Raw genomic sequence first — 110,976 nt, forward strand, 5'->3', positions numbered from 1 at the left:
CCGCCCGAAGCTTCGCTGGGCACGCGTCCGGCGATCAGCGTTACGGCCTCGCGCAGTTCGGCCACACTCATGTTGTCGAGCAGCAGGTGGCTGGCACCAGCTGCCAGTGCGGGTTCGATCTGTTCGATCCGGTCAACCTCGCAGATCACATCCATGACTCCGGCGGCGCGCGCGCGGCGCACGGCTTCACCGACCCCGCCCGCCACCAGCACGTGGTTGTCCTTGATCATCGCCGCGTCCCACAGCCCCATCCGGTGGTTCTTCGCCCCGCCCATCCGCGTGGCGTACTTTTCCAGGTGGCGCAGGCCGGGAATGGTCTTTCGGGTATCAAGCAGGGTGGCGTGCCCCTGCATCGCATCGACATAGGTCCGGGTCATGGTGGCGACCCCCGACAGGTGCTGCACGGTGTTGAGCGCCGAGCGTTCGGCGGTCAGCATCGCGCGGGCATTGCCGTTGAGGCGCATCAGGTCGGTCCCGGCCGGTACTGTCGTGCCTTCCTCAACCAGCACCGCGATCTCCATCCCGGGATCGAGCGCGCGGAAGAAGGCTGCAGCGATCGGCAGGCCGGCCACCACGATCGCGTCGCGGGTATCCATCACCCCGGCAAAGCGCGCCTCGGCGGGAATCACGCCCTCGCTGGTCACATCATGCCCGCCGCCGGGCAGGCCAAGGCCCAGGTCCTCATCCAACGTGGCGCGGACGAATTGGGCGAGATCAAAGCCGGGGAGAGTGAAGGTCATGGGAGACATTTCGCCAGAATTACGGCCTTGCGCAAGAGCGGGTTCACACGAAGACACGAAGACACAACGATGTTGCTTTGGGCCGCAGGCCCGTTCTGTCCTCGCTGCAACACGCAGAACGCGGCACTTGGATTGGAAGGCGGCTTTGCCGCGCGCGTGACCTCTTTGCGTCTTCGTGTCTTCGTGTGAACCAGGAAATCAGTGCACGAAGCGCGCCACCACATCGCGGTAAGAGCGCGAGACTTTCACGTCGGCGCCGCTTTCCAGCACCAGGAAGCATTCGCCATTGGTGTGCGGTTTGACCTGGCGGACCTGGTTGAGATTGACGATCCAGCTGCGGTGGACGCGCTGGAACACCCGCGGATCGAGCCGGCGTTCCAGATCCTTCATCGTTTCGCGCAGGATCAGGCTGTTGTCAGCGGTGTAGATGCACATGTAGTCACCCGCCGCCTCGATCCGTTCGATCGAATCGACATCGACCCGGAAGATCTGCCCGCGATCCTTGATGTTGATCAGCTTTTCATAGCGGCCGCCCATGTCCGGCTCGTCGGGAATCGCCTCGATCGCGTCAGGCGCCACTTCGGCCAGTACGGTCTTGAGCTTTTCGGCCTCGCCCGCAGCCTGCTTTTCGGCGAGGCGGGTGCGCACCCGTTCCATGGTATCGGCCAGCCGGTCCTCATCGACCGGCTTCATCAGGTAATTGACCGCATTGGCCTCGAACGCGCGGACCGCATGTTCCTGATAGGCGGTGACGAAGACGATCAGCGGCGGTTCGATGTCCATCACGCCCTTGACCACCGAAAAGCCGTCAAACCCCGGCATCTGGATGTCGAGGAAGACCAGGTCGGGCTTTTCGGTCTTGATCTTGCGGATCGCCTCGCGCCCGTTCGAGCAGGTGTCGATCACTTCGACATCGGGGAACTTTTCCAGGCGCAGCATCAGCCCCTGGATCGCAAGCTTTTCATCGTCGACGAGGATCGTGCGGATGGTCATGACAGTTGTCCCGTTCAGCCGGCCAGGACCGGGGCTTTGGTGGCCTCGATCGCGGGGGGCGGGGTTTCGCGGCGTTCGAAGGGAATTTCGATCAGCACGGTAAAGCCGCCTTCGGGCGGTTCCATCGTTTCGAACCGGTGCGCCTCGCCATAGGCCTGGGCCAGCCGGTCACGGATGTTGGCCAGGCCGACGCCCGTGGATACCTGTTCGCCGCCGTCGAAAGTCACGCCCGAGAGCCTGTTGGAGGCGGACGAAGATTGCAATCCCGGTCCGGTATCGGAGACGGTGATGCGAAGGTTCTGACCGACGAGTTGCGCCGCGATGGTGATTTCGGCCCCGGCCTCTTGCGGGCTGACTGCATATTTGATCGCGTTTTCGACCAGTGGCTGCAGCAGCAGGCTGGGCAGCAGTGCCTTTTCGGTGGCGGGATCGATCTGGAACGCGGTGCGCAGCCGCTCTTCGAACCGCATCCGCTCGATCTCGAGGTAGAGCTTGAGCGTCTCGACCTCCTGCGCGACGGTGACCCGGCCAGCCGGCTCGTTGACCAGGGTATAGCGCAGGAAACTGGACAGCCGGCTGAGCATGGCATTGGCCGGCTCGGTCTGCTTGAGCAGCACCAGGGTGGAGATCGAATTGAGCGTGTTGAAGAGGAAATGCGGGTTGAGCTGGTAGCGCAGCATCGCCAGCTGGGCGCTGGTCGCCTGGTTTTCCAGCTGGATCAGCTGGTCGTTCTGCTCTTCGATCTGGATGAAGAAGTTGATCATGTAATAGAGCGCCGACCAGGCCAGCAGCAGCGTCGCGTCGAGGTAGAACAGGCCGATGATCCGGCCAATGTCGAACGAGCGATCGTTGTTGTAGAGCCCGCTGACCCAGGCATCGATGAAGGCATAGGCCCCCACCGCCAGCCCCAGCGCCAGCGTGGTCACCCCCCAGGTCACCAGCGGGCGGCGATTGATCACCGCGCGGTAGATTACCGACAGGATCAGCGTCAGCGAAAGCCCGGTGATGGTCGAGATCAGGATCGTGACCAGGAACGACAGTTCCTTGGCATTCGCCAGGCCCGACATGGTGCGCAGCAGCAGTGCCCCGCCCCAGCCAGCCATCTGCAGCCGCCAGAACGCCTGGTTCTTGTTCGCGAAGAATGGGATCGGGCGAAAGGGCAGCAGGACAGCCATAGAAGGCTACCTTAGCAGAAATTGGCGCCGTGCCACCAACGCTTTACGATCCACGGGCCTTGGCCAGCGCCTTGGCCAGCGCGTCGCGGCCCACGGCGCCGACGATCAGTTCGTCGCCCACCACCCAGGCCGGGGTGCCATCGACCCCCAGCTTGCGGGCCATGCCGACATTGGCCTCTATTTCGGCAGTCACGCGCGGGTCTGCCGCAAATTTGCGGGCCCGTTCCAGATCGAGCCCGGCTGCGCGCGCGGCGCCCTCGATGCTGGCCATGTCGGTGCGCCCGGCCGCGAACATCGCCTTGTGGAATGCCGGATACTTTCCCTGCTCGGCCGCTGCCAGACCCCAGCGCGCGGCATCGGGGCTGGTCGGGGCAATAATCGGCAGTTCGCGGATCACCACCTTGAGATCAGGATTGGCCGCCACCAGCGCTTCGACATCGGCGGCGCTGCCCCGGCAATAGGTGCAGGCAAAGTCGGTGAATTCGACCAGCGTTACGGTACCATTGGGATTACCCAGAACCGCGCCCGGAAAGGGCTGGGCGACCTTGTCGCCCAGTTCCGCCAGCTGCTTTTCGCCGCCCTGGTTCTTGAGCTTGTCAGCCGCCTCGACCAGCACTTCGGGGTGTTCGACAATATAGGCGTGGACCCGGCTGCCGAATTCGGCATCGTCGATCGCGCCGCCACCGCGCCGGCTTTCCAGCGTCCAGCCGACCGCCCCGCCAACCAGCAGCAGCGCGATGCCGGCCAGCGCCAGCAGGAAGTTCGAACGGGATGCAGGATTGGCCATAGGGCCTTGTCGCTACCTGCGTTTCTTCATCTGTTCAATCGCCGCACGCGATTGCATGGCGATATCCTGCGCGCGCAGCCAGTCGGCCGAACCCTTGGGCAGGCCGGCCTCGGCAGCTTGCGCGCTTTGCAGCGCCTGGAAGTAGTTCAGTTGCAGCACCTGCTGTTCGGCCGCAGCCAGCCGCGCCCGCGGCATGTCACCCTGCTGGCCATAGATCACCCCCAGCTCGTACCAGGCAAACGGGTTCTCACGGTCGCGCGCAACCGCTGCCTTCAGCACGCGCTGGGCTTCAGGCAGGTTGGCGGCGTCTTCGGTTGCAACCAGCGCGTGGCCGAACAGCGTGGCGATCAGCGGGTGATGCCCGGTCAGCTCGGTCGCGCGGCGCAGCGGCGCGAGCGCCTCCCTGGGCCGCCCGGATTCGAGCAGGACCTGGCCTTTCAGTTCAAGGAAGAACGGGTCGTCGGGTTCCAGCGCCAGCAGGGCATCAATTTCACTCAGCGCGCGATCGAGGTAGGCTTCCTTGTGCCAGGCATAGGCCCGGGCATAGTGCGCGGGGATCGAGGTGTCGCTGGGCGGATAGGCGCGCAGCGTGCGCTCCGGCTCCTCGGTATAGCCCAGCAGCTTGGCCTTGACCCGCTTGAACCGCGCTTCAAGTGCAGGGCTGGGCGGTTTGGTCCAGGCCGGATCGACCTGGTAGGTCTCCTGCAGGGTGGCGATCCGGTCGCCGGTCATCGGGTGCGTCGAATAGAACTCGCTGTCCAAGTTGCGGGTGAAGCCGTGCCGCATTTCCAGGTTTTGCAGCTTCTTGAAGAAGGCAATCGATCCCCGGCCGGAAATCCCGGCCTTGGACAGGAACTGCGCTCCGGCGGCGTCGGCGGCTGATTCCTGCGTGCGGTTGAACGCAAGATACTTGCCCAGTGCGGCCTGCTGCCCGGCCATCAACACGCCCATCGCCGCGTCGCCCGATCCGGCTGCAGCAGCTAGTCCGCCCAGCAACAGCGAGAGGATGGTGATCCCGGTTGCGGCCTTGCCGCCGCCGTCGCTGATTACGTGGCCCCCGGTGATATGGCCCAGTTCGTGGGCAATCACGCCCTGCACCTCTTCGGCGCTGTCGGCGGCCTGGATCAGCCCGGCATGGAGGAACACGATCTGGCCGCCCGCAACGAAGGCATTGATCGAATTGTCACCGACCAGCACCACCTCGACATTGCGCGGATCAAGCCCGGCGGCGCTGATCAGCGGCGTGGCCATGTCGCGGAACAGCAGTTCGGTCTCGGCATCGCGCAGCACCGATTGGGCCAGGGCCGGCTGGGCGCTGAGTGTGAAGATCAGCAGCGCGGCAAGGCAGCGCGAAAGCAGGCTCCGGAACGTGCGCATCGTGGACAGACCTATCATGGTGCCGGCTGAACCGTGGCTGAAGGGCGGCACTGCGCGGCCAGGAACTTGAGCACCGGATCGAGCACCCGCCGGTCGCGGCTGAACGGGGCCGCCAGTTTCATCACCGTGCCCGAATGATCCACGCCTTCCAGCACGATCGGTCGGGTCGGCGCTCCCGCTGCGCTCAGCGCGCGCGCCAGGGCATCGGAATTGATGGGCTTGACGGTCGTGTCGGCATCGCCGGTGATCAGCAGCATATGCGGGGCATCGCCGCGCACGAAATGGATCGGCTGGGTCAGGGCCGGATCGGGCACATGGCCAAAGGCATTGCGCGCCGAATCCGAAGTAAAGGGATGAAAATCATAGGGTCCCGACAGTCCGATCACGCCCTTGATGAAGCCGTCCGGCACTCCGACCCGGCCCAGCCATTGCCGCTCCAGCGCCAGCATGACCGCGTTGTAGGCCCCGGCCGAATGCCCCATCACCACCACGCGCGCAGGATCGCCCCCGTACCGCGCGATCGTGTCATGGGTCCAGGCCAGCGCCAGCGCGCTGTCTTCCAGCATCGCGGGATAGCGACCGTCCGGACCCAGCCGGTACCCGACCAGCACCACCACATAACCTTCGCGGGCCAGGGTGCGCCCGACGAAGCGATAGTCCCCGGGCGTGCCCGAATGCCAGCCGCCGCCGTGGATAAAGACCACCACCGGACGTGGCCGCTCAGCCGGGGTATCGGGGACCAGCACTTCGATCTTCTGTTCAGCAAGCGGACCATAGCGGCCATCGGCCAGCGTCAGGGCATAGCCGGAATTGCCGCCGAACTGGCGATCACCCCAGTCGAGCAGCGCCACGGCGTTGTTTGCCAGTGCCCAGCGCCAGACCCCGAAGCCAGCCAGGGCCAAGACCGCCAGGCCAATCAGAACCCAACCCATCCTGCCAATCCGCCTCTTTACCGCCACGCCAGCCATCCGGCCTGATTAGCGCAAAAACAAAAGGGCGCCATGCCTTTCGGCAGGCGCCCCAGGTGGGAGAGGACTGTGAATCTAGACCAGTTTGCGTGCCGCGCGTTCAAGCAGCGGGACATCGTCGGCCACTTCGCCCAGCAGCACGACTTCGCCAGTGGGAAGTCGCCGGGCGACCAGCAGCGTGAATTCGCTGCCTTCGGCGGCCACCGCATCAAGCGGCTGGTAATCGAGCTTGCGCAGCTTGCGGGCCAGCGCCTCGCGCGGGGTATCGCGCAGTTCGGCGGGCTTGCCGCTTTCAACTTTCTTGAGCCGGCGTTCTTCGGCCACGACACCTTTGAGGCCGCCAGGCGCCGCACGAAGGTAATCCGCCAGCTTGCCGCGCGCCAGGCCCATGCGCTTGGCATGGCCCAGGGCAGAGGCATATTCGGTCAGACGGGTCTTGTCGTATTCAGCGCCGAACACCAGCTTGACCACCGGGGTCATCGGCGCGCGATCCTGCACGGTCAGGCCCGAATCGACGACCAGTTCGGAAAATTCCTCGGGCGAGTCTTCGGCGGCCAGGGCAAAGTCATAGGCACGGCCGATCGCGGCATAAAGCGCGTGGCGGGTGCGATCCTCGCTGCCGCGCGCAGCTTCGGCCAGTTCGCGGGCCGAGGCCAGCCAGTCAGCCAGTTCCATGTCGGCATCGGCCGGAACCGCCAAGGCCAGATCATATTCGTCACCGGCGTCGCCCAGTTCGTCGGCGCTGCCCAGCTCAAGCACTTCGTCAAGGTCGAACACGCCATCGTCCGGCGCTGCATCGCTGCCGAAAGCGGGCTCAGGCATGACATCGTCCGCCTCCAGCACTTCCTGCAGTGTGGAAAGGTCCAGCACGCCAGCAAAATTGTCAGCCTCTGCTTCAAACCCAGGTTCGGCCTCGGCTTCGATTTCGTCATCCAGCTCGTACGGGTCTTCCAGCTCAAGCACATCGCCCGGGCCATCGGCCCAGTCGGTCATCGGCAGATCAGCGTGCGGTGCGGCAGGACTGTTGAGGTCAAGCGCCTGGTCGATTTCGTGCAGCAGATTGTCGGTGGTCTGCTGGTCGGCCAGTTCCTTCCAGTTGATCACGCCATAGATGAAGTCGATCGTATCGTCGTCGCTCGAGAACGGCAGCAGGATCCCGCGATAGAGGATGGTGCACTCGCGCTGGTTGACGAATTCGGCCTCGAACCCGATCGGCGCCTGGTTGGCCAGGATCTGCATGTAATGGTCGGTGATTCGCGACAGCAACGAGCGCGCGGGAACATCGGCCAGGGTCTGGATTATGGCTTCGGTGCCGCATTCCTCGGCCAGCATGTCACCCAGGTACTGGATCGTCGGATTTTCGATCCCGCCGGTGAAATCAAGCAGCACGCTGAACGGCCCGAAATCGGGCAGGGCTGCCGGATCGAGATCTTCGATCGAGGGGAAATTGCGATTGTCGAGCAGGCTGGCCCAATGGTTGTAGGCACGCACCTGCATGCGCCGCTCGTCCTGCCCGACCGGGCTGGGCGGCGGCTCGGGTGCGCGCTCTTCTTCGCCAAATCCGACTTCGGGCCAGTCGTCGCCATGATTGGCGTCGTCGGTAAATTGGCCGCGATAAGTATCCATGTGGTTTCCCCGGTGTCCCTTACCGGGCACTTCTGGCGCAACATGGTAAATTAACCGTTAAGTTGCGCCGGACTTTGCGCGACTATCCGCCCCAGCCATCGATCCGCGGGTCGATCAGCCCCAGCTGCCGGCGCAGTGCGGCGCGGGCCAGGCGCTCGGTCTCAACCTTGCGGCGCGCGGCGGCCAGGGGAACGGTGGCGGCGGGGCGCAAAATCTCGGCATCATAGCCATCGGCCACGATCAGTCCGCACCGTTCGGGCCGGAATGCCGGGTCAGCCATGCAGGCGCGATCGAGATGCGGCGCCAGGCCCCAATAGAACCGGTCACAATAGTCAAGGTAATCGGGCCATTTGGCATCGCCCAACAGATCGGCCCGGGCCACCTTGATCTCTACGATCACCAGCTGGCCTTTGGCATCGATCCCCATCAGGTCGGCGCGCCTGCCATTGCGCAGCGGCATTTCCGCCAGGCACCAGATATCGTTGCGGGCAAACAGCCGGCAGATCCCGCGCGCCACCGCCTGGGCGGCCTTGAGGTCATCGGAATCGGGCGGGGAGTGGGGTTCGGGCATGGCCAAACCCTAGAACATAATGGCAACTTTGCAAGCGGGCGTCGCGCCCGGCGTTACATGAAGCGGCGCGGGGCCGGGCTGCCGGGCGGCGGGACCAGTGCCAGCAATGCCGAGCGTGCAGCATGAAATTCCTGCCACAGCGCCAGGGCGGGAACCGCCGGGTTGGCGCCGCGGGCATTGACCGCCATCAGCGCGGCCAGTCCCGGTTCCATGATCGCGCTCAGATCGTCGATCCCGCGTTCGGCGGCATCACGGCGCCAGCCGCCGACATCGCGCATCACCGCCGGGAAATTGCGCACTTCCGGGCGCATCGCCTCGGCCGCCATCCCGGCCAGCATGCCGACGACACTGACCGCGTCGTGCAGCGCCGACCATTTCATGCTCATGGCCGAAGCCGAAGCCTGGCCGAACTCGGGGCGACCCGAAGTGGGAAGGACGCCGGTGCCAGGCTGGGAAAAGGAAGTGTGCGCGTTCATGGACCGGTCCATAGCCCGGTTTCGCTTGCCAAATTGCTAACTCGAAGCGCCGCTTTCAAAAGTCTCTGGCGCAAAGCGCAACACGCTGCTAACCGCCGCTGCCACGCACCCGTAGCTCAGCTGGATAGAGCGTTGCCCTCCGAAGGCAGAGGCCACAGGTTCGAATCCTGTCGGGTGCGCCATTTTCTCTCAATAAATTCATGTATTTATTGAGGGGCATGGCCCAAAAAATCGGAAAATTCGCCGATTTTTGCTATTCACAAATCATTGACAAAATCGGTTGGCGACGAATCGCATCGACATTATTGGTTATGTCGATGGAGGTGCCGTGGTGACGACCGAATCCGAAGGCTACATCGACCTCGGCAGAGAAGGCCGGGTCGTTCTTTACAAGCGGCAGCACCTCAAGAATCCTAAGTGGCAAGCCCGGATCAGCGTTCCTAACGCAACCGGCTACAAGGTCATTTCCACCAAGCTTTCCGATTTTGAAGAGGCCAAACGCTTTGCCCTGAACCTCTACGATGACCTCTACATGCAGGTAAAAGCAGGGGGACCGCTCAACACGAAGAGCTTCAAGCAGGTCTATGAAGAGTGGAAGGCCTACGTCAAAGTTCATGGCCGCACCCGCCGGGACGGAACGTGGGACACCACTATCGAGCGGATCGACAGCTAACAGCAATGGTGCAGACGGCGGTTGGCACATGGGCAAGAAGCACGAGGGGCTAACGAGTGACTCTCTGTTCTATTGCTTCGTCGACTTTGCCATAGGTCGGGACTGCCATTCATTCACGTATGTTGTCCCAGCCAAAGTCGTGGCTAAGGCGCTTTCTGATTGTCATCAGGCTTGGCTGTCTCAACCAGGTAAGAGGGGGCAGCAGCGGAAGGACAATGATTTGCGCCGTTTTTTGCCCGATTATAGCCATCTCGAGATGGGCAAGTATGAAGCTGGGTGGCTTGAGCCATACCGGGAGGCTTGGCATCTATTGCAGTCAGTTGCATTGGGCAGCTGAATCATGCAGTTCCGCATCTTGACCGCAGCCGTCGTGTTCTTGGGGTCATACCTGCCCTTGAGTTTGATCTTTCTTGCGCAGAGTCTCGAATATGACAAGTTGGATGGGGCCTTCTGCTGGAACTTGAGTGCTGCCATTTGTGATCTTCCGATCAGATCGCCTATTTTTTCTGTTGCAATGGTTGTGGCCACGCTTTCGTGCTTCATGATCACAATCTTGGCTTTGCACCTCATTAGACCCAACCAAACCGTGGATGTCTTGTCTGTAAAATACATCCCGTCCGATCTTATGAACTACACTCTACCTTACATTGTTTCGTTCATGAGCATTGACTACCAAGATATTGGAAAGTTTGTAGGATTTAGCGTTTTTCTAATTTGGATGTTTTGGATAAGCTATCGATCCGGGCAGATCATCATGAATCCGGTCTTGATTGCGCTCGGCTGGAGATTGTACGAAATCGAATTCAAGTTTGCAGGTGGCGAAGCAAAGCATGTTGGACGTGGCCTATCACGAGGCCATTTGCAGATCGGGAATGCGCGCCAAGCGACGCTTCAGGACATCCAGATTTTCAAACCATGAGGGCTTAGATGCCGCTACCAGAAAACTTTGCGAACTTCGATGTGGCCGGAGCCGAGACCGCAGTGTGGGTCTTTCGAAAGTCGGGTGGTCATCGCGGTGCCGCGCCGACTTTCACAGGGCATTGGATCGCTATCGATGCAGCACTTGAAGCCGCTGTTAAGGAAGCAATTTCGACCCAACGCGCACGCATTGAAGAAGTGAGCCCATATGGGCTTCTGGCGCAAAACCATGAGGCGAGCGCCCTTTCCATTGCGGCGGATGAGACCCACGTTCATTTGGTGGCTGCTGCAACTGCGGAACCACTACCGCAGCGGCGTGCAACAAAGTTAGCTCACCTGCAGAACACATCGTTCTATGTGATCAAACTTTCAGTAGGTGGTGAGACACTTCTTGCGTTTCGGAAGACGGATTCATCTTGGCATACCAAGCGGAGACGGGCTTCCATTGACGCACTTTTCGGTTCCATATGCGCAATCGCTAGTCGCTGCCACGCCAGATCATCTCTTAGTCGAAGGCAGGAAGGACAAGCCAAAGTCACTCACCGCTGACCAAATTGCGCTGATGCAACGCGAGTCAGAGAGCCTTGATCGGGAAGTGCGGGCCATCGAGCGAACCTATGGGGAAGACCATCTGGATTTGGTCTTGGCGCTGGGATACGTCTCTAACCTGTTGGGCAATGTTCGCGTGGTCAGGTTCCTTGCGCAGCGTCACGCAACGATTTTGGCTGAATTTCAGCGCGTCGTGGAGTTTCATCAAGCGGCATGAGGATAGAAATTCCGACGAATTTTGTGAGCGCCACCAACCGTTGAAAATTCAGATTAATTCGTACCTCGATTATTGACAAAACATCGACAAAAATTCGTGAGCCTAATAAATATATGATATATAATGCGAATTTATGCATATCTTTCCCCTCCGAAGGCAAAGGCCACAGGTTCGAATCCTGTCGGGTGCGCCAAAAGGGGCGGTCTTCGCAAGAAGGCCGCCCCTTTTGGCATATCAGGACGGTTCGGACCCTTCGGAGTCGGAGCGAAGCGACGACGGCCGAGCGCAGCGAGGCCAATCCTGTCGGGTGCGCCAGTCTTCCTAATCCCAGCCGCGGTCCAGGAAGCGCACGGCGCAGCCGGCCAGCAACGCCGCGCCCTTGGGCAGCGCGCTTTCATCGACCATCATGCGCGGCGAATGGATTGCGGGGCACTTGTGCCAATCAACCCCTTCGTGGGCCACGCCCAGGAAAAACATCGCCCCGGGCACTTTTTCGAGCACGTAGGAGAAATCCTCGGCCCCCATGATCGGCTGATCGAGTCGGCGGAAGGCCGTCTCGCCGAACAGGTCCTGCGCGACCGTCTCGCCCAGCGCGACTGCGCGGGCATCGCAATTGGTGACCGGGAAGCCCGGGGTGATCGTTACCCGCGCTGCGGCGCCGTGGGCCTGGGCGATGCCCGTCGCAAGCTGGGTCAGCAGGCCGTGGAGCTTGTCGCGGTGGCGCGGTGAAAGCGTGCGCAGGGTGCCAACCAGCGTCGCGAAATCGGCGATCACGTTGTGGGTCGTCCCGGCATGGATCTGGGCGACGGTGGCGATCACCGGATCGTGCGCGTCAAACTGGCGCGCGACCATCGCCTGGATCGCGGTGACCACTTCGCAGGCGATCGGCACCGGGTCCAGTCCCTGGTGCGGCATGGCGCCATGCGCGCCGCGCCCCTCGATCACGATCTCGAACTGGTCGGCCGATGCCAGCAGCGCTCCGGTCCGTCCGACCACCAGTCCGTGCTTCGAATTGGGCATGACGTGCAGTGCGAAGGCAGCCTCGGGCAGCGGGTCCAACAGCCCGTCCTCCAGCATGAACTTCGCGCCGTGGAAGCCTTCCTCGCCCGGCTGGAACATGAAGCGCACTTCGCCCTTCAGCTCGTTCTGCCGCGCGCACAGCAGCCGCACTGCGCCGGCCAGCATTGCGGTATGCGCGTCGTGGCCGCAGGCGTGCATTGTGCCGGGAATGGTCGAGGCGAATTCGAGGCCGGTCTCCTCGGGCATCGGCAGCGCGTCCATATCGCCGCGCAGCAGCACCGTGCGGCCGGGCCCCGCGCCGCCCTTGAGCGTGGCAACCAGCCCGGTGGACGAAGGCCCTTCGCGCCATTCCAGCGGCAGGTTGGACAGCGCTGCGCGCACCTTGTCGCGGGTCATCGGCGTTTCAAGCCCCAGTTCTGGTTCGGCATGGATCGCGCGGCGCAGCGCCACGATCTCGCCTTCGATCCCGCGGGCCTGTTCAAGCAGATCGTGATGCAGCATCGCTAGACTCCGATTGCGGCGGCGATCCGCCGGGCCGCAGCATTGTGCATCCTGACCGAGAGGACAAGCAGCAGGTTGAGCACCACCACCTGGTACATCAGGAAATAGAGCGGCGTGCCGGCAAACATCGACAGGCCCAGGATCACCGCGCGCGGATTGGGGCCAAGTATCTTGGTCATCAGCAGCAGCGGTGGCGCTTCGGCGCGCACTGCACTGGCGATTGCCGCCAATCGGGCCGGATCATCCTTGCTCGCGGCAACGGCCTTGTCGATCTCGAGCGCATGCGGTGTCATGCCGCTGGCCAGGCCGATATAGGTCGAGACCAGCGCCGCGGCCCAACTGCGCGAGGTCGCCGAATCGGCGGCACCATGCGACATCCTGAGCCAGGGGGTGCCATAGACCCAGTATTGATACTGGCGTTTCTGCACTTCGGCGTGGTTTGCCTGGATCGCATGGCTGAGTGCCGCGACCAGCATCAGGATAACCGCGTGCCAGCCCGAAAAGTAACCGCCCGAATGCCACAGCAGCCAGCCCAGCAGCGTGTAGAGCACGATGTGAGAGAGATAGTCGCACAGCCCGTCGACCATTTCGCCGATCGGGCTTGTTCGTCCGGTCAGCCGGGCCAGGTCACCGTCGGCACCGTCGACCACGTGCCAGCCCATGTGCAGGGCCATGCCCAGCGCAGCTGACAGCGGCCAGGCCAGTCCGACATAGGCAAAGCCGGCTGCAACCACCATGAAACCGCCAAAGACCGAGACCATGTTGGGGGTGATCGGGGTATGCGCCAGCCTCCGCGCCAGCTGCCAGGCAAGCGGATGGTAGAGATAGTGGTTGAGTGAGTCCTGCAACTCGCGCGGACGCTGCGGGCGCTTGGGCTCCGATTTCACGCGTCCCGCCGAATTCGCCGCCCCGTCTTGCCCCTGCGTCACCGTCTTCGACCCTTGCTCTCAACCATTGCGTTGCCTCCTTTTTGCAGGCTCACCGCGCACTCACAAGGCTTGAGCCTTGGTCATCCCACGCGGATTTGCGTCGGAGCGGATTGGTGCTATGCTTGTAGGCCTGCATTGCGCAGGCACATTGCCGACGTGCAGCGAAGGTCTTCCAAGGATTTTCGCCAGAGTCGGCACCGGACGCCGTTGGGGCGCGGGCCATCAGGTTGTCGCGCATTTCGGCATTCGGCTTGACCTGCGCCAGGTTTCTTGCTCTTGGCGCGCGATTCTTATTGCAGCGACCTTCAATGGAGGGCGCGCTTCGACGCTCGAAAGGGAACGACAGACAATGAAGCCTATCAAGGTCGCCATGATTGGCGTCGGCAACTGCGCCAGCTCGCTGGTCCAGGGGGTCGCTTACTACCGGCAGAACAATTCGTCGCAGGGCCTGATTCACGACAAGATCGGTGGCTATGGCGCCGGCGACGTCGATTTCGTGCTCGGCGTCGATGTCGATGCCCGCAAGGTCGGCAAGGACATCGCCGAAGCGATCTTCGCCGCGCCCAACAACACCAAGGTGTTCAAGTCCGACGTGCCGGCAACCGGCGCCAAGGTCATCATGGGCAAGGTCTCTGACGGCGTTGCCGCGCACATGACCACGGTGGGCGAAAAGGGCTTCATCGTTGCCAATGAACCCGAGGCGGACAAGGCCCGTATCGTCGATGCGATCAAGGCTTCTGGCGCCGAAGTGCTGATCAACTTCCTGCCGGTCGGCTCGCAGGAAGCCACTGAATTCTACATGGATTGTGCGCTCGAAGCGGGCGTTGCGGTGGTCAACTGCATGCCGGTGTTCATCGCCAGTCGCCCCGAATGGGAAGCCAAGTTCCGTGAAAAGAACATTCCGATCGTGGGTGATGACATCAAGGCCCAGGTCGGCGCCACGATCGTCCACCGCGTGCTGTCCAGCCTGTTCGCCGCCCGCGGCGTCACGGTTGAGCGGACCTACCAGCTGAACACCGGCGGCAACACCGACTTCATGAACATGCTCGATCGTCAGCGGCTCGGTTCGAAGAAGGAATCGAAGACCGAAGCCGTCCAGGCCATGCTGGCCCAGCGCCTTGAAGACGAAAACATCCACGTCGGCCCGTCGGACTATGTTCCCTGGCAGAAGGACAACAAGCTGTGCTTCCTGCGCCTTGAAGGCCTGCAGTGGGGCAACGTGCCGATGGAACTGGAACTGCGTCTCTCGGTCGAAGACAGCCCGAACTCGGCGGCTTGCGTCATGGACGCGATTCGCTGCGCCAAGGTTGCGCTCGATCGCGGCGAAGGCGGTGCGCTGATCGGCCCGTCGGCCTATTTCTGCAAGCACCCGCCGCAGCAGTTCAACGACGATCTGGCGGCTCAGATGGTTGATGAATACATTGCCGAACCGGCGATGGCGGCCGAATAAGCCCAGCAGATTGCGAATTCGAAACGGCGTCGGGTAACCGGCGCCGTTTCCGTTTGAGGACCTGATTATCAGGTACGCTGATCGCATCCGCGATCAGCTGGCAACACCGGCCCGCTCCCCCGGACCGGCCACCCGTTGATGGTACCCTATGGGCGGCCGGTCCGGGGGAGCGGGCCGGTGTTGCCCTTCGCGGGAGCGAAGATAAGGAGAATCTATGGACGCCCTGATCATTGCCGCCGGTTTTGGCAGCCGCCTGCGCGACATTTCGGATTCGAAGCCGATGACCTCGATCGCGGGGGTGCCGCTGCTGGAACTGGGCGTGCGCCAGGCCCGGGCGGCTGGGGCAGAGCGCGTTGTGGTGGTCACCGGTCACGAGGCCGAGCGGCTCGAAGCCGCGCTGCCTGCACTGGCGGAGCGCGCCGGGATCCCGGTCTTGGCCCGGCGTGTGGCGGACTGGGCCAAGCCCAATGGCTGGTCGGTGCTGGCCGGAGCCGAGGCGATCGCCGGCGATTACCTGCTGATGATGTCCGACCATATCTTTTCCGCCCCGATCCTTGCCGGTCTTGCGCAGCAAGGCGGGTCCGATCGCGGGGTGACCCTGGCGGTCGATCAGTACTGCGACAACCCGCTGGTCGATCCCGACGATGCGACCTGGGTCGAGCGCGACGAGCGCCAGTTCATTCGCGCGATCGGCAAGACAATTCCCAGCTATGACGCGGTCGATTGCGGGGCTTTCCTGTGCACCCCCGAACTGGCCGAGGCGATCCGGGAAGCGATCGCGGCGGGGCAGGCCGGCAGCCTGTCCGAAGGGATGCAGCGGCTGGCCGATCGCGGCCGCGCCGCAACCTGGGAGATCGGCGGGGCCTGGTGGCTCGATGTCGACGATCCGCGTGCGCATGCCCTGGCAGAGCAGCAGGCACCCTACGAGCTGGCCGAAATCTACGCCGCCGCGCTCAGCTGACCAGCCGGCCGCCTTCAAGGCGCCAGGTCCGCTCGGCCAGCTCGGTCAAGGTGCCGCGATGGGCGATGATCAGCACGGTTACCTTGCCCTTCAATCCCGCGATTGCCGCAGCGACCTGGGCCTCATTTTCGGCATCGAGCGCGCTGGTCGCTTCGTCGAGGATCAGCAGTGCGGGATCGCGCAACAGGGCCCGCGCCAGCATCAGTCGCTGGCGTTCGCCGCCCGATAACGGTCGCCCGCCGTCTCCGATCCGAGTGTCCAGCCCTTGCGGCCAGTCGAGCACAAAGCCGCATGCGGCGGCGCCCAGCGCGGCTGCAAGGCGCTTTGCATCAGCCTCGGGCGCGGCCCACAGCAGGTTGGCGCGCACAGTATCAGCCAGCAGCGCCGGGTCCTGCTGGACATAGGCCACCCGGGCCCGCCAGGCGCGGCGTTGCACCGGGTCGAGCGCGATCCCGTCAACAAGCAGGGCACCGTGATCGGGGCTGATCAGGCCGCCCAGGATATCCGCCAGGGTGCTCTTCCCGGAACCCGACGGGCCGGTTACGGCAACAATCGCCCCGGCCGGGATTTCGATACTCACCCTGTCCAGTGCCGGCCGGCCAGCCCCGGCGAACTGCACGCTGACATCCTGCAAGGAGATTGAACGGTGCAATTCGGGCGGCGGGGCTGTCGGCAACTCAGGCTCGCGCGAGGCTTCGGCCCGGTCGATCAGGGCGAACACTTCGCCAATCGCGGGCCGGGCGTGGCTGAAGTTCTGCCAGCATTCCTGCAGCACGCCGATCAGCGGCATGGTCCGTGCAAACAGCGCGACAATCGGCAGGATTGTGCCAGCGCCAAGGTTCCAGCGCCCGACCGCCAGCCAGACCAGCAGGGCCAGCACCGCCGCGCCCCCGGTCTGGAGCGCCAGCTGCCCCAGCCCCAGGTCGCGCTGGAAGTCCAGCCGGGCATTGCTCAGCTCGGCGAATCCGGCAAAAGCATCGCGTTCGGCCCGGGCTTCCCCGCCCAGGCTCTTGACTGTGCGCAGCGCAGCCAGGCTGTCGCTGAGGCTGCCATAGGTCACCCGGTAGGCGGTGCCTAGCCGGTCGCCCAGTTGGCCGGCCCGGCGCCGCATCCCGCCATAGGCCAGCAGCACCAGAAGGCCACCAAGCAGTCCCCCCAGGGTTACCGCAGGGGCAATCACCAGTCCGGCCAGGCCCAGACCACCCAGCGTGATCAGCGCCGCCAGCCCGGTGGTGGCCTGGTTGATCCCGCTTGCGGCGCGATCGATGTTGGCAATCAGCATGCCGATGCTGTCGGACCGGCGCATGGTGGCCAGGGTGCGCCAGTCTGCACCCAGCAAAGCCCGCCAGGCGCGATGGCGCAGGTCGTCGGTGACCGCCAGTTCCAGCCTGATCGAAGAGCGGTTGCGTGCGAGGTTGATCACGCTGCGCAGCGCCACGATCGCCACGAACAGCGCCAGCATCGGCGCCAGCGCCAGCGGCACGCCGATGGCCTGCAAGGCCTTGCCCAGCACGCCGCTCGCGCCGCTTTCGATCGCCGCCAGCATTGGCACCAGCAGCATAACGCCGATGCTTTCGGTCAGCGCAGACGCGATCATCAGCAGGACCAGCCGCAGGGCCAGTCCGCGCTGGGCCGGACCGATCAGGCGAAGGAGCAGGCTGGGCATGGCAGGCTTGCTACCAGTTTCGGGCGATAAGGAAACCCGCCGCGCCGCCTGTCGCGGATCGGGCGGTCATTGCGGATTGCGCCCGGTCTCGAAATCGAGAAACCGCCCGATATAGAGCACGGCGGGCAAGTGGAAGCGCAGCCGGTCGGCCAGGACCGGGTTCGCCGGGGTTGTGGCGGGCCAGTCATCCAGCGCCGCGCGCAGGGCGCCAATGTCGATCACCTCGGCCAGCTGCGGGTGATCGGCCAGCCGCTCGGCCTCGCGCCGCAATTCGCCCAGACGCGGGGTCAGCCGCGCGTGCCAGTCGGCATTGTGCTCGCCGTAAAGCCGATTGCGGCGCTGGGCTTCGGGCATCCGGCCCTGCGCCATCCGCCGCGCCAGCCAGCGACTTTCCCCGTCACGCACCAGCTGGTCGGTTGGTACGGACAGGCAGAATTCGATCAGCGGGCGATAGGCGGTCACATCGCGCAGCCGGATCCCGAAGACCTGCTCGTAGCCGTGGATCACTTCGCCCCCCAGGCTCATCGCGTGGTAATTTTCGGCGATATAGGCAGCGCGGCTTTCGTCGCGATCGACCGTCATGATGTTGCGCTGGATCGCGGCTTCGCGCCGCAGCTCGCCCAGCCGGGAATCTGCGCGCAGGAAGGGGTTGGCATAGCGATCGGCCAGCTGATCGCCCCGGTGAACCGCCGCGCGGATCGCGGCGCGCAGGCGCGCAGGCAGCTGCGGCATCAGCCCCTGCGCGGCGATGCGCCGCCACATCGGGCGCGGATCGGCCGGGACAGCGCCCAGCAGCTGCCACAGCTGCGACCAGCGCAGGCTGCGGAAGAATTCGGCCGCCGCCCAGGGCGCGCCGTTGCTGAAGGTCAGGTTGCCGCATTCAGCAGTCAGCAGCCAATCGCACTGCGCCCGCGCGGCGGCATCGTAGATCCCATGGAACAGGCTGCCCAGGACCCGGGCGGGATAGCCGGCATCGCAGGCCGCAAAAACCTGTGCGGCGCGATCGTCGAAAGCGATCCCGCGGTTGTCAACGAACTGCGGATCGAGCCCGGGGTGCATCCGCGCGAACTGTTCCACCAGCGGGCGATCGTCGCCGAACTTGTGGGCCGGCACCGCCCCGTCCCATTCGGCGAGCGGGTGGAACGTAAAGCTTTTCAATCGCTTGCCTGGCGCAAGTTGGGCTAGCGCTTCGGCGCAGACCATCGACGAATCGAGCCCGCCTGACAGTGTCATCGCCGGATTTTGCGCCGCGCCAAGCGCGTGGCCAACCGCATCGCGCAGCAGCGCGTTCGCCGCCTCGACATAGTCGGCATCGCGGCGCAGCCGCACCGGGCCGAGCGCTTGCGGATCGTACCACCGGTCGATCTCGGCCCGCCCGGGCGAAAGCGTCACCACCGCGCCGTGCGGCACCTGCCAGATGCCCTCGAACAGGCCTGCGCGATCATCGGGCAGGCGCATCGATACCAGCGCGTCGATCTCTCCGGGGCGCAACCGCTTTTCCAGCCCGGCGGCAAACAGCGGCCGCGCGATCGAGCAGACCAGCAGCGCGGCGCCATCGTCATGGTAGAGCAGCGACTTGCCGCCCCACGGACTGCGCGCCAGGCGCACCCGGCCATCGGGCAGGCAGGTGACTGCGCAATAGCTACCGATGATCCGGGCGTCGGCCCTTGCGCCCCAACGCTCGACCGCTTCGGCGTAAAGCGTCGCGGCATCAACACTCGCGCCTGCGAGGCCCAGTTCGGCGGCCAGTTCGGCCTGGTTATCGATCCAGCCGCTCAGCAGCGCTGGCCAGCCAGAGCGCGAGCGCGCAACGCGCCAGCCGCGCTGCGCGCGGACCCGCGGAGCGGGCAGATGGGCGAACAGATCGCCTACGCTGGATTCGCTGGAAGGCACACCGCCGGCAAACAACCCCAGCGATGCAAGCGCGCGGGAGCGATCAGCCCAAGAAGGGCCGTTCCAGTCCCGCGCGAAAAGTATCATTCAGGCAGGCGGCAGCCGCTTACGACTTGTTGGTGCAGGGAGATGGGCCGCACTGGTTGGGGCCGGTGTTCGCAGCAGCAACATCCTGGATCGTTCCCAGCTTGATAAGTTCAGGCTTGGTCCAGACCTTTTCGACCTTGGCTTTCGTCATCGGACAGATCCACTTCTCGTGATTGCTGGCCGCGAAGGGCGACCTTTGATGCCGCTTTTGAACCAATTTGCGGTGCGATGCAAGCACCGCGCGGCCCGGAAGCCGCGTTGTAGCTCAATTTTCAAGGACTTCGTCACGGCCTGCGGGGCCAATCCGGAACAGCACCAGCCAGGGACCGGGCAGCTCGCCCAGCACGATCTCTTCGCCCACGGCCAGCCAAGCATGCAGCCGGTCGGGATCAAGGCCCTGGTCTGCCGTTCGCACCGCGATAACCAGGCTGTGATCGATCCCGCGCCAACGCAGCATCCAGCCCAGCGCCATCGCCTGCGGCAAGCATTTCGTGGCAAAGGGCAGGCGGCCCGCAGCGCGCGCGACATGGGCGGCCAGCTGGCGCGCGGCAGCCGGATCGTGCCGCGCGGGTCGGCGGGTGGAGGGTCCCAGATGAGTACGCAGCCGGCGAAACGGCACAACCTTCAGGCCAAGCCGGGCCAGCCCGAGCCAGCCCATGGCCTCAACTGTGCGGCGGCGCAGAGCCCATCGGCTAGGCCCGGGCAAGCAACCCGGCCCCGGCCAGATCGGCAAGGAAGGCATCGCAATCGCCGGCGATTTCTGCCGCGTCGCAGCCATATTGCCCGGCCAGATCGGCGATCAGCGCGTCGCGGTCGCGCGTCCCGTCGATCAGGTCCCAGATCGCCCGTGCCGTGCCGGTCAGCGAAAAGAATGTGCCATTGGCCAGGTTCATCACGACCACCTCTCCGTCGATCGCGGTCTCGCTGAAGCGATCGCTGGCCTTGGCAAGCAGCTGGCTCAAGCCCTGTCTCCGTTGCTGAAGTTGCGGATCGATCCTTCGGCGAGATCGAGTGATTTTGCAAATGCTTCAGCCCGGACCGGCCGCTTGAACACCGCCATGGCGAGCTGCCGGGCCAGCCGGGACCGCAGTGCGAACAGGTGTTCCCGGGTCGGGCGCCAGACGTCGAGGAAGAACTGCTGGGTGTAATGATCGTCGTCGAGCCGGAGCAGTCGCTGGGCCCCGGCCAGCCGCTCAAGCTGGCAGACCGGTGCGGCCTCAAGGAAGGTCAGGCAGGCCAGAGGCAACGGATCGGCCACCGTGCCGGCCGGCGGGCAGGCATAGCTTTTGCCGGTGTCGGACCCGACCGGCGCCAAAGCCCTGGCCCCGGTCAGTGCCAGCGCCGGATCGGCCAGCTTGAGCTGCTTGTGCCCGGGCAGCGCGATGATCAGGTCCGGATCGGACAGGTCAAGCAGCATGGTATCGTCGCAGAACAGTGGCAGCCCGCGCTGGCCCAGTCCGGCGACCAGCGTCGATTTTCCCGCGCCGCTGGGGCCGGTGAAGGCAAAGACCTGGCCCTCATAGGCGACTGCCGAGGCATGGAACGGGTAGAGCCCGTTGAGGCAGGCAATGGCGGCATAGACGCTGCCGTTGAGCCACAGCTGTTCCTCATCGGGATCGGCCCGTTCGGGGCGCGCGATCGTCACGCCTTCGCCGGGGATATAGTGATAGGCATTGCCGCTGTCGCAGCGCAGCAGGAACTGGCCCTTGGCGAACAGCCGGTGGCCGGGTGCCACTTCGATCCCGTCCAGCGCCGTCGGCACGGCACCATGGCGCCAGCGGGTTTCGCGCGCCAGCAGCGCCATTGTTTCCTGCGGAGATCGCCCGGCCGACATGGTTGCGCGCTGTGCCAAGGGGGCGGAGCAAGGTCAATCGCGACCAGCCGAGTCAGGCGTGGGACAATCTGCGAGATTCTGCGAGATGCAGTGTGGAAAACAGCCGGTCCGCGCCTTGTTACCCCCAGATGTGGTGGTTACGGCGGACCAAACGGGAGCCAGCGCAACCTCATGGCTATACCACTGATTTCGCCCTCGATCCTTTCGGCCGACTTCGCGCGGCTGGGCGATGAAGTGCGCGCGATCGACGCGGCCGGGGCGGACTGGATTCATGTCGATGTGATGGACGGGCATTTCGTGCCCAACATCACGATCGGGCCGATGGTGGTTAAGGCGCTGCGCGGGCACACGCAAAAGCCGTTCGATGTACACCTGATGATCACGCCGGTCGATCCCTACCTCCAGGCCTTTGCCGAGGCCGGGGCCGATATCATCACCTTCCACCCCGAAGCCGGGCCGCATGCGCACCGTACCGTCCAGGCGATCAAGGCGCTGGGCAAGAAGGCCGGGGTCTCGCTCAACCCGGCCACTCCGGCCAAGATGCTCGACTATCTTTATGAAGAGGTCGATCTGGTGCTGGTGATGAGCGTCAATCCGGGCTTTGGTGGGCAGAGCTTCATTTCCAGCCAGCTGCGCAAGATCGAGGCGATCCGCAAGTCGATCGACAAGACCGGACGCGAAATCCATCTTGAGGTCGATGGCGGGGTCGATCCGGTCACGGCGCGGCAATGCGTCGATGCCGGGGCCGATGTGCTGGTTGCGGGATCGGCCACCTTCAAGGGCGGGCCCGATTGCTACGCTGCCAATATCGCTGCTCTCAAGGGGGCGGGATGAGCCATGTCGGATGCCGCGCTCACCTCTCGTCCGGCCCATTCCGACGCGGTGGATACGCCGGCCATGCCGCTGGGTGCCAGCGATGAGGGCGGGCTGGTGAGCGAGGCGGCACCCAGCGAACCGCTGCCGGGCGGCGAAGTGGTTGAACCGGGCCGCGCGCTGGCGCTGGCCGATTTCGCCCCGCCCGCGATCAATGCCGGTGAACGGCTGATGCGCCTGGCCTATCGGCTGGGAATTCCGGGTTCGACCCTGGCTGCACCGTTCCGCAAGGCGGCCAAGCCGCGCCTGCTGGCAACGGTCGCCAATCCGCTGCCGGGCAGCAAGGTGGCCGGCACCGCGCTGCGCGCCGGGCATTTCCTGGTCCACGGGGTCAAGTCGCCGATCGCCCAGATCGACTTTGCCGGCGCGGCGCGGATGGCCCCGCCGCTGGAACGGGTGGTCCATTCGTTCTCGTGGCTGGCCGATCTGGAAGCCTGCGCCCCGCGCGAAGCGGTGGCCCCGGTGGCCGAACGTGTCATGGCGGCCTGGCTGGGCGCCAATGCCAAGGCACCGTCGCGTCCCGGCAAGGGGCCAGCCTGGAGCGTGGCCAATGCCGGCACGCGTGAACTGAACTGGCTGGTCCATGCCCCGCTGATCCTCTCGGGCCAGGACCGGGTGCTGCGTGCCCGAATCCTGACCGCGCTCAGCGACACCGCGCGCTGGCTCGACAAGAATGTCGGCCGCGCCGAAGACCTTTTGGCCGAAGTGGCGGGCTGGTGCGGGATCGTTGCCGCCGGGCTGCTGCTGCCCGATGGCAAGCCGCGCCGCCTGTTTGGCGAGGCCGGGCTGATCCGCGCGCTGGGCGAACTGGTTGGCGATGATGGCGGCGTGCTGTCGCGCAGTCCGCTGGGCCAGATCGAGGTGATCGCGCTGCTGGTGCGGCTGCGCGCCTGTTACCAGGCGGTGCGGCGTGATCCGCCCCAGGCGCTTGAGGCGATCATGGCGCTGCTGGTGCCGCCGCTGCTGGCGCTGACCCACGGCGATGGCTCGCTGGGTTCGTGGCAGGGTGCCTGGGCGCTCGACGCGCAGGACCTGGCCATGCTGGTCGAGGCCAGCGGGGTGCGAACCCGGCCGCTGCGCGATGTCCGCCAGTGGGGTTATCAGCGGGTGGTCGCGCAGAAGGGGATCCTGCAGTTCGATGCCGCCCCGCCGCCGCTGGCGAAGCATGCCCGCACCGGCTGCGCATCGACGCTGGCCTTCGAATTCAGCCATGCCGGGCAGCGGTTGGTGGTCAATTGCGGCGGCGCGGCCTGCGCCGGCGGGCTGATCCCGGTGCGGCTGGAGCAGGGCCTGCGCGCCACTGCCGCGCATTCGACGCTGGTGCTTGATGATGCCAACTCGACCGCGGTGGTGCTGGGCGGCAAGATCGGCTCGGGCGTGTCCGAGGTCGATCTCGACCGGCGCACCCTGATTGGCGAGAAGAACGCCGGGGCGACCCGGCTTGAAGCCAGCCACAACGGCTATGTCACCCGCTTCGGGCTGACCCATCGGCGGATCCTGATCCTGCGCGACGACGGCACCGAACTGCGCGGCGAAGACCTGCTGGTCCCGGCCGGGCGCAAGGGCAAGAACGGCAAGGTCGGCTTCGCGATCCGCTTCCACCTCGGCCCCGGGGTCGAAGTGGGCTTGAGCGAGGATGGCCAGGGTGCAGGGCTGGCCCTGCCCGACGGGTCGTACTGGCAATTCAGGGTCGGCGGCGAAGGCCAGCTGACTATCGAGGAATCGATCTGGGCCGATGGGCAGGGCCGCCCGCAGCCGATCCAGCAACTGGTGATCCAGGGGCTGGTGTCGCGCGGCGGGGGCAACTTTGCCTGGCTGCTCAAGAAAATGGGATAGATTGCACATGAACGATGTCACGATCCGCCGGGCGCTGCTTTCGGTGTCCGACAAGAGCGGGCTGGTCGAGCTTGGTCAGGCGCTGGCGGCGCGCGGGGTCGAACTGGTCTCGACCGGCGGCACCGCCAAGGCGCTGCGCGATGCCGGCCTTGCGGTGAAGGATATTTCCGAGCTGACCGGCTTTCCCGAAATGATGGACGGGCGGGTCAAGACTTTGCACCCCAAGGTCCACGGCGGGCTGCTGGCGGTGCGTGACAATCCCGAACATGCCGCAGCGATGGCCGAACATGAAATCGGCGCGATCGACCTGGTGGTGGTCAACCTCTATCCCTTCGCGCAGACCGTGGCGAAGGGCGCAGACCGCGACGAGATCATTGAGAACATCGACATCGGCGGGCCTTCGATGGTGCGCTCGGCGGCGAAGAACCATGCCTTCGTGACGATCCTGACCGACCCGGCCGACTATGCCGCCTTCCTGGGCGAGCTGGAGGCCCATGGCGGCGCGACCTCGTATGATTTCCGCCGGCTGATGGCCGCGCGCGCCTATGCGGCGACCGCCGCCTATGACGCGATGATCAGCCAGTGGTTCGCCTTTGCCGATCAGCAGCAGGTCTTCCCCGAAATGCTGGCGATCAACGGCAAGCGGGTGGAAGAGCTGCGCTATGGCGAGAACCCGCACCAGCGCGCCGCGCTCTATGTGCCGGTCGGCCCGCACGGGCGCGGCATCGCCCAGGCGCAGCAGCTCCAGGGCAAGGAGCTGAGTTACAACAATTACAATGATGCCGATGCCGCGCTTGAGCTGGTCAGCGAATTCCGCGGCCAGGATCCGGCGGTGGTGATCGTCAAGCACGCCAACCCCTGCGGCGTGGCCCAGGGCACAAGCCTGCTCGAAGCCTGGACCGGCGCCTTGCAGTGCGATGACGTTTCGGCCTTCGGCGGGATCGTCGCGGTCAATGTGCCGCTCGACGGGCCGACCGCCGAGGCGATCTGCGAGATCTTTACCGAAGTGGTGGTTGCCCCCGATGCCGACGAAGCGGCGTGTGCGGTCTTCGCCAAGAAGAAGAACCTGCGCCTGCTGCTGACCGGGGACCTCCCCGATCCGCGCCGCGGCGGGATCCTGGTCAAGCCGATCACCGGCGGGCTTCTGGCCCAGAGCCGCGACAATGGCGCGATCACCGCCGCCGATCTCAAGGTGGTGACCAAACGCCAGCCGAGCGAGCAGGAACTGAAGGACTGCCTGTTCGCCTGGACCGTGGCGCGCCACGTCAAGTCGAACGCGATCGTCTATGCCCGGGACGGGGTTACTGCCGGGATCGGCGCGGGTCAGATGAACCGGCGCGACAGCAGCCGGATCGCGGCGATGAAGGCAGCCGAGGCAGCGGAAAAGTTCGGCTGGTCGCAAAGCCGCGCGGTGGGCAGCGCGGTTGCCAGCGATGCCTTCTTCCCCTTCGCCGATGGCCTGCTGGCCGCGGCCGAAGCCGGGGCCACCGCGGTGATCCAGCCGGGCGGCTCGATTCGCGATGACGATGTGATCGCTGCGGCTGATGAAGCCGGCCTGGCGATGGTCTTCACCGGAATGCGCCACTTCCGGCACTGATCCCCTTCGGCTCACCGCAAGGCGCCTTCGTTTCATCGCTATGAAGCGGAGATGAAGCGGGCGTTCACTGGACGGTAACGGCGACTTTTGCAGGAGGGCCGTCAACCATATTCCTCAAGACAAGCGATTCACCGATGGCCCTGTTCCGTTCCGACCTGACCCGCTCTTTCGCCATCGGTTTTGCGCTGGGCACCGCCGCGCTGTTTGCGGTACTGGGTTCGCCCTTCAAGACCAGCCTGTCGGAACAGATGATCCCCGCCGCCACCGCCGCCACCCCGGCGCCCGAACTGCCCGACCAGACGCTGGCCGCCCCTGCGCAGGACGCAGCGCGCTAATATTTGCGGGAGCGGCCCGGAGCGCCTATATCGCGCGCATGGCTGCCCACAATCATCATCATCACCACGAACCGACCGGCCAGTCGCTGGTCGAAGCCGCATCGCAAGCGCTGGTCGATGCCGGCGAACAATGGACCGGCATGCGCGCCGAAGTGTTCGATGCGCTGGCCGCGCAGGAACGCCCGGCCTCGGCCTATGACATTGCCGAATATGTCTCGAATGCGCGGGGCAAGCGGGTTGCGGCCAATTCGGTTTACCGGATCCTTGACCTGTTCGTGGCCAACAACCTCGCTCGCCGGGTCGAAAGCGCCAACGCCTATGTCGCCAACCCGCATCCGGGCTGCCGGCATGACTGCATCTTCCTGATCTGCGACGTCTGCGGCCGTGCGGTCCATATCGACGATGACAAGCTGACCGGCGCCCTGGTTCAGGCCGCGAAGGACGCGGGCTTTGCCGATATCCGCCCGGTGGTCGAACTGCGCGGGGTTTGCGCGGATTGTAATTGATGGGTGCGGACAGGCATCCGCCTGTCCTGGCAACACCAGCCCACTCCCCCGGCCCGGCCACCCCAAGGGTACCATGTCACGGGTGGTCGGGCCGGGGGGAGTGGGCTGGTGTTGCAAGTTGATCGCGGAAGCGATCAGCGCACCTAACCGAACTGCGTCAGGCTCAGCAAATTCCCGTCGGGATCCGGAAACCACGCCACCTTGGCCCCGCCATCGGGCGACGACCAGACCGCGTCGGCATCCTGGCCGAACCCGTCATAGACCTGGAACTGTACCCCCTTGGCCGCAAGATCGCGCACCACCGCGCGAATATCGGCAACGTGCCAGCCGATCACGGTATGCCCGCTGCCCTTGTGCCCGGGCACGGTGGTCAGCCGCAACGGTGTGCGGTTGCCCAGGTCGAAAGTAACCGCGTGGTCGTCTTCGCCCAGCATTTTCAGCCCCAGGATCCCGGCATAGAACGGCTTTGACCGGCTGCGATCGGCGGTCAGCACAAAGGTGACCGGCGGGGCATTGGCGGGCAGCGACATCACATGATCTCCCTCAATTCTCATCCACTTGTGCACGATAGTCTCAATCGACACCATAGGGGCAAGCGTGTAAGGCGCTCCCTCATGAGTGCCACCCCAGCGACTCCGCTGCTCGATACGGTCAACTACCCCGCCGACCTGCGCGCGCTTGCGCCTGACCAGCTGCGCCAGCTGGCCGATGAATTGCGTGCCGAAATGATCAGTGCAGTCGGTCAGACCGGCGGCCACCTGGGCTCTGGCCTGGGCGTGGTCGAGCTGACCGTGGCGCTGCACTATGTCTTCAACACCCCTGAAGACCGGCTGGTCTGGGACGTTGGCCACCAGGCCTATCCGCACAAGATCCTGACCGGTCGCCGCGACCGGATCCGCACCCTGCGCCAGGGCGGCGGCCTCTCTGGCTTCACCAAGCGCAGCGAGAGTGAGTACGATCCGTTCGGCACCGCGCACAGTTCCACCTCGATCTCGGCCGCGCTGGGCTTTGCCGTGGCCAACCAGCTGGCTGACACGCCGGGCAAGGGCATCGCGGTGATCGGCGATGGCGCGATGAGCGCAGGGATGGCCTATGAGGCAATGAACAATGCCAAGCAGGCGGGCAACCGGCTGGTGGTGGTGCTGAACGACAACGATATGTCGATTGCGCCGCCGGTTGGCGGGCTGTCGGCCTATCTCGCCCGGCTGGTTTCCTCGCGCCCGTTCCTGTCCTTGCGCGAGCTTGCCAAGCGGCTGTCACGCAAATTGCCCGAACCGCTGCACCGCGCCGCCAAGAAGACCGATGAATTCGCCCGCGGCATGGCGATGGGCGGAACCCTGTTCGAGGAACTGGGCTTCTACTATGTCGGCCCGATCGACGGGCACAATATCGACCAGCTGGTTCCGATCCTGGAAAACGTCCGCGATGCTGCCGAAGGGCCGTGCCTGGTCCATGTCGTGACGCAGAAGGGCAAGGGCTATGCCCCGGCCGAAGCGGCGGCAGACAAGTATCACGGCGTGCAGAAGTTCGATGTGGTGACCGGCCAGCAGGTCAAGGCCCCGGCCACGGCCCCGGCCTATCAGAACGTGTTCGGCGAAACGCTGGCCAAGCTGGCCGACAGCGATCCCACGATCTGCGCGATCACCGCGGCCATGCCCAGCGGCACCGGGGTGGACAAGTTCGCCCAGGCGCACCCCACACGCAGCTTCGATGTCGGGATCGCCGAACAGCATGCGGTAACCTTTGCCGCCGGGCTTGCCGCGCAGGGGATGCGCCCGTTCTGCGCGATCTATTCAACCTTCCTGCAGCGCGCGTTCGACCAGGTGGTCCACGATGTCGCGATCCAGAACCTGCCGGTCCGCTTCGCGATCGACCGGGCCGGGCTGGTCGGCGCCGATGGCGCGACCCATGCCGGTTCGTTCGACATCACCTATCTGGCCACCCTGCCCAACCTGGTGGTGATGGCCGCCGCCGACGAGGCCGAGCTGGTCCACATGACCTATACCGCCGCGCTGCATGACAGCGGCCCGATCGCCTTCCGTTATCCGCGCGGCAACGGTACCGGCGTGGCCCTGCCTGAGGTTCCCCAGCAGCTTGAAATCGGCAAGGGCCGGATCGTTCGCCATGGCAGCAAGGTCGCCTTGCTTTCGCTCGGCACGCGGCTGGCCGAAGCGCTCAAGGCGGCAGATCAGCTTGAGGCCAGGGGGCTATCGACCACGGTTGCCGACCTGCGCTTTGCCAAGCCGCTCGATCACGATCTGATCCGCCAGCTGATCGCCAATCACGAAGTGGTGGTGACGGTGGAGGAAGGCAGCATCGGCGGGCTGGGTGCCCATGTGCTGACCATGGCCAGCGACGAAGGGCTGACCGACGCGGGGCTGAAGATCCGCACCCTGCGCCTGCCTGATACCTTCCAGGATCACGACAACCCCGATCGGCAATACGACGAGGCCGGGCTCAACGCCCCGCAGATCGTCGACTGCGTGCTAAAGGCCCTGCGCCACAACAGCGCGGGTATCGAAGAGGCGCGGGCTTGAGCCTGCGCTGGCCGCAGCGCGTGCGGCGACTGGCGATCGGGATCGGTGCGGGCGCGTTGTTCGCCTATGCGGTGGTGCTGGGCGGACTCTATGTCGCGCAGGACAGTCTGCTTTATCCCGCACCGCAGCAGACGGCGCCGGTGCCTGAAGGCTATCGCCAGATCCAGTTTTCCACCGCCGATGGCCTGCGCCTGTCCGCGCTGTTCCGCCCGCCAGCTTCAGACCGCCGCACGGTGGTGTTCTTTCACGGCAATGGCGATAGCTGGCAGGGCGGGGCCATGGCCAACCGCCTGATCGCGGCGGCCGGACACGGAGTGCTGCTGGTTGAATATCCCGGCTATGGCGGCAACCCGGGCCAGCCGGGTGAGCAGGCCTTCTATGCTGCCGGGCGCGCGGCGCTGGGCTGGCTCAAGGCGCAGGGGATCGGCGCGCAGCAGGTGGTGCTGGTCGGCAATTCGATCGGGTCGGGCACCGCAACCCAGCTGGCGCGCGAACTGCGCCCGGCGGGCCTCGCGATAGTATCGGGTTTCACCAGTCTGCCCGATGTGGTGGCCGAAAAGATCTGGTGGGCACCCGCCCGGCTGATCGTGCGTGATCGCTATGACAATCGCGCCAAATTGCCCGCGATCGCCGTTCCGGTCCTGGTCCTGCACGGTACTGCCGATACCATGACCGGGCCGGACCATGCGCGCGCGCTGGCCGGGGCCACGCCCCGCGCGCGGCTGGTGCTGGTGCCGGGCTTCGGCCACGAACTGGCCTATCGCGATGAAGCCCAACGGGTCCTGCTGGACTGGATTGCCGGGCTTTAGGCCCCCTCGCGCAATCGCGAATTGACCCAGGCGTTGCGGGCGCGATTGACCGGCTTGTCGAAGTAGCGCCAGGTCAACCATGACACTATCGGCACCACCGCGAACGAGATTGCCGCAACTTGCAGTCGCTGGGTGAAGGGACCGCTCACCTGATAGAACCACAGTACGGCGATCGCGTGGACCAGATAGATCGCATAGGAGAGATCGGCCATCATCCGGTCGGTCGGATCCGATGCGCGCGTTACGGTATGGATTGCGAACGGCACGGTCAGCACGGTCAGCAGCGCGCACAGGTGCTCGTTATAGACAAACAGCGGCCCACGATGCGCGCCGCCCAGCACCAGGTCGCGCCAGGGTGACAGGATCAGGGCCAGGACCAGCCCGCCGGTGGTCAGCGCTGAAACCCAGGCGATCCGCGCTGACGGACGCCAGGCGAACCGCGCGGCGGCCACTCCGATCACGAAAAAGGCCAGGTAGTTGCCCAGGCTGAGCGGCAGTCCGACCAGCGCCCACAGCAACGATCCGGCCAGGGTCAGCACCACGAACGGCCTGAACCATCTGCTGGCCGCGATCGCGGCGATCAGCGGAGCGACCAGATAGAACTGCATTTCGATATCAAGCGACCAGGCCGGGCCGACCAGTCCGACCGGCAATTGCGCATAGCCCAGCAGCACCAGGCTCGACACGGCAAGATGGCGCGGATCGGATTGGACCAGATCGCCCGGTAGCTGGCCCAGCACGGCCCGGGCGACCAGCATCAGCAGCGATACCAGCAGCAGCAACGGAATCAGTCGCCAGAACCGGCTGACGATATAGGTCCAATAGGGGCTGCGGGTGTGACGATACTTGTTCACCCACATCGTCTGGACCCAGTACCCAGACAGGACAAAGAACGTCATCACCGCATAGCTGCCCAGCGCCAGGCGGCTGAAATGGTGCACGAAGACCAGCATGGCCAGGAACAGCCGGAAGGCCCCCGGATCGATCGGGCGCACCAGCCTTCCGGCCAGATTGAGCGCACCGTGCAGCAGCCCCCCGATCGCAGTCATGCGCGCCTACTTGCCCAGCGGCAGGAGGCTTTTGGCTCTCCCCCAGATGTGGCGGGGCAGCTTGGCGGCCAGCTTGCCCAGCGAAACCTGATCGTGTTCGGCAAAGGCATTGTACTTTTCGGGATGGACGAGATCGCGCACGATCCCGTCGGCGCTCCAGTTGACGAACCGGCCAAGCTCGTCGTGCAGCTTCTCGGTACTGTCCTGACGGACGTAGAGCACGGTGTTCTGCCGGTACCAGTAATGCAGCCGATCATCGCCCCAGGCAAACGGCCGCACGATGTCGAACGGGACGAAGCCCTTCAGCATGAACTTTTCGGCCCACCAGCTCGGCCATTGCTCGTTGATATGGCCATAGCCGCCCTGGTGCGGGATCGCAGCCGCGAACAGCACCAGATCGGATGCCCCGGTCAGCGCGCTGACCAGCGTCATGGCATGTTTCTGATCAACGTGTTCGGCCACTTCCAGGCACACCGCGAGATCGAACGTCCCTTCGACCGAAAACTGCTCGTCGATGCGCCGGGTCTCATAGCATTCGCGCGGAATCAGCAGTTCTTCGGGTTTGTTCCATGGGCCATCGACAGCGTGGACCCGGCTGCAGCCCAGTTTCATCGCCGCGCTCGACCAATGGGCATTGCCGCAGCCGACTTCGAGGAAGGAGTCGAACGCGCGCAGTTGCCGCAGGCGGGCCAGGATGACCTCCGCCGATCTGAAGGTCATTTCACCGTATTTGGAGTGCCAGCTCACTGGATAGGCAGTCATTTTGCGTTCCCGATATCAAGCAGATTGGAATCGATCCAATCCAGCAGTTCCGTCTGATTTGATTTGATCTTGCGGGTGAAGAACTTGCCGCTGTCGGCCAGCTCTGCCCGGGTTTTGGCATTGTCCTGGATCCAGCGCCCGTCATCGGCGGCGACATGGTGCAAGGGCGCGTCAAGGACGGTACGGTATCCCAGGTCTGCGTCTGGCCCGATGATTGCGCCGCGGTCCAGCACCGTTCCCAGAACGGTCTGGATATAGGTCTCGTCGGGCGCAAAGGTTGAGCGAAAGGGCCGCTTCAGGCGCTGCGCGGTTTCGCCTTCGAGCAGTTCCCTTGCAGCGTCGCAGGTTATCGCCCACCATTGACTGCCATAGCAGGGCACGCTGGGGTCGATCTCGCGGGCGAAATCGCGATGCCGCCAGCCGGACAGCTTGTTGATCGCCCTGACCGCCAGATCATCCAGCCTGGCCGGGTAGAGCGCGCTGCGATACAGCGCTGCGGGCGCCAGCGGGCGATTGCGCCAATGCCGTGCAATCCGGCCATACAGGAACGAATTCGCGCGGATTTCAACCAGCTGGAGGAAGTTTCCCCGGGGGTGTGCCGCCAGCATCGCGGCAAGTTCGCTGACCGGCCTGATCGGATAGCAATGCCCCGAAATCAGCACCAGATGATCGTATTGGCCGGCCTTCAGCGCGGCTTCGATCAGCCGCAAGGTTGCTTCAACCAGGCTGAAGTCGGCCCAGTAGGTGGCAATCGGATCGGCTACCAGATTGACCCGATCAAGCCCGGCAAGATCGCCGGGGGTGATCGCCGAGCGGCGATCAAGGTGCAGGAACAGGTCATTGGGGGCCAGTCGATCCGCCAGCCGGTTGAGCAGGGCCGGATCGTCATGAGCCAGCACCAGGAATGCAGTTCGATGGGGACGGGCATCCGCCGCAGCCGATCTCATTTCGGGCGGGCGCCGTGATCGATCGTACCCAGCATGGCCCGGCGCCGTGCGACCGCCGGGGGCAGGCCAGGCGCTGTCGGAGCCGCCAGGGCACGCCCGGCCAGCCGTTGTGGGCTGGCTTTCCGCTTCGGATTACGGCGGGCATAGAGGAAATACCAAAGCAGGACCGGCGCAGCGAAGAAGATGCCCTGGCGGAATACCGTGACCGGAGATCCATCGCGGTAGGCGACGATCAGGGTCGCCAGGAATATCATGTACCCCGCGACATGGATCGGGCGCTGCGGCCCAAGCGCAAATCGTCGGTAGATCAGGCCCAGGACATAGCCCCACGCCGCGCAGGTGATCACCACGCCGAGCCAGCCCAGCGCATACCAGCCATTCCCCGGCAATGAACGTGTTGCCCCGACCGGATAGCCATAGTCGAACAGCGAGAAGCGTTCGAACGGGGCACCAAAGGGCTTGCCCGGCCACAACACGCGCGGCACCGGTTCGGTAAACACCTGCAGGATATCGTTGAAATAGCCATAGGTTTGGCTGCGCTGCGGCACGACGTAGACGATATATTCGAAGAATTCGAGATTGGCGAAATCCATCCCCTCCATGAACTTCAGCCGGTCGGAGCCCTGTTTGCGATAGTCGGACTCTTCGCCAAAAAAGACCCGGATTGCCTGCCCGCGGTCGTCACCGACCGTGGCAAACAAGAGTGCGGCGCCGGCGAATAGCGCGCTGACCTGGAGTGAGGGGAAGCGGCGACGCTGCTGGAAGAGATAAAGCAGCGCGGTTGCGAAAAGCGCCGAAATGAACGGGCCGCGTCCGCCGGTCCCGGCCCGCGCTGCTACGAAGATGGCCAGCGGAGCCAGTGCGATCAGGCGAAAGCGGAACAGCCAGGCCGACAGTGCGGTCAAGGGTACCAGCATCATCTGTGCTTCGGTGAAGTATCCGCTGCTGCGGGTGTTGTAGATCACCCCCGTGGCCTTGTCGCGCCCCATCCCCGACAGGGTGTTGAAATCGGCTGCGGCCGAATAGTGCGTGGCCAGCGACCAGATCGCGAGCGGACCGCAAATGGCCAGAACCAAGGGAAAGACTCGCGCCATCCGGTTGCGCTCGTCATCTAGCGCGGGTTCCTTGCGGAACCGCATTTCAACTGCGCCTTGCCGAAAGCAGAAGAACGCGAATGCCAGCAGGCCCAAATTGGTAGCGATGATGACCGTAATCTTGTCGGACAGCGAAGGCGTGAACCGAAAGGCGCGGTAGATCTCACTGTAATCCAGCCAGTATGACAGGAAGGGCCTGACCACGAAGACCAGTCCGTGGAACAGCAGGTAGATCGTAAAGGGATGAAATACGCTGAAATAGCGGCTGTTGACGAAGGCGAAGGTGATCGCGCCGAACAGCAGGGCCGAAGCAAACAGCACCACCAAATACACGGCTAACCCTCCGAACCCAGCAAACGCAGTTCGCAAGCGCTTTGGCAGGTGCGCGGAAACATGGCAAGCTGGAGCAAATTCTCGTCGGCCAGCTTGTGCTGGACCCGGGCTTTACCTATAGCCCTGAAAACACAAGAAGGCCTCGCAGCGGCCTGGTCCGTCGGCACCGCGTGCTTGTCGCCACTGCAGGGTTTGGAATTGGCTGGAAGGAAAGTTCCGGAAGGCCGTGGTCGCAAGCAATCGGATCAATGGAAAAAATCAGCACCAGTCAAGGTTCGACGTCGTACTGGGACGGCTATTATCGCCAGGGCCAGGTTCCTGAACTGCCTTCGCAGTTTGCACTGTTCGTGGCCAACGAGCTGGCCACAGGCGTGCTGCCGCCGGTGGCCGGCGTCATCGACCTGGGTTGCGGTAATGGCCGCGATGGGCTGTTCCTTGCCCGGCAGGGCTACCGGCTGGGCGGACTGGATCGTTCGGCCGATGCGATCGAGGTTTGCCGTGAACGCCTGGCCGGCAGTGACCCGCAAAGCCAGGCCCGTGCGCGGTTTGAACAGGGTGCGGCCGATGGCGATGGACTGGCCATGCTGGCTGACTGGCTCGCAGGACCGGTGCTGATCTATTCGCGTTTCTTCTTCCACGCAGTCGATGATGAAACCGAAGTTCGGATCCTTGAACGGATCGGCAAGGTGCTCGGGCAGACCGGCGGGGTGCTGGCGGTGGAGTTCCGAACCACGCAGGATGCCGCCGGAGCCAAGGAAACCGGTGCGCATTATCGCCGCTATGTCGATCCGGCAGCCTTTGTCGCGCGGCTTGCCGAAAACGGATTGAAGACCAGCTGGCAGGCCGAAGGGCGCGGAATGGCCAAGTATCGTAACGACGATGCCCATGTCGCCCGGATCGTCGCCCAACCGTGGTAGCTTATCTTGATGGCCAGCCCAGTGAGAAGCTGCGGCGCTTGCAACAAGTGCAGCAGGATCTGGCCGTTCAACTGACTGACTATTGCCGCAAGCGGGACCTGCAGCCCTTCCTGGTCGCGGGTTCTGCCTTGGGTGCCTGGCGTGATGGCGGGATCATCGCCTGGGACGATGATATCGACATCGGCTTGCTGCGCGAAGACTATGACACGCTGATCGAAGCACTGGCCAACGATCCAATCCCCGGAGTCACGCTGCAAAGCTGGCGAACCACCCCCGGATACCCGTTTGCTTTCGCCAAGCTTCGCCTGGATGGAACCCGGGTGGATGAATCGACCGCATTGGGCCCGCAATTCCACCAGGGCATCTTCATCGACATTTTCCCGTTCGATGCGCTGCCGCGCAATCCGCTCTGGCGCAAGGTTCAGTACGGAATCTTGCTGGCCTGTAACCTGTTCATGCTGTCATTCAGCCGCGAGGCGGCCATGAACGCAACGTCGCCGCTGTTCCGTCGCTTGCGTTTGGCCGCACTGGCGATCCGGCCGCTGGTGCCGATGCGGGCGCTGGCCGCGATGTCCGGCTGGGCTTACCGCCTGCCGCCCGCAGCCAAGTCTGACACCTGTGTATCATTCAACATGTACGGGATCCGCTTTGCCTGGAAGACCCGGATTGCTCGGGCCGCGCTGGTGCCGCCGCAACTGGTGCCGTTTGGATCGACGCAGCTGCCGGTTCCGGCAGACTGCCACGCCTATCTGACCGGTATCTTTGGAGACTACGCTAAGCGCCCGCCGAGCAATTCCCAGCGGCCAGGCCATATCCGGGATGTCGATTTCGGCGACAGGGCAGACCGATAGACTGGCCGCGGTGTTCAGTTTGCGCTGAGCAGGCTGCGGAAATAGTCGATTGTTTTCACCAGACCTTCGCGCAGCGGCACGGATACATCCCAGCCCAGGGTATCGCGCGCACGGGTAATGTCGGGCTGGCGCTGGCGCGGATCGTCCTGCGGCAGCGGGCGGAACACTACTTGTGACTCGCTGCCGGTCAGCTCGATCACCGCTTCGGCCAGTTCGAGCATGGTGAATTCGCCAGGATTGCCAAGATTGATCGGACCGGTGACCGTGTCGGGCGTCGCCATCAGCGCCATCAGTCCGCGCACCAGATCGTCGACATAGCAGAACGAACGGGTCTGCTTGCCATCGCCATAGATCGTGATGTCTTCGCCGCGCAGCGCCTGGACGATGAAATTCGAAACCACACGTCCGTCGTTGGGGTGCATGTGCGGGCCATAGGTGTTGAAGATCCGCGCCACCTTGATCGCGACATTGCTCTGGCGGTGATAGTCGAAGAACAGCGTCTCGGCACAGCGCTTGCCTTCGTCATAGCAGCTGCGCGGCCCGATCGGGTTGACATTGCCCCAATAGTCCTCGGTCTGCGGATGGACTGCCGGGTCGCCATAGACCTCGCTGGTCGAAGCCTGGAGGATCGGCACCTTGAGGCGCTTGGCCAGGCCCAGCATATTGACCGCGCCAACCACGCTGGTCTTGGTCGTCTGTACCGGGTCGAACTGGTAATGCACCGGCGATGCCGGGCAGGCGAGGTTGTAAACCTCGTCCACTTCGACGAACAGCGGGATCGTCACATCGTGACGCAGCAGCTCGAATTCGGGGTGGCCCATCAGCGCTGCCACGTTGCCGCGGGTGCCGGTGAAGAAATTGTCCACGCACAGCACCTGGTCGCCATTTTCCAGCAGCCGCGCGCACAGGTGCGAGCCGATGAAACCAGCGCCGCCGGTTACCAGGACCCGCTTCTTGGTCGAATAGCGCATGGGCCGGGCGGGTGTGGTCATGGTCTGGGTACGCCGTTCACTGGAGGTTGGATCAGGCCCGATCCATGCCTAGCGCTGGTCCGGCGGGCAAGCCAGAAATTGCCGTGTCGCATGGACTTTTTGGGCTATTTCGTCGCTGCCAGGGAAGATCAGCAGTTCGACCGCATCGGCAAGGCGCCCGGTATCGCCCAGCCAGGCGCGCTGATGCGAAGCTTCGACCATCCGCGTCCAAAGCACCTCGTCTTCGGCCAGCGCGTGCATGGCCTGAGCCAGCCCTTCGGGTGAGCTGTTTTCAATCACGAAACCGTTGACCATATTGCGAACGAGCAGATCGCCTGAACCTACTGCGGATGAGATGATGGCGGGCAGGCCAAAAGCCAGCGCCTCGTTGACCACCAGTCCCCATTGCTCTTCGCGGCTGGGCAAGACCAGTGCCAGGCCCCCGCCCAGCTGGCCAGCGACTTCTTCCGCCGCCAGAAACCCCGGAAAGTCGATCAGCGCCAATACGCCAAGCGCCACAGCGGTGGTGCGGATTGCCGGCTCTTCCACCCCCGAACCGATCAAGACCAGTCGCCGGGCCTTGCCGCCAGCCGCCTTGGCATAGATCGCGAAGCCTTCAACCAGTTCGACCAGGTTCTTTTTGTCGACGAAGCGCCCGACAAAGATGAAATTGCGTTGGCTGAAATGCGGGCCGCCGGGTGCCAGCTCGCCACCCTTTGCCCGCACGCGCTCCAGCCCGACCGTGTCGTATCCCGGAAGAACGGGACGCTTGCGAAAGCCCAGAAAGCGGAAATAGGCGATGTGGCGGTGCGCCCCGACAATCGCGGCGGCATAGGGGGCCAGCACCAGTGCCTTAATCAGCTCCTTGAAGATCCAGCGCGGTTTGTCGTCGAACTTGGATTCGCTGAGCAGGATGACCCTGACGCCCAGCAGATTGAGCAGCCAGGACAGAATGATGATATCGGGTTCGTTGTAACCGATCCCGATCAGCACTTCATCGCAGCGCCAGAGCGTTCTGAACTGGCGCCACAGCCGCCGCAGCCAGAACACGTCGTCATAGGACGAACCCGGGAAAAGGGTGATCTTGCGGGCGCCGGCAACCTCGCCCGAGGCTTCCCAGGCATAGGTTGCAGAGCGCGTTGCGACCTCGACCGCCAAGACTTCGGCCCGGCCATCAAGGCGTCGCGCCACGGCCTGGCAACGATCGATGTGATAGGCCGAGAACTGCGCGAAAAGCAACGCAACCCGCCTTGTCCTGGTCGTCGCCATAGTCCTGAAGAATGCTCCCCGATCCGCGCCGCAGCGCGTTGGCGGCATAGCGGCATGCGAGCGCGGCGGGAAGGCGGATTATTTGCCGGCCACTTCGTGATGGAAGGCAATACCCAGTTCGGTCGCCGATCGATCGATCGTGGTCCCAGTCGGATTGGCGATGACCAGCCTGGCGCCGCCGGCCTGCGGTTCCGCGCTGCGAAGCTCCAATCCGGCGAACCCTCCCAGAAAGCGAACAGAATCGATGAAATCGCTGGCCAGCATGTCCGGGATCGGCAAGATCACGCTGATAGTCGCGCCGGCCGCAATGGCAGGCAGGTCATAGGCTGGGAAGACCGCTTCAAGCGGATCCTGCTCAACCCCGGCGCTGCGGACCGCGTCCTCGCTCAGCGTCACGTCCAGCTCGGACTGCTCGGCGAACCAGCATTCCAGCTCGACAAACTCGTTTGCGGCGTTGAGCCCGGCATTGGCGGCCGTGGCGCAGAGTACCTGAAACGGCTGGTTGCGAAACAGCCACTGTGCGCCGCCAACATCGCCGGCATAGGTACGGATGGTGATGTCCTTGCCGGGCTGCAGGGCATCGGCATAGTTTGCGCCGTTTGCGTCCTTGCGGCCCAGATAAAAGGCGTGCAGCTGGCTGCCCGTGCCAACCGTTACGCCAGGCGTGACATAGCCGCGTGCCCGGGCCAGCAAGCCGGCAGGTCCGTAAACATAGCGATACTCCCCGTCGCGCAGCACGAAGCGTTTGCGCCAGTGACGCAACCGTTCGAAATTGTAGACCTCGCGCACGCCGCCAATCGTGAGATCAAGCAATCCGGTGATGGCCTTCAGTGGTATGCTGTAGGGTGCAGTCGGATGGATCAGTCGCAGGGTGCCACTGAACTGGGCGAAGCCATCATAGTGGGCCAATCCATTGCTGACTTCCATCAGGCGATAGCCGCCGAACCCGGTAATGGTCAGATCATGCAAGGTGAGGCTGGCACGGCCCTGCGCGTTGATCACCACCACGCCAACCCCCAGCGATTGCCCCTGACTGTCGGTCATGGTGTTTTCGAACATGCCGCCGATTACGGTAACGTGAGCCCCGGCTTCAGCCTTTATCAGGCCCAGCGTGGCGCGGGCGCGGGGGCGGAGCAAGACCGTGTTGCGGGTTTCGGCAAACGAGAAGGCGGCGCCGAAGCTGGGCTGGGTCGTCAGACATCCATCCTGCCAGCAGTCCTCAATCGTCAGTCCGTCGCAATACTGCGCAACAATGGTGCCGGCACCGATATTGCGGCCACCAACATTCTCAATTCTTACGCGTTCGGCGCAATAAAGCGAGACGCCGTCTTCGGCCGGACCCTCGATCACCAGGTTGCGCAGCGCCCAGTCGCGCAACACAGGCAGTTTGCGCAGGCGCTTGCAGGTGCCGGACACGCTGGCCAGCGTCAGGCCCTCCGGAATGGGCCGGTCTAGTCCGATCTGATCGCCAGTCACCGATACGACCGTCGCAAACGACCAGTTGAGCGTTTCGGGCAGGTCATAGGGAAGCTCGCCCAGCTGCCACAGCACAGTATCGCCCGGGGCAAGCTGGGTCCCAAGACCACTTGCCAGTGTAACGCTGCGCGAACCGGCCGTAACATCCTGACCCAACGGCAAGTCTATGATCGGGCCAAGATTCTCCGGGTGATAGACAATCCCGCGTCCACCGTTTTGTCGCGTGAAGCTGGCACCGCTGTGGTCTTGAACGAGCGCATTGGCTGCGACCATCTGGATAGGCGGGGTCCCTTGCGCAATGGCTTCGCTGGGGGGGATGTATTCAACCCGGTAATGTGCCGATTCAAATCGCGCTCCGCGCGCTCCGCGCGCACCGATCGCCGCAGCATAGGCCAGCGTTGCTCGGATCGCGGGGCCGTCGTCGACCATGCCGTTGCCTTTGGCACCTCCGACTTCGACCGGGATCCGCCCTCCTTCAGGCAGCGCGCGCCAATATCGGCCATTGCTTGAACGCGCGACAAAGCGCGGGTGCGCGGCCATCAGCGAGGCGGTAGCCAGGCTGTCCGAGACATAGCGGCTGGGCGCGATGCCCAGCGTGTCCCGGCCGCTAGTCTGGATAATGTCTGTACCGCTGCGAATGTTCTGCAGCGCAATGTCTGTAAACAGGAAATCGGCCATATCGGGGTTTGCTCCAGATCTGCAAAAGGGGATCAGGCGAATTCGGTCAGGATCAGCCGGCGAAGCTGCTGGGTCATCCACAGCGCGTCGAGGTTGTGCCCGGCCTGATTCGGGTGGGTCGGATCGCCACCGCCGATGGTGTAGTTGTAGGCCTGATCGGTCGTGACCGTGCTGGTCCCCGACCGCAGAATCGGGCCTGGACCAAAGCGATCGACGAACCACACATTCGCGTTTGCCGCGCCGACACAGGCCTCCTGGCCAGCATCCCGGATCCGGTAGAGTTCAAGCGGAATGGCAGTTGAGCCGGCATAGGTTGGGCCAAAAACCACCAGCGGCTTGCCCGGACGCTGCGCGGCCCAGTGGTCGATCAGAGTCCACATGCCCTTGTTGACCGCTTCCTGCAGCGATGCCGCACCACCCCACATTGCCGAAGATACGTTGTCGTTGATCGACATCATCACCACGCCCATGCTCACATTGGGGTTGGCCGAGGTGATCTGGTCGGTCCAGCCATTGAGGGCGAGGTCGGCCAGGCGGTTGGCATCCTGCCAGTTTACCCGTCCCCCGGTCCCGGGGTTGAGTATGCCGGTGCCGCCAACCGAAGCGTTGGCCGGGTTCATGCCCAGGGCGCGCAAGGTCGCAACGCCCTGACCATCCCAATGCGTAGCGCCGGTTCCTTCGGGAAAGCTGTCACCTACCAGGGTCACAAGCGGGTAGTTGCGATTGGAGGCGGTGACCTCGCCGGTCGAGGCGACGTTGAGGCCCTTGTGTCCGGCTCCGCAAACCTCAACCCGAACCCGCCGCGAAGCAGAGACCGGGAATGCCACTTTGATCTGGCGCCAAGCACCATCGGTGGTGATGCTGGCGGTCCCCGCGATCCGATCGTTGACCAGGACTCTGAAATTGGTGCCGGCCTGCAGCGTGTGACAGGCCATCGTCACTTCGAACTGGCTGCCGGTGTGCAGGAATTCGTAAGCCACATAGGCCCATGATCGGTTGCCGGAATACCAGGCGCCGCGCGCGTAGTAGTCTGCATTGACCCCCTTGTTGGCGGTGCCGCTCAGAAAAGTCAGCTTTGCGGAGTTGCCCAGCGAAACATTGGCGCTCGATGCGGCGACACCGTTGATGGTAGAAACGGCTCCTCCGCTCGGCACGGTGATCGTTGCAAGATCGTTGGCGGGGCAACGATAGTTGGGTTGGGGGAAGAAGGCATTGTTGCGGATCGCCGCGATCAGTGCCTGGGTGTTGGGCGTGCGTGCTTGGGCGGCGGCCATGCCACGGGCGATCACGTCGGTGCTCATTGTGCCACCCTGTAGCTGACGCTACCTGATGAGAGTGTGATGTCGAGATAGAGGCGCGCGGCGCTTTCGCTCTCGTCCCAGACGGCCTCACAGACATTGCCGGTGTACTGGCCCCAGGCGTTACCCGCAATGGTCAGCGGCTGTCGCGTCGCCCCGCCATCGGTGGAGCGTGTGACCTTCACCGAACCGGACCAAGTGCCGGTCAGCACCAGCATCACCGGACGGCCCAGCGCCGGCTGGTATGGGCCGACGACTGATGTCGCGTTGGCGGTTCCAGCAAGGGCGGTGGCTGACGGATTGCCGAAAGTCACGGGCAGGGGAGTGGCTGCCGTTACAGGCAACATGCTTCCATCGACATCGGCATAGGCGACTGCACGGGTCACGGCGTAGCCGGCAGGATTCTGGATTGGAGTGGGCATCGGCGGTTCCTTGTGAATCGGGAACCGATCAAATAACCTAAATGGTTACATGTAGGAAAATAGAATAATCAATATGGCATTTTCAAGGTTTTTCATTGGCTTGAAGATGAATTCCTACCGAATCTGGCGGATTTTGGGGTGGAGATAGCTGTCGGCCCGGAGTAGCAAGCCGGCTATCGAAACAATGCAAGTCGCAGTTTTTCATCCGGGCACGCAGCACAGCTGGCAGACTGCCTACGCCTTGCAGCAGCTTGGGCGGCTTGAGTGGTATTCCACCTCGATCTTCTACAAACCCGATAGTCTGCCCTATTTGCTCGATCGTCTGCCGGGCCCCGTCGGGCGGCGACTGGGTCGGGAGTTCTCGCGCTTTCGGCACCAAGGACTCGATCCAGGGCTGGTGCGCACCGCTGGTCTTGTCGAATGGTTCGAACGGATCGCGGCGCGGGCCGGCTCACGCAGCCTGGCTCGCTGGCTTGATGTCTGGGGTAACCGCAGGTTTGCGGCACGGATTGCAGGCGAGATCGGCTCGGCAACACCCTATGCGTTGTGGGGTTACAATGCCAGCTCGCTACAGGCGTTCGAAGCCGGGAAGGCCGCTGAACGTCCACTGATCCTCGACCGTACGATCGGTGACTACCGGTCCTACAATCAGTTGATGGCCGAAGTTGCCAAGACTCACCGCGAATGGTTCGTGCCGACCGATCGCCACTTTCCAGAAGCGCTGATCGAACGCGATCAGCACGAATATGATCTGGCCGACACGATCTTGTGCGGCAGCGAATATTGCGCCCAGTCAGTGCGCGACTGGGGCGGGCCGCAGGTAGCCCCCAAAGTCCGGGTGTTGCCCTATTGTTATGACGAAGCGCTGTTTGCCAACCAGCCGATTGCGGAACCGCTCAAGCCTGGCGAACCACTTCGGTTCCTGTTCATCGGTCAGATCAATCCACGCAAGGGCATCCATCATCTGCTCGAAGCCTTCGCACGAATTCCGGCCAGCGCGGCCAGTCTGACGCTGGTCGGCGAAATGCGGGTGCCGCGTGAAGCGTTTGCGCCCCATGCCGATCGCGTCACCTGGATCCCGACGGTTCCGCGTGCCGAGATCCCGGCGATCATGGCCGCGCACCATGTGCTGGTTTTCCCGAGTTATTTCGAAGGATCAGCACTCTCCCTGATCGAGGCTCTGGCCAGCGGTATGGGGGTGATCCAGACCCAAGCGGCCGGCAATGGCGCGACTGCGCAGACAGGACTGATGCTCGACCAGCCTTCAACCGAAGGTCTGTATCAAGCCATGCTGCAGGCGATCGATGATCGCCCTGCTGTGGATGCCTGGCGCGCCCAGGCCAGGGCCGAAGCACAGCGCTATTCGTTCGCGGCCTACCGCGCAAACATCGCCCGACTCTTGGCGGAGCTAGGACTGTGATCGTCGAACGATTTGGGCAACTGCCCGAAGCGGCACTGACGCCAGCTGTTGCGATTGTTGGCGCCGGGGCCGTGGGTATCGCCCTGGCGGTCCAGTTGGCGCGCAGCGGACTGACTGTGACTGTGATCGAAGGCGGGCCGGCCCGGCCGCCGGTTGACTATCGCCCGGCCAATGCGGCCAGTTCCAGCGGCCTGCCGCATATCGGCCTTCTGGGCGGGCGAATGAAAGCGCTGGGCGGCACCACGCGGCTGTGGGGCGGGCAGTTGATGGCGTTCGGCGCGAACGATCTTGCGGCGGAAACCTATCGCGGCAAGCCGGGTTGGCCGATCACCGCTGATCAATTGCGAGAGGCTACGGCCAAGGCCTTGGCATTGCTCCGTATTCCACCCGAGCTTCAGAATGGTGCGGCTGTGCACCGAAGCGCGAGCGGGATCGGGCCGCAGCTCGATTCGGCGCTGGAACTGGCAATTGCCGCATGGTTGCCCCAACCCGATTTCGCCCAATTGTTTGCACGTGAACTTGCCGAATTGCCCGGACTAACCGTGCTTACCGGACACCGTGCGGTCGACTTCGTGGTTCGCGAACCCGGTGAATACGCCGCCGTGCAGGTACGTTCGAATCAGGGAGAGCGCGGCCAGATCAGACCCGGCGCAGTGGTGCTGGCGAACGGAACCTTTGAACTGGTGGGAACCTTGCTGCGACTGGCGCAGCGCGACGATTGCTCGATTGAAGGAAAAGCACATGTCGGACAATGGTTTATCGACCACCTTCATGCGATCGGCGGAACCATCGGGAAGCTCGACCAGGCGCGGCTGGGCAACATCAGCGATGCAGTGTTCCGTTCCGGCCACAAGTTCACGGTAAAGCTCAAGCTTTCCGAGCAGTTGCAGAACGAAGCTGCAGTCCCGAATGTTGCCGCGATGGTGCTGCCTCCACTGGGCCTGCGCGAGCTGCTGCGTGACCTTGTCGGACTTGCGCGCCGCAGTGGCAGTGCGGCCGCACATCTCGGTGTTTTTCAGACACTTGCGATGCTTGGCCCGCTTACCTGGCGCTATCTGGTCAAGCGCCGTGGGCCAAGCCTTCTTGGTGGCCAGGCCTTCCTTGGGATCGAGATCGAGCAGGTGGTCTGCAGGGCGAGCCGAATCTCGCTCGATCCCGCCGATCCGGAGCGGCTGGTCCTGCACTGGGCACTGGATGGAGCGGCAGAAATGCGCGGGGTGCGGCTGTTTTGCGAGGCAGTGCGTGACTACCTCGCGCGCGAAAGGCTGGGGGATCTCGAAATCGACCCGCGGATCCTGGAAGAAGATCCTGAGTTCCTTAAGGAAGCGCACGATGCCTATCACCAGATGGGCGGGGCGCGGATGGCCGAGAGTGCCGAACAGGGCGTGGTCGATTCCCAGCTCAAGGTTTTCGGCACGCGCAACCTCTATGTCCTTGGTGCAGCGGCCTTTCCCTCGGGCAGCTTTGCCAACCCGACTTTGACCGCGTTAGCGCTGTCGGTGCGCCTGGCCGAGCATTTGCAAAGGGTTGTGCGGCAATGATTATTCCGCGCCTGGTGCTGGGGACCGCCCGGATCGCTGGTGGCGCCAGCGCGCGCGAGTCTGTTGATCTGGTTAAAAGCGCTTTTGATTCAGGAATTTGTGCGGTCGATACCGCACCATCCTACGGGATCGGGACTGCCGAGGATGTTGTTGGATCGGCGCTGGTTGGGTACCCGGGAGTCGAGGTCGCGACCAAGGTGGGATCGCATCGCCCCGATCACGCCATGCTGCGCAGTTTTGCCCGCAAGATCAAGCGGTTGATTACGGGGGCGAACGAGCCAGCAGGCAGTCTGCCGCCCGAACAGCTCAAACAGCCGTCCGGCAATGACTTCTCTGCCCGTTTTATGGCTCAATCTCTTGAAATATCACAGGAAAAGCTTGGCCGGATCGACCTGCTGCTGCTCCATGATATAACTGCGGATGAAGTCACCGCGCAGGTGTTGGCGGACCTGGCGCGGCTTGGCGGGCAATGGGTGACCGGATACGCCTCGCTGGCCTGCTGGAATAGCGCTCTGGATCAATGCTTTACCGCTGGCCGGGTAGCGCAGTGCGCGCCCGATCCGCAGTGGTTGCTGGGAACGGGCGAGATTCCGGCCGAACGGCCGCTGCGGCTCCATTCGCTGGTCAAGACCGGGCTGGCGCTTGCTGAGCAAAACACCAGCTTTGCCAATGGCTTGGAACGGGCAGCGGGGATGATCGAGGGTGATCCGCTGACCGCCCGGATCGCCGCGCTCTATGCCCTGGCGGCGGTGCGGATCCCGACCGCGCGGTTGCTGTTCACATCAAGCCATCGAGCGCGACTGAGCGGTCTCATCAAGGCCCTTCAAAAGATAGACGACAGTCACTCCGCACCCCGACTGGCGGCACTCTTTACCGCTCAAGCGGGATAGAGCACTTCGCGCGGCACTTCGCGTTCAAGCCGGGCCAGACGGATCCGTTCCTGCCGCCAGGCGCGCAGCACCAGCGGCGGCAGGACCGGCCAGTAGATCAGCGGAACCTTGCCTGCGGTGGAAAGCGCCCGTCCGATCCGACCGGCCACCAGATCGCCGGCAATCGCCCGCGCGCCCAGCGCTGCCGGGATCAGGCGCAACCGGACGCGGGCCTTGCCGCCGATCCCGAGTTCAGCCCCGTGCCGGGCCACGAATGCAGGCAGATAGCCCTGAAAATCGCGCAATTCGCGCAGGCTGGCGCGGGCCTGGACCGCGACCTGCCCGGCGTGGATCCGGTTGCGGGTCAGCGGCGCCTTGACAACCGCGTAGTCGTAGCGCGTCAGCAGTTCCAGCCAGCAGAACAGATCAAAATAGAGATAGCGCGGATCAAATCCGCCGGCCGCCTCAAAGGCATCGCGCCGCACGGTTGCGGTCGTCAGCGCCGGGAACAGCACCGCCCGGCGCACATCCCACAGCTTGCGCGCGATCATGTCGGGCCCGGACAATTGCAACAGTTCTTCATCGGCGGGAACATCGGTCAGATAGCCGTTGTCGAACAGGTGCCGTTCGCCATTGCCGATCAGCCCGACCTTGCTGCCAGCCAGATCGCCGATCGCCGCAGCGAGCCGGGCCAGGCAGTCCACTTCCATCAGGTCATCATGGCAGAACAGTTTGACCCACGGGCTGGCGGTCAGCCGCACCGCACGGTTCACATTGGCAGCTTGCGGGATCAGTTCGGCGCAGCGCGAAACGCGAATGCGCGGATCGCGCGCGGCATAGGCTGCAAGGATCGCGGGCGTCTGGTCATCCGAAGCATTGTCCGACACGTGCAGTTCGAAATCGGCATGGCTCTGCGCCAGGATCGAATCGAGTGCCGCAGCCAGGTAATTGGCCCCGTTGCGCACCGGCAGCGCGATCGAGATCAGCGGCGCGCTCATGCCGAAACGGCAAATGGCACGGTATCGGCCGGATCGTAGCGATCGGCGGCATAGGCTGCCAGCACGAAGTCGCCGGCGGCATCGCCCGGATTGACGAAGACATGCGCCAGCCCGGCGGGCATATAGACGGTCTGCGGCTGCGCTGCATCAAGCCACCATTCGGCGCGTTCGCCACTAACCGGATCAGCCACCATGAGTAGCGCTTTGCCAACCACAATGGTAAACCACTCGGCACATTTGGGGTGATAGTGGTTGCCGCGCGCCTGCCCCGGCACGGCCATGGTCAGGTAAACCTCACCGACATGGCCCGGCAGCCCGGCCTCACCGCCATCGAGCACTTTCAGAAACCAGCCGCGCTCATCGGCGATCAGCCGGCGCGGCAGGAACTGCACTTGATCGATCAGGTTCATGCGGCAAGCTCCGCCGTGACAAGATCGGCCACCCCTTGCGCCAGCGAAACCCGTGCCCGGCGCAGGCCCTTCGCCTGCCAGCGCGACAGGTCGGGCAGGCTGACCATCGGTTCATTGGCACGATAGGGCAAGGCACCGATCCGGCATTGCGCCGCGAGCCCGTGGCGGCCCAGCTCGGCGGTCAGCGCCTCGATGAACTGGTGCAGCGCGATCGGCTGCCCCGAACCGAGATTGCAGAGTTCCAGGCCCGGCGCATCGCCGCGTTCGGCCAGCGCCGCCCACAGCATCGCCGCGCAATCATCGACATGCAGGAAGTCGCGCTGCTGTTCGCAGGCGGTCAGATCGACCGGTTCGCCCGCGCGGGCTTTGGCGATCAGGAACGGCCCCAGCCGCCGCGCCGCCTCGCCCGCGCCATAGATATGGAAGGGACGCAGCAGCACCAGCGGCAGCCGATCGGCAAAGGCCCCGGCCACGCAGGCCGCCGCCGCCTTGGCCGCGCCATAGTGGCTGCCGGCCGGCACGATCGGCCAGTCTTCGCCCACCGGGTGATCGCTGGCGGCATATTCGAAACCCGAACCGACCAGCACCACGCGCGGCGGCACCGCCAGCGCGGTGCAGGCATCCAGCAGGGCCTCGGTCCCGCCCACCGCCACGGCCAGCATATCGGGCAGGCTGGCCGAACCATAGGCCACACCCGGCGCGGCACAGTGGATCACCGCCTGCGGGTTTGCTGCGGCCACGGCCCGCGCCACCGCCGCGCGATCGGCCAGATCGGCCTGGTGATGCTGAGCACCGGGTGCCGCGGGACTACGACCCAGAACGTGCAGAACGGTCCCGGCGGCCAATGCCTGGCGCGCGACCTGCCTGCCCAGAAAGCCGCTGGCCCCGGTCAGCAGGACCCGCTGCCCGGCAAAGGGCACGGCGGCTTCGGCATCAAGCAAGGCAGAACGGGCGTTCACGCCGCAAACGGCAGGCGCAGCGCGGCGGCCTGCGCGCAGTAATGATCGAGATCGGCCAGACAGGCCGCCCGCGCCGCAGCCGGATCATCGCTCACCGCGCGGTACCACCCGGCGGTGCGGGCAACGGTTTCGGCAAAGGACCAGACCGGCTGCCAGCCAAGCTGACCCACCGCCTTGTCGATCGCCAGACGCAGCAGACCGGCTTCGTGCGGGGCATCGGCGCGGGTCGCATCGGTCCAGCCGGGGCGGCCGAACTGGCCCAGCAATTCGTCGGCCAGGTCGCCCACGCAGCGCACGTCGGTGGGGGCCGGGCCGAAATTCCAGCCCTGGGCAAAGCGCTCGCCGCCTGCCGCAGCCAGCCTTGCACCCAGCCAAAGGTACCCGGCCAGCGGCTCCAGCACATGTTGCCAGGGCCGCAGCGATCCCGGGTTACGCAGACTGGGCGGGCCGTTGCCGGCCAGCGCGCGAACCAGATCGGGGACCAGCCGGTTGGCCGACCAGTCACCCCCGCCGATCACGTTGCCGGCGCGGGCGGTGGCGATCCGTACCCCGTGTTCGGCCACTTTGGCCGGAGTAAAGAAGCTGTCGCGCCAGCTGGCCACGGCCACTTCCATCGCCGCCTTGCTGGCGCTGTAGGGATCGTGCCCGCCCAGCGGATCATCCTCGCGATAGGCGTGTTCCCATTCGCGGTTGAGATAGACCTTGTCGGTGGTGACCATGACCACCACGGCGCGCGTGCCGCAGGCGCGGATCGCTTCCATCAGTTCAATCGAACCGGTGACATTGGTGGCAAAGGTTCCGGCGGGATCGGCATAGCTGTCGATCACCAGGGGCTGCGCGGCAAGGTGAAAGATGAACTGCGGGTCCGCCGCCCTGAGCGCTTCGCGCAGTGCCGCGCCATCGCGGACATCGCCGATCGTATGGTTCAGCGCGCTGGCCACCCCGGCCTGGTCGAACAGGCTGGGCGTGGTTGGCGGAGCCAGTGAATAGCCGTGGACCTGCGCGCCCAGCTGCTCAAGCCACAGCCCCAGCCACGATCCCTTGAACCCGGTATGCCCGGTCACGAAGACGCGTTTGCCGCGATAGACTTCAGCGAACATTGGCGGGCCCTAGCGCTGCCACGGCGCGGTTCCGCCGTCCCACAGATCGTTGAGCAGGCGCCATTCGCGATAGGTATCCATCGGCTGCCAGAAGCCGTGATGTTCATAGAGCATCAGCTGGCCATCGGCGGCAAGGCGTTGCAGCGGCTGCTGTTCAAGGATCAGCCCGGGATCATCATCGAGATAGTCGAACACCCGCCCTGAAAAGACGAAATAGCCGCCGTTGATCAGCCCCTCGCCGGCCTGCGGCTTTTCGGAAAAGCTGGTGACCTGCCGGCCATCGACGGTCATCACCCCGAACCGTCCCGGCGGGTGGACGCCGGTGACAGTGGCCAGCTTGCCGTGGCTGCGGTGGAATTCGACCACCTTGGCGACATCGAGGTCGGCCACGCCATCGCCATAGGTCAGGCAGAACGTATCCTCGCCGGCCAGGTAATCGCGCACCCGCCACAGCCGCGCGCCGGTCTGGCTGGCCAGGCCGGTTTCGGCCAGCACGATCCGCCAGTCGGCCTCGGGGAACCGGGCGGTGCCGTAATCGACCTCGCCAGGGCGCCCCGGGCTGATCGTCAGGTCCGACAGCTGCGCGCGCAGGTTGAGGAAGTATTCCTTGATCGCCCAGCTCTTGTAACCAAGGCACAGCACGAAGTCGGCAATCCCGGCCGCGCCATAGGTGCGCATGATATGCCACAGGATCGGGCGATCGCCGATCCGGATCATCGGTTTGGGGATGTCGTCGGCGACATCGCGGATGCGGGTGCCCTGCCCGCCGCAGAGGATCACGGCCTTCATGGGGTTCGATTCTTTAGGGAAGTTCGCCGCGCGCGCAACTCTGCAATCAGGCCGTGGGCGGCGGCGGCCAGTTCGCTGCGGTCAAGCATGCCCAGCTGGCGGGCCACCTGCCAGGTGCGCAGGATCATCATCAGCTCCATCGCCAGCAGTGCCCAGGCCATGCCCAGTGCGCCATGGCTGTGCGCCAGCACCGCGCCCAGCGCAACTGCGGCCACTGCAGCAGCCAGGAAATGGTAGGCGAACAGGCCGTGCCGGTTGATCGTCATGACCAGGTTCGACAGCGGCACCCAGGCCCCATTGGCCAGCATGGCCAGCGCCATGGCAATCAGCAGCGACCATGAAGGCACCAGCAGCGATCCGGTCCACAAGGCGATGAACGGCCGGCCAAAGGCGATCAGTCCCACCGCCGCGGGTACCACCAGCACGGCGGCCAGTGCCAGGTTGAGCACCACCAGCTGGCTGGCCCGCGCCCAATTGCTCTGGGCCACGTGAACCGTGTAACGCGGCATTGAGGCGACGTTGAAGCGGAACGCAAACTGCAGCGCAGTGCGGCTGAGCGTGCGGACCACCGAAAAGGCCGGCACTGCCGCAGGTCCCGCCATGGCGCCGATCGCCATGACCGACCCCTGGATCGCCACGGCATAGGCCCCCGGCAAGACCAGCGCGGCCAGCGCCGGGCGCAGCAATGCGCGCAGCTCAGCAAGATCAAGCGACCAGCCGCCCTGGCTGAGCCACGGCGCGATTCGGTGCACTGCAAAGGTCATTACCAGCGTGCCTGCCAGCCGCGTGCCGAGATAGGCCGCAGCGACTTCGACCGGTCCGCCGCCCAGCATGGCCAGCCCCAGCGCCACCGCCGCCTCGCACAGGATCACCGTCTGGTAGATCATCCCGCTGGAGGCAAAGGCATCGGCGGCGCGGAAGGCGCCCAGGGTGACTCCGTTGACCAGCGCCAGGAAGCCATAGAGGCACAGCAGCAGCGCGGTCGGCTGGGCAACGGCCTGCGGCATGGCCCCCCCGAAATCGAGCGCTTGCGGGTTGGTCACGAAGATGAACAGCGCGGCCAGGCCTAGCAGGATCAGCCCGGTCAGCGCGGTGATCACCCGCAGCGCCATGTGGATCCGCGCGGCGCGGTCCCGGTCGCCCTGGGCGACTGCGGCGGTCATCGCGTTCGAACCGGCGGTGGTCAGCCCCAGATCGGCCATGGCCAGCAGCGAGGGCACGCTGAACAGCATGACCCAGGCGCCATACCCTGCCACGCCCCAGTTGTGGACCAGCACCGGGACCGAGACCAGCTGGACCAGCAACTGCACGCCCAGCCCATAGAATCCCGCCATGGTGCCAAGCGCCAGGCGCGATCGGGCAAGGCTGAACAGCGAGGTCATCGCCGGGGTGGTTAGCGTCTGCTAGGAAATAGGCAACACCGGGCCGGCGTTGTCAGTCAGACGTCAGCGCGTCGGGACCGGCGCGTCGCCCGAATAGTCGTAGAACCCGCGACCGGCCTTGCGGCCCAGCCAGCCGGCTTCGACATATTTAACCAGCAGCGGGGCCGGGCGGTACTTGCTGTCACCGGTGGTGTTGTAAAGCACGCGGACGATATCGAGGCAGGTGTCGAGCCCGACGAAATCGGCCAGCTCAAGCGGGCCCATCGGGTGGTTGAGCCCCAGCCGGCAGCCCTTGTCGATATCGGCGATGTTGGCAGTGCCCTGGCCCAGCACGAAGACCGCCTCGTTGATCATCGGCAGCAGGATGCGGTTGACCACGAAGCCGGGTTCGTCCTCGGCCATGACCACCTGCTTGCCCAGGCTTTCGGCGAACATCCGGGTGCGCGCGGTGGTTTCCTTGGCGGTGGCCAGGCCGGGGATCACCTCGATCAGCCCCATCACCGGGACCGGGTTGAAAAAGTGCAGGCCGATGAAGCGCTTGGGATCGGGCGAGCTGGTCGCCATGCGGGTGATCGGGATCGAGCTGGTGTTGGAGGCCATGATTGCATCCTCGCGCAGCACCTTGCCGGCCGCCTCGAAGATCTTGCGCTTGATCTCCTCGCGCTCGGTCGCGGCCTCGATGATCAGGTCGGCTTCGGCCATCGGCGCATAGTCGGCCACCGGGGTGATCCGGGCGAGCGCGGCACTCGCTTCGTCGGGCGTGATCTTGTCGCGGCTGACCAGCCGGGCCAGCGCCTTGTCGATCCCGGCAACGGCCTTTTCGGCCAGCGCCAGTTCGACGTCCGAGAGCAGCACCTTGATGCCATGCTGGGCGACCGTCTGGGCGATCCCCGAACCCATCTGTCCCGCGCCGATAACCGCCACTGTCCGCATTCTCAGGCCCCTTCGCATGTGCAGCAAAGGCGGCTGGTTAGCGGCGAATGCCCGCGATGGCTAGCGGTTTTGCCCCGGCACCCAGAGCACGTCAGCCGTGCCCTTGCCGTTGATCGCGCGGGCCAGCACGAACAGCAGGTCGGATAGCCGGTTAAGATAGGCCAGCGCCGCCGGATTGACCGGTTCGGCCCCGGCCAGCGCCACCGCGCAGCGCTCGGCCCGGCGGACGCTTGCCCGCGCCACGTGGACCCGCGCTGCCGCCTCGCTCCCGCCGGGCAGGATGAAGCTGGTCAGCGGCGCCATGTCGGCGTTGAGACGATCGATCGCCTGCTCCAGCCAGTCGGTCTGGCCCGGCACCATCCGCAAAGTCATCTCTCCGGGGGCAAAGTCCTCGCCCGGGGTGGCAAGATCGGCGCCCAGGTCGAACAGGTCGTTCTGGATGCGCATCAGCAGGTCGGCGTGATCGCTCTGCGCCAGCTCGACAGAGCATAGCCCCAGCGCCGAATTTGCTTCATCGACCGCGCCGATCGCTTCCATCCGCGCGGCATGCTTGGGCAGGCGCGAGCCATCGACCAGCCCGGTCGTCCCGTCATCGCCAGTGCGGGTGTAGATCTTGTTGAGTTTGACCACGTTACTGCTTGTTCGCGAACATCAGCAGCGCAACCACCAGGATCGCGGCGGCCTGGAACAGGATCCGGCGGAACATCAGGTGGTTCTGCCTGAGCTGCATCGCGCTGGGACCACTGCCTTCGGGCCGGTCCAGATCCTCGCGGGTCGATTGCAGGAAGGCGGCGATGCCGCGCACCAGGGTGATGACGGTCATCACCATCAGCACCACCGCGATCGGGATCAGGATATAGCTCATGGCGCCACTCCTACGCCGGTGGAAAGCGAAATGCCAGCGAGGAAGCGGTGCTCGCGCAGCGCCTGGGCCAGCGCCAGCCCGTCCTCACCGGCGCGGCGCAGGTCGGCCAGCGCTGATGATCCACGCCGCTTGGCGAGCTTGCGCCCGGCCTCGTCAAGCAGCAGGCCATGGTGGTGCCAGGTCGGCACCGGCAGGTCGAGCAGCGCCTGCAGCAGGCGGTGGACGTGGCTGGCGCGAAACAGGTCCATCCCGCGCGTCACCAGCGACACCCCGTCATTGGCATCGTCAAGCGTTGCCGCCAGGTGATAGCTGGCCGGCGCTTCCTTGCGCAGCACTATGACGTCGCCGAAGGCTTCGGGCCCGGCCAGCTGGCGCCCGGCCAGCTCGTCTTCCCACCACAGCGGCCCGGCCAGGTCGCTGGCCCGGGCCATGTCGATCCGCCAGGCCACCGGATCGCCTGGCAGGGCGGTTTTGCCCCGGCAGGTGCCGGGATAGATCGGCCCGTCAGGACCCATGTCCAGCGCGCGCGCCGCCACATCGGCGCGGCTGCAGGTGCAGGGATAGAGCAGCCCCATGGCCATCAGCCGTTCGGCCGCCACGGCATAGTCGGCAATCCGCTCGGTCTGGAACACCACCGGCCCGTCCCAGCCCAGTCCCAGCCATTCAAGGTCGGCGAGGATCTCGGGAACCAGCTCGCGCCGGCTGCGCGTGCCGTCGATGTCCTCGATCCGCACCAGAAACTCACCCCCGCGCGCCCGCGCCAGATCATGCGCGATCACCGCGGCATAGGCATGGCCCAGGTGCAGTAGGCCGTTGGGGCTGGGGGCGAAGCGGGTTCGGAGCATGGCGGCCTTCTTCTATCGCCAACTGTACGCCTGAGGCCAGCGCCGAATGGTTCACGCAGAGAAGCAGGAGAGGCGCAGAGGTGCAGTGCCGGCGGTGAAGCCGCCCGCAACCCTCAGGGGTGCGTTTGGACAGAAGGCCGATTGATGGAAAGCGCCGGCGGCGCAGCGCAATTTCTCTGCGCCTCCCTTTTCTTCTCTGCGGACTCTGCGTGAACCATTCCTCGCTGTGGATTGCACCCGAACCACAGGCTTGACGCGGCGACTCCCGCCATGCTCTCTAGCGCCATGCGCTGTCACAGAACCGCAATTGCGGCTTCCTACAGGGGGCCATGCTCAAGTCGGAGCTGATCGAGCGCGCGGCCCGGTTCCGCAGCGCGGAGGAGGATCCCTCCCGGCATCTCAGCCAATGCCCCGCGCTGGTGCTCAACGCAGACTATACCCCGCTCAGCTATTATCCGCTCAGCCTGTGGCCGTGGCAAACCGCGATCAAGGCGGTGTTCCTCGAACGGGTCGATATCGTCGCCAGCTACACGCGCGAGGTGCATTCGCCCACCTGGTCGATGCCGATCCCCAGCGTGATCGCGCTGCGCCAATATGTGAAGCCCAGCGAATTTCCGGCCTTCACCCGCTTCAACCTGTTCCTGCGTGACCGGTTTGCCTGCCAGTATTGCGGCAGCCCGCATCAGCTGACCTTCGATCACGTGATCCCGCGCCGCCTCGGCGGACGCACCAGCTGGGAAAACGTCGCCACCGCCTGTGCGCCGTGCAACCTCAGGAAGGGCGGGCGGACCCCGGCGCAGGCGCGGATGCCGCTGCTGGTCCCGCCAATCCGCCCGACCAACTGGCAATTGCAGGAACGCGGGCGCGGCTTTCCGCCGGGTTACCTGCACGAGACCTGGCGTGACTGGCTCTATTGGGATGTCGAGCTGGAGGCCTGAACCCTGACGTCATTCGAAATCCTCGCGGTCACCCTGGGCCAGGCGCACGCCTTTCGCGATGGCGAGGCGAGCGCGATTGCCAAGCAGCCGGTGCAAGGCCTGATCGCGATCGGGCGCGAGGGGCTGGCGGGCGATCAGCAGGCTGATCGTATCCATCACGGCGGACCGGACATGGCGATCCACTATTACCCGCGCGATCACTATGGCTACTGGCGTGACTATCTGGGCGATCACGCGCTGCTCGATGGCCCCGGCGCGCTGGGTGAAAACGTGGCGAGCCTGGGTCTGGTCGAAACCGCGGCCTGCATCGGCGATCGCTATCGTCTGGGCACCGCGCTGGTCGAAATCAGCCAGGGCCGCAAGCCCTGCTGGAAGATCGATCACCGGTTTGGCCACAAGGGTATGAGCGCCGAAGTGGTGCGCACCGGGCGGGCCGGCTGGTACTTCCGGGTGATCGAGGACGGCGCGGTGCAGGCCGGCGATGCCTTGCAACTGCTGGATCGGCCGCATCCCGAATGGAGCGTGGCGCGGGTCTTTGCGCTGATCGTTGCCGGGGGGCACAAGGATGACCTTGGTACGCTTAGGGACCTTGCCGGGCTGGCGCCCCTGTCGCAGGATTGGCGCCGCCGCGCGGCCTTGCTCGCTGCATGACAGGTTGAACCGCCTGCCTGGGCGGAAACGGGAGAATTGCTGATGACCCTTTGGCGCTGGGCCGCATTGTTATCGCTGCCATTCCTGCTGATCGCTTTGTCGTTCGGGCGGATCGACGGGATCAAGGCCTGCCCAGGAGAAGGCGAACCGATCCTCAATTTCGAACTTGTGGCCAGCCCGGCCGATGTCGCTGCCCAGTTCCCGCCAGACTGCGCGCAGGCCGCCATCGCCGCGCAGGGCAAGGCGCTGCGGCTCGACAACCTCGGCTTCATTCCGGTCTATTCGGCGCTGTTCATCGTGGTGCTGATGGCGCTTGGGGGCGAGAACCCCGGCGCGCGGCGACTGGTGCAGCTGGGGGTCGCCATGGTCGTGGTGGCCGCTGCGGCCGACTATTGGGAAAACAATCGCCTGGCCGCGATTGCCGCCGCGCTGCCGGGCGATCAGGCCACAATCGACCAGCTCTATCCCGCCCCCCGGATCAAGTTTGGCCTGCTCGCCCTGGTCGAGATCCTGATCGGCTTGCTTCACTGGCAGGCGGGCGGCTGGCGCCGGCTGGCCGGCGGGGCCATGGCGCTGGGCGGCGCGCTGACCCTTGCGGGCTTTGCCGCCAATCGCGAATGGATCCTGCTGGGCGGAATGATCGCTTTCCTCGCCACCCTGATCGCCAATTTTGCGCTGGCGGCAAGGAAGCGTGTGGTTGGCTAGCCGGATGGTTGCTGCCCAGTTCACGATAAACCCCATGTTTGTTCATGTTTTATGTCGTGAGTAGTGAGTTGACTATTTTGTGAGTACTGGCATCATGGCGCCTTTGGGGCTTTTCAGGGGGCTGCCATGGCCGGTACCGGATCTCGGCGTTTGGTTCTTGGGGACGAAGAATTCCTCGACGCGCGCGACTATCTCAAGCTTGAGATGGTGCGCCAGAATATCAACGCGCAGGAGCTGGCCACACAGCTGGGGATGTCTCCGCAGGCGATCTATAATGTAACCGGCGAAACCCGCCGCCCAATTTCGCACAAGCTGGCCAGGGGGCTTGCCCAGGTCCTGGGTGGAACTGTGGAATTCTGGCTGGCCAGCAAGTTCCCTAATGTGTCGCGCGAAAGCGTGGGGCCGGATCCGATCCCGGCAACTCCGCGGCCCGGCGTGCTTATCGATCAAGAAATCAAGAAGTGGAACGCAGAGAGCGAAGATGATGGCTTCGTCATTTCCCCATTGAATGAAGACAAGGTCAAGGGCGCCTCACTGGATCTGTCGGTTGGCCTGATTGTGACCAAGGGCTTTTTCCAGGTTCCCAAGCGCGATCGGGATGCCTGGTTCCACTTTTATCAGATGGATGCCACGCCTGAAGCGTTCGGGTCGGCCGAGCTAAGCGTCTTTGCGGCCATGAAGGCGGATCTTGGCATTGAATTTAGCGATGAAATTGACCTTCAACCCGGGCAGTCGGTGCATGTCGTGGCGGCGGAAATGGTCCAGATGGGCCCAAGGTTCTTCTGTGCCGTAGGCAACGTAAATGAATTGAATCTGCGGGGCATCCAGGTGCTCTGCGGAAGCCAGATCGATCCCGGCTTCAAGGGTCCGCTGGTGTTCCTGGTCAAGAACATATTGGAAGAGGGGGCGGTCAGGCTTTCTCGCGGCGACGACATCGCATCGCTGACAGTCTATTCGCTTCGGCATGCGGTTGGCCGGCTGTATGCCGAAAACCGGCTTAGCCAGATCGGCGCGTTGGTCGGCAAGTTGCGTCGTGCGCTATTTGCGGAGTCAGAGCGAAGCTCTGGAAACGCGGTCCTGCATGAGATCGTCGAGGCGCTCAGGCATGACAAGACCGGACTGAACAAGCTGCTCGACAGGAACCAGGTTGAGGCACGCGCTGCGATCTGGAGCATGTTCAAGGCAGTTCCGGTCGATGTTTCCGATATCGAGGCCCTGGCGGAATATCTGGCGGGAATGACCGGCGGGGACAAAAGTGATCCGCTTGATGTTTCGGCCGCTCTGGCCAAGGCGCCACTGCATCTGGCCCAAGCAATTCGCGAAATCGCCAGCAATCCTGATCAAGAGATAGCCTATTCTGAAGCTATGGTGCGTGCCCTGATCGACCTCGCTTGAGTGAAATCACTCAACACCACTCATTTACTGTTGCATGTGTGATTATATTGTGTGACACCGGGTCATCACGCCAGGCATCTCGCCTAGGCTGAAACTCGGAGAGCATCTCATGCCCACCACGATCGACGGAAAGGTCACCCCACTCACTACCCAGAACACCACCGGTATTGCCCGCATTAAGCAGGCCCTCTCGTCCTGGTGGCCCAGTCCGTGGCCCATCGGGGATTTCATCGCCGAACTGCGCGGCAAGCCGTACGCGAACGAAGCCGCGACTGCTGTTGCCTACCCAATCTTCGCGAACGGGAATTGTCCGGGCCAGGCACTTGTCGAACGCGATCCCGAACTGGTCGCAATCTATCACGAAACGGCGCCTGCTGCCGCCGACTACCCCCAGCCCAAGACCGACGGCTATTGCGAAGCGATCGCCCGCTTTACCGGCGCGCCGCCCGAGGCGGTTATCCCAATGGGTTCCGGCCTCAAGCAGATCGGTGCGCTGGTCCGGCACCTGCACCCGACCGAGGTCATCGCGCTCGATGGCGATTTTCGCGGCTACGCGCTGGCGAGCGAAGTGCAGGGCATCCCGTTCCGCTCGGTCCCGGCCGAACCGGGCCTGGATGACCGCATCTATGATGTGCTGGCCGATCAGGCGGCACAGTGCTGGCGCCCGATTTTTATGACCACAATTGGCTTTACGAATCCGCTGGCGACCTGCATCGATCCGCACCGCGCGGTTGCGGCGATCAAGGCGGCCAACCCCGACGCAATGGTGATCGTCGACAGCGCCTATGCCGAATATGCCGGAATCAGCCAGGCCGAGCTTACCCCTCTGGCTCTGAATTACGCGGGGGTCATCGTGTTGGCGCCGGCATCGAAGATTCTCTTTGCCGCCGGGGCTGCGTCAGGTTGGCTGATCGTCGGCGATAAGGCACTGCTGCGGCACCTGGGCACCAAAGCGTGGCCCTATGAGCCGAGCGGGTTCGGCTCACGCCTGCTGCCGAAACTGATTGGGCGCGCTGACCTGATCAATCGGGCCCGCAGCCAGGTGCAACACGCCAGCGCGATCCTGGGCGCGGGCTGCAGTGAACTGTTCGGAGCCGCCAAGGTAAGCGCCGGCCCCTGGCCCTGGGTGCTCGTCGATGCTGGGCATGCGGCGGGCGATGTCACCAACAGCCTGAAGGCCAAAGAGATCCACGTTCAACGGCAATCAGGCATCAGTGGCCAGCTGGGCCAGAACTGGATCCGCATTTCCTCGACCACTCCGGCTCAGGCGCAGGCCATTGTCGATGCGCTGCGCGATCTGCTGCGCGGCGGCAGCGTGAACTGATCGAACAGGGGGTGCGGTGAAGCCAGCCGCACCCCAGCATGCTGGCCGGATGGACGCATCAGCTACATGAGAGTTCAGCGCGGCAGCTGTGGTTCAACCCACCGCCAGCTGCAGCAGCGCCGCTGCCAGCGCCAGCACCAGCGCCACCCACATACGCGGGCCCATATAGACCGACAGTTCGCGCTGGGTCGGGAAGCTGAAGGTGGTGGGGATGCCCAGCAGCTTGTAGGGATGGACCTTGGCGAACAGCGGGTTCCTGACCATCGCCAGCATGTCGCGGCGGCTGCGATAGCGCATCAGCCCGAAGATCGACCAGCCCGGATCACCCTCGACATTCCAGGCATCGACATAGGGTCCGACCTTGCGCCCGACCATCCCGGGGTGTCCGCCTTTGGCCAGCAGTGCCTTGACGAAGGGATCGGAATAGCGCCGCATCATGGTGCGTCCGGGCACCTGCGCGCCGGTATCGGGATCGGTGACCATGCCCGGCTCGATCCTGACCAGGTTGAGCATGACGAATTCCTTGCCATCATCCTCTTCCAGGAACTTGCGCAGCACAGCCGGATCGTTGCCGCCGCCGTACTTGGCGTGGACCTCAGCGAAGAAGGCGTCGATCTCGGGCTTGGTCAGCGGCCGGCGCAGGCCATCGTACCACAGCCGGAACAGCAGATAGAGCGCCAGTGCCCCGCCCCAGATCCACATGGTCATCGCCTTATCTCCCCCGCTTGCCGTTTGCCGACTGTGCGGCGGCGGATTGACTCATGTCAATGCCCGCATGGCGTTTTACTTACATCAGTGTCAATTATCGCGGCCGTTGTGAGAGGTGGCGCGCCTTGACCCATGTGACTTTCATCGATGCCCAGGGCGTGGCGCGCGAAGTCGATGCGCCCGCCGGGATGAGCGTGGCTGATGCCGCGCTGAACAACCGTGTGCCGGGGATCGAAGCCGATTGCGGCGGCTTCTGCGCCTGCGCCACCTGCCACGTCTATCTGGATGAGGACTGGTTCGCCAAGGTGCCGGCCGCCGACGAGCTGGAAGTGGCGATGCTGGCCAGCGAAGCGATCGATCCGCGCCCGAACAGCCGGCTCGCCTGTCAGTTGCGGCTGTCGGACGCGCTGGAGGGGATCGTCGTCCACACCCCTGAACGCCAGTATATGTGAGAGGAGAGAGCCATGAACCTTGCTACCCCCGTTGGCGCCAGGCCGAAGGAAGACTGGCGCGTCAGCATGAACCCGGATGACATCTACAAGAACCCGATGGCGATCGCCTGGACCTTCGATTACCTGCTTTCGGGCGACAAGGTTGAAGACCTCTACAGGCGCGCCAAGCAGGATCAGTGGGATTCGGACCAGCTGCTCAAGTGGGATACCGTGGTCGATCCGTCGAAGCCGATGATCAACGACCGCAGCGACGTCTATCACCGCATGCCGTTCTTTGCGAAGCTGTCGAAATCGCAGCAGGAAACCTTCACCGCCCATTCGACCGCGCAGCTGCTGTCGCAGTTCCTGCACGGCGAGCAGGGCGCGCTGATGACTGCGGCCTGTGTCACCCATTCGGTGCCGGATTCGACCGCCAAGCTCTATGCCGCGACCCAGACCATGGACGAGGCCCGCCATGTCGAAGTCTATGCCAAGTACTGCGACAAGATCGCGATTGTCTATCCGATGTCGCCCTGGCTCAAGGCGCTGATCGACGCGACGCTGCAGAGCGACCGCTATGAGAAGGTCATGATCGGGATGAACATGATCGTCGAAGGGCTGGCGCTGGGGGCGTTCAACAACATGTACCGCACCACCCAGTGCGAGCTTCTGAAGGCGATCACCTTCAACGTGATGCGCGATGAAAGTCGCCACGTCTCGTTCGGCCACGCCTTCCTGGGCCCGGAAATCGCGCAGCTGCCCGAGGATGAGCGCGAGGATCTGGCTGACTTCGCCTTCCAGGCGATCAACATTCTCGCCCAGGGCACCCAGGCGGCGGGCACGCTGGCCAGCCGGGTCGATCCCGGCTTCATGGAAGTGCTCTACAATTCGAACATCGATCCCGACGACTTTTTCAAGGGTGTCGAGGAAGCGCGCGAAGCCGGGGTGACGCAGGAACTGGCCCCCGGCCAGATCCACGCGATGAAGGACCTGATGCTGCCCGCACTGGCCCGCGTCGGCCTGCTCACGCCGACCGCCCGCAAGAAGTACGAGGAGGCCGGGATTCCGATCTTCGACGATCCGCGCGTGCTCCACGCGATGGAAGGCGGCAACCCGATCGCCGCCTGAGCCGAGGAGACCGGTTCCGGGGGCAGGGCCGAAGGTTCGGGGGCGAATCTTCGGCCCTTTGCCGTTTCAGCGTATCCCGGCGAGCGCCTTTTGCCGGCGGCGCTGGACCGAGGAGCCAAGCCCGATCGCCTCGCGGTATTTGGCGACCGTGCGGCGGGCGAGGTCGAAGCCCTTGTCCTTGAGCAGATCCACCAGGGTATCGTCGCTGAGGATCGCCTTGGGATCCTCGGCGTCGATCAGTGCCTTGATCGCGGCCTTGACCGCTGCCGCCGATGCGCCGCCTTCGCCATCGACCGCGCCGACGCCCGAGGTGAAGAAGTACTTGAGCTCAAAGGTTCCGCGCTCGCAGGCCAGGTACTTGTTCGAAGTGACCCGGCTGACGGTCGATTCGTGCATGGCGATCGCCTCGGCCACCGCGCGCAGGGTCATCGGCCTGAGCTGTGAAACGCCTTGGCGGAAGAACCCGTCCTGCTGCTTCACGATCTCGCTCGCCACCTTGAGAATGGTCTTGGCCCGCTGGTCGAGCGCCTTGATCAGCCAGTTGGCATCGGCCAGCTTGTCCGACAGCCAGCCGCGCGCCGACTTGTCATCGCAGGCCCCGCGCATTTCGACATAGTAGCTGCGGTTGACGATCAGCCGCGGCAGGGTTGCCTGATTGAGCTGCACGTCCCAGCCGCCATCGGCGCGCGGCGCGATCAGGATATCGGGGGTAACCGGCTCGCCCCCGCCGCTGGCAAAGCGCAGGCCGGGCTTGGGGTCATAGCCGCGCAGCTCGGCCAGCATGTCGGCAAAGTCCTCGTCATCGACCCCGCACATCCGCTTGAGCCGCGGCAGCTCGCCCTTGCCCAGCAGGTCGAGGTTGTCGAGCAGCCGGGCCATGCACGGATCATAGCGATCGGCCTCCTGGGCCTGCAATGCCAGGCACTCGCCCAGACTGCGCGCGCCGACCCCGGTCGGATCGAGCGTGTGGACCAGCGCCAGCGCCGCTTCGGCTTCGTTGATAGCGATCCCCAGTTCAGCCGCCACTTCGCGCAGGGTGAGCGGCAGGTAACCGGCCTCGTCGAGCTGGTCGGCGATATGCCGCGCGATGAAGGCCAGGCGGGGATCGCGACTGGCCGCGCCGATCTGGGCGTGGAGATGATCGGCCAGTGACAGGGCGGTATCGGCGCGTTCGTCGATCCCCGGGCCATCCTCACCGCCGCTGGCAAAGCGCAGCTCGGCGCCCCACTCGCCATCACCGGTGTCACGGTCGACATCGAGCGCGGTGCGATCGACATCAAGCGGACGGTCCTGCTCGGCCTGGCCTTCGCCGATCAGCTGATCGACTGGCGAACTTTCGAGCGTTGTGCGGCGGACCTCCGCCTCTTCGACCACGCTCGCTTCGGCTGGTGCACCCTCACCCAGCTCAAGCAGCGGGTTGGCATCCAGCGCATCGCCGATGAAAGTTTCGATTTCGAGGTTCGACAGCGCCAGCAGCTTGATCGCCTGCTGCAGCTGGGGTGTCATCACCAGCGATTGCGATTGCCGTAGGTCAAGGCGTGGGCCGAGGGCCATCGGTCAGACCTTAGAGCGTGAAGCCCTCGCCCAGGTACAGGCGGCGCACGTTTTCGTCCTGCACCAGATCTTCCGGGCTGCCGGCGAACAGCACTTGCCCGCCATAGATGATGCAGGCGCGATCGACGATATCGAGCGTCTCGCGCACGTTGTGATCGGTGATCAGCACGCCGATCCCGCGCTGCTTCAAGTCCTTCACCAGGTCGCGGATGTCGCTGATCGACAGCGGGTCGATCCCGGCGAAGGGTTCGTCGAGCAGCATGATCGAGGGCTTGGCAGCCAGCGCCCGGGCAATCTCGCAGCGGCGGCGTTCCCCGCCCGACAGCGCCATCGCCGGGCTGGCGCGCAGCCGGGTGAGGCCGAATTCGCCCAGCAGCCGTTCAAGCTCGTCGGCGCGGGTCGCCGCATCGGGTTCGACCAGTTCGAGCACGCAATTGATGTTCTGTTCGACCGTCAGCCCGCGAAAGATCGAGGTTTCCTGCGGCAGGTAGCCCAGCCCCAGGATTGCGCGGCGATACATCGGCAGCTGGGTAACATCGACCCCGTCCATCAGGATCCGGCCCGAATCCGGCTTCACCAGCCCCATGATCGAATAGAAGCAGGTGGTCTTGCCCGCACCGTTGGGGCCCAGCAGCCCCAGCACTTCGCCCTTGCCCACCGATAGCGAGATATCGGTCAGCACCGCGCGCTTGTCATAGCTCTTGGCGATCGAGATCACTTCCAGCCCGCCCTGCGGGATCGGCTGGGCAGCGCTGACGACGGGGGCGGGGTGCTGTTCGGTCGTGGTCATTGTCTGGCGATTTAGGTGCTCGTGCGGGGCTGGGCAAGCGGTGTTCGTCGATCTGGCAGGTTTCTTGCACGGATGGTGCCCACAAGCCATGCGCGCAAATGCTTAACGAGACTTGCCTGCCAGGCCATTCGGTGATTTACTCGCTCCATAAGGGGATAAAGAGAGGGGTTGGCCATGGCAAAGGCATGGAACGGCGCTAGGCTCGCGGCGGATCGTCAGCTCGATTGGCGCAAGAAGATGAGCGACAACATCGCTTATGCCTTGCTGGTCTACACCGCCTTGCAGATCTTCGTCACCATGGGCGCACTGCACGGTAGCGGCGGCTCGTTGCTGCCCTATTTCGCGCTGATCATTCTGGTCGCCGGAATCATCCCGGCCTGCCGCAGGTTCGAGAAGCGCTGGAACCGGCTGAGCGACACCCAGGCCGCCGATCCCGAATTTGCCAGCCAGTTCCGCCGCGACCGGATGTGGGTCTGGGCCCTGGCGCTGGGCCTGCCGTTTCTGGTCACCGCGATGTTCAAGGGACTGGCGCTGGCTTTCGGCTGATTGCGCTTTCCGCTTCGGCTCCCTAGATCGGCGGCTCGCAACCGCCGGAGTACACCCGTTTCATGCTTAGTCCCGCCCAGGCCCAGGACCGCGCCGCCGCGCTGATCGACTTTGCGCGCAAAGCCGGGGCGGATGCCGCCGATGCGGTCTATTCGGGCGAATCGAGTGAAGCCGTGCAGGTCCGGCTGGGCGCGCTCGAAGATGTCGAGCGCAGCGAATCCGAACATCTCGGCCTGCGGGTCTTCGTTGGCCGGCGCTCGGCCTCGATCGGATCGAGCGACCTGTCGGATGCGGCCTTGCAGGAACTGGCCAGCCGCGCGGTGGCCATGGCGCGGCTGGCGCCCGAGGATCCCTATGCCGGCCTGGCCGCGGAAGCGCTGCTGCTGCGCACGGAGCCGGCCGGGCTCGACCTGATCGACGCGGGAGAGCCGGGGCCGGCGCGGCTGCGCGAACTGGCGCTCGAGGCCGAGGATGCCGCGCGCGCAGTGGCCGGGGTGACCAACAGCGAAGGGGCTTCGGCCGGATCCGGCGGGCGCAGCCTGGCACTGGTGACCAGCCACGGCTTTGCCGGATCGTTCGGTTCGACCAGCCATCAGATCAGCGCCACGGTGATCGCCGGCGAAGGCGCCGGGATGCAGCGCGACTATGCCTGGCGCAGCGCGCATCACCTGGCCGATCTGCCCTCAGCGGCAGAGATCGGGACCCAGGCCGGCAATCGCGCGGTGGCCCGGCTCAGTCCCGGACGTCTCAAGAGTGGGCCCATGCCTGTGGTGTTCGATCCGCGCGTCGGCGGTACCTTGATCGGCCATCTGGCCGGGGCGATCAGTGGCAGCGCGATTGCCCGGCGCGCCAGCTTCCTGCTGGGCAAGGACCTGGCCCAGGTCTTTGCGCCTGGCGTGACTGTGATCGACGATCCGCTGCGCCCGCGCGGGCTGGGTTCGCGGCCGTTCGACGGCGAAGGCTTGCCCACCGCACTGCGGATGCTGGTTGAGGACGGGCGACTGACCGGCTGGCTGATGGACAGCGCGGCGGCACGGCAACTCGGCGGTACGCCGACCGGCCATGCGGTACGCGGTGCGGGCGGAGCGCCAGGAGTCGGGATCAGCAACCTGCATCTTGCCGCCGGCACCCTGTCGGTGGCTGAACTGATCGCGGATATCGCCGATGGGGTGCTGGTAACCGAACTGATCGGCCAGGGCGTCAACGCGGTGACCGGCGACTACAGTCGCGGCGCTTCAGGCTTCCGGATTATCAAGGGCGCAATCGCCGGGCCGGTCGCCGAATTCACCGTGGCCGGGAACCTGCTCGACATGTTCGCCGGGCTGACTCCGGCGAACGACCTTGAATGGCACCGCAGCGTCAATGTGCCGACGATCCGGGTCGACGGGATGACCGTAGCGGGGGATTGAGTTTCTGTCGGTACGCTGATCGCCTCCGCGATCAGCTTGGCCTGGCCTGGAATACCCGGATGGGTATTCCACACCGCCGTCAGGCGGACAAAGACTTCTTGTACCGCTCGATGCATTCCAGCACGACGCGCTTGGCATCGTCGGCATCGCCCCACTTGCCGATCCGCACCCACTTTTCCTTTTCCAGGTCCTTGTAGTGGGTGAAGAAGTGCTCGATTTGCGCCAGCACGATCGAGGGCAGGTCCTTCTGTTCGCCGATGTCCGAATAGTACGGGAAGGTCGAATCGACCGGCACGCAGATCAGCTTTTCATCGCCGCCGTGTTCATCTTCGAGGTTGAGCACACCGATTGGTCGGGCGCGCACCACGCAGCCCGGGACGAACGGCGAGCGCGCGATCACCAGCGCGTCGAGCGGGTCGCCATCGTCCGACAGGGTGTGCGGAATGAAGCCGTAATTGGCCGGATAGCGCATCGGCGTGTGCAGGATCCGGTCAACGAACAGTGCGCCCGATTCCTTGTCGAACTCGTACTTCACCGGTTCGCCGCCGACCGGCACTTCGATGATCACGTTCAGGCTCTCGGGCGGATTGTCGCCCACGGGGATCTTGTCGATACGCATGGTCAGCGCCCTTAGCCGCGCTCATGCTGCGCTGCAACACCGACATTGGTCGAACCGGGGCCGAAATCAGCCCAGTGCATTGATGGTGAAGGCGATCACCCCGATGTTGAAGGCAAAGGCCGCCAGGCTGTGCAGCAGGGCGATGTGCCGGATCCGGGGCGCGGTGATCTGGGTGTCAGAGGTCTGGAAGGTCATCCCCAGGGTCAGCGCGAAATAGGCGAAATCGCGGTAATCGGGTGTCCGGGTGCCGGGGAATTCGATCCCGGCGCGGTGTTCGCCGCCCTCGCCGCCGCCGAAGTAGTAGAGGTGCGCATAGTGCAGCCCATAGACGGCGTTGGCGAACAGCCAGGCGAGCGTCAGCGTGATCAGCAGCCGGGCCATCGCGCTGCCATCGCCGCCGCGTGCGGCGGCCAGCTCGCCCGAGATTGCCGCCATCACCACCGCCACCAGCACTGTGCTGATCACCAGCACCAGCGTGCGGTTGGCATCGTTCGCATCGGCATGGCGGCGCATTTCGGCCAGCGGGAAGTGCCTGAGCAGCGGGACCAGCGAAAGCAGGAATACCGCCGCAGCCAGGTCAAAGCCGATCGCCAGGGCATCCTGCCACTGCGCGCCCGGCGCGATTCCCCGCCAGGCCAGATAGCCCAGCGGCAACAGCAGGATGAACACCACAAAGCGCAGCGGGGCGATCCGGTTGCCGATCGAGAGCCCCGCCCGGGCCATCTATTTCGCCTTCGCCTTGGTCTTTGCCTTGGGCAGCGGGCGTTTCGGTGCGAGCAGCAGGTCCAGCCCGGCCGGTGCCTTGCCGGCTGCAGTGCGTTCCAGCCAGGGCCAGCGCAGCCCGCCGCGATAGTCGATCCGGATCGTGCGATAGCGATCGCCGCGCTTCAGCAGCAGCTCGATCCCGCCGCCCTGCCGGGCCAGCTGGATCGCCTGTTTGATCGTGTCGGCCGAATAGGTCAGCCCGCCCACCGCCACCACCTGGGTGCCGTTGACGATCCCGGCGTTGAAGGCCGGGCTGTCCCACTGGACCGAACCGACCTTGCCGTCCTTGTCGAGCACCAGCCCCAGCGAATGGACCAGCGACAGGTTCTTGCCCGCGGCCATCCGTGCCTTGTCATAGGAATTGGGCTGGTCTTTCCAGATCAGGCGATACCCGCCCGCCTCGATCCCGCCCAGCGGGGCCGGCTGGTCCGGCTGGTTGAGCCGGGTGTCGATGAAGCTTTTCCAGTCATGCGGATAGACCGCGTTGAGCGTGGCTTCGACGTCGGCCTGCTCAAAGGTCAGCTGGCCCCAGTCGCCCGGGTTCATCCCGAAGAAGGCGCGGGCGAAATCGTCGATGCTCTTGCGCCCGCCGGTGCCCTGGCGAATCAGCTGGTCGGCCTCAAGCCAGAACAGCGCGCCTTCGCTGTAATAGTCGGTCCCGCGCGCCAGCGAGGGCCAGGGCTTGGGCTTGCGATAGCCCAGCGCCGGATCGAACCCGGTGTCCTCGATCGAGCGCCAGCGCCGACCGGCCTGTTCGGAATACTTGCCGGCGATGCTGGCCAGCTGGCCCAGCACCATGTCCTTCGATTGCAGCCCGGACCGCGCGGCCAGCACCAGCCCCCAGAACTCGTCCTGGCCTTCATAGGCCCAGAGCAGGTCGCCCTGCATCGGCTGGCGATAGTCGGGGGTCCACAGCCGCGCCGGGCGGCGGTACTTGCCCGACCACGAATGGCTGAACTCGTGCGGCACCAGGTCGCGGTCGCTTTCGTTCTTGTCCCATTCGGTGAAGGCATCGCTGTCGAGCGTGTTCTCGCTCGACCGGTGATGCTCCAGCCCGATCCCGCCCAGCTTGTCGGTCGCGCCCAGCAGCACGTCGTAATGGTCGAAGTGCTTCGCCCCGAAGGCCAGCAGCGCCTCGTCAACCAGCGCGCGGTAGGCGGCGATATGTTCGTCCTTCGCGGCCAGCCCCTCGGCGCCATCGGCAAACAGGTTGAGCGCAACGCCCTGGCCAAGGTCCCACTTGCGGAAATGCCGCCCGGCGAACAGCGGCGAATCGACCAGCGTTTCATAGCTGGTTTCGGCCCAGCTCAGCCGCTCACCCTGGCCTTCACGCCCGTCAAGCGCGGTCGCCGCGCTCCATCCGCGCGGCAGCAGCAGGCTGGGGCGGACGCGGATCTGGCGCACATAGTGCCCGGCCGGATAGAGGCTCATCTTCTCCCACTGCAGGTTGAGCATGTCGGGGGTCATGGTCACGCGGCCTTCGCTGTCCTGCAGCGGAGCGGTGTGGATGAACCGCGCGGTGACACTGCTCGCCCCGGCCGGCAGTTCGACATGGAAGGCCCACAGCTCAACCGGATCGCGCTTCCATTGCAGCTTCTGGCCATTCGCTTCGAACTGCAGGTCGACCAGCTGGGTGATCGGCCCGGTCGGCGCGTGGTTGCCGGGCAGCCACTGCGGGTAGAGCAGCGTGATCCGCCGGGTGTTCGGCGCCAGCGGGATCGTTTCGGTCACCCTGAACAGACCGCGCGCAGTGTCGCTGGCATCGACATCCAGCAGGATCGTGCCGCCCGGGTATGGAATGTCGCGGGCAGTGGGCACCTGCTGTGACAGCGGCACCGCCTGCGGCATGGAATTGGCGGCCAAGGCCGCAGTCGAAGCGGCGGCCAGCGCCAGCGCAATCAGTTTCCCCTTCATCCGCCGCTTCATGCCGCCAAGCCGCCGGGAGTGCAATTGGTTGGAAGCTGACAAAGTTCACAGGGTCCTGAAAATGAAAAAGCGGCTGCTTTTCCTGCCGGGCGAATGATGGCAGCGCGGCGCGGTGTAGGAAAGCGTGACGTGAAATCGCACTTCACGCGAAGGCTGTTGCAGACTAAGCGCGCAGACCATGAACACACCACAGGCCATTCGCGGTACCCAGGACATCTTCGGCGCAGAGGCTGAGGCTTTCGCCCATGTCGTCGAGACGTTCGAACGCGTGCGCAAGCTCTATCGCTTTCGCCGGGTCGAAATGCCGGTGTTCGAAAAGACCGAAGTGTTCAGCCGCTCGATCGGCGAGACCACCGATGTGGTTTCGAAAGAGATGTACAGCTTTGAGGATCGCGGCGGCGAAAGCCTGACCCTGCGGCCCGAATTCACCGCCGGGATCTGCCGCGCCTACCTCACCAACGGCTGGCAGCAGCACGCGCCGCTGAAGGTTGCGACCCACGGTCCACTGTTCCGTTACGAGCGCCCGCAAAAGGGCCGCTATCGCCAGTTCCACCAGCTCGACGCCGAGATCCTTGGCGCGGGCGAACCGCAGGCCGATGTCGAGTTGCTGGTGCTGGCCGATCAGCTGCTCAAGGAACTGGGCATTTCGGACGGTGTCACGCTGATGCTCAACACGCTGGGCGATGGGGCAAGCCGCGAAGCCTGGCGACAGGCGCTGGTCGAATACTTCCGCGCGGTCTCGGGTGACCTTTCGGAGGATTCGCAGGACCGGCTCGAACGCAATCCGCTGCGGATCCTCGACAGCAAGGACCCGCGCGACAAGGCGTTTGTGGCAGATGCCCCGAAGATTGACGATTACCTGAGCGGCGAGGCGCAGGACTTCTTCGGCAAGGTCACTTCGGGGTTGGACGCTGCCGGCGTCGCCTGGACCCGCGCGCCGTCGCTGGTCCGCGGGCTCGACTACTACCGCCACACGGCGTTTGAGTTCGTCACCGACCGGCTGGGCGCACAAGGCACCGTGCTGGGCGGCGGGCGCTATGACGGGCTGATGGAAAGCCTGGGCGGGCCGCATACGCCAGCGGTGGGCTGGGCGGCCGGGATTGAGCGGCTGGCGATGCTGGTGGGTGAGAAAGAGACAGCGTTCGAATATCCTCCCGAAGTGGCAGTGGCGGTTGAAAGCGATGACAGGCTGCAAGATGCCATCGGTCTGGTAGCTTTCCTGCGCAGGGAAGGCATTGAATGCGAACTCTTTGCCGCCGGAAGTCCTCGCAAACGGTTCGACAAGGCACGGAAGTGCAACCCCGCTGTCCTGATTTCACTGGATATCCGGGATGGGGAGAAAACTCATTCCTTCCAGGCGATTGATGACGAATATGGCAGGGTCGCCTATATCACCACGACATATGCGGAACGATATCCGCTTAAGTAGCCTGCTTCAAACTTTCTCCGTCACCCCGGGCTTGACCCGGGGTCCCGCTTTTCTTCTCGCGGCGGGTGAGTAAAGAAGCGGGATCCCGGCTCAGGGCCGGGATGACGAAGGTAGAGTAGAACCGCGAATGTCCGTCTCCGACGCCCGTCTGGCCCAGATTGCTTCCCGCTTCGCCGAGATCGAGGCGCGGCTGGCTTCGGGCACATTGGAGGGCAAGGACTTCATCGCCGCCAGCCGCGACTATGCCGAGCTGGAGCCGGTCGCCAGGATCGCCGGCGAAGTCGCGATCATGCGCGCCGAGCAGGCCAGTCTGGCGCAGCTCGACGATCCCGAAATGCGCGAGCTGGCCGAAGAGGAGCTGGCCCGGATCAAGGCCGAACTGCCTGAGGCCGAGCATCGCCTGGCCGTGGCCATGCTGCCGCGAGATAGTGCCGACAGCCGCTCGGCCATGCTGGAAGTGCGGGCCGGGACCGGCGGCGACGAGGCCGCGCTGTTCGCCGCCGATCTCTTACGCATGTACGAACGCTTCGCTGCCGAACAGGGCTGGCGCTTCGAACTGGTCAGCGCCAATGCCAGCGATATCGGCGGGTTCAAGGAAGCCGTGGCCGAAGTGAACGGCAACGGCGTTTTCGCCAAGCTGAAGTTCGAAAGCGGCGTCCACCGGGTCCAGCGCGTGCCGGTGACCGAAAGCGGCGGGCGGATCCATACTTCGGCCGCGACCGTCGCGGTGCTGCCCGAACCCGATGAGGTTGACGTCCAGATCAACGACGGTGACCTCAAGATCGACGTCTATCGCGCCAGTGGGGCGGGCGGGCAGCACGTCAACACCACCGATTCTGCGGTGCGGATCACCCACCTGCCGACCGGCACCGTGGTCACCTGCCAGGACGGCCGCAGCCAGCACAAGAACAAGGACAAGGCGATGCAGGTGCTGCGCGCGCGCCTGTTCGAAGCCCAGCGCGACGCAGCGCAGGGGGCAGAGGCCGAAGCGCGCAGGGCGATGGTCGGCTCGGGCGACCGCAGCGAACGGATCCGCACCTACAATTTCCCGCAAGGCCGCGTCACCGATCACCGCATCAACCTGACGCTGCACCGCCTGCCCGAAATCCTTGAAGGGCCGGGACTGGGCGAACTGGTTGACGCGCTGATTGCCGAAGACCAGGCCAAGCGGCTCGCGGCGCTGGGTGAATAAGTGCCAGACGCGGACGGCAGGTGCATAACTCTCCCTCCTCTTCAGAGGAGGGGGAGTCTTGATGACCGCCGCTGACGCCATCCGCGCGGCTGCAGAGCAGCTTGCCGCCACCAGCGATACCGCCCGGCTCGACGGCGAAGTGCTGATGGCGCACTTGCTGGGCTGCACGCGGACGGAACTGCTGCTGCACCGCATGCAGGACCCCGCTCCGCCGGGCTTTGCCGCGCTGGTCGAGCGGCGCATGGGGCATGAGCCGGTGGCCTACATTACCGGGCGGCAAGAGTTCTATGGCTTGCCGTTCAGGGTTTCGCCCGCAGTGCTGATCCCGCGCGGGGATAGCGAGGTGCTGGTCGAGGCGGCGCTGGCAGCGCGGCCCAATGCACTGCGCGTGCTTGATTGCGGGACCGGCTCGGGCGCGCTGCTGCTGGCGGTACTGGCCTACCTGACCGCCGCGCGCGGGGTGGGGGTGGACCGGTCGGAAGAAGCGCTTGCCGTGGCCCGCGCCAATGCCGAGCAGCTGGGCTTGCGGCCCCAGGCCGAGTTCCGCCAGGCCGATTGGACCGCCGCAGGCTGGAGCGGAGAGCTGGGCCGGTTCGATCTGGTGCTGGCCAATCCGCCCTATGTTGAAAGCGATGCCGAGCTTGATCTTTCGGTGCGGGCACACGAACCTGCCGGCGCGCTGTTTGCCGGTCCTGACGGGCTTGACGATTACCGCGTGCTGGTGCCGCAACTGCCCGCCCTGCTGGCGCCGGGCGGGGTCGCGCTGGTCGAAATCGGGGCGAAGCAGGCCGAGGCGGTAATCGCGATCGGCGCGGCTGCGGGGCTGTCCGCCAGGCTCCATCACGACCTGGCCGGACGGCCGCGTGTGCTTGAATTCAAGATTTCGCTTGGCAAGCCGGGCGCGGACGCGTAAATCCGCGATCAGGCCAGCGCCGGTCCGCCAATGGCGGGACCCGCAGGCCAAATCCAGCATTTGCATCTGGTCGGCCTGCAATCGCCGCGCTTGTTCAGCAGATGTCGGAACCACGACGCGCAATGGGCGCCCGTGGCACTGGGTCACGCGGCCGGGCAGCCGGAATGCCGGCAAGGCCGACGGAATTAGGGAACAATACCCCTTGAATAACAATCGCGGGAATAACAACAACCGCCGGCGTGGCCGCGGTAATCGTCAGAACAACGGCGGCGGTGGTGGTCAGCAGCTTAACCGGATTGACAGCCGGGCGCGCGGCAATGCGCCCCAGCTGCTGGAAAAGTATCGTAAGCTGGCGCACGATGCGCACCTCAACGGTGACCGGGTCCAGGCCGAATATTACCTGCAGTTCGCCGATCACTATTTCCGCGTCCTTGCCGATGCGCGCCTGCGCCAGGAAGAACAGCGCCAGCGCCGTGACGAGCGCTGGGAAGGCGGCAACGAGGATGCTGACGAGGGCGAGGAATTTTCCAGCGCCAGCGATTTCCCCAGCTTCGATCAGCCGACCTTCACCCGCCCGCAGCGTGACAACCGCCCGCAGCGCGAAGAGCGCGAAAGCGAAGCGCCCCGCGCCGAAGCGGATGCCGAGGCCGAAGCCGAGCAGGCCGAGGATGCCGGGGGCGACAACCCCTACGAACCCGCCGAGAACCCGTTCCTGCGCGAAAACCGCAATCGTGGCGGACTACGTCCGCGCCGCGAACGCGGGCCGCGCCGCGACGAGCAGGGCGATGCCGAACCGGCCGGGCTCGATCCAGCTTCGCTGCCTCCGGCCATCTCGGCCGGGCGCGACGAACCCGAAGCGGGTGAGGACGCGCCCAAGCCGCGCCGCGGCCGTCCGCGCAAGAAGCCGGCCGGTGACGATACCGGCGGCGAAGCGCTCGAATCGGTTGGCTGATCCGGGCGCTTGCCCCGCCTCTTCGCCTTCATTCTGACCTATCCGCGCCTGACTGCGCTGGCGCTGGGCGTGCTGTCCGCGCTGGGCTTCGAGCCGGTCGCGCTGTGGCCGCTCAGCCTGCTGGCGCTGGCCGGCCTCATGGCGCTGCTGGTCCGCGCGCAGGGCCGTAAGGCGGCCTTTCAGCTTGGCTGGTGCTTCGGGCTGGGGCAGTTCAGCCTGGGGCTCAACTGGATCGCGACCGCCTTTGGCTATCAGGCGGCGATGCCGGTCTGGCTGGGCTGGGGCGGAGTGATTGGCCTGTCGGCCTATCTGGCGATCTATCCGGGTCTCGCCACGCTGCTGGCCTGGCATGCGCGGGCGCGGCTGCTGGCACTGGTTCCGGCCATGGCGGGCGGCTGGATCGTAACCGAATGGCTGCGCGGCTGGGTGTTCACCGGCTTTCCGTGGAACCCGCTGGGCGTGATTTTCCTCGACTCGTTCGAAGCGGTTGGCGCGGCGCGGCTGCTGCCGTGGCTGGGCACCTATGCACTGTCGGGGCTGGCCGCGCTGTTTGCCGGCCTGTGGTATGCCGGGCTGGCGCGGTTCCGGGCCGATCGCCGCGTGCTGGCTTTGCTGCCGCTGCCGATCGTGGTGCAATTCTGGCCGCATACGGGCGCGCCGGCGGCGACTGCCCCGGCCCGCGTGCCCTATGTGCTGGTCCAGCCCAATATCCCGCAGGAACAGCTTAACGATCCGGTCTATTTCGCCACCAATTTCACCCGGCTGGCGCAGGCCGTGCCGCCGCCGCGCCAGGGCGATGCGGCGGTGGTGCTGTGGCCCGAATCCGGCGTGCCCGACCTGCTGCGCGAAGGCTATCCGGCGCGCTATTACAGCCAGACCTTCGGCGCCGATCCGGCGCTGGCCCGGGCGCGGCTGGCACAGCTGCTGGGGCCTGAACGGCTGCTGCTGAGCGGCACGGTCGACCTGGAAATCCAGCATGACCGGGCGGTCGGCGCGCGCAATTCGGTGACCGCGCTGGATGGCACCGGCACGATCCGGGCTTCCTTCGCCAAGGCGCACCTGGTGCCGTTTGGCGAATATGTACCGATGAAGGCCCTGCTCGAACCGCTGGGCCTGGCCCGGTTCGTACCCGGCGATATCGAATTCTGGCCCGGGCCGGGACCGCGCTCGATCGATCTTGGCCGGTTCGGCAAGGTCGGACCCAGCATCTGCTATGAAATCATCTTCCCCGGCGCCGTGGCCGACCGTGCGAACCGGCCGGACTATCTGTTCAACGCCTCGAACGATGGCTGGTACGGCAGCTGGGCCCAGCCGCAATTCCTGGCGCTCGCCCGGCTGCGCGCGATCGAGGAAGGGCTGCCGGTGCTGCGATCGACCACCACCGGGATCAGCGCGGTGATCGCTGCGGATGGCACGGTGGTGCAGTCGGTGCCTTACCTGTCGGCCGGTGTGCTGCTGGGCCGGATTCCGGGAGCTGCCCCGCCGACCCCGTTTGCGCGGTACGGCAATGGCCTGTCACTCGTCTGGGCAGCGGTGCTGCTGGTCCTATCGCTGGTTGCAAGCCGGCGGCGGTGGAGCTAGAGAAACCGACATAAAGCTTTCTTTATATCGGATACCCAATGCGCACCGACTATCTCTTCACGTCCGAATCCGTTTCCGAAGGCCATCCCGACAAGGTTTCGGACCAGATTTCCGATGCGATCGTCGATCTGTTTCTCTCGAAAGACCCCGAAGCACGGATCGCCTGCGAAACGCTGACCACCACCCAGCTGGTGGTGCTGGCGGGCGAAATCCGTTGCAAGGGCGTGTTCGAAGACGGCGCCTGGGCGCCCGGCGCACAGGAAGAGATCGAAGCCACGGTGCGCCGTACCGTGCGCGAGATCGGTTACGAGCAGGACGGCTTCCACTGGGAACGCCTTGAATTCATCAACCGACTGCACGGCCAGTCGGCGCATATCGCGCAGGGCGTCGATGCCAGCGACAACAAGGATGAAGGCGCGGGCGATCAGGGGATCATGTTCGGGTACGCCACCGACGAAACGCCAGACCTGATGCCAGCGACGCTCTATTACAGCCACAAGATCCTCGAACGCATGGCCGCCGATCGCCATTCGGGCGCGGCCCCTTTTCTTGAGCCTGACGCCAAGAGCCAGGTGACGCTGCGCTATGAAGGCAGCCTGCCGGTTGCCGCGACTGCGGTGGTGGTCTCGACCCAGCACGCCCCCGGCTATGACGAGGGTGACAGGGAGGCCGAGCTCCACGCCTATGTCAAGCGCGTGGTGGCCGAAGTGATCCCGCCGGTGCTGCTGCGCGACACCGTCTATTATATCAATCCCACCGGCAGCTTCGAAATCGGCGGTCCCGATGGCGATGCCGGCCTTACGGGGCGCAAGATCATCGTCGATACCTATGGTGGCGCGGCCCCGCACGGCGGCGGCGCGTTCAGCGGCAAGGATCCGACCAAGGTCGATCGCTCGGCCGCCTATATCACCCGCTACCTCGCCAAGAACGTGGTCGCGGCCGGGCTGGCCACGCGCTGCACAATCCAGATCGCCTATGCGATCGGGGTCAGCGAGCCGCTTTCGCTCTATGTCGATACCCACGACACCGGCACCGTTGCCGAAGCCGCGATCGAACAGGCGATCCTGGCGCTGCCCAAGCTGGGCGGGCTGACCCCGCGCGCGATCCGCACGCATCTGGGGCTCAACAAGCCGATCTACCGCAAGACCGCCGCCTATGGCCACTTCGGCCGCAAGAGCGAAGGCGACCTGTTCCCGTGGGAACGGCTCGACCTGGTCGAGGATCTGAAGGCGGCGCTGGGCTAAGGCGCCGTGCGCTCGCGCCGCAAGGTCCGAGTGCTGCGACTGTCGTGGCCGGTCGAAGCCGCGACCCTGGCCGCCTTGCAGGCCGGCCGGGCCGAGGTTCTTGAAGACGATCCCTCGTTCGCCAGACTGCTGGCGGCGCTGCGTGCCGACAATCCGCTGGGCGATTTTGGCCTCTACCAGGCGGTGGCCGAAGTCTCGCCCTGCTGGGAACTGTTCCAGCCGGGGCAGGATGCCCAGCCCACCCTGGGCAGCGCCGGGCAGTCGCAGGTCTCAAGCAACCTGATGGTCACCATCCACGTCGATGCCGCCACGCCCGAGGCCGAGTTCGAAGCGGTGCTGGACTGGCTGGTCGCCCTCCACCCGTGGGAAGTGCCGGTGATCGAGATCAGCCAAGCCGAACTGGCGCTGCGCCCGGATCAGCCGGCGCGATAATCAGCCGTTATCGCCCCTGCCGCCGCCAATTCCGCCTCGTGGGCTTCCTCGCGCCAGCTCTCCGCCAGCGCTTCGGCTTCCCATTGCTGCATCGCCGGGTGAGCGAGTACGTGATCGACCCAGGCCTGCCCCATGCCAACGTCGAGGCCATAGGTGCGAATGCGGAACGCCACGGGGGCATAGAAGGCATCGGCGGCGCTGAATTCCGGCCCCGCCAGCCACGGCCCGCCAAAGCGTGACAGGCCGGTCTCGAAGATCTCGCGCACCCGCTCGACATTGCGTTTCAGCCCCTCGCTCATCGGCTTGGGGGAAACCCGCACGCCGACGTTCATGGTGCAATCGTTGCGCAGGTGCCCGAACCCGCCATGCATTTCGGCGACCGCGCCCTGGGCAAAGATCCGCGCTTCCGCTTCGGCGGGCCAGATGCCCTGGTGGCGGTCGGCCAGATAAAGCGCGATTGCCAGCGAATCCGCGATCACATGGCGGCCGTCGATCAGCACCGGCACTTGCCCGGTGGGCGAAAAGGCGCGGAAATCATCGTAGTTGTCAGGCTTTGCAAACGGTTCGAGCCGATCTTCGAAAGCAATGCCCAGCGCCTTCATCAGCAGCCATGGGCGCAAAGACCAGCTCGAATAGTTCCGGTTCGCAGTGATCAGGGTGTAGGTCATGCGGCTTTCCTAGGCTCGCGGGCTGAGCCGTCAACCTGCTCAGGCGATGGGTTCGTGCGTTCGCTGACGGGCCTGGCGACGATCCGAATGGGCGGTGCCGCGAGTTTCGTGCAGCAGTGGATCTTGAGGTCCGGTCCGGACCTGCGTGATCGCCGAATCGACATAGGCCAGCCGCTGCGGATCGCGCAGCACCCGCCGCAGGAGGAGCCGCAATCTGATCAGTGTCACCAGGCTGCCAGCCAGCGCGTGCGCGACCTGCCCCCAATGCCAGGGATAGAACCGCCAGGCCGCTTCGCGCGGCAAGCCGTGGCGGCGCTGGCGGCGGCGGCGGATCCGGACATAGCCGGATTCAAGCTTGGCCACGCCTTCCAGCCGCACCGCCTCGCGATAGGCCAGCAGACGGTTGACCGTGGTCAGCTTCTTGTTCGAGCCCAGCGCGGCCATTCGCCGCAGGATCCGTTCCATGTGCGACCATTCGTAGAATGCGGCATGCGCGTCGCGATAGGCGCGCTCCCATTCCTCATCGCTCATCCGCGGGTGGTGGGTAACCCGGTGGTTGAGATCATAGCGCGACAGATCGGGATCCATCCATTCCCCCGCGGCGGCCATCCGGCGATGGTCTTCGCTGCCGGGCAGCGGCGTCAGGTAATTCAGGTAAAGCGTATCGACCGGCAGTTCGTCCTTGAGGATCGCAATGTCGCGCATCACCGATTCGTAGGTATCGTTGGGGAACCCCACGATATAGCCGCAGGTGACCACCACCGGATGGCGTTTCCAGGCCAGGAACATCTCGCGGTATTCCTCGACCCGATTCTGGCGCTTGCCGACCGCCTCGAGGTTGTCCGAATTGACGTTCTCCAGCCCGATGAAGATCTGGTCGGCCCCGGCGGCAACGCACTTGTCGATGAAGCCATCGATTCGGTGTGCGAGGGTATCGACCTGGATCGCCAGGCGCACTGCCTGACCCTGGCCGGCCAGCGCGATCAGCCGGTCGAGCAAGCTCTCCCAGTTGCGGTTGCGGGCGAAATTGTCGTCGGTCAGGAAGAAGCGGTTGACCCCGATCGCGGCGTTGGCGCGGATGATCGCTTCAAGATCGTCTGCCGTGCGAAACCGGCTCTTGCGGCCCTGGACATTGATGATCGTGCAGAAACTGCATTCGAACGGGCAGCCGCGGCCAAGGTCGAAGCTGCCATAGCGGTTGATGTTGCGGGCGACCTGTTCGGGCGGCATCAGCGGGATCGGCGCCCCGGCCAGCTCGGGCGTCGCCTTGAGGTGGTTGTAGAGCGGCTTGAGCGAACCGGACCGGGCGTCGCGCAGAACCTCGTCAATCCTGCCGCCCTCGGCCTCGCCGGCGAACAGCGCTGCGCCCAGGGCCTGGGCCTCGGCCAGTTCGGGAGTCGGGGCCGGCAGCATCGCCAGCGAGCCCGAAACGTGGAAGCCCCCGATGCAGACCGGCAGGCCGGCGGCGCGAAATTCGCGCGCCAGGTCGAGTGCGCGGGGGAACTGGTTCGACTGGACCCCGACCAGGCCGATCAGCGCGGGGCCGCCGCTGCGCCGGATAGCACGCGCGATCCTGCCGGGATCGACCTTCTGGTGGGCCTCGTCGATGACATGAACCTCGCCCGGCATGCCCGACAGGCAATCCCGGCCAAGCGCCTCTTCGACGATCCCGGCCATCACCGCGAGCGAATTGGACGGGATGATCGAGCGCCACCACTGCAGCGGATAGCCGTCATCGTCATAGCGCGTCGGCTTGATCAGGTAGATCTGCATCACAGGCCTGATCCTGCCGCTATTCAAGCGCGCTGACCAGCCCGCTGACCGCTTCGACGAATTCCTCGCGGAAGTCCGTGACCACGCCCCTGGCGCTGCGCACCTGATCGACCAGGCCAACCCCCTGACCAACGAAGTAGCTGACCAGATCGCGGGCCTCCGCGTTGCCGTTGGCCACGGCATTCTCGATCCGGCGGAACGCCGGCTCGCTGACCATGCCCATCAGCGGCATCGGCAGCGCGCCAGGGCCATCGGGAGCATCCCAGGCCTCGTGCCAGGCGGTCCGCAGTTGGCGCGCGGGTTTGCCGGTGCGGCTCTTCGAACGGACGGTGTCGCGGCTGCGCGCGGCGACCATCTTGTCGCGGAAGGCCTCGCTGGTTTCGGCCTCGGTGGTGGCGAGCCAGACCGACCCGGTCCAGGCACCTTCGGCCCCGGCGGCCATCATCCCGGCCATCTGTGCGCCGGTCATGATCCCGCCCGCGGCCAAGACCGGAATATGGTGTCCCGCCCCCTTCAGCGCGCGGACCACTTCGGGGATCAGCACCAGCGTCGAAACCTCGCCGCAGTGGCCGCCCGCTTCGGTGCCCTGGGCGACGATGATATCGACCCCGGCTGCGGCCTGGCGCAAGGCGTGTTCCTTGGCCCCGACCAGCGCAGCAACCGGCACCCCGCGCCGCTTGCCTTCCTCGATCATCCGGGGCGGAGCGATCCCCAGCGCATTGGCGATCAGCCGGATCGGGTGACGAAAGGCGACTTCCATCTGGGCATAGCCGTTTTCGGGCGTGATCCCGGCGCGGCCCTCGTAATGCACCACCTCGCCCGGCGATACCTCAACCCCGTAGCGGCCCAGCAGGTCGGCGGTGAACCTGCGGTGCTCATCCGAAATCGCCGCAGCGCGCGCGGCGTTGTCGGCAAATTCGGCAACGCGCGGATCGATCGTTTCGGGGACCAGCACATCGACGCCATAGGGCGCGCCGTCGATGTGCTCGTCGATCCAGGCCAGCTCTTCCTCAAGCTGCTCAGGCGTGAAGCGGGTCGCCCCCAGCACGCCGAAACCGCCCGCCTTGCTGACCGCGACCACCACATCGCGGCAGTGGCTGAAGGCAAACAGCGGAAACTCGCACCCGGTCAGGCGGCAGACTGTGTTGTCCATGATTCTCTCCTCGATCGGAGGGATCATTGCCCGCAGCGCGGCTGGCCGCAAGGCAAATTAACCGCCTGATTAAGGCCTGAGCCGCGGCCAGGCCCGCCAGGTTCCGATCGCATAGGCCAGGCCATAGCCCAGCACGATCAGCGACGACCACAGCTTGAAGGTGTCACTCAGATCTGGCCGCCACAGCTGCGGCTGCAGCACCGCCAGTCCGCGCAGCAGATAGACCGCGCTGATCGTCACCAGGCCCGTCCGCAGCAGTGGCAGGCGGCGAATTCGCCCCGCTCCGGCCAAGGCATAGGCGGCCCAGATCGCCAGGATCGCGGCTATCGCCACGGTCAGCAGCGCGGGCGTCCATTCGCCGCGTTCGGCGGCCTGGGCGATTCCTTCCCCGGCGCCGAAAAAGCGATACCAGTCCGGCCCGCCGGCGATGCAGCCCAGGTGCAGGCCGCTGGCGAGCAGCGACAGCCAGCCGCCGGCGCTCAGCCAGCCGGACCCGCTGCCGCCAGAAACCCTAGGCGACAAAATGCGCCGTCGTCCGCGCCGCGACCTGTTCGGCGCTGACCCCCGGGGCCAGCTCGATCAGCCGGAACGGGCTCTGGTGATCGCTCCGCTGGAACACCGCCAGATCGGTGATGATCATGTCGACCACATTGCGCCCGGTCAGCGGCAGGGTGCAGGCCGGAATGAATTTGGGGCTGCCGTCCTTGGCGCAGTGTTCCATCACCACGATGATCTTCTTGACGCCCGCGACCAGGTCCATCGCCCCGCCCATGCCCTTGATCATCTTGCCGGGCACCATCCAGTTGGCGATGTCGCCGTTCTCGCTCACTTCCATCCCGCCCAGCACGGTCAGGTCGATCTTGCCGCCGCGGATCATCGCAAAGCTGGTCGCGCTGTCGAAATAGGCCGAATGCGGCAGCTCGCTGATCGTCTGCTTGCCGGCATTGATCAGGTCGGCGTCGATCGCGTCCTCGGTCGGGAAGGGGCCGATCCCCAGCATGCCGTTTTCGCTCTGCAGCGTCACGGTCATGCCCGCGGGCACGTGGTTGGCGACCAGCGTGGGGATGCCGATCCCCAGGTTCACATAGAACCCGTCCTGCAATTCCTGCGCGGCGCGCGCCGCCATCTGGTCGCGGCTCCAGCCCTGGGCGATATGGTCATGTTGGGTCATCAGCCGACATCCGTGGTGCGAGTGGTGCGGAATTCGATCTTCTTGTCATAGGGGCTGCCATCGATCAGGCGGTGGACATAGACCCCCGGCAGATGGATCGCATCGGGATCGAGCTGGCCCGGCTGGACGATCTCTTCCACCTCAACCACGCAGACCTTGCCGCAGGTTGCCGCCGGCACGTTGAAATTGCGCGCGGTCTTGCGGAACACGACATTGCCGGTGGTGTCGGCCTTCCACGCCTTGACCAAGGCCAGATCGGCAAAGATCCCGGCTTCGAGGATATATTCCTCGCCGCCAAAGACCTTGCTCTCCTTGCCCTCGGCCACCAGCGTGCCGACCCCGGTCTTGGTATAGAACCCCGGAATGCCCGCGCCGCCGGCGCGCATCCGTTCGGCCAGGGTGCCCTGCGGGCAGAATTCGACTTCCAGCTCACCCGACAGGTACTGGCGCTCGAACTCCTTGTTCTCACCCACATAGCTTGAGATCATCTTCTTCACCTGCCGCGTGCGCAGCAGCTTGCCGATCCCCTCGCCATCGATCCCGGCGTTGTTGGAAACGAAGGTCAGGTCCTTCACCCCCGAATCGCGCACCGCATCAAGCAGCCGGTCGGGAATGCCGCACAGGCCAAAGCCGCCGCTGGCAATCAGCATGCCGTCGCTCAGCAGGCCATCAAGCGCGGCCCGGGCATCCGGATAGATCTTTCGCATCGTCTCTCCCCGTTCACGAATCCGGGCGGCCTAGGAGAAGCCCGCCAGGCTGGCAATTGCAACAAACGCTGGCCCGGTTGCAGCAAATGCAAGTTGATGAAACACATCCTGCGCGCATCTTAAACACCGCCATAGAGCCCTGGACCAAAAAGCACAAAAGCCGCGCTGGGCGGCGCGGCTCTCGGGTGAGGCGGGAGGATGGCAGGTTTGGGGGGTGTAGGAAAGGGGGTGGAGGCTATGCAACTGTTGCCGCAACTACCACCTCGTTAGGATTGAACGCGCTGTGAGGGTGATTGAGGACCCGATCGGGAAGCGTCTTAAATTTGCTTCTATGATTGCGCGAATTGTGGCGTTCATTTCCCCAAACATAATTTCATTGAAAATTCACGCTCAGAATGGTATATATTCAAACGTCAAGTCGCTCCGAATTCCCGAACTGTCACCGGATGGTGTGCGTGCCCATGGACATGGGATAGGGATTCGGAGCGCAATTTTCAGCCAAATTCCCAAACATCCTGCAACTTGCGACCTAGCTGCTGACGCCATCTGTCCGAGTTTTTCCTGTCCTTCCGGAACGACCGTGCGACCGCTCCTACCGACATATCGGCAAGCTGCACCAGCGGGTCGCGATGACTGGCAGCAAACTTAACGCTCTTGATCCCGCCATCGGCATGCTTTTTCAAATGACGCTGGAGGTCTTGTTGAAAGACGCGTTCTCCTGAGCCGTCGATAATGACCTTGGCATCGTGCAGGAGTCCGCCGTCATACTTAACCATGTTCTTCACGAAAAAGCGGTAGAATTCTTCCTTTTCCGACCGCAGGCGATCCGAATGAATGATCTCTTTGCGTACCACAATCGCGCGAACGCAAAAATCGCAATCGGCAACCGCAGCGAAGAAGCCATCCCGCACTTGATCGCGAGACTTGTTGAACTTGAATTCGGGTGCCGCCCGTAAATCGACAAGAGCCTGCCGAATTACCGCATCAGCATGCTGCGCCGCTTCCTTCGATTCAAACACAACCATTGCTGCCGCGAAGATCGGCGTCGATCCCCTGTCCAACTTGAATCCCGGATCGCCACTCTCGTCGATGAACACAAACATAGAAGATCAAGCCGCATTGAATTTGCATGGAATTGGTGACAGGCGCATAATCCACCTAACTCTTCAACCCAAACCTTGGAAGCATCCTACCCTCACCCCAACTCCATCCCCAACAACGCCCCCAGCTCGCCCAGCGCCTGGTCCCCGCTGGTCACCTTGATCGCGGCCATGCCCAGCGTCGCGGCGGGTTTGCAGTTGATGCCCAGGTCGTCGAGGTAGATGCAGCGCGCGGCGTCGAGCCCCAGCAGCTCGCACATCATCATGTAGATCCGGGGGTCGGGCTTGCGCACCCCGGCCTTGCTGCTTTCGATCACCTGCTCGAACCGGGCGAAGACCTGTTCATAGGCGTCCTTGGCATCGCCGCTGCGGGCCATGCCGGCGCCGTGGCCGGCGGGGACATTGTTGGTGATGCAGGCGAGGCGGTATCCGGCCCCGGCCAGCTGGTCGAGCGCGCGGACCATCGCCGGGCGGATCGATCCGGACAGCACCGCCAGCACCGCGCGGCCCTCGATCGAATGGCCCAGCGCTTCGGCCTCGGCCTCGAACAGCACGTCAAAGGTGCGCGCGTCGATCTCGGCGCGTTCGAACCGCGCCCAGGCGTTGTCGTGGGGGTTGGTGGCGTTGACCGTGCGGATGAAGTTGGCCGGCAGCCCGCGTTCCTCTTCCAGCCGGTTGAACGCTTCGAAGGGCGAGGCCGTGATCACCCCGCCGAAATCGAAAATCACCGCATCAAAACGCCGCTCGCCCACGCCATTCTCCCTGTTTCCTGCCAAGGGGCAGTGGCGCATTGCGCGGGCCGGTGCAAGCGTGCCGATTGACGCAAATCATGGTATGATCGCCGCAGGGCCTGCATGATTCCATTGTTGAAGGGAGAACTGCCATGCGTTCGATTCTGGTCCATACCGGCCGCGATCCTCAGAACGGCGTCCGGCTCGATAGCGCGATGGAAGTGGCGCGGGCCCGCGAAGGCCATGTCACCTTGCTGATCGACACCCCGGTTGACCGCTTCGTCACCGTCGATCCCTATGGCGGCACCTATATCGCCCGCGAGGCGCTGGAAGCCGCCGTGGCCGAGGACGATGCCCTGGCCGAACTGTTCGAAGGCCGGCTGGCCAATGACGATGTCCCGTTCGATGTCGCCAAGTTCGAAACCGCCCCGATCGAAGCGATGGCCAGCGCGGCCCGGCTGGCCGATCTGGCGGTGGTTTCGCGCGGCTGCGGCTTTGCCGGCGATCTGGCGGTCGAAGCGCGCTGCCCGGTGCTGGTCCTGCCCGAAGACCAGCCGCTGCGGCTGCCGCTGGCATCGGCCTGCATTGCCTGGGATGGTGGCGACCAGTCGGCGCTGGCGCTGCGCAGCGCGGTGCCGCTGCTGGCCGGTTGCGCCAGCGTGACGGTGCTGACCGTCAGCGACGAGGCGGCGGGCGGCTTCCCGGCCACCGATGCCCTGCGCTATCTTGCCCGGCACGGGATCAAGGCCGAGCTGGTCGAACTGCAGAAGGGCAGCTCGATCGAGGAAACGCTGGCCCGCGAAGTGGCCCGGCAGGGTGCGCAGCTGCTGGTGATGGGGGCCTATGGCCACAGCCGAGTGCGCGAATTCCTGTTCGGCGGGGTGACGCGCTATTTCCTTGAGGACGAGGCCGCCCCGGCGCTGCTGCTGGCGCATTAGCGGCTGTTTCAGCCTGGCTTGAAACAGCGCAGCACCGGCCCGCTCGCCCGGCCCGGTGTTGCCTCCACGTGAGTGGAAAGGACATTGGGCGGCCCGGGCGGGCAATCCGGGCGGATCAAAGCCGCCATGATGGCGCCCGGCTTCGTGCTCGAAGCCGGGCGCGATATGTTGCGCCGCAGCGAAGGTAACCCTGCTGCGGGGGTGTTAGCCTCCGCAAATCGCGGTGAAACCGACCGTTTTTTCCTGAAATTCCGCCGATCTTGAGCGAAAATGAACAGCCGTTGCAAATTCTGCAACATGCAATGACCTTTTCGCACTTGCACAAAAAGCGGCCTGCCGCCATTTAGAGCCTGCCTTTCAGGCATCCTCTCCCAAAAACTTCCCAAGGCCGGGTCAGCAATGACCCGGCCTTTTTTTTCATCCCTCCCGGGAGGGCGCCAGGTCAGCAATGACCCGGCCCTTTTTTCGTCCCTCCAGGGAGGGCGCCAGGCCAGCAATGGCCCGGCTTTTTTCGTCCAGTTCAGCCTGTCTGGCGCGCGCGAATTTGCAATTGCCGCAACCAGTTCCTAGCTTCGCTTTCCGGCTGCATTCGCCGGCAGAGTCGAGCAAGGAAGAGCGCAAGGTCATGGCCGATAGTCCCGAAAAGTCGATCAAACTCCAGGTCGCAGCCGCCCGTCAGGAGGAAAGCGGCAATGGCTTTGCCCGCCTGCCGCGTTCGGCGCTGTCGGCGCTGGGGGTGACCGAGGGCGATGTGATCGAGATCGAAGGCAAGCGCGCCACGGTCGCGCGGGTCCAGGCGCCCTATCCGGAGGACGAGGGGCTGGAAGTGATCCGGCTCGACGGCCTCCAGCGCGCCAATGCCGAGGTTGGCTCGGGCGATCATGTCCAGGTTCGCAAGGCCGCCAGCAAGCCCGCCCAGCGTGTGATCTTTGCCCCGGCGATGCGCGAGATGCGGTTGCAGGGCCCAGGCGAGGCGCTCAAGCGCAATTTCTTTGGCCGGGCGCTGGTGGCGGGCGATCTGGTCGCCACCACCGGCCAGCAGCAGGTGCGCGACATGCCGCCCGAAGTCGCGCGGATGTTCAACGCCCCGGCCTTTTCGCTGACCCAGATCCGCCTGACCGTGGTCTCGACCGTGCCCAAGGGCGTGGTCCACATCGACGAGCACACCGAGGTGGAACTGCGCGAGGAGTTCGAGGAGGCGCGCGGGCATCGCGGCGATGTGAACTATGACGATGTCGGCGGGATGGGCGATACGATCCGCCAGCTGCGCGAAATGGTCGAGCTGCCGCTGCGCTATCCCGAACTGTTCACCCGGCTTGGCGTCGATCCGCCCAAGGGGGTGCTGCTGCACGGCCCGCCGGGCACCGGCAAGACCCGGCTGGCCCGCGCCGTGGCCAACGAGAGCGAGGCGAGCTTCTTCGCGATCAACGGGCCCGAGATCATGGGCTCTGCCTATGGCGAAAGCGAGCGGCGGCTGCGCGAGGTGTTCGAGGAGGCGGCCAAGGCCGCGCCCTCGATCGTCTTCATCGACGAGATCGATTCGATTGCGCCCAAGCGTTCGGGCACCCCCGGCGAGGCCGAAAAGCGACTGGTTGCCCAGCTGCTGACCCTGATGGACGGGCTCAGCACCGGGGCCAATATCGTGGTGATCGCCGCGACCAACCGCCCCGATGCGCTGGACGAGGCGCTGCGCCGCCCGGGCCGGTTCGACCGCGAGATCGTGGTCGGCGTGCCCGATGAAAGCGGCCGGCGCGAGATCCTGGGGATCCACACCCGCGGCATGCCGCTGGCCGAAGGGGTCGATCTGGATGAGCTGGCGCGCACCACGCACGGCTTCGTCGGGGCCGATCTGGGCGCGCTGGCGCGCGAGGCGGCGATGGACGCGGTGCGGCGGATCATGCCGCAGCTCAATCTGGAAGCGCAGACCATCCCGCCCGATGTGCTCGAAAGCCTGACCGTTACCCGCGACGACTTTCTCAATGCTCTCAAACGCGTCCAGCCTTCGGCGATGCGCGAGGTGATGGTCCAGGTCCCGAACGTCGGCTGGGCCGATATCGGCGGCGCGGACGAGGCGCAGCTGAAACTGCAGGAAGGGATCGAACTGCCGCTGAAGAACCCCGAGGCGTTCCGCCGGCTGGGGATCCGCCCGGCCAAGGGCTTTCTACTCTATGGCCCGCCGGGCACCGGCAAGACCCTGCTCGCCAAGGCGGTCGCCAAGGAAAGCGAGGCGAACTTCATCTCGATCAAGTCGAGCGACCTCCTCAGCAAATGGTACGGCGAAAGCGAACAGCAGATCAGCCGCCTGTTCGCCCGCGCCCGCCAGGTTGCGCCTTGCGTGGTGTTCATCGACGAGATCGACAGCCTTGTCCCGGCGCGCGGTTCTGGCGCGAACGAGCCGCAGGTCACCGCGCGGGTGGTCAACACGATCCTGGCCGAAATGGATGGGATGGAGGAACTGTCATCGGTGGTGGTGGTCGGCGCGACCAACCGCCCGACGCTGGTCGATCCGGCGCTGCTGCGTCCGGGCCGGCTCGACGAGCTGGTCTATGTCGGCACCCCCGATGCGAAGGGGCGTGAGCATATCCTGGGGATCCACACCGCGCGGATGCCACTGGCCAAGGACGTCGATCTGGCGGCCATCGCGGCGGAGGCCGAACGCTTCACCGGTGCCGATCTGGAAGACGTGGTCCGCCGCGCCGGCATGGTCGCGATCCGCACCCGCGGGGCCAAGGCCAAGCAGGTCACCGCCGAGGACTTCGCCGCAGCACTGGCAGATTCGCGCGCCACGGTGACCCCCGAAATGGAGGCCGAATACGCCCGGATGAAGGGTGAGCTCAAAAAGCGCGCGGCGGCGGTCAACCTCACCCCGCTGGGCTTCCTCGCCCCGGGCATGGTCGAATCGACGCGGGACAAGAAGCACGGATGATGTCCCGGCTGGGGGAGCGCTTAGTGCGCCGCCCCCCAGCTTGCCCCCGTCCCGATCTCCACCCCCAGCGGGACTGACAGCTTCACCGCCGGTTCGGCCGCGCCTGCCATCACGCTGCGGATTACATCGCTGGCCGCAGCGACATCGCTTTCGGGCAGTTCGAACACCAGTTCGTCGTGGACCTGCAGCAGCATCCGCACGTGGCTGAGGCCGGCTTCGGTCAGCGCGGGCATCATCCGGGCCATCGCGCGCTTGATGATATCGGCGCTGGTGCCCTGGATCGGGGCGTTGATCGCGGCGCGTTCGCTGCCCTGGCGTTCGGCCTGGTTGGGTGAGCCGATGCGGGGGAACCAGCACTTGCGGCCGAACAGGGTCTCGGAAAATCCGCATTCGCGCACCGATGCCAGCGTATCTTGGATATAGCGCTGGATCCCCGGAAAGCGCTGGAAATAGAGGTCGATCGTGCCCTGCGCCTCTTCGGGGGTCACGCCCAGCCGCGCGGCCAGGCCCCAGCGGCTGATGCCATAGAGGATCGCGAAGTTGACCGTCTTGGCGCGGCCGCGGGTGTCGCGGTTGACCTCGCCGAACATTTCCTGCGCGGTGCGGGCGTGGATGTCTTCACCGGCAGCGAACGCGGCCTTCAGTTCGGGCACATCGGCCATATGCGCAGCCAGCCGCAGCTCGATCTGGCTGTAGTCGGCGGCGAGCAGCACGTTACCCGGTTCGGCCACGAAAGCCTCGCGGATCTGGCGGCCGATCTCGGTGCGGATCGGGATGTTCTGCAGGTTGGGCTCGGTCGAGGAGAGCCGCCCGGTTTGCGCGCCAACCAGGCTGTAGCTGGTGTGGACCCGCCCGGTCAGCGGGCTGATCGCTTCCTGCAGCGCCTCGGTATAGGTTGAGCGCAGCTTCGACAGCTGGCGCCATTCGAGCACCTTGCTGGCCACCGGCGCGCCTTCGCCGTCGAGCCGTTCAAGCACCGACTGGTCGGTGGAATACTGCCCGGTCTTGCCCTTCTTGCCGCCCTTGTAGCCCAGCTTGTCGAACAGGATTTCGCCCAGTTGCTTGGGGCTGCCGATGGTGAAAGGCTGCCCGGCCAGCGCGTGAATCTCGCCCTCCAGCTTGCCGATCTCTTCGGCGAAAGTGGCTGAAAGCCCGGCCAGCCGTTCGCGGTCAACCTTGATCCCGTGGCGCTCCATCTGCGCCACCACCGGCACCAGCGGGCGATCGACGCGTTCATAGACGCGGGTCGCGGCCTCGTCCGACAGGCGCGGCTTCAGGAGCCGGTGCAGCCGCCAGGTTACCTCGGCATCCTCGGCGGCGTACTCGGTCGCGCGGTCGATCGGCACTTCGGTGAAGGGGATCGCCTTCTTGCCGGTGCCGCACAGGTCCTTGAAGGCCAGCGGAGTGTGTCCGAGGTGGCGCTGGCTCAGCTCGTCCATCCCGTGCCCGCCGCCGATCCCGTCGATCTGGCGCCCGGCGTCGAGGTCGAAGCTCATCACCATGGTATCGTCGATCGGGCCAACCGCGATGCCGTGCCGGGCCAGCACGTTGAGATCGTACTTGGCGTTCTGCCCGACCTTGAGCACCGCGTCGCTTTCCAGCAGCGGTTTGAGCCGCGCGATCGCTTCGGCCAGCGGCACCTGCTGCGGCTTTTCAGCAAACATGTCGGTGCCGCCGTGGCCCAGCGGGATGTAGCAGGCCTGCCCTGCCCCGGTGCAAAGGCTGATCCCGGCCAGATCGGCGCCGATCGCATCAAGCGCGCTGGTTTCGGTGTCAAAGGCCACCAGCCGCGCGGCGAAGGCGCGTTCGATCCAGGCATCGAGCGCGGCGGTGGTCTGCACGCATTCGTACTTGCTGCGATCGATCGGCGGCAGGTCGGGCAAGGGCTGGCGATTGCCCGCCGGCGCGGCCGAAACCCCGGCGGTGACCGGCTTGGCCGGGTTGAGATCGACCTTGCGTTCCGGGCTGCCGCGCCCGTCGCCCAGTCGCTTGAGCAGCGAGTTGAAGCCGTGTTCGGCCAGGAACGCGGCCAGCGGATCGGGCGGAACCTCGCCCAGCTTGAAATCATCCAGCGGCACCGGCAGCGGGCAATCTTCCTTCAGCTGCACCAGCACCCGGCTGAGCCGCGCCATTTCGGCATGCTCGATCAGGCTGTCGCGCATTTTCGAAGGCTTCATGTCCGGCGCGGCGGCCAATGCGGCTTCCAGGCTGCCATGCTCCTGGATCAGCTTGGTCGCGGTCTTGGGGCCGATCCCGCGGATGCCGGGGACATTGTCCACCGCGTCGCCCATCAGGGCCAGGACATCGCCGACCAGGCCCGGCGGGACGCCGAACTTTTCCTCAACCTCGGGAATGTCGATCCGGACATTCTTCATGGTGTCGAGCATGTCGATATGCCCGCCGTTCCCGTCCGGGCCGACCAGCTGCATCAGGTCCTTGTCGGACGAAACGATCGTCACGTCCCAGCCGCGCTCGGTCGCGGCATGGGCGTAGGAGGCGATCAGGTCATCGGCCTCAAGCCCGGTTTCCTCGATGCAGGGCAGGCTGAAGGCGCGGGTCGCGTCGCGGATCAGCGGAAACTGCGGCTTCAGGTCTTCGGGCGGGGGCGGGCGGTTGGCCTTGTAATCGGCGAAGATCTCGTTGCGGAACGACTTGCCCGAAGCATCAAGGATCACTGCCAGGTGGGTGGGGCCATCGGCCTTGTTGAGATCGTCGGCCAGCTTCCACAGCATGGTGGTATAGCCATAGACCGCGCCGACCGGGACGCCCTGCGGGTTGGTCAGCGGCGGAAGGCGGTGATAGGCGCGGAAAATATAGGCCGAACCATCGACCAGGTAGAGATGCTGCTTGGCTTCCATCTGCCGATGGTTAGCAGGCCTTTGGGCGCAGGGTAAGGCGCGAATCAACGGTTCTGACCGCCGCGACCGGGCCGTCATGACCTTGCCACAATTGCGGTCCAGATTTGCAAAAGTGCGCAATTGCGCCATTGTCCCGATGTCACGCGACTATCGCTTGCATAGTCGTGCGAAGGGCATTATTTGAGGCGCCGAAGTCTACCACCAAGGTAGGCTTTCCGTCTGGCTTTGTGCCAGGCGTGGTCCACTCGCTGTTCAAGGATTACCATACATGCGCAAGATCATTCTCGCCGCTGCCGTCGCTGGCGCCGCTCTCTCGCTCTCGGCCTGCAAGGGCAAGGAAGCTGACGAAGCCGTTGCCGCTGCTTCGGAAGTTGCCACCGACGCCGCTTCGGACGCTGCCGCTGCCGGTTCGGAAGCTGCTGCTGCTGGTGCCGACGCCGCCAAGGCCGGTGCTGACGCCGTTTCGAGCGCTGCCGCTGCTGGTGCTGACGCTGCTGCCGGCGCTGCCGACGCTGCTGGCGACGCTGCCAAGGCTGCTGAAGAAGCTGCCAAGAAGATGTAATCTTCGCCTAACGGCACAAGAATTGGGGGCGTCAGGGAAACCTGGCGCCCCTTTTCTTTGCCTCGCTCGCGCACTGCCTTGATCTTTTTAATCGCCCGATTAAACCTGTGGCGGATGGAACGGAGGATCGGCAGGTGAGCACCGCGCTGGAGCAGGGACTGGCAAGGGCGCTGGGGCGCATCGGCCTTCCGGCTCCGCAGTCGATGGAACGGCTGTCCGGCGGTGCCAACATGGAAAGCTGGCGCTTTGCCGCCGGTGCCGAAACCTGCGTGCTGCGCCGCGCACCCTCGCTTGAAATGATGGCCGGCCGGCCGATGGACCACCACGCCGAAGCCGCGCTGATCCGCGCCGCGCATGCCGCCGGGGTGATGGCGCCCGAAGTGCTGGTCGAACTGGACGCAGGCGACGGGATCGGTTCGGGCTATGTCATGCGGGCGATTCCCGGATCGCCCGATCCCAACCTGTTCCTGGCCGAAGCCGATCCGGCGGTGGCGATCCACGATATCGCGCGCGAACTGGTCGCCACGCACCGGACCGACTGCACCGGCCTCGCCGTGCCGCTGATGGACACCCGCGACGCGCTGGGTGAGCTGCGCAGCCGCTTCCTGGCCTATGGCGGCGACCGGCCGATCCTGGCCCTGGCGCTGCGCTGGCTGGAGGCGAACGTGCCGCCGCCAACCGCTCCCCGGCTGGTCCACGGCGATTTCCGCCTGGGCAACCTGATGTTCGATCAGGGCCGGCTGACCGGGGTGCTCGACTGGGAACTGGCGCATCTGGGTGACTGGCACGAGGATCTGGCCTTTGGCTGCATGACCGTCTGGCGCTTTTCGCGGCCCGATCGGCCCGGTTACGGCCTGACCTCGATCGGGGAGCTGGTCGCCGCCTACGAGGCCGCCGGGGGTGAGCGCTTCGATCCCGAACGGTTCCGGTTTTGGACGATCTACCGCACCTTCTGGTGGGCGCTGGGCTGCCTGCAGATGGGCGGGTTCTGGCGGGCCGGGCATGATCGCTCGGTCGAACGGGTGGTGGTCGCCCGCCGCACTGCCGAACAGGAACTCGACCTGCTGCTGCTGCTCGAAGACCTGGCGCCCAAGGCTGAGCGGGCCCGGCCGCTGCCGCCGGCCACTGCGCCGCTTGAGCCGGGCAGCGGCGAGCCGAGCGGGGCGGAGATCCTGACCGCGGTGTCCGAATGGCTCAATGCCGAAATCAAGCCGCTGGTTGCGGGCCGCGGCAAGTTCGATCTGGCGGTGGCGCGCAACGCGCTGGGGATCGTCGCGCGCGAACTTGACCAGCGCCCCGCCGCTACTGATGCCGCGCTGGCCGCGCAATTGCTGGCGGGAGAGGCCGATCTTGCCACCCCCGGGCTGCTGGCCCGGCTGCGCCGCATGGCGCTGGGCAAATTGACCGCCGACATGCCGAAATATCCCGCCCTGGCCGGTGCCCGGGCGCAATGGGAAGGAAGCTGAAATGGATTTTGCGCTGCCCCAGGACCTCGTCGCCTACCTCGCCGAACTGGATGCCTTCATCGAAGCCGAGATCAGGCCGCTTGAGCAGGCCGATGACAACATCCGCTTCTTCGACCACCGCCGCGAATGGGCGCGGACCGATTTCGAGAACGGCGGCCTGCCGCGCCACGAATGGGAAATGCTGCTGCGCGAAGCCTCGATCCGGGCCGACAAGGCCGGGCACTGGCGCTTTTCCGCGCCCAAGAAGTACGGCGGCAAGGATGGCTCCAACCTGGCGATGGCGGTGATCCGCGATCACTTTACCCAGCTGGGGCTGGGGCTGCACAATGATCTGCAGAACGAACATTCGATTGTCGGCAACTTCCCCTTCGTCAACATGTTCGAACACTTCGGGACCGAGGCCCAGCAGCAGGAATTCATCCTGGGCGGGTTCGAACGCAACCGGCGCGTGGCTTTCGGCCTGACCGAACCGCACCACGGATCGGACGCGACCCATATGGAAACCCGCGCGGTGCGCGAAACCCGCGATGGCGTGCCCGGCTGGCGGATCGATGGCGAGAAGATGTGGATCACCGGCATGCACGTCGCCACCCATTGCGCGGCCTTCTGCCGCACCTCGGGCAATGCCGGCGATGCCCGGGGGATCACCTGCCTGCTGGTGCCGATCGATACCCCCGGCATGGTGGTCGATGAATACCTGTGGACCTTCAACATGCCGACCGACCACCCGCGGATGCATTTCGAAAATTGCTGGGTGCCCGAAAGCGCGGTGCTGGGCCCGGTCGATGGCGGGCTGGCGATCGCGCAGAGCTTCGTCCACCAGAACCGCATCCGCCAGGCCGCCAGCTCGCTGGGCGCGGCGACCTTCTGCGTGACCGAGGCGGTCAAGTACGCTCGCCAGCGCAAGCCCTTCGGGCAGGAGCTGGCCCGCAACCAGGCGATCCAGTTCCCGCTGGTCGAACTGGCCACCCAGTGCGAGATGCTGCGCACGCTGATCTACAAGACCGCCTGGGAGATGGACCAGCTGCCGCACAAGGAGATCGAGCACAAGCTGTCGGACAAGATCTCAATGTGCAACTACTACGCCAACCGGCTGGTCTGCGAGGCGGCCGACCGGGCGATGCAGGTCCACGGCGGGATCGGCTATTCACGGCACAAGCCGTTCGAGCACATCTATCGCCACCACCGCCGCTACCGGATCACCGAAGGCGCGGAAGAGATCCAGATGCGCAAGGTCGGCGCCTACCTGTTCGGCTACCTGGGCCCCAAGCGCGAGGAATATTCGAAGCTGTAGGTTGGCCCTTGGCTAAGGAGGGCAACACCGGCCCGCTCCCCCGGCCCGACCACCCGTTCATGGTACCCTAAGGGTGGTCGGGCCGGGGGAGCGGGCCGGTGTTGAACAGGGATGGCCCAGCCATCCCCAATCTATTGCGCGGCGACGCGGTAGCCTGACGAATCGTACTGGTATCCGTCGTAGATCGTGCGGGCCAGCGCGGCGATCTTGGCATCGCGGCCGGCATGGCCACCCTGCCCGGTGACGTAGATCGCCATGGCATAGACCCGGCCATCGGGAGTGCGCACCAGGCCAACGTCGCTGGCGGTGTTCGACAGCGTCCCGGTCTTGTGGGCCACCCGTGCGTCGCTGGGCAGCAGCGCGCGCATCCGGCGCTTGCCGGTAGCGCAGCGTTCCATCGTCGAGATCAGCAGCGCGCGGCTATCACCGCTCAGCCAGCGGCCCTGATAGAGGCCCGAAAGCAGGCGGGCCATGGCCATCGGCGTGGCGCTGTCGCGCTCGTCGATCATGGTCGCGGGATTGTATTCGCCATCGTCGCGCACCAGCGTGGCGATATCGCGGTCAAGCCGCAGGCCCGAATTGCCGGTGGCGCGCAGCCAGCGGTTGACCGCCGCCGGGCCGCCAACCACGGCCAGCAGGGCATCGGTGGCCTGGTTGTCCGAATGGATCAGCGTGCGTTCGATCAGCTGCCGTCCGGTCAGCATGGTGCCGGCCCGCACCGGAGCGACCGAACTGGAATACTTCTTCGATTTGACCGGCACCATCAGCGGATAGCTGGCATCCAGGCTGAAGCGCCCGTCATCAACCCCGGTCAGGAAGGTGGCAACGATCGCGACCTTGCTGGTCGAAGCCATCGGGAACGGCGTATCGCCCAGCACGGTCACCGTGCGGCCGGTCGAAAGGTCGATCGCGGCCAGGCCGATCCGGCCATTCGCGGGATCGGTCTGCACCGCCAGTTGCGAATCGAGGTTCGAACCATAGGCCCGAGGCGCGCTGCTGGCTACGAACGGGCGAACATTCGAAGGCAGCACCCGCTGGGCGGATTCGCTGCTGGGCAAAACCTTGACCGCAACCTTGGCCGGCGCCTGCAGCTGGCTGCGCGCCTGCACGGCCTTGACCGTGAAAGCCTTGTCGAATTCCGCCTCAAGCGAATCGGCGTGCGCGGGCGCAAGCGGAACCAGCGTGGCCGTAGCCAGCGCAAGGCCGGTAAACACCCTCGAAATCAGTCCCGTGGTCATGCGAGTAGCGATAGCCCAAACATGCTTTCTGTTTGGCTAACGCCGGGCGGCAAGCCCAGCATTGCGCGACGAACTGCACCGCGTTTGCGGGAAAGTGCGTAGAGTGCACGAAAAAAGGGCCGGAAGATTGTGCTTCCGGCCCTGCTTTTCAGGACTCATCACCAATAACCTGCGTTAGCGCATGCGATGGCACATAGCCGTCGAGGTGGTTGCCAACCGGCCGGATCTGCCTGAACATTCGATCCCGCGCCTTCGGGTCTGATGCTAGATCGGGGTTCTTGCGGAAGGCGAAGATGTAAGGTGTTACATCTGCCGGAATTTCCGCCATGGACAGGCCAACTTCCTTATCACTCGCTCCGGCAAACCCTGCCGCAACCGTTGCTACACGATCGACAATTCCGTCCAGCATCTCGCGGAGTCTGGTCTCGATTGCGTCGAAATCCGCCCAGAGCTCTTCGGGTATGCTTCGCCGAACTTCGCCAAGGTCCTCGCCGCTGCGGATCAGATCCCAGATTCCCAAAGGCGTAACGCGCGCAATCAGGGCATGTAAGCGGCAGTAGGCCGGGCTCTTCAGCTTCTGGCGCTGTCCACTGGCATAGCGGACAACATAGCCTTCTTCCTGCTCGGGCAATTGTTCTGCCGATGCGACAAGGTCTTGCGCGGAGGTGAAGTTGTAACGCTTTGCCATGCGCCAACCGACCGCTTCGGCGACCGCAGACAACTGCCCGAAGTCCAGCTCGAACCCCTCGCCGTCATAAGCGGAAAGCAGGACCAGGCCTGCCTCATCATAGGCGACGATGATCCGGTTCTCGGGGTAGATTGCCTCTGCAAGGTAAGTCGTTTCGCAATCCAGCGCCGTGAGATCGAATTGCTCGAGCTGTGCCTCCGCCCAGATCGCCTGATCTGAGTCGAATGCCCCGCGCGTCGCTGCTCGCCATCTGCCGTCATGGAAAAAGAGAATGATCAGGCTGCCATCAAGCTTTTCGAAAACCTCGAAGGGTTCGTCGAGCATGGTCTGCCCCATTTCCCCGACGTTGAAGAACTTGGGGAAAGGGGTTGCAACCAGCCGCCGGGCAGCCGGATCGAGGATCAGGCCGCGGGCGATCAGCGCGAACTCGTCCCACATCCGGTCATAGACGCAGGCGTTTGAGTAGTTCCAGATCTGCAGACCGCTCGCTTCGGTCCGGGCATAGACAGCGCCGCGATCGCGGGCGGCCTGCAAGCCCCGCGTCAGCTCGTCATAGGTAATGCTTCTGGCGAAATGCCGAATTCCAGTCATTGTACTTGGCCTTTTGCTGGCCGGCGAACATGACGAGTATTCGTAAAGACTTGCTATCGAAAACCCGCCAACGCCGACGGGTTTCGATTTCCCCGCCTAAGAAATGCGCGCACCAAAGCACCGCCCTTTCAGGACGTTGCCGAGATAAGAATCGAGGTGTGCTTTCCTAGACATGGGGCGCGGCGGATATGGTTTGGTCCAGCACGAGTCAAGAAAAATGGAAGACCAAAGAAAAGGGCCGCAGGATCACCCCTGCGGCCCTTAACTTACTGGTTGGATGGAGACGGACTTAGAAGTCCATCCCGCCCATGCCGCCGCCCGGCATCGCCGGCATGGCCGGCTTGTCGTCGGGCTTTTCGCTGATCGCGGCTTCGGTGGTGATCAGCAGGCCGGCCACCGAGGCGGCGTCCTGCAGTGCGGTGCGCACGACCTTGGTCGGGTCGATCACGCCGGCAGCCTTGAGGTTTTCATAGGTGTCGGTCGAAGCGTTGAAGCCCCACGATTCGTCACCCTTGTCGAGCAGCCGGCCGGCGACAACCGCGCCGTCTTCGCCGGCGTTTTCGGCGATCTGCTTGCACGGGGCGGTGATCGCCTTGCGGACGATGTCGATCCCGCGGGTCTGGTCTTCGTTCGCGCCGGTCAGGCCGTCGAGGGCCTTGGTGGCATAGAGCAGCGCAGTGCCGCCGCCCGGAACGATGCCTTCTTCCACCGCAGCGCGGGTGGCGTGGAGCGCGTCGTCAACGCGGTCCTTGCGTTCCTTGACTTCCACTTCGGTCGCACCGCCAACCTTGATCACGGCCACACCGCCGGCCAGCTTGGCCAGGCGTTCCTGCAGCTTTTCGCGGTCATAGTCGCTGGTGGTGGTTTCGATCTGGGCGCGGATCTGTTCGACCCGGGCCTTGATCTCGTCAGCCGAACCGGCGCCATCGACGATGGTGGTGTTGTCCTTGTCGATGGTGACCTTCTTGGCCTGGCCGAGCATGCCCAGCGTGACCGATTCAAGCTTGATGCCCAGGTCTTCGCTGATCATTTCGCCCTTGGTCAGGATCGCGATGTCCTGCAGCATGGCCTTGCGGCGATCGCCGAAACCCGGGGCCTTGACCGCAGCGACCTTGAGCCCGCCGCGCAGCTTGTTGACCACCAGGGTGGCCAGCGCTTCGCCTTCGATGTCTTCGGCGATGATCAGCAGCGGACGGCCCGACTGGACCACGGCTTCGAGCACCGGCAGCATCGACTGTAGGTTCGACAGCTTCTTTTCGTGGATCAGGATGTAGGGGCTGTCGAGTTCGACAGTCATCTTGTCCGGGTTGGTGATGAAGTAGGGCGAGAGGTAGCCGCGGTCGAACTGCATGCCTTCGACGACATCGAGTTCGAATTCGAGGCCCTTGGCCTCTTCCACGGTGATCACGCCTTCCTTGCCGACCTTTTCCATGGCTTCGGCGATCTTTTCGCCGACTTCCTTGTCGCCATTGGCCGAGATGATCCCGACCTGGGCGATTTCAGCCGAACCGGCGACCGGGGTCGAACGGCCCTTGAGGTTTTCGACCACGGCGGCAACCGCGGTGTCGATCCCGCGCTTGAGGTCCATCGGGTTGGTCCCGGCGGCAACCGACTTCATGCCTTCGCGCACGATCGCCTGGGCCAGCACGGTGGCGGTGGTGGTGCCGTCACCGGCAGCGTCGTTGGCCTTCGAAGCCACTTCGCGCAGCATCTGCGCGCCCATGTTCTCGAACTTGTCCTTGAGTTCGATTTCCTTGGCGACGGTGACGCCGTCCTTGGTGATACGGGGTGCGCCGAAGCTCTTGTCGATCACCACGTTGCGGCCCTTGGGGCCCAGGGTGACCTTCACCGCGTTGGCGAGGATATCGACACCGGCGAGAATGCGTTCGCGGGCGTCACGGCCGAATTTTACGTCCTTGGCAGCCATTGTGCTGTCCTTTCAAAGTTCACAAAGTTCACACGGAATCGGGATTTACTGTGACCTTCGGCCTTCAGCCGATGATCCCCAGGATGTCCGATTCCTTCATGATCAGCAGGTCTTCGCCGTCGATCTTGACTTCGGTGCCCGACCACTTGCCGAACAGCACCTTGTCGCCGGCCTTGACGTCCAGCGGGCTGACCTTGCCATCTTCGGCCTTGGCGCCGGCTCCGGCGGCCACAACGATGCCTTCGGCGGGCTTTTCCTTGGCGCTGTCGGGAATGATGATCCCGCCGGCGGTCTTTTCTTCAGCCTCGACGCGGCGAACGAGCACGCGATCGTGCAACGGACGGAAGCTCATGTGGATGTCCTCTCTACATGACGGTTGAATGCAATTGGCACTCTCACCCCGAGAGTGCCAGCGGGGCGCATATGGGTGCGCCATGATCCCCCGTCAAGGAGAGTCTGGAGTCATTTTTTCAGGCCGGAAGCAGCCGCAGCACCTCGCGCCGCCACCAGCGGTGGAGCAGCAGCGCCGCCACCACCACCAGCCCGGCGGCCAGGCCGATCCAGACCCCCAGCCCGCCCAGCGGGGTGAACAGGCCCAGCCCTGCCGACAGGCCGAACCCGGGCAGCCAATAGCCAAACAGCGCGATTGCCATCGGCATGCGGGTGTCCTGCAATCCGCGCAGCGCGCCGGCCGCCACCGCCTGGATTCCGTCGAACAGCTGGAACAGCGCCGCAATCGCCAGATACTGGGCGGCAAGGGTGACCAGCCGGGCATTGGCCGGATCGGCCACGTCGACATAGAGTGAAAGCACCTGGTGGGGCAGCAACCACATCACGCTGGCGCCGATGAACGAAAAGCCGAAGGCGATCGACAGCGAAGCCAGTCCTGCCAGTCGCACGCCTTCATTGCTGGCTGCGCCATAGTGATAGCCGACCCGGATCGTCGCGGCCTGACCGACCCCGAACGGCACCTGGAAAGCCAGCGCGGCAACCTGCAGCGCCACGGTATGCGCGGCCAGTTCGGCGGCACCGATCCGCCCCATCAGGTAGGCGGCGGCGCTGAAGAACCCGCCCTCGGCGATGATGATGCAGGCGATCGGCAGGCCGATCCGGATCAGGTCACGCATCCGCTGCCATTCCGGACGCCACCAGTTGCCCAGCAGGCGATAGCGCCGCAGCCGCCGGTCGAGCACGATGACCAGCCCGTAGGCCGCAACCATCGCCCAGGCGGTGATCACGCTGGCCAGCGCCGACCCCAGCAGGCCCATTGCCGGCGCCCCAAGGTGGCCGAAGATCAGCACCCAGTTGCCAAACCCGTTGATCACGATCGAAAAGGCCATGATCGCCGTTGCCAGTAACGGACGGCTAAGCGCGGAAACAAAGGTGCGCTGAACCGTGGCAATGACCATGGCCGGGATCGCCCAGCGGATGATTGCCAGGAATTCGCCGGCCTGTCTGGAGATTTCTGGATCCTGCCCGGTCAGCAGCATCAGCGCTTCGCCCCACTGGCACAGCAGGATCCCGCCCAGCCCGGTTCCGACAGCCAGCCACAGCGCCATCCGCACCGACCGGCGCACTTCGCGGACCGCATGGCGCTTGCGCCCAAGTTCGGCGGCGACCAGCGGCGCGACCGCGCCAGTCAGGCCCGACAGGGCCCAGCTGATCAGCATGTATTGGGTCACCGCCAGGCTGGAGGCGGCGAGCGGCTCCTGGCCCAGCATGGCAACGAAGATCACGTCGGTGGTGCCGATCGCCATCCACAGCAGGTTGGCCAGCGCCAGCGGCCCCGCCAGGTGCAGCGTTTCGCGCAGTTCCGCGCGCCATGGGGTCAAGGCGGGGGCATCAGGCATAAAGCCGGTCCGGATAGGCGGATCGGCCGGGGCCTTAAAGCCAATTCGGCTGACTTCGATCAATTCGCCGCGCGGGCGTGCGCTTTATGCAACGACTGTGGAAACAAACGCACTTTCGCGCTTGCCCCGCTCGCGTCTATCAGTAATTGCTAATCTTGACCCTTAGGGAGGGAAGTGAACCATGAACAAGTCAATTGCCACCGGCGCATTGCTGAGCCTGGCCCTGGCGTTGTCGGCCTGCGGCAAGCCTGCCGAGGAAAAGCCGGCCGATAGCGCTCCGGCCGCCGCAACCAGCGAAACGGCTGCCGCCCCCGCCGCCGAAGCGACCACCGCCGATGCCGGCGGCAAGCCTGCCGTGTTCGGCCAGTGCGCCGCCTGCCATGCGGTTGAACCCGGCAAGAACGGCGTTGGCCCCAGCCTGGCCGGGATCGTTGGCCGCAAGGCCGGCAGCGTGGCCGGTTTCGCCTATTCGGATGCCAACAAGAATTCGGGGCTGACCTGGGACGAGAAGACGCTCGACACCTATCTCACCAACCCGATGAAGATGGTGCCCGGGACCAAGATGACCTACGCCGGGCTGGCTGACGCGGCCAAGCGCAAGGAACTGATCGAGTACCTCAAGACACTGAAATAAGCGCAGTCCTTCGGGTCGCACCGGGGAACGCGCGGGGGCCGGAGGCGTAAGTCTTCGGCCCCTTTTTTGCGGGCGCGGCTGAGGTCCAGACGCCAGGCAAACGAAAAGGGCGACCCCGCGGGGCCGCCCTTTCCTGAATGCAAGAAAGCGAAGCTTACTTGACTTCGACGGTGCCGCCAGCAGCGGTGATCTTGGCAGCGATCTCGTCGGCTTCAGCCTTCGAAACGCCTTCCTTGACGGCCTTGGGAGCCGCTTCGACCAGCGCCTTGGCTTCGGTCAGGCCGAGCGAGGTGATCGCGCGGACTTCCTTGATGACGGCGATCTTGTTGCCGCCGTCGCCGGTCAGGATGACGTCGAATTCGGTCTTTTCTTCAACCGCTTCGGCAGCAGCGCCGCCGCCAGCAGGGGCAGCAACGGCAACAGCGGCAGCAGCAGAGACGCCCCAGGCTTCTTCAAGGGCCTTGGCGAGGTCAGCAGCTTCCAGAACGGTCAGCTTCGAAAGTTCTTCAACAAGCTTGGCGATATCGGCCATGATGTTTCACTCCTAATTGATGGACCCGGAGAACGTCTCCGGAATAATCGTCTAACCCTGTGGTCAGGCTGCCTTGGCGTAGGCGCCGAAAACGCGCGCCAGCTTGGCCGCCGGAGCGGTGCTGAGCTGCGCGATCTTGGTCGCCGGAGCCTGGACCAGACCGATGAGTGTGCCGCGCAGTTCGTCGAGCGAGGGCATCGAGGCGAGCGCCTTGATACCTTCCGCGTTCAGAACCTGCGAACCCATCGAACCGCCGACGATTTCGATCTTGTCGTTCGTCTTGGCGAATTCCACGACTGCCTTGGCGGCAGCCACCGGATCGACCGAAGAGGCGATCGCGGTCGGGCCGGTGAGCATGTCACCGATCCCGGCATAGTCCGTGTCCTTGATGGCGAGCTTGGCCAGACGGTTCTTCGCAACCTTGTACGATGCGCCCGCGTCACGGATCTTCCCGCGCAGCGCAGTGGACTGCGCAACGGTGAGGCCGAGATTGCGGGTGACAACCACCACGCCAACCTCGTTGAAGACCGCGTTCAGCGATGCGACCGATTCGGCTTTCTGCGAACGATCCATGCCTAACTCCTTCTCTTGTGGCCGCATGGACAAGCCATGCGGTGGCACAAATGACCGGGCGGAAGACCCGCACGGCCGGCTACGTTTGTCCGCGGTGCAGCTGCACCACGGGCGAGTCCGTGCGATGGGGAAGGAGGGCGCGGGAAACGCCAGGCCGGACCAGCGCGGTGCACTGGCCAGGAATTTGCTCTGTCCCCGTCTAGGCTGCGGATTAAGAGGGGAGCCCTCAGCAGCTGTCTCGGACGGATGACACGGGCACAAAGGCCCGGTCGGGGCGCGCAACTAGCAGGAACGGGGGAAGAGTCAAGGCCGCACCCGCCGGTTGCAAATTGCGCAAGTTGATAAAACACATCCTGAACGCCCTTGTTGAAATGCCATAAGGGGGTGCCCGAAACGCACAAAGGCCGCGCACGGGGCGCGGCCTTTGCCGGGTCTGGGACCGGCGCGGATCGTGGCAGATTGCGGGGGTGTAGGAAAATGTGAAGTATTCCGCTGAATCGAAGGTGAGCAAAAGTCCTTCAAAATCCGGCCGGATGGCTCACAATCTAATATTGTTCCCTGATTTTGAAGTGACTTCGCAATGACTAATTAGAGGGTGTAGTATGAATCCATATGAAATACAGACTGCGGAAGGACGATTAAAGTTATGCAAACGAGCATTTGATGCACTTTTAAGTAGCTACGAAAATTTGCAGTCTGATATCGGCGAAGCTGCGGATTTTGAAACTCATTGGCTTGATTTTCTGGTGCAATGGAAAGGTGTTTATTCAAAGATCCAGCAGGCCGCAAAGGATTCTCCGGCGGAAATCCAGTGGTTCGGTGCCGTGAATCAGGAGCGAAGAAGAGACCCTTTGCTTCGATGGTTATTCGAAGCGCGCAACGATGCGGAGCACGGACTTGGCCGGACTACCTCAAGGATCGGCCACAACATTTATTTGGGTCCAGCCTCAGGCGAGTCGGGTGTATTTGACGTAAGATTTGGGGATGGAGGAATTGAGGTTGTTAGATCAGATGGAAGTGTTGTTGAAAATGCATACACAGTAGAGGCCATGCCTGTGCATCTTGTGGCGGTTAGCGAGCGAGACGGAATTAGAAAGGTCGAACCGCCTACAGAACATTTTGGAAAATCTATCGATCGCTCTCCTATTGTCGCTGCGGAGTTAGGGTTCAATTGGCTTGCATCGCTCGTCAAGACTGCGGAGGCGATGATGATGCTTCAGGCTGACGAGCTCTCAACCCCCGCAACCAATCGTTAACCATATCCTGCCATCCATCCCCGCATGACCGGGACAACCACCGCTGCAACCGCGCCCCGCTGGCTTACGCCGGCGCGGCTTGATCGGGCCGAACAGGTCGCGATCGTGTTCCTCTGGGCCCTGCTGGCGCACCGGGTTTACGGGGCGACCAATCCGTTCGCGCCGCTGGTGATGGTGGCCGAAACCTCGGTTGTCATATTCGTGCTGCTGCGGCGTTCGACCCAGGCGATCTCGATGCGGCTGGGGGACTGGCTGCTGGCGATCACCGCCACCTATGCCCCGCTGTTCATCCAGCCCGCCGATACGCCCGATGCGCTGCGCGGCCTGATCCCGCTGGCCTTGCTGCTGGTCGGCTTTGGCAACGTGGTGCAGATCGCGGCCAAGCTGTTCCTGCGCCGCTCGTTCGGGATCGCGCCGGCCAACCGCGGGATCAAGACCGACGGGATGTACCGCTTTGTCCGCCATCCGATGTATGCCGGCTATCTGTTCGTCCACATTGGCATCCTGCTGCTGATGCCCAGCACGCTCAACCTGCTGATCTATGGCATCGGCTGGTGCGCCCAGATCCTGCGGCTGCTGGCCGAAGAACGCCTGCTGAGCCAGGATCCGGCCTATCGTGCTTTCATGGAAAAGACCCGCTGGCGGCTGGTGCCCGGGCTGTTCTGAACTTTCGTTCCCCGGCTGCAACCTACGGGGGCACAAGAAAGGGCGGCGCTTCGGGGGGAGTGCCGCCCTTTCGATTTTGTCCGGCTGATGCCGGTGCGTAAAAGCCATCCGGCTTTTCCTGAACTGGCCAGCCCGCTCACCCTCCCGGCCACCCACGAAAGTACCCTAAATGGGCGGCTGGGAGGGGGAGCGGGCCGGCCAGGCCAAGCCAATCGCGGAGGCGATTGGCCCAACCCACAACTCCTCCTACTGCGCTTCAAACCCCAGCAGGTCACCCGGCTGGCAATCCAGTTCGCGGCAGATCGCCTCGAGCGTCGAAAAGCGTACCGCCTTGGCCTTGCCGGTCTTGAGGATCGAGAGGTTGGCGAGGGTGATATCGACCCGCTCGGCCAGCTCGGTCAGCGTCATGCGCCGGGCGTGGAGCAGATCGTCCAGTTTGACTGAAATCGGCATCACACGGTTCCTTCCAGCTCTTCGCGCATCTGGGCACCGTGCTTGAACACGCGGGCCAGGATGAACAGGACCAGGGTGAGGAGAATGCCCGTGGGCTCAACCTCAAAGCCGTAATCGGAATGGCGCCAGGCCTTTTCCAGATAGGGCGCGAACCAGCTGGAAATCCCGACAAGCGCCAGGGCCAGGACATGCCCCCAGATCGAGAGCCAGCCCATCTTGGTCAACCGGTTGGCATTTTCGATCTCGAACGGATTGCCTGCGCTCACCGATTTGACGATGCCGGTCAGCTCATCAAAGAAGCGGTATGCCAGGGCCAGCAATGTGATGATCAGCAGCATCGAGCCGATAATCAGCCACAAGGCATAGGCAGGAGCGCCGGCCTGGGCAATCTTGGTGGCAACCTGGGTCTGTTCAATGCTGAGCAGCGCGCCGATCCCGATGCCCAGCATCACGATCGCAAAAATGGCAACAATCTGCATCAGCACAATCAGGACGCGGGCTGCTGACAGCAACGGGTCTGAACGTGACATGGTCATCGCGGGTCTCCTGAATTTGGGGGCGGTCAGGCGAGCTGGGCGGTCTGGACCGGCGCTGCCTGGGCCGGCAGGGCCAGCGTCGGTACCCACAGCAGGGTAAACATCACAGCAGCAAGCAACGCAGCAGCGAGCGGGCGGTTGGTTTGGGTCATTTCTCGAACTCCGATATGGTCAATATCGATATTCAATATGGCGAGTCGTGCATATTGTCAATCAATAATATCGAAAAACAATATGCGATTTATTGTTCGTCGAAATGCACGGGGGAGCAGGCCAGTGTTGCAAGGGCAGGTGGATGCCTCTCCGCAGCTGACAAGACTCTCTTTGACACCCCGCAAATCCGCGCCTATAGGCCCGCTTCGCTCTTCGTTTCGAGCAAGCGCGGCCCATGCGTGGGGGCCAAGCACGGAAGGAAACGCAAGGGTTTACCATCTGACGCAACAGGCTGCGGGCCGCTTTTCCGAATCGGAAGGCGTTTGCCATGCGGCCTTTTTGCCGTCCGGTGGCGCCATTATCGCGCGTGGCACCATTCCCGCCGGTGAGTCGGTTTGTTCCGGCCCGGCATTGAAGAAAGAGGCACGTTACCTCCATGGCCAAGAAGGCTTCCACTCCGGCAACCGCCCAGCGCACCAGCGCCAAGCGGCGCATCCGCAAGATCTTCGGCGACATCCACGAAGTGGTGAAGATGCCGAACCTGATCGAGGTTCAGCGCGAAAGCTATGAGCAGTTCCTGCGCTCGAACCCGGCGACGGGCTATGTCTCGGGCCTGGAAAAGACGCTGCGTTCGGTCTTCCCGATCCGCGACTTTGCCGGCACCAGCGAGCTGGACTTCGTTCATTACGAACTGGAAGACCCCAAGTACGACGTGACCGAATGCCGCCAGCGCGGCATCACCTATGCCGCGCCGATGAAGGTCACGCTGCGCCTGATCGTGTTCGAGGTCGATGCCGAAACCGAAACCCGCTCGGTTCTCGATATCAAGGAGCAGGACGTCTACATGGGCGACATGCCGCTCATGACCGAGAACGGCACCTTCTTCATCAACGGCACCGAACGCGTGATCGTTTCGCAGATGCACCGTTCGCCGGGCGTGCTGTTCGACCATGACCGCGGCAAGACCCACTCTTCGGGCAAGTACCTGTTCGCCGCGCGCGTGATTCCTTATCGCGGGTCGTGGCTGGATTTCGAATTCGACGCCAAGGACATCGTCAACGTCCGGATCGACCGCAAGCGCAAGCTGCCGGTCACCGCGCTGCTCCATGCGCTGGGGCTCGATGACGAAAGCATCCTCAACTACTTCTACCAGACCGTCACCTGGAAGCGCGGCGAAGGCGGCTGGCGCCTGCCCTATGCCGCCGAAGCCTGGCGCGGTGCCAAGCCGGCCTTCGACATCGTCGATGCCAAGAGCGGCGAAGTGATCTTCCCCGCCGGGCAGAAGATCAGCCCGCGCGCGGCCAACAAGGCTGAAAAGGACGGCCTGGCCGAACTGCTGATCCCGACCGAGGAAGTGTTCGGGCGCTATTCGGCGCGCGACCTGATCGACGAATCGACCGGCCGGATCTGGATCGAGGCCGGCGACGAAGTCAGCCCCGACAACCTCGATGCGCTCGACAAGGCCGGGATCGACCAGATCGAACTGCTCGACATCGATCACATCAATACGGGGCCGTGGATCCGCAACACGCTCAAGGCCGACAAGGCCCCCGACCGCGATCACGCGCTGGCCGATATCTACCGGGTGATGCGCCCGGGCGAACCGCCGACCCGCGAAACCGCCGAAGCGCTGTTCGAAGGCCTGTTCTTCGATGGCGACCGCTATGACTTGTCGGCCGTGGGCCGCGTCAAGCTCAACATGCGCCTGGGCCTCGATGCCGAGGACACCATCACCACGCTGCGCACCGAGGATATCCTCGCCGTGGTCAAGGAACTGGTGAACCTCAAGGACGGCAAGGGCGAAGTCGATGACATCGACAACCTTGGCAACCGCCGCGTGCGGTCGGTCGGCGAACTGCTGGAAAACCAGTACCGCGTCGGCCTGCTGCGGATGGAGCGTGCGGTCAAGGAGCGGATGAGCTCGGTCGATGTCTCGACCGTGATGCCCAACGACCTGATCAACGCCAAGCCCGCCGTGGCCGCCGTGCGCGAGTTCTTTGGTTCGTCGCAGCTCTCGCAGTTCATGGACCAGACCAACCCGCTGTCGGAAGTCACCCACAAGCGCCGCGTTTCGGCACTTGGGCCGGGCGGCCTGACCCGCGAGCGCGCCGGGTTCGAAGTGCGCGACGTGCACCCGACCCACTATGGCCGGATCTGCCCGATCGAAACGCCGGAAGGCCCGAACATCGGTCTGATCAACTCGCTGTCGACCTTCGCCCGCGTCAACAAGTACGGGTTCATCGAAACCCCGTACCGCAAGGTCGTGGACGGCAAGGTCACCGGCGACGTGGTCTATCTCTCCGCCATGGAAGAGAGCAAGCACACCGTGGCCCAGGCCTCGGCCGAGCTGAACCAGGACGGCACTTTCGTCGAGGAACTGATCTCGGCGCGTGAAGCCGGCGAATTCGTGATGGCCCCGCGCGATCACGTGACGCTGATGGACGTCAGCCCCAAGCAGCTGGTTTCGGTCGCTGCCTCGCTGATCCCGTTCCTTGAAAACGACGACGCCAACCGCGCGCTGATGGGCTCGAACATGCAGCGCCAGGCGGTGCCGCTGGTTCGCGCCGAAGCGCCGTTTGTCGGCACCGGGATGGAAGAAACCGTCGCGCGCGATTCGGGCGCGGCGATCGGCGCGCTGCGCGGCGGGATCGTCGATCAGGTCGACGCCACCCGGATCGTGATCCGCGCCTCGGGCGATATCGAAGCCGGCCAGTCGGGCGTCGATATCTACCGCCTGCAGAAGTTCGAACGCTCGAACCAGTCGACCTGCATCAACCAGCGTCCGCTGGTGAAGGTGGGCGATGTGGTGGCCGCCGGTCAGATCATCGCCGACGGTCCCTCGACCGAGCTGGGCGAACTGGCGCTGGGCCGCAACGTGCTGGTCGCGTTCATGCCGTGGAACGGGTACAACTATGAAGACTCGATCCTGATCAGCGAACGCATCGTCAAGGAAGACGTCTTCACCTCGATCCACATCGAGGAATTCGAAGTCATGGCCCGCGATACCAAGCTTGGGCCCGAAGACATCACCCGCGACATTCCCAACGTCGGCGAGGAAGCGCTGCGCAACCTCGACGAAGCCGGGATCGTCTACATCGGCGCCGAAGTGCACCCGGGTGACATCCTGGTCGGCAAGATCACGCCCAAGGGCGAAAGCCCGATGACGCCGGAAGAAAAGCTGCTGCGCGCGATCTTCGGCGAAAAGGCTTCGGACGTTCGCGACACCTCGCTGCGGCTGCCGCCGGGCGTGGCCGGGACGATCGTCGATGTCCGCGTGTTCAACCGCCACGGGATCGAGATCGACGACCGTGCCCGCCAGATCCAGAACGAGGAAATCGAACGCCTCGCCAAGGACCGCGAGGACGAACGCTCGATCCTCAACCGCGCCACCTACAACCGCCTGAAGGACATGCTGCTGGGCCAGGTGGCCGCTGCCGCACCCAAGGGCTTCAAGAAGGGCGACACCATCACCGAGGACAACCTGGGTGAAGTGGAACGTCACGAATGGTGGAAGTTCGCGGTGGCCGACGACAAGGTCCAGGGTCAGCTTGAAGCGGTCAAGGCGCAGTACGACGCCACCGTCAAGGCGATCCAGGAGAAGTTCGAGGACCGCAAGGAAAAGCTCGAACGCGGTGACGAACTGGCGCCGGGCGTGCTCAAGATGGTCAAGGTCTTCGTGGCGGTGAAGCGCAAGCTGCAGCCGGGCGACAAGATGGCCGGCCGTCACGGCAACAAGGGCATCATCAGCCGGATCCTGCCGCAGGAAGACATGCCCTTCCTCGAAGACGGGACCCCGGTCGATTTCGTGCTCAACCCGCTGGGCGTGCCCAGCCGCATGAACGTGGGCCAGATCTTCGAAACGCACCTTGGCTGGGCCGCGCGCGGCCTGGGCCAGAAGATCGGCGCAGCGCTGGATGCCTGGCGCGAAGCCAATCCCGAACCCGCCGCCGGGCAGCCGCCCGAAGCGGTGCGCGAACTGCTGCTCGACATCTATGGCGATAACTACGCCGAAGATATCGCCAGCCGCAGCGGTGAGGAACTGGTCGAACTGGCCGAAAGCGTCCGCGCCGGCGTGCCGATGGGCTCGCCCGTGTTCGACGGTGCGGTCGAAGCCGACGTCACCGCGATGCTGGAAAAGGCCGGGCTCGATACTTCGGGCCAGGTCACGCTCTTTGACGGGCGCACCGGCGACGCGTTCGACCGCAAGGTCACCGTGGGCTGCAAGTACATCCTCAAGCTCCACCACCTGGTCGACGACAAGATCCACGCGCGTTCGATCGGGCCCTACTCGCTCGTCACCCAGCAGCCGCTGGGCGGCAAGGCGCAGTTCGGTGGCCAGCGCTTCGGGGAAATGGAGGTCTGGGCACTCCAGGCCTATGGCGCCGCCTACACGCTGCAGGAAATGCTGACGGTGAAATCGGACGACGTGGTCGGCCGCACCAAGGTCTATGAAGCGATCGTCAAGGGTGACGATACTTTCGAAGCCGGCATTCCCGAAAGCTTCAACGTGCTCGTCAAGGAAATGCGCAGCCTCGGCCTCAATGTCGAGCTGTCCAGCCTGACCGACGAGGATGATGACGGCGATTTCGCGGAGGCCGCGGAGTAACGGATCGGGGCGGCCCGCAGTGGCTGCCCCTTCCTGCCCCGCCCAAGAGATTCACCCCCAGAGGGATTGAAACATGAACGACCTGACCAAGTTCACCAACCAGATGGCGAAGCCCGAAACCTTCGACCAGATCCAGATCGGCATCGCCAGCCCGGAACGCATCCGCAGCTGGTCCTTCGGCGAAATCAAGAAGCCGGAAACGATCAACTACCGCACCTTCAAGCCGGAACGCGACGGCCTGTTCTGCGCGCGCATCTTCGGTCCGGTGAAGGACTACGAATGCCTGTGCGGCAAGTACAAGCGCATGAAGTACAAGGGCGTGGTCTGCGAAAAGTGCGGTGTTGAAGTCACCGTCACCAAGGTTCGCCGCGAACGCATGGGCCACATCGAACTGGCCGCGCCGGTTGCGCACATCTGGTTCCTGAAGAGCCTGCCCTCGCGCATCGGCCTGCTGCTCGACATGCAGCTCAAGCAGCTTGAGCGCGTGCTCTACTTCGAAAGCTACATCGTCACCGAACCCGGGCTGACCCCGCTTGAGAAGTACCAGCTGCTGACCGAGGACGAGCTCTACGAATACCAGGACGAGTACGGCGAAGACGCCTTCTCGGCCGGGATCGGCGCCGAAGCGGTCAAGCACATGCTGATGAGCCTCGACCTCGAGCAGGAAAAGGAAGACCTGCTCAAGGAGCTTTCCGAAACCAAGAGCGAACTGAAGCCCAAGAAGATCATCAAGCGGCTCAAGGTCGTCGAATCGTTCATCGAATCGGGCAACCGCCCCGAATGGATGATCCTTGATGTCGTGCCGGTCATTCCGCCCGAACTGCGCCCGCTGGTGCCGCTCGACGGGGGCCGCTTCGCGACTTCGGATCTCAACGATCTCTATCGCCGCGTCATCAACCGCAACAACCGCCTCAAGCGCCTGATCGAACTGCGCGCGCCCGACATCATCGTGCGCAACGAAAAGCGCATGCTGCAGGAAGCGGTCGATGCGCTGTTCGACAACGGCCGCCGTGGCCGCGTGATCACCGGCGCCAACAAGCGTCCGCTGAAGTCGCTCAGCGACATGCTCAAGGGCAAGCAGGGCCGCTTCCGCCAGAACCTGCTCGGCAAGCGCGTTGACTATTCGGGCCGTTCGGTGATCGTGACCGGTCCCGAACTCAAGCTGCACCAGTGCGGCCTGCCCAAGAAGATGGCGCTCGAACTGTTCAAGCC

The 110,976-nt window shown here is 64.6% G+C and carries 104 protein-coding genes, 1 tRNA gene and 1 pseudogene (1 of these 106 only partly in view); 44 read left to right on the forward strand and 62 right to left on the reverse strand.

Features of this window, described 5'->3' with window-relative positions:
* From nadC to IT549_RS15625, 9 genes are all read right to left on the reverse strand, one after another.
* On the reverse strand, window positions 1-740 hold the 5' portion of the coding sequence (nadC, locus tag IT549_RS15585; protein WP_292974551.1) for a carboxylating nicotinate-nucleotide diphosphorylase. The gene continues 118 nt to the left of window position 1, outside the view; the window shows 740 of its 858 coding nt (coding positions 1-740); its start codon is at window positions 738-740; its stop codon lies beyond the left edge, outside the window.
* A gap of 198 nt (window positions 741-938) precedes the next feature.
* On the reverse strand, window positions 939-1,733 hold the full coding sequence (locus IT549_RS15590) for a LytTR family transcriptional regulator DNA-binding domain-containing protein (RefSeq protein ID WP_292974552.1): 795 nt from the start codon (window positions 1,731-1,733) through the stop codon (window positions 939-941).
* 14 nt (window positions 1,734-1,747) lie between these two features.
* A complete protein-coding gene (locus IT549_RS15595; protein WP_292974553.1) occupies window positions 1,748-2,908 on the reverse strand; it encodes a histidine kinase in 1,161 nt (386 codons plus the stop codon).
* A 43-nt stretch (window positions 2,909-2,951) separates the two neighbouring features.
* A complete protein-coding gene (locus IT549_RS15600; protein ID WP_292974554.1) occupies window positions 2,952-3,695 on the reverse strand; it encodes a DsbA family protein in 744 nt (247 codons plus the stop codon).
* Between the two features lie 12 nt (window positions 3,696-3,707).
* Entirely contained in the window at window positions 3,708-5,072 is a 1,365-nt protein-coding gene (locus IT549_RS15605) for a M48 family metalloprotease (protein WP_292974555.1), read from the reverse strand.
* A gap of 14 nt (window positions 5,073-5,086) precedes the next feature.
* A complete protein-coding gene (locus IT549_RS15610; protein WP_292974556.1) occupies window positions 5,087-6,004 on the reverse strand; it encodes an alpha/beta hydrolase in 918 nt (305 codons plus the stop codon).
* A 111-nt stretch (window positions 6,005-6,115) separates the two neighbouring features.
* Window positions 6,116-7,666, reverse strand: a complete 1,551-nt coding sequence (locus IT549_RS15615) for a hypothetical protein (protein WP_292974557.1) — start codon at window positions 7,664-7,666, stop codon at window positions 6,116-6,118.
* An 82-nt stretch (window positions 7,667-7,748) separates the two neighbouring features.
* On the reverse strand, window positions 7,749-8,237 hold the full coding sequence (locus IT549_RS15620) for an MmcB family DNA repair protein (protein WP_292974558.1): 489 nt from the start codon (window positions 8,235-8,237) through the stop codon (window positions 7,749-7,751).
* A 53-nt stretch (window positions 8,238-8,290) separates the two neighbouring features.
* Entirely contained in the window at window positions 8,291-8,623 is a 333-nt protein-coding gene (locus IT549_RS15625) for a hypothetical protein (protein WP_292974559.1), read from the reverse strand.
* A gap of 195 nt (window positions 8,624-8,818) precedes the next feature.
* Here IT549_RS15625 and IT549_RS15630 point away from each other — a divergent pair.
* The 4 genes from IT549_RS15630 (at window position 8,819) to IT549_RS15645 (ending at window position 11,070) form a co-directional block, all read left to right on the forward strand.
* Window positions 8,819-8,895 (forward strand) — tRNA-Arg (locus IT549_RS15630).
* 98 nt (window positions 8,896-8,993) lie between these two features.
* Window positions 8,994-9,386, forward strand: coding sequence for a hypothetical protein (locus tag IT549_RS15635; protein ID WP_292974560.1), 393 nt, complete (start codon window positions 8,994-8,996; stop codon window positions 9,384-9,386).
* 355 nt (window positions 9,387-9,741) lie between these two features.
* Window positions 9,742-10,305 carry a hypothetical protein gene (locus tag IT549_RS15640; RefSeq protein WP_292974561.1) on the forward strand — a complete coding sequence of 188 codons (564 nt, stop codon included), beginning with the start codon at window positions 9,742-9,744 and terminating at the stop codon, window positions 10,303-10,305.
* A 444-nt stretch (window positions 10,306-10,749) separates the two neighbouring features.
* Entirely contained in the window at window positions 10,750-11,070 is a 321-nt protein-coding gene (locus tag IT549_RS15645; RefSeq protein WP_292974562.1) for a plasmid partitioning protein RepB C-terminal domain-containing protein, read from the forward strand.
* Window positions 11,071-11,391: 321 nt separating this feature from the next.
* Here IT549_RS15645 and IT549_RS15650 read toward each other — a convergent pair whose 3' ends face one another.
* Window positions 11,392-12,591: a M20 family metallopeptidase gene (locus tag IT549_RS15650; RefSeq protein WP_292974563.1), complete on the reverse strand. Its 1,200-nt coding sequence runs from the start codon at window positions 12,589-12,591 to the stop codon at window positions 11,392-11,394.
* Between the two features lie 2 nt (window positions 12,592-12,593).
* Entirely contained in the window at window positions 12,594-13,478 is an 885-nt protein-coding gene (locus IT549_RS15655; protein WP_292974564.1) for a CDP-alcohol phosphatidyltransferase family protein, read from the reverse strand.
* A gap of 391 nt (window positions 13,479-13,869) precedes the next feature.
* Between IT549_RS15655 and IT549_RS15660 the strand changes: the two genes are divergently transcribed.
* Together IT549_RS15660 and IT549_RS15665 are read left to right on the forward strand one after the other, a co-directional pair.
* Window positions 13,870-14,970 carry an inositol-3-phosphate synthase gene (locus IT549_RS15660; protein WP_292974565.1) on the forward strand — a complete coding sequence of 367 codons (1,101 nt, stop codon included), beginning with the start codon at window positions 13,870-13,872 and terminating at the stop codon, window positions 14,968-14,970.
* 214 nt (window positions 14,971-15,184) lie between these two features.
* Entirely contained in the window at window positions 15,185-15,931 is a 747-nt protein-coding gene (locus tag IT549_RS15665) for an NTP transferase domain-containing protein (RefSeq protein ID WP_292974566.1), read from the forward strand.
* On the opposite strand, the gene IT549_RS15670 is transcribed toward IT549_RS15665, so the two are convergent.
* From IT549_RS15670 to IT549_RS15695, 6 genes are all read right to left on the reverse strand, one after another.
* A complete protein-coding gene (locus IT549_RS15670) occupies window positions 15,924-17,597 on the reverse strand; it encodes an ABC transporter ATP-binding protein (protein ID WP_292974567.1) in 1,674 nt (557 codons plus the stop codon). The two genes, IT549_RS15665 and IT549_RS15670, sit on opposite strands and share 8 nt — an antisense overlap.
* A gap of 66 nt (window positions 17,598-17,663) precedes the next feature.
* On the reverse strand, window positions 17,664-19,490 hold the full coding sequence (locus IT549_RS15675; RefSeq protein WP_292974568.1) for an asparagine synthase-related protein: 1,827 nt from the start codon (window positions 19,488-19,490) through the stop codon (window positions 17,664-17,666).
* Between the two features lie 106 nt (window positions 19,491-19,596).
* Window positions 19,597-19,728 carry a hypothetical protein gene (locus tag IT549_RS15680; protein WP_292974569.1) on the reverse strand — a complete coding sequence of 44 codons (132 nt, stop codon included), beginning with the start codon at window positions 19,726-19,728 and terminating at the stop codon, window positions 19,597-19,599.
* A gap of 114 nt (window positions 19,729-19,842) precedes the next feature.
* Window positions 19,843-20,355 carry a lasso peptide biosynthesis B2 protein gene (locus tag IT549_RS15685; protein ID WP_365777434.1) on the reverse strand — a complete coding sequence of 171 codons (513 nt, stop codon included), beginning with the start codon at window positions 20,353-20,355 and terminating at the stop codon, window positions 19,843-19,845.
* Window positions 20,270-20,539, reverse strand: a complete 270-nt coding sequence (locus IT549_RS15690; RefSeq protein WP_292974571.1) for a PqqD family protein — start codon at window positions 20,537-20,539, stop codon at window positions 20,270-20,272. Before IT549_RS15690 ends, IT549_RS15685 begins: the two co-directional genes overlap by 86 nt.
* Entirely contained in the window at window positions 20,536-21,429 is an 894-nt protein-coding gene (locus IT549_RS15695; RefSeq protein WP_292974572.1) for a hypothetical protein, read from the reverse strand. The genes IT549_RS15690 and IT549_RS15695 overlap by 4 nt, the downstream gene beginning before the upstream one ends.
* A gap of 153 nt (window positions 21,430-21,582) precedes the next feature.
* On the opposite strand from IT549_RS15695, the gene rpe reads away from it, so the two are divergent.
* From rpe to IT549_RS15720, 5 genes are all read left to right on the forward strand, one after another.
* Window positions 21,583-22,245, forward strand: coding sequence for a ribulose-phosphate 3-epimerase (rpe, locus tag IT549_RS15700; RefSeq protein WP_292974573.1), 663 nt, complete (start codon window positions 21,583-21,585; stop codon window positions 22,243-22,245).
* A gap of 3 nt (window positions 22,246-22,248) precedes the next feature.
* The gene (locus tag IT549_RS15705) at window positions 22,249-24,120 is read left to right on the forward strand and encodes a heparinase II/III-family protein (RefSeq protein WP_292974574.1); all 1,872 of its coding nucleotides are present in this window, start codon (window positions 22,249-22,251) and stop codon (window positions 24,118-24,120) included.
* Between the two features lie 7 nt (window positions 24,121-24,127).
* Window positions 24,128-25,717: a bifunctional phosphoribosylaminoimidazolecarboxamide formyltransferase/IMP cyclohydrolase gene (gene purH, locus IT549_RS15710; protein WP_292974575.1), complete on the forward strand. Its 1,590-nt coding sequence runs from the start codon at window positions 24,128-24,130 to the stop codon at window positions 25,715-25,717.
* A gap of 134 nt (window positions 25,718-25,851) precedes the next feature.
* Window positions 25,852-26,052 (forward strand): hypothetical protein, encoded by a 201-nt coding sequence (locus IT549_RS15715; protein ID WP_292974576.1) that lies wholly within the window; start codon window positions 25,852-25,854, stop codon window positions 26,050-26,052.
* A gap of 38 nt (window positions 26,053-26,090) precedes the next feature.
* Window positions 26,091-26,558, forward strand: coding sequence for a transcriptional repressor (locus IT549_RS15720; RefSeq protein WP_292974577.1), 468 nt, complete (start codon window positions 26,091-26,093; stop codon window positions 26,556-26,558).
* Window positions 26,559-26,701: 143 nt separating this feature from the next.
* On the opposite strand, the gene IT549_RS15725 is transcribed toward IT549_RS15720, so the two are convergent.
* Window positions 26,702-27,088: a VOC family protein gene (locus tag IT549_RS15725; RefSeq protein ID WP_292974578.1), complete on the reverse strand. Its 387-nt coding sequence runs from the start codon at window positions 27,086-27,088 to the stop codon at window positions 26,702-26,704.
* An 84-nt stretch (window positions 27,089-27,172) separates the two neighbouring features.
* On the opposite strand from IT549_RS15725, the gene dxs reads away from it, so the two are divergent.
* Both dxs and IT549_RS15735 read left to right on the forward strand, forming a co-directional pair.
* Window positions 27,173-29,095, forward strand: coding sequence for a 1-deoxy-D-xylulose-5-phosphate synthase (gene dxs / locus IT549_RS15730; protein ID WP_292974579.1), 1,923 nt, complete (start codon window positions 27,173-27,175; stop codon window positions 29,093-29,095).
* Window positions 29,092-29,904, forward strand: a complete 813-nt coding sequence (locus tag IT549_RS15735; RefSeq protein WP_292974580.1) for an alpha/beta fold hydrolase — start codon at window positions 29,092-29,094, stop codon at window positions 29,902-29,904. The genes dxs and IT549_RS15735 overlap by 4 nt, the downstream gene beginning before the upstream one ends.
* Here the strand turns inward: IT549_RS15735 and IT549_RS15740 are convergent.
* The 4 genes from IT549_RS15740 to IT549_RS15755 are packed head-to-tail and all read right to left on the reverse strand — an operon-like array spanning window position 29,901 to window position 34,089.
* Window positions 29,901-30,953 carry an acyltransferase gene (locus IT549_RS15740; RefSeq protein ID WP_292974581.1) on the reverse strand — a complete coding sequence of 351 codons (1,053 nt, stop codon included), beginning with the start codon at window positions 30,951-30,953 and terminating at the stop codon, window positions 29,901-29,903. The genes IT549_RS15735 and IT549_RS15740 overlap by 4 nt on opposite strands.
* Window positions 30,954-30,959: 6 nt before the next feature.
* Window positions 30,960-31,715, reverse strand: a complete 756-nt coding sequence (locus tag IT549_RS15745) for a methyltransferase domain-containing protein (RefSeq protein ID WP_292974582.1) — start codon at window positions 31,713-31,715, stop codon at window positions 30,960-30,962.
* Entirely contained in the window at window positions 31,712-32,662 is a 951-nt protein-coding gene (locus IT549_RS15750; protein ID WP_292974583.1) for a beta-1,6-N-acetylglucosaminyltransferase, read from the reverse strand. The genes IT549_RS15745 and IT549_RS15750 overlap by 4 nt, the downstream gene beginning before the upstream one ends.
* On the reverse strand, window positions 32,659-34,089 hold the full coding sequence (locus tag IT549_RS15755; protein WP_292974584.1) for an O-antigen polysaccharide polymerase Wzy: 1,431 nt from the start codon (window positions 34,087-34,089) through the stop codon (window positions 32,659-32,661). Before IT549_RS15755 ends, IT549_RS15750 begins: the two co-directional genes overlap by 4 nt.
* A gap of 248 nt (window positions 34,090-34,337) precedes the next feature.
* Between IT549_RS15755 and IT549_RS15760 the strand changes: the two genes are divergently transcribed.
* Window positions 34,338-35,006 carry a class I SAM-dependent methyltransferase gene (locus IT549_RS15760; protein WP_292974585.1) on the forward strand — a complete coding sequence of 223 codons (669 nt, stop codon included), beginning with the start codon at window positions 34,338-34,340 and terminating at the stop codon, window positions 35,004-35,006.
* A complete protein-coding gene (locus IT549_RS15765) occupies window positions 35,000-35,857 on the forward strand; it encodes a LicD family protein (protein WP_292974586.1) in 858 nt (285 codons plus the stop codon). Before IT549_RS15760 ends, IT549_RS15765 begins: the two co-directional genes overlap by 7 nt.
* Window positions 35,858-35,871: 14 nt before the next feature.
* On the opposite strand, the gene IT549_RS15770 is transcribed toward IT549_RS15765, so the two are convergent.
* The 5 genes from IT549_RS15770 to IT549_RS15790 all read right to left on the reverse strand — a co-directional run bounded on the left by IT549_RS15770 (window position 35,872) and on the right by IT549_RS15790 (window position 41,971).
* A complete protein-coding gene (locus tag IT549_RS15770) occupies window positions 35,872-36,849 on the reverse strand; it encodes a UDP-glucuronic acid decarboxylase family protein (protein ID WP_292974587.1) in 978 nt (325 codons plus the stop codon).
* A 48-nt stretch (window positions 36,850-36,897) separates the two neighbouring features.
* Window positions 36,898-38,067 (reverse strand): glycosyltransferase, encoded by a 1,170-nt coding sequence (locus tag IT549_RS15775; protein ID WP_292974588.1) that lies wholly within the window; start codon window positions 38,065-38,067, stop codon window positions 36,898-36,900.
* A gap of 108 nt (window positions 38,068-38,175) precedes the next feature.
* Window positions 38,176-40,251 (reverse strand): hypothetical protein, encoded by a 2,076-nt coding sequence (locus IT549_RS15780; RefSeq protein ID WP_292974589.1) that lies wholly within the window; start codon window positions 40,249-40,251, stop codon window positions 38,176-38,178.
* 32 nt (window positions 40,252-40,283) lie between these two features.
* On the reverse strand, window positions 40,284-41,552 hold the full coding sequence (locus IT549_RS15785; RefSeq protein WP_292974590.1) for a GDSL-type esterase/lipase family protein: 1,269 nt from the start codon (window positions 41,550-41,552) through the stop codon (window positions 40,284-40,286).
* The gene (locus tag IT549_RS15790; protein WP_292974591.1) at window positions 41,549-41,971 is read right to left on the reverse strand and encodes a hypothetical protein; all 423 of its coding nucleotides are present in this window, start codon (window positions 41,969-41,971) and stop codon (window positions 41,549-41,551) included. The genes IT549_RS15785 and IT549_RS15790 overlap by 4 nt, the downstream gene beginning before the upstream one ends.
* Window positions 41,972-42,155: 184 nt before the next feature.
* Here IT549_RS15790 and IT549_RS15795 point away from each other — a divergent pair, with 184 nt between their 5' ends.
* The 3 genes from IT549_RS15795 to IT549_RS15805 are packed head-to-tail and all read left to right on the forward strand — an operon-like array spanning window position 42,156 to window position 45,822.
* A complete protein-coding gene (locus IT549_RS15795) occupies window positions 42,156-43,391 on the forward strand; it encodes a glycosyltransferase family 4 protein (protein WP_292974592.1) in 1,236 nt (411 codons plus the stop codon).
* Window positions 43,388-44,932, forward strand: coding sequence for an FAD-dependent oxidoreductase (locus tag IT549_RS15800; protein ID WP_292974593.1), 1,545 nt, complete (start codon window positions 43,388-43,390; stop codon window positions 44,930-44,932). Before IT549_RS15795 ends, IT549_RS15800 begins: the two co-directional genes overlap by 4 nt.
* A complete protein-coding gene (locus IT549_RS15805) occupies window positions 44,929-45,822 on the forward strand; it encodes an aldo/keto reductase (protein WP_292974594.1) in 894 nt (297 codons plus the stop codon). Before IT549_RS15800 ends, IT549_RS15805 begins: the two co-directional genes overlap by 4 nt.
* On the opposite strand, the gene IT549_RS15810 is transcribed toward IT549_RS15805, so the two are convergent.
* The 10 genes from IT549_RS15810 to gluQRS form a co-directional block, all read right to left on the reverse strand.
* Window positions 45,810-46,799, reverse strand: coding sequence for a glycosyltransferase family A protein (locus IT549_RS15810; protein ID WP_292974595.1), 990 nt, complete (start codon window positions 46,797-46,799; stop codon window positions 45,810-45,812). The genes IT549_RS15805 and IT549_RS15810 overlap by 13 nt on opposite strands.
* On the reverse strand, window positions 46,796-47,209 hold the full coding sequence (locus tag IT549_RS15815) for a WxcM-like domain-containing protein (protein WP_292974596.1): 414 nt from the start codon (window positions 47,207-47,209) through the stop codon (window positions 46,796-46,798). Before IT549_RS15815 ends, IT549_RS15810 begins: the two co-directional genes overlap by 4 nt.
* Complete coding sequence (locus IT549_RS15820) at window positions 47,206-48,168, reverse strand: NAD(P)-dependent oxidoreductase (protein ID WP_292974597.1); 963 nt, start codon at window positions 48,166-48,168, stop codon at window positions 47,206-47,208. Before IT549_RS15820 ends, IT549_RS15815 begins: the two co-directional genes overlap by 4 nt.
* Window positions 48,165-49,268, reverse strand: a complete 1,104-nt coding sequence (gene rfbG, locus IT549_RS15825) for a CDP-glucose 4,6-dehydratase (protein WP_292974598.1) — start codon at window positions 49,266-49,268, stop codon at window positions 48,165-48,167. The genes IT549_RS15820 and rfbG overlap by 4 nt, the downstream gene beginning before the upstream one ends.
* Window positions 49,269-49,277: 9 nt before the next feature.
* The gene (gene rfbF / locus IT549_RS15830; protein WP_292974599.1) at window positions 49,278-50,057 is read right to left on the reverse strand and encodes a glucose-1-phosphate cytidylyltransferase; all 780 of its coding nucleotides are present in this window, start codon (window positions 50,055-50,057) and stop codon (window positions 49,278-49,280) included.
* A complete protein-coding gene (locus IT549_RS15835; protein WP_292974600.1) occupies window positions 50,054-51,439 on the reverse strand; it encodes a hypothetical protein in 1,386 nt (461 codons plus the stop codon). Before IT549_RS15835 ends, rfbF begins: the two co-directional genes overlap by 4 nt.
* Before the next feature lie 63 nt (window positions 51,440-51,502).
* The gene (locus tag IT549_RS15840) at window positions 51,503-52,372 is read right to left on the reverse strand and encodes a 3-hydroxyacyl-CoA dehydrogenase NAD-binding domain-containing protein (protein WP_292974601.1); all 870 of its coding nucleotides are present in this window, start codon (window positions 52,370-52,372) and stop codon (window positions 51,503-51,505) included.
* 60 nt (window positions 52,373-52,432) lie between these two features.
* A complete protein-coding gene (locus IT549_RS15845) occupies window positions 52,433-53,002 on the reverse strand; it encodes a cob(I)yrinic acid a,c-diamide adenosyltransferase (protein ID WP_292974602.1) in 570 nt (189 codons plus the stop codon).
* 1 nt (window position 53,003) lies between these two features.
* On the reverse strand, window positions 53,004-53,237 hold the full coding sequence (locus IT549_RS15850; protein WP_292974603.1) for an HIG1 domain-containing protein: 234 nt from the start codon (window positions 53,235-53,237) through the stop codon (window positions 53,004-53,006).
* Entirely contained in the window at window positions 53,234-54,082 is an 849-nt protein-coding gene (gene gluQRS / locus IT549_RS15855; protein WP_292974604.1) for a tRNA glutamyl-Q(34) synthetase GluQRS, read from the reverse strand. Before gluQRS ends, IT549_RS15850 begins: the two co-directional genes overlap by 4 nt.
* A 329-nt stretch (window positions 54,083-54,411) precedes the next feature.
* Between gluQRS and IT549_RS15860 the strand changes: the two genes are divergently transcribed.
* The 5 genes from IT549_RS15860 (at window position 54,412) to IT549_RS15880 (ending at window position 59,095) form a co-directional block, all read left to right on the forward strand.
* The gene (locus IT549_RS15860; RefSeq protein ID WP_292974605.1) at window positions 54,412-55,020 is read left to right on the forward strand and encodes an HNH endonuclease; all 609 of its coding nucleotides are present in this window, start codon (window positions 54,412-54,414) and stop codon (window positions 55,018-55,020) included.
* A gap of 90 nt (window positions 55,021-55,110) precedes the next feature.
* Window positions 55,111-55,671, forward strand: a complete 561-nt coding sequence (locus IT549_RS15865) for an MOSC domain-containing protein (RefSeq protein WP_292974606.1) — start codon at window positions 55,111-55,113, stop codon at window positions 55,669-55,671.
* Window positions 55,672-55,713: 42 nt separating this feature from the next.
* A complete protein-coding gene (locus IT549_RS15870) occupies window positions 55,714-56,376 on the forward strand; it encodes a hypothetical protein (protein ID WP_292974607.1) in 663 nt (220 codons plus the stop codon).
* Between the two features lie 126 nt (window positions 56,377-56,502).
* A complete protein-coding gene (locus IT549_RS15875; RefSeq protein ID WP_292974608.1) occupies window positions 56,503-57,771 on the forward strand; it encodes a hypothetical protein in 1,269 nt (422 codons plus the stop codon).
* A gap of 109 nt (window positions 57,772-57,880) precedes the next feature.
* Window positions 57,881-59,095: an aminotransferase class I/II-fold pyridoxal phosphate-dependent enzyme gene (locus IT549_RS15880; RefSeq protein WP_292974609.1), complete on the forward strand. Its 1,215-nt coding sequence runs from the start codon at window positions 57,881-57,883 to the stop codon at window positions 59,093-59,095.
* A 93-nt stretch (window positions 59,096-59,188) separates the two neighbouring features.
* Here the strand turns inward: IT549_RS15880 and IT549_RS15885 are convergent, their stop codons facing one another.
* Window positions 59,189-59,803 (reverse strand): hypothetical protein, encoded by a 615-nt coding sequence (locus tag IT549_RS15885; RefSeq protein ID WP_292974610.1) that lies wholly within the window; start codon window positions 59,801-59,803, stop codon window positions 59,189-59,191.
* A gap of 134 nt (window positions 59,804-59,937) precedes the next feature.
* Between IT549_RS15885 and IT549_RS15890 the strand changes: the two genes are divergently transcribed.
* Window positions 59,938-60,255 carry a 2Fe-2S iron-sulfur cluster-binding protein gene (locus tag IT549_RS15890; RefSeq protein WP_292974663.1) on the forward strand — a complete coding sequence of 106 codons (318 nt, stop codon included), beginning with the start codon at window positions 59,938-59,940 and terminating at the stop codon, window positions 60,253-60,255.
* A gap of 12 nt (window positions 60,256-60,267) precedes the next feature.
* Window positions 60,268-61,362, forward strand: a complete 1,095-nt coding sequence (locus IT549_RS15895; protein ID WP_292974611.1) for a ferritin-like domain-containing protein — start codon at window positions 60,268-60,270, stop codon at window positions 61,360-61,362.
* A gap of 66 nt (window positions 61,363-61,428) precedes the next feature.
* Here the strand turns inward: IT549_RS15895 and rpoN are convergent, their stop codons facing one another.
* Window positions 61,429-62,916 carry an RNA polymerase factor sigma-54 gene (gene rpoN / locus IT549_RS15900; protein ID WP_292974612.1) on the reverse strand — a complete coding sequence of 496 codons (1,488 nt, stop codon included), beginning with the start codon at window positions 62,914-62,916 and terminating at the stop codon, window positions 61,429-61,431.
* A 10-nt stretch (window positions 62,917-62,926) separates the two neighbouring features.
* Window positions 62,927-63,706, reverse strand: a complete 780-nt coding sequence (gene lptB, locus IT549_RS15905; RefSeq protein WP_292974613.1) for an LPS export ABC transporter ATP-binding protein — start codon at window positions 63,704-63,706, stop codon at window positions 62,927-62,929.
* Window positions 63,707-63,880: 174 nt separating this feature from the next.
* On the opposite strand from lptB, the gene IT549_RS15910 reads away from it, so the two are divergent.
* Both IT549_RS15910 and IT549_RS15915 read left to right on the forward strand, forming a co-directional pair.
* The gene (locus IT549_RS15910) at window positions 63,881-64,252 is read left to right on the forward strand and encodes a hypothetical protein (protein ID WP_292974614.1); all 372 of its coding nucleotides are present in this window, start codon (window positions 63,881-63,883) and stop codon (window positions 64,250-64,252) included.
* Between the two features lie 62 nt (window positions 64,253-64,314).
* Window positions 64,315-65,661 (forward strand): TldD/PmbA family protein, encoded by a 1,347-nt coding sequence (locus IT549_RS15915; protein ID WP_292974615.1) that lies wholly within the window; start codon window positions 64,315-64,317, stop codon window positions 65,659-65,661.
* 79 nt (window positions 65,662-65,740) lie between these two features.
* Here IT549_RS15915 and ppa read toward each other — a convergent pair whose 3' ends face one another.
* The 3 genes from ppa to IT549_RS15930 all read right to left on the reverse strand — a co-directional run bounded on the left by ppa (window position 65,741) and on the right by IT549_RS15930 (window position 68,959).
* Entirely contained in the window at window positions 65,741-66,280 is a 540-nt protein-coding gene (gene ppa / locus IT549_RS15920; RefSeq protein ID WP_292974616.1) for an inorganic diphosphatase, read from the reverse strand.
* Between the two features lie 66 nt (window positions 66,281-66,346).
* Complete coding sequence (locus IT549_RS15925; protein WP_292974617.1) at window positions 66,347-67,003, reverse strand: DUF1345 domain-containing protein; 657 nt, start codon at window positions 67,001-67,003, stop codon at window positions 66,347-66,349.
* Window positions 67,004-68,959 carry a peptidase M61 gene (locus IT549_RS15930; protein ID WP_292974618.1) on the reverse strand — a complete coding sequence of 652 codons (1,956 nt, stop codon included), beginning with the start codon at window positions 68,957-68,959 and terminating at the stop codon, window positions 67,004-67,006.
* A 190-nt stretch (window positions 68,960-69,149) separates the two neighbouring features.
* On the opposite strand from IT549_RS15930, the gene hisS reads away from it, so the two are divergent.
* The 7 genes from hisS (at window position 69,150) to IT549_RS15965 (ending at window position 76,714) form a co-directional block, all read left to right on the forward strand.
* Window positions 69,150-70,400, forward strand: a complete 1,251-nt coding sequence (gene hisS, locus IT549_RS15935; protein WP_292974619.1) for a histidine--tRNA ligase — start codon at window positions 69,150-69,152, stop codon at window positions 70,398-70,400.
* Between the two features lie 127 nt (window positions 70,401-70,527).
* The gene (prfA, locus tag IT549_RS15940; protein WP_292974620.1) at window positions 70,528-71,592 is read left to right on the forward strand and encodes a peptide chain release factor 1; all 1,065 of its coding nucleotides are present in this window, start codon (window positions 70,528-70,530) and stop codon (window positions 71,590-71,592) included.
* 61 nt (window positions 71,593-71,653) lie between these two features.
* Window positions 71,654-72,505, forward strand: a complete 852-nt coding sequence (prmC, locus tag IT549_RS15945) for a peptide chain release factor N(5)-glutamine methyltransferase (RefSeq protein ID WP_292974621.1) — start codon at window positions 71,654-71,656, stop codon at window positions 72,503-72,505.
* A gap of 202 nt (window positions 72,506-72,707) precedes the next feature.
* Window positions 72,708-73,457, forward strand: a complete 750-nt coding sequence (locus tag IT549_RS15950) for a DUF4167 domain-containing protein (protein WP_292974622.1) — start codon at window positions 72,708-72,710, stop codon at window positions 73,455-73,457.
* 9 nt (window positions 73,458-73,466) lie between these two features.
* Window positions 73,467-75,038: an apolipoprotein N-acyltransferase gene (gene lnt / locus IT549_RS15955; protein ID WP_292974623.1), complete on the forward strand. Its 1,572-nt coding sequence runs from the start codon at window positions 73,467-73,469 to the stop codon at window positions 75,036-75,038.
* 38 nt (window positions 75,039-75,076) lie between these two features.
* Window positions 75,077-76,282 carry a methionine adenosyltransferase gene (gene metK, locus IT549_RS15960; RefSeq protein WP_292974624.1) on the forward strand — a complete coding sequence of 402 codons (1,206 nt, stop codon included), beginning with the start codon at window positions 75,077-75,079 and terminating at the stop codon, window positions 76,280-76,282.
* A 30-nt stretch (window positions 76,283-76,312) separates the two neighbouring features.
* The gene (locus IT549_RS15965) at window positions 76,313-76,714 is read left to right on the forward strand and encodes a hypothetical protein (RefSeq protein WP_292974625.1); all 402 of its coding nucleotides are present in this window, start codon (window positions 76,313-76,315) and stop codon (window positions 76,712-76,714) included.
* Here IT549_RS15965 and IT549_RS15970 read toward each other — a convergent pair.
* The 8 genes from IT549_RS15970 to IT549_RS16005 all read right to left on the reverse strand — a co-directional run bounded on the left by IT549_RS15970 (window position 76,699) and on the right by IT549_RS16005 (window position 84,038).
* On the reverse strand, window positions 76,699-77,382 hold the full coding sequence (locus IT549_RS15970) for a glutathione S-transferase family protein (protein ID WP_292974626.1): 684 nt from the start codon (window positions 77,380-77,382) through the stop codon (window positions 76,699-76,701). The genes IT549_RS15965 and IT549_RS15970 overlap by 16 nt on opposite strands.
* A 39-nt stretch (window positions 77,383-77,421) precedes the next feature.
* Complete coding sequence (locus IT549_RS15975; RefSeq protein ID WP_292974627.1) at window positions 77,422-79,155, reverse strand: radical SAM protein; 1,734 nt, start codon at window positions 79,153-79,155, stop codon at window positions 77,422-77,424.
* A 19-nt stretch (window positions 79,156-79,174) separates the two neighbouring features.
* On the reverse strand, window positions 79,175-80,308 hold the full coding sequence (locus IT549_RS15980; protein ID WP_292974628.1) for a nitronate monooxygenase: 1,134 nt from the start codon (window positions 80,306-80,308) through the stop codon (window positions 79,175-79,177).
* Between the two features lie 69 nt (window positions 80,309-80,377).
* On the reverse strand, window positions 80,378-80,830 hold the full coding sequence (locus tag IT549_RS15985) for a hypothetical protein (protein WP_292974629.1): 453 nt from the start codon (window positions 80,828-80,830) through the stop codon (window positions 80,378-80,380).
* A complete protein-coding gene (locus IT549_RS15990) occupies window positions 80,820-81,479 on the reverse strand; it encodes a CoA transferase subunit B (RefSeq protein WP_292974630.1) in 660 nt (219 codons plus the stop codon). Before IT549_RS15990 ends, IT549_RS15985 begins: the two co-directional genes overlap by 11 nt.
* On the reverse strand, window positions 81,479-82,186 hold the full coding sequence (locus IT549_RS15995) for a CoA transferase subunit A (protein WP_292974631.1): 708 nt from the start codon (window positions 82,184-82,186) through the stop codon (window positions 81,479-81,481). Before IT549_RS15995 ends, IT549_RS15990 begins: the two co-directional genes overlap by 1 nt.
* 494 nt (window positions 82,187-82,680) lie before the next feature.
* Entirely contained in the window at window positions 82,681-83,289 is a 609-nt protein-coding gene (locus IT549_RS16000; RefSeq protein ID WP_292974632.1) for a DUF3800 domain-containing protein, read from the reverse strand.
* A 92-nt stretch (window positions 83,290-83,381) separates the two neighbouring features.
* Complete coding sequence (locus tag IT549_RS16005) at window positions 83,382-84,038, reverse strand: HAD-IA family hydrolase (protein ID WP_292974633.1); 657 nt, start codon at window positions 84,036-84,038, stop codon at window positions 83,382-83,384.
* A 131-nt stretch (window positions 84,039-84,169) separates the two neighbouring features.
* Here IT549_RS16005 and IT549_RS16010 point away from each other — a divergent pair, with 131 nt between their 5' ends.
* A complete protein-coding gene (locus IT549_RS16010) occupies window positions 84,170-84,955 on the forward strand; it encodes a universal stress protein (RefSeq protein WP_292974634.1) in 786 nt (261 codons plus the stop codon).
* A 625-nt stretch (window positions 84,956-85,580) separates the two neighbouring features.
* Window positions 85,581-87,881 (forward strand): CDC48 family AAA ATPase, encoded by a 2,301-nt coding sequence (locus IT549_RS16015; RefSeq protein ID WP_292974635.1) that lies wholly within the window; start codon window positions 85,581-85,583, stop codon window positions 87,879-87,881.
* Between the two features lie 20 nt (window positions 87,882-87,901).
* Here the strand turns inward: IT549_RS16015 and polA are convergent, their stop codons facing one another.
* On the reverse strand, window positions 87,902-90,739 hold the full coding sequence (polA, locus tag IT549_RS16020; protein WP_292974636.1) for a DNA polymerase I: 2,838 nt from the start codon (window positions 90,737-90,739) through the stop codon (window positions 87,902-87,904).
* Between the two features lie 268 nt (window positions 90,740-91,007).
* Here polA and IT549_RS16025 point away from each other — a divergent pair, with 268 nt between their 5' ends.
* The 3 genes from IT549_RS16025 (at window position 91,008) to IT549_RS16035 (ending at window position 94,061) form a co-directional block, all read left to right on the forward strand.
* Window positions 91,008-91,301 (forward strand): hypothetical protein, encoded by a 294-nt coding sequence (locus tag IT549_RS16025; RefSeq protein WP_292974637.1) that lies wholly within the window; start codon window positions 91,008-91,010, stop codon window positions 91,299-91,301.
* A gap of 134 nt (window positions 91,302-91,435) precedes the next feature.
* Window positions 91,436-92,767 carry a phosphotransferase gene (locus IT549_RS16030; RefSeq protein ID WP_292974638.1) on the forward strand — a complete coding sequence of 444 codons (1,332 nt, stop codon included), beginning with the start codon at window positions 91,436-91,438 and terminating at the stop codon, window positions 92,765-92,767.
* Window position 92,768: 1 nt separating this feature from the next.
* Complete coding sequence (locus IT549_RS16035; protein ID WP_292974639.1) at window positions 92,769-94,061, forward strand: acyl-CoA dehydrogenase family protein; 1,293 nt, start codon at window positions 92,769-92,771, stop codon at window positions 94,059-94,061.
* Between the two features lie 131 nt (window positions 94,062-94,192).
* Here IT549_RS16035 and IT549_RS16040 read toward each other — a convergent pair whose 3' ends face one another.
* The 5 genes from IT549_RS16040 to IT549_RS16060 all read right to left on the reverse strand — a co-directional run bounded on the left by IT549_RS16040 (window position 94,193) and on the right by IT549_RS16060 (window position 100,355).
* A complete protein-coding gene (locus tag IT549_RS16040; protein ID WP_292974640.1) occupies window positions 94,193-95,299 on the reverse strand; it encodes a serine hydrolase in 1,107 nt (368 codons plus the stop codon).
* Between the two features lie 148 nt (window positions 95,300-95,447).
* On the reverse strand, window positions 95,448-96,578 hold the full coding sequence (locus IT549_RS16045) for a T4 RnlA family RNA ligase (protein ID WP_292974641.1): 1,131 nt from the start codon (window positions 96,576-96,578) through the stop codon (window positions 95,448-95,450).
* A gap of 289 nt (window positions 96,579-96,867) precedes the next feature.
* Window positions 96,868-98,505 carry a chaperonin GroEL gene (gene groL / locus IT549_RS16050; protein WP_292974642.1) on the reverse strand — a complete coding sequence of 546 codons (1,638 nt, stop codon included), beginning with the start codon at window positions 98,503-98,505 and terminating at the stop codon, window positions 96,868-96,870.
* A gap of 64 nt (window positions 98,506-98,569) precedes the next feature.
* Window positions 98,570-98,857, reverse strand: a complete 288-nt coding sequence (groES, locus tag IT549_RS16055) for a co-chaperone GroES (RefSeq protein WP_292974643.1) — start codon at window positions 98,855-98,857, stop codon at window positions 98,570-98,572.
* A gap of 118 nt (window positions 98,858-98,975) precedes the next feature.
* Window positions 98,976-100,355, reverse strand: a complete 1,380-nt coding sequence (locus IT549_RS16060) for an MATE family efflux transporter (protein WP_292974644.1) — start codon at window positions 100,353-100,355, stop codon at window positions 98,976-98,978.
* 181 nt (window positions 100,356-100,536) lie between these two features.
* Here IT549_RS16060 and IT549_RS16065 point away from each other — a divergent pair, with 181 nt between their 5' ends.
* Window positions 100,537-100,989: a cytochrome c family protein gene (locus tag IT549_RS16065; protein WP_292974645.1), complete on the forward strand. Its 453-nt coding sequence runs from the start codon at window positions 100,537-100,539 to the stop codon at window positions 100,987-100,989.
* 154 nt (window positions 100,990-101,143) lie between these two features.
* Here IT549_RS16065 and rplL read toward each other — a convergent pair whose 3' ends face one another.
* Window positions 101,144-101,521: a 50S ribosomal protein L7/L12 gene (rplL, locus tag IT549_RS16070; RefSeq protein WP_292974646.1), complete on the reverse strand. Its 378-nt coding sequence runs from the start codon at window positions 101,519-101,521 to the stop codon at window positions 101,144-101,146.
* A 63-nt stretch (window positions 101,522-101,584) separates the two neighbouring features.
* Window positions 101,585-102,094 carry a 50S ribosomal protein L10 gene (gene rplJ / locus IT549_RS16075; RefSeq protein ID WP_292974647.1) on the reverse strand — a complete coding sequence of 170 codons (510 nt, stop codon included), beginning with the start codon at window positions 102,092-102,094 and terminating at the stop codon, window positions 101,585-101,587.
* Between the two features lie 602 nt (window positions 102,095-102,696).
* On the opposite strand from rplJ, the gene IT549_RS16080 reads away from it, so the two are divergent.
* The gene (locus IT549_RS16080; protein ID WP_292974648.1) at window positions 102,697-103,350 is read left to right on the forward strand and encodes a hypothetical protein; all 654 of its coding nucleotides are present in this window, start codon (window positions 102,697-102,699) and stop codon (window positions 103,348-103,350) included.
* Window positions 103,351-103,374: 24 nt separating this feature from the next.
* Window positions 103,375-104,016, forward strand: coding sequence for a methyltransferase (locus IT549_RS16085; protein WP_292974649.1), 642 nt, complete (start codon window positions 103,375-103,377; stop codon window positions 104,014-104,016).
* 246 nt (window positions 104,017-104,262) lie between these two features.
* Here IT549_RS16085 and IT549_RS16090 read toward each other — a convergent pair whose 3' ends face one another.
* The 3 genes from IT549_RS16090 to IT549_RS16100 are packed head-to-tail and all read right to left on the reverse strand — an operon-like array spanning window position 104,263 to window position 105,157.
* Window positions 104,263-104,469, reverse strand: a complete 207-nt coding sequence (locus IT549_RS16090) for a helix-turn-helix transcriptional regulator (RefSeq protein ID WP_292974650.1) — start codon at window positions 104,467-104,469, stop codon at window positions 104,263-104,265.
* The gene (locus IT549_RS16095) at window positions 104,469-105,005 is read right to left on the reverse strand and encodes a DUF2975 domain-containing protein (RefSeq protein WP_292974651.1); all 537 of its coding nucleotides are present in this window, start codon (window positions 105,003-105,005) and stop codon (window positions 104,469-104,471) included. The genes IT549_RS16090 and IT549_RS16095 overlap by 1 nt, the downstream gene beginning before the upstream one ends.
* A gap of 26 nt (window positions 105,006-105,031) precedes the next feature.
* The gene (locus IT549_RS16100; protein ID WP_292974652.1) at window positions 105,032-105,157 is read right to left on the reverse strand and encodes a hypothetical protein; all 126 of its coding nucleotides are present in this window, start codon (window positions 105,155-105,157) and stop codon (window positions 105,032-105,034) included.
* 437 nt (window positions 105,158-105,594) lie between these two features.
* Here IT549_RS16100 and rpoB point away from each other — a divergent pair, with 437 nt between their 5' ends.
* A complete protein-coding gene (gene rpoB / locus IT549_RS16105; protein WP_292974653.1) occupies window positions 105,595-109,764 on the forward strand; it encodes a DNA-directed RNA polymerase subunit beta in 4,170 nt (1,389 codons plus the stop codon).
* Window positions 109,765-109,837: 73 nt separating this feature from the next.
* Window positions 109,838-110,976, forward strand: a pseudogene (locus IT549_RS16110) (DNA-directed RNA polymerase subunit beta'); the annotation flags it as partial.

This window comes from Novosphingobium sp., from assembly GCF_020852455.1.
Classification (GTDB): Bacteria; Pseudomonadota; Alphaproteobacteria; order Sphingomonadales; family Sphingomonadaceae; genus Novosphingobium.

Excerpts from the sequence above, each read along its gene's own strand:
- IT549_RS15590 (WP_292974552.1), bottom strand. The coding sequence starts at position 1,733 with ATGACCATCCGCACGATCCTCGTCGACGATGAAAAGCTTGCGATCCAG.
- IT549_RS15740 (WP_292974581.1), bottom strand. The coding sequence starts at position 30,953 with ATGACTGCGATCGGGGGGCTGCTGCACGGTGCGCTCAATCTGGCCGGA.
- IT549_RS15835 (WP_292974600.1), bottom strand. The coding sequence starts at position 51,439 with ATGACCTCGCTGTTCAGCCTTGCCCGATCGCGCCTGGCGCTTGGCACC.
- IT549_RS15785 (WP_292974590.1), bottom strand. The coding sequence starts at position 41,552 with ATGAGCACCGACGTGATCGCCCGTGGCATGGCCGCCGCCCAAGCACGC.
- IT549_RS15665 (WP_292974566.1), top strand. The coding sequence starts at position 15,185 with ATGGACGCCCTGATCATTGCCGCCGGTTTTGGCAGCCGCCTGCGCGAC.
- IT549_RS15770 (WP_292974587.1), bottom strand. The coding sequence starts at position 36,849 with ATGACCACACCCGCCCGGCCCATGCGCTATTCGACCAAGAAGCGGGTC.
- IT549_RS16100 (WP_292974652.1), bottom strand. The coding sequence starts at position 105,157 with ATGACCCAAACCAACCGCCCGCTCGCTGCTGCGTTGCTTGCTGCTGTG.
- IT549_RS15600 (WP_292974554.1), bottom strand. The coding sequence starts at position 3,695 with ATGGCCAATCCTGCATCCCGTTCGAACTTCCTGCTGGCGCTGGCCGGC.
- IT549_RS15715 (WP_292974576.1), top strand. The coding sequence starts at position 25,852 with ATGGCCCTGTTCCGTTCCGACCTGACCCGCTCTTTCGCCATCGGTTTT.
- rpoN (WP_292974612.1), bottom strand. The coding sequence starts at position 62,916 with ATGGCCCTCGGCCCACGCCTTGACCTACGGCAATCGCAATCGCTGGTG.
- IT549_RS15815 (WP_292974596.1), bottom strand. The coding sequence starts at position 47,209 with ATGAACCTGATCGATCAAGTGCAGTTCCTGCCGCGCCGGCTGATCGCC.
- IT549_RS15850 (WP_292974603.1), bottom strand. The coding sequence starts at position 53,237 with ATGAGCTATATCCTGATCCCGATCGCGGTGGTGCTGATGGTGATGACC.
- IT549_RS15650 (WP_292974563.1), bottom strand. The coding sequence starts at position 12,591 with ATGCTGCATCACGATCTGCTTGAACAGGCCCGCGGGATCGAAGGCGAG.
- IT549_RS15910 (WP_292974614.1), top strand. The coding sequence starts at position 63,881 with ATGGCAAAGGCATGGAACGGCGCTAGGCTCGCGGCGGATCGTCAGCTC.
- IT549_RS16090 (WP_292974650.1), bottom strand. The coding sequence starts at position 104,469 with ATGCCGATTTCAGTCAAACTGGACGATCTGCTCCACGCCCGGCGCATG.
- IT549_RS15720 (WP_292974577.1), top strand. The coding sequence starts at position 26,091 with ATGGCTGCCCACAATCATCATCATCACCACGAACCGACCGGCCAGTCG.
- IT549_RS15975 (WP_292974627.1), bottom strand. The coding sequence starts at position 79,155 with ATGCAGATCTACCTGATCAAGCCGACGCGCTATGACGATGACGGCTAT.
- lptB (WP_292974613.1), bottom strand. The coding sequence starts at position 63,706 with ATGACCACGACCGAACAGCACCCCGCCCCCGTCGTCAGCGCTGCCCAG.
- IT549_RS15670 (WP_292974567.1), bottom strand. The coding sequence starts at position 17,597 with ATGCCCAGCCTGCTCCTTCGCCTGATCGGTCCGGCCCAGCGCGGACTG.
- IT549_RS15685 (WP_365777434.1), bottom strand. The coding sequence starts at position 20,355 with ATGGCTGCGACGCGGCAGAAATCGCCGGCGATTGCGATGCCTTCCTTG.
- groL (WP_292974642.1), bottom strand. The coding sequence starts at position 98,505 with ATGGCTGCCAAGGACGTAAAATTCGGCCGTGACGCCCGCGAACGCATT.
- rpoB (WP_292974653.1), top strand. The coding sequence starts at position 105,595 with ATGGCCAAGAAGGCTTCCACTCCGGCAACCGCCCAGCGCACCAGCGCC.
- IT549_RS15725 (WP_292974578.1), bottom strand. The coding sequence starts at position 27,088 with ATGTCGCTGCCCGCCAATGCCCCGCCGGTCACCTTTGTGCTGACCGCC.
- IT549_RS15780 (WP_292974589.1), bottom strand. The coding sequence starts at position 40,251 with ATGGCCGATTTCCTGTTTACAGACATTGCGCTGCAGAACATTCGCAGC.
- IT549_RS15990 (WP_292974630.1), bottom strand. The coding sequence starts at position 81,479 with ATGACCCAACATGACCATATCGCCCAGGGCTGGAGCCGCGACCAGATG.
- rfbG (WP_292974598.1), bottom strand. The coding sequence starts at position 49,268 with ATGTTCGCTGAAGTCTATCGCGGCAAACGCGTCTTCGTGACCGGGCAT.
- IT549_RS15805 (WP_292974594.1), top strand. The coding sequence starts at position 44,929 with ATGATTATTCCGCGCCTGGTGCTGGGGACCGCCCGGATCGCTGGTGGC.
- IT549_RS15680 (WP_292974569.1), bottom strand. The coding sequence starts at position 19,728 with ATGACGAAAGCCAAGGTCGAAAAGGTCTGGACCAAGCCTGAACTTATC.
- IT549_RS15745 (WP_292974582.1), bottom strand. The coding sequence starts at position 31,715 with ATGACTGCCTATCCAGTGAGCTGGCACTCCAAATACGGTGAAATGACC.
- IT549_RS15810 (WP_292974595.1), bottom strand. The coding sequence starts at position 46,799 with ATGAGCGCGCCGCTGATCTCGATCGCGCTGCCGGTGCGCAACGGGGCC.
- prmC (WP_292974621.1), top strand. The coding sequence starts at position 71,654 with ATGACCGCCGCTGACGCCATCCGCGCGGCTGCAGAGCAGCTTGCCGCC.
- ppa (WP_292974616.1), bottom strand. The coding sequence starts at position 66,280 with ATGCGTATCGACAAGATCCCCGTGGGCGACAATCCGCCCGAGAGCCTG.
- IT549_RS15605 (WP_292974555.1), bottom strand. The coding sequence starts at position 5,072 with ATGCGCACGTTCCGGAGCCTGCTTTCGCGCTGCCTTGCCGCGCTGCTG.
- IT549_RS15995 (WP_292974631.1), bottom strand. The coding sequence starts at position 82,186 with ATGCGAAAGATCTATCCGGATGCCCGGGCCGCGCTTGATGGCCTGCTG.
- IT549_RS15885 (WP_292974610.1), bottom strand. The coding sequence starts at position 59,803 with ATGACCATGTGGATCTGGGGCGGGGCACTGGCGCTCTATCTGCTGTTC.
- dxs (WP_292974579.1), top strand. The coding sequence starts at position 27,173 with ATGAGTGCCACCCCAGCGACTCCGCTGCTCGATACGGTCAACTACCCC.
- IT549_RS16085 (WP_292974649.1), top strand. The coding sequence starts at position 103,375 with ATGACCGGGACAACCACCGCTGCAACCGCGCCCCGCTGGCTTACGCCG.
- IT549_RS15595 (WP_292974553.1), bottom strand. The coding sequence starts at position 2,908 with ATGGCTGTCCTGCTGCCCTTTCGCCCGATCCCATTCTTCGCGAACAAG.
- IT549_RS15840 (WP_292974601.1), bottom strand. The coding sequence starts at position 52,372 with ATGCGGACAGTGGCGGTTATCGGCGCGGGACAGATGGGTTCGGGGATC.
- IT549_RS16045 (WP_292974641.1), bottom strand. The coding sequence starts at position 96,578 with ATGACTGGAATTCGGCATTTCGCCAGAAGCATTACCTATGACGAGCTG.
- IT549_RS15860 (WP_292974605.1), top strand. The coding sequence starts at position 54,412 with ATGCTCAAGTCGGAGCTGATCGAGCGCGCGGCCCGGTTCCGCAGCGCG.
- IT549_RS15895 (WP_292974611.1), top strand. The coding sequence starts at position 60,268 with ATGAACCTTGCTACCCCCGTTGGCGCCAGGCCGAAGGAAGACTGGCGC.
- IT549_RS16080 (WP_292974648.1), top strand. The coding sequence starts at position 102,697 with ATGAATCCATATGAAATACAGACTGCGGAAGGACGATTAAAGTTATGC.
- IT549_RS16065 (WP_292974645.1), top strand. The coding sequence starts at position 100,537 with ATGAACAAGTCAATTGCCACCGGCGCATTGCTGAGCCTGGCCCTGGCG.
- IT549_RS15620 (WP_292974558.1), bottom strand. The coding sequence starts at position 8,237 with ATGCCCGAACCCCACTCCCCGCCCGATTCCGATGACCTCAAGGCCGCC.
- IT549_RS15880 (WP_292974609.1), top strand. The coding sequence starts at position 57,881 with ATGCCCACCACGATCGACGGAAAGGTCACCCCACTCACTACCCAGAAC.
- IT549_RS15980 (WP_292974628.1), bottom strand. The coding sequence starts at position 80,308 with ATGGACAACACAGTCTGCCGCCTGACCGGGTGCGAGTTTCCGCTGTTT.
- prfA (WP_292974620.1), top strand. The coding sequence starts at position 70,528 with ATGTCCGTCTCCGACGCCCGTCTGGCCCAGATTGCTTCCCGCTTCGCC.
- IT549_RS15925 (WP_292974617.1), bottom strand. The coding sequence starts at position 67,003 with ATGGCCCGGGCGGGGCTCTCGATCGGCAACCGGATCGCCCCGCTGCGC.
- groES (WP_292974643.1), bottom strand. The coding sequence starts at position 98,857 with ATGAGCTTCCGTCCGTTGCACGATCGCGTGCTCGTTCGCCGCGTCGAG.
- IT549_RS15970 (WP_292974626.1), bottom strand. The coding sequence starts at position 77,382 with ATGACCTACACCCTGATCACTGCGAACCGGAACTATTCGAGCTGGTCT.
- hisS (WP_292974619.1), top strand. The coding sequence starts at position 69,150 with ATGAACACACCACAGGCCATTCGCGGTACCCAGGACATCTTCGGCGCA.
- IT549_RS15795 (WP_292974592.1), top strand. The coding sequence starts at position 42,156 with ATGCAAGTCGCAGTTTTTCATCCGGGCACGCAGCACAGCTGGCAGACT.
- rplL (WP_292974646.1), bottom strand. The coding sequence starts at position 101,521 with ATGGCCGATATCGCCAAGCTTGTTGAAGAACTTTCGAAGCTGACCGTT.
- IT549_RS15615 (WP_292974557.1), bottom strand. The coding sequence starts at position 7,666 with ATGGATACTTATCGCGGCCAATTTACCGACGACGCCAATCATGGCGAC.
- IT549_RS15705 (WP_292974574.1), top strand. The coding sequence starts at position 22,249 with ATGTCGGATGCCGCGCTCACCTCTCGTCCGGCCCATTCCGACGCGGTG.
- IT549_RS15760 (WP_292974585.1), top strand. The coding sequence starts at position 34,338 with ATGGAAAAAATCAGCACCAGTCAAGGTTCGACGTCGTACTGGGACGGC.
- IT549_RS16095 (WP_292974651.1), bottom strand. The coding sequence starts at position 105,005 with ATGACCATGTCACGTTCAGACCCGTTGCTGTCAGCAGCCCGCGTCCTG.
- metK (WP_292974624.1), top strand. The coding sequence starts at position 75,077 with ATGCGCACCGACTATCTCTTCACGTCCGAATCCGTTTCCGAAGGCCAT.
- polA (WP_292974636.1), bottom strand. The coding sequence starts at position 90,739 with ATGGAAGCCAAGCAGCATCTCTACCTGGTCGATGGTTCGGCCTATATT.
- IT549_RS16040 (WP_292974640.1), bottom strand. The coding sequence starts at position 95,299 with ATGACCACGGGACTGATTTCGAGGGTGTTTACCGGCCTTGCGCTGGCT.
- IT549_RS15750 (WP_292974583.1), bottom strand. The coding sequence starts at position 32,662 with ATGAGATCGGCTGCGGCGGATGCCCGTCCCCATCGAACTGCATTCCTG.
- IT549_RS15915 (WP_292974615.1), top strand. The coding sequence starts at position 64,315 with ATGCTTAGTCCCGCCCAGGCCCAGGACCGCGCCGCCGCGCTGATCGAC.
- IT549_RS15610 (WP_292974556.1), bottom strand. The coding sequence starts at position 6,004 with ATGGGTTGGGTTCTGATTGGCCTGGCGGTCTTGGCCCTGGCTGGCTTC.
- IT549_RS16000 (WP_292974632.1), bottom strand. The coding sequence starts at position 83,289 with ATGTTTGTGTTCATCGACGAGAGTGGCGATCCGGGATTCAAGTTGGAC.
- IT549_RS16015 (WP_292974635.1), top strand. The coding sequence starts at position 85,581 with ATGGCCGATAGTCCCGAAAAGTCGATCAAACTCCAGGTCGCAGCCGCC.
- IT549_RS16060 (WP_292974644.1), bottom strand. The coding sequence starts at position 100,355 with ATGCCTGATGCCCCCGCCTTGACCCCATGGCGCGCGGAACTGCGCGAA.
- IT549_RS15660 (WP_292974565.1), top strand. The coding sequence starts at position 13,870 with ATGAAGCCTATCAAGGTCGCCATGATTGGCGTCGGCAACTGCGCCAGC.
- rplJ (WP_292974647.1), bottom strand. The coding sequence starts at position 102,094 with ATGGATCGTTCGCAGAAAGCCGAATCGGTCGCATCGCTGAACGCGGTC.
- IT549_RS15790 (WP_292974591.1), bottom strand. The coding sequence starts at position 41,971 with ATGCCCACTCCAATCCAGAATCCTGCCGGCTACGCCGTGACCCGTGCA.
- IT549_RS15625 (WP_292974559.1), bottom strand. The coding sequence starts at position 8,623 with ATGAGCATGAAATGGTCGGCGCTGCACGACGCGGTCAGTGTCGTCGGC.
- rpe (WP_292974573.1), top strand. The coding sequence starts at position 21,583 with ATGGCTATACCACTGATTTCGCCCTCGATCCTTTCGGCCGACTTCGCG.
- IT549_RS16025 (WP_292974637.1), top strand. The coding sequence starts at position 91,008 with ATGCGCAAGATCATTCTCGCCGCTGCCGTCGCTGGCGCCGCTCTCTCG.
- IT549_RS16010 (WP_292974634.1), top strand. The coding sequence starts at position 84,170 with ATGCGTTCGATTCTGGTCCATACCGGCCGCGATCCTCAGAACGGCGTC.
- gluQRS (WP_292974604.1), bottom strand. The coding sequence starts at position 54,082 with ATGCTCCGAACCCGCTTCGCCCCCAGCCCCAACGGCCTACTGCACCTG.
- IT549_RS15930 (WP_292974618.1), bottom strand. The coding sequence starts at position 68,959 with ATGAAGGGGAAACTGATTGCGCTGGCGCTGGCCGCCGCTTCGACTGCG.
- IT549_RS15870 (WP_292974607.1), top strand. The coding sequence starts at position 55,714 with ATGACCCTTTGGCGCTGGGCCGCATTGTTATCGCTGCCATTCCTGCTG.
- rfbF (WP_292974599.1), bottom strand. The coding sequence starts at position 50,057 with ATGAAGGCCGTGATCCTCTGCGGCGGGCAGGGCACCCGCATCCGCGAT.
- IT549_RS16035 (WP_292974639.1), top strand. The coding sequence starts at position 92,769 with ATGGATTTTGCGCTGCCCCAGGACCTCGTCGCCTACCTCGCCGAACTG.
- purH (WP_292974575.1), top strand. The coding sequence starts at position 24,128 with ATGAACGATGTCACGATCCGCCGGGCGCTGCTTTCGGTGTCCGACAAG.
- IT549_RS15875 (WP_292974608.1), top strand. The coding sequence starts at position 56,503 with ATGGCCGGTACCGGATCTCGGCGTTTGGTTCTTGGGGACGAAGAATTC.